Below are 115,343 nucleotides of genomic sequence, written 5' to 3'. Positions count from 1 at the left end.
GGGCGACCCCATCGAGGCGCAGGCCCTGCTGGCCACCTACGGACAGCGCCCGGCCGACCGGCCGCTGTGGCTCGGCTCGCTGAAGTCGAACATCGGCCACCCGCAGGCCGCCGCCGGAGTCGGCGGCGTCATCAAGATGGTGATGGCGCTCCGCGAGGGCGTGCTGCCCAGGACCCTGCACGTGGACGCCCCGTCCTCGCAGGTCGACTGGGAGGCCGGCGCGGTCGAGCTGCTGACCGAGTCGCGCCCGTGGCCGGAGACCGGGCGTCCGCGCCGCGCGGGCGTCTCCGCCTTCGGTGTCAGCGGCACCAACGCCCACGTGATCCTCGAAGAGCCGCCCGTACGGGAGGCGGCGGAGGAGCCCGCGACCCGCGAGCTCCCCGTGGTCCCGCTGGTGGTGTCCGCCAAGTCGCAGTCCGCGCTCAAGGCCCAGACCGAACGGCTCCGGGCCCTCCTGGAGACGGCGGACGCGCCGCGCCCGCTGGACGCCGGGTACTCCCTCGTGTCGTCGCGGTCGGTGTTCGAGCACCGGCGGGTGACGTTGGGCGAGTCCGTGTTCGAGGGCGTGGCGGGTTCGACGGGTCGTCGGGTGCTTGTGTTCCCGGGGCAGGGGACGCAGTGGGTGGGGATGGGTGCGGGTCTGCTGGAGGCCTCGCCGGTGTTCGCGGCTCGTCTGCGCGAGTGCGCCGACGCTTTGGCGCCGTTCGTGGACTTCGACGCGGTCGAGGTCGTACGGACCGGGGCTTCCCTCGACCGTGTCGATGTGGTCCAGCCGGTGACGTGGGCCGTCATGGTCTCGCTCGCCGAGCTGTGGCGTTCGCTCGGGGTCGTACCGGATGCTGTGGTGGGTCACTCGCAGGGCGAGATCGCCGCCGCCGCCGTCTCGGGAGCCCTGTCCTTGCAGGACGCGGCCCGTGTCGTGGCCCTGCGCGCCGGGGTCATCGGCCGTGAGCTGGCGGGCCTGGGCGGCATGGCGTCGATCCCGCTGCCGCGCGTCCAGGTCGAGGAACGCCTCGCTTCCGGCGAATGGGCCGGTCGTCTGAGCGTGGCCGCCGTCAACGGGCCCTCCAGCACGGTGGTGGCCGGTGACGCCGACGCCATCGTGGAGATCGTCGCCGCCTACCAGGCCGAGGACGTCCGCGCCCGCCAGGTCCCGGTCGACTACGCCTCCCACTCCGCCCACGTCGAGCGGATCGAAGCCGAACTCCTCGACGTGCTCGCCCCGATCGTCCCCCGCCGCTCCGAGATCCCCTTCTACTCCACCGTCGAAGGCGGGCTCCTCACCGACACCGCCGTCCTCGGCGCCTCCTACTGGTACCGCAACCTCCGCCAGACCGTCCGCTTCGAGGACACCGTCCGCAACCTCCTCGACGACGGCTTCGGCACCTTCGTCGAGTCCAGCGCCCACCCCGTGCTCATCATGGGCGTCCAGGAGACCGCCGACGCCGTCGGCCTCGACGTGCTCGCCGGTGGTTCGCTGCGGCGCAAGGAAGGCGGTCTCGAACGGTTCCTGACCTCCGCCGCCGAACTGTTCGTCCGGGGGATCGACGTCGACTGGGCGGTGCTCTTCGAAGGCACCGGCGCCCGGACCGTCGACCTGCCCACGTACGCCTTCCAGCGCACCCGTCACTGGGCGCCGACCTCGCCCGCCGGGGTCGGCGACGCCGCCGCCGCACGGTTCGGCATGGTGTGGGAGACCCATCCGCTGCTCGGCGGCGCGCTGCCGGTCGCCTCGACCGGCGAGACGGTGTTCGCCGGCCGGATCTCGCTCGCCGACCACCCCTGGATCGCCGACCACGCCGTACGCGGCCGGACCCTGCTGCCCGGCACGGCCTTCGTCGAACTCGCCCTGCACGCCGCCGCCGCGACCGGCTGCGCCACCGTGGAGGAGCTGTCCCTGGAGGCCCCGCTCGTCCTCGACGGACGCCGCGCCGCGCAGGTGCAGGTGCGCGTGGAGGCCGCCGACGGGCAGGGCCGCAGGCGGCTGACCGTCCACTCCCGCCCCGAGGGCGCCGCCGACGAGGAGGTCGCGTGGACCCGGCACGGCGAGAGCGTCGTCGCTCCCGCCGCCGTCCCCGTGACCGCCGCGGACTGGGCCGCCGCCTGGCCGCCCGCCGGTGCCGAGCGCGTCGAGCCCGCCGACATCTACGGGCAGTTCTCCGACCTCGGTTACGAGTACGGCGAGGTCTTCGCCGGCGTCGAGGCGCTGTGGCGCGCCGACGGCGAGGTGTTCGCCGAGGTCCGACTGCCCGCCCGGGCCCGGACCGACGCGGCCGGCTACGGCGTGCACCCCGCGCTGTTCGACGCGGCCCTGCAACCCTGGCTGGCCGGCGGGCTGCTCGACGTGCCGGACGGTTCCGTGCTGCTGCCGTTCGCCTGGAAGGGCGTCACCCTGCACGCGGCGGGCGCGGACGCGCTGCGCGTGCGGATCACCCCGGCCGGGGAGGGCGCGGTGCGCCTGGAGGCCGTCGATCCCACGGCGGCTCCCGTCCTCACCCTGGACGCGCTCGTGATGCGGCCCCTCGCACAGGAACGCCTGGACGCGCTGCTCGGCGCCGCCGCCGACAGCGGGCTGCCTCTGCACCGCGTGGCCTGGCGGCGGCCCGCCGGCCGCCCCGGTGCCGTGCCGCCGGCCCGCCTGGCCGTGCTCGGCACGGACGGTTCCGGCCTCGTCGGGACCGGATCCGGAGTCGGATCCGGAGTCGGAGTCGATGCCTGGACCGGTGCCGGTGCCGGTACCGGGACGTACGCGGACGTGGCGGCGCTGCGCGCCGCCGTCGACGCGGGTGCCGCGCCGCCGGACGCCGTGGTCGCGCCGTTCCCGGCCGGCCCGGGGGCCGCGCCCGAGGACGTGCGCGCCCTCACCGCCCGGGCCCTGGCCCTCGTACAGGACTGGCTCGGCCAGGACGGGCCCCTCGCGGAGGTGCCCCTGGTCGTGCTGACCCGGCGGGCCCTCGCCGCCGCCCCGGACGACACCGTGGACGGCCTCGCGGCCGCCGGTCTCTGGGGGCTCGTGCGCTCCGCCCGGACCGAGCACCCGGGCCGGTTCGCGCTCGTCGACACCGACGGCACGCCCGCCTCGGCGGACGCACTGGCCCCGGCCCTCGCCACCGCCCTCGCCGCCGGCGAACCGCAGCTCGCCCTGCGGGCCGGAGAGGTCCTCGTCCCGGCCCTCGCCCGCGCCGGGACCGACGGAACCGACGATGCCGCCGCCGGGACCGACGGAACCGACGGAACCGACGATGCCGCCGCCGGGACCGCCTTCGACCCCGAGGGGACCGTCCTGGTCACCGGGGCGACCGGCACCCTCGGCCGGCTGATCGTCCGCCACCTCGTCACCGCCCACGGCGCCCGCAGGCTGCTCCTCGTCAGCCGCAGCGGCCGGGACGCGGCCGGAGCCGCCGAGCTGGAAGCCGAACTGACCGCGCTCGGCGCCCGCGTCGGGATCGGCGCCTGCGACACGGCCGACCGCTCCGCGGTCGCGGCCCTGCTCGCCGGCATCAACCCGGCGCACCCGCTGACCGCCGTGATCCACGCGGCCGGCGTGCTCGACGACGGGGCGCTCACCGCCCTCGACGCCGAACGGCTGGACACCGTACTGCGGCCCAAGGCCGACGCCGCCCTGCACCTGCACGAGCTGACGCGCGGCCTGCCGCTCTCCGCCTTCGTGCTGTTCTCCGGCGCCGCCGGCCTCCTCGGCCGCCCCGGCCAGGCCAACTACGCCGCCGCCAACACCTTCCTGGACGCCCTGGCGCAGCACCGCCGCGCCGCCGGACTGCCCGCCGTCTCCCTGGCCTGGGGCCTGTGGGGCGAGGCCAGCGGGATGACCGGGCACCTCTCCGGGGCCGACCTGCGCCGCATGCGGCGCTCCGGCATCGCGCCCCTGACCAACGCCCAGGGGCTCGCCCTCTTCGACCGGGCCCTCACGGGCCGGGAGGAACCGGGCGGCGACGCCCTGCTCGTACCGCTGCGCCTGGACGTCCAGGCCCTGCGCCGCGAGCGGGCCGCGCACGGGCCCGAGGCCGTGCCCGCCCTGCTGCGCGCCCTGGTCCCGGCCTCCGCCGCCCCACGGGCCGCCGCACCGGCCGCCGCACCGGCCGGCGGCACCGCCGACGGCTCCGGCTCCGGCTCCGGTGAGAGCGCCGTCCAGGCGCTGACCCGGCGCCTGGCCCCGCTCGACGCCGCCGCCCGGGCCCGGGAACTGCTGGCCCTGGTACGGGCCGAAGTGGCCGCCGTCCTCGGCTTCGCCGGGCCCGAGGCGGTCGAACCGACCCGCGCCTTCCGCGAGATCGGCTTCGACTCCCTGACCGCGGTGGAACTCCGCAACCGGCTCAACGCCGTGACCGGACTGCGCCTGGCCGCCTCCGTCGTCTTCGACCACCCCACCGCCCGGGCCGTCGCCCAGCACGTCGGCGAGGAGCTGGACACCGCCTCGGGCGGCGGCCGGGAGGCGGGCGAGGCCGCCCTCGCGGGCCTGGAGGCCCTGGAGGCCGCCGTGACCGGGCTCGCCGAGGACGACGTCCGCCGCGAGGTCGTCCACCGGCGGCTGGCCGCCCTGGTCACCGCCCTGGGCGGGCCCCCGGCCGGCACGACGGCCGCCCCCGAGCCGGCGCTCGAACTCGCCGACGACGACGAACTTTTCGCTTTCATCGAGGAGCAGCTGTGACGGGAAGCGCCGCCAAGGGCACGAGCACCGGGAACGTGAACACCGGAAGCACGACCGCCGGGAACACGGGTGCCGGAAGCGCGAGCACCAGTGCCGCCGGGAACAACGACAAGGTCCGCGACTACCTCAAGCGCGTCACCGCCGAACTCGTCGCCACCCGGACCCGGCTGCGCACCGCCGAGGAGGCCGCCGAGGCCGCCCGGGAGCCGATCGCCATCGTCGCGATGAGCTGCCGGCTCCCCGGCGGCGCCGACAGCCCCGAGGCGCTCTGGAAGCTCCTGGAGTCCGGCACCGACGCCGTCTCCGCGCTGCCCCGGGACCGGGGCTGGGACCTGGAGGCGCTCTACGACCCGGACCCGGACGCGCACGGCACCAGCTACGCCCGCGAAGGCGGCTTCCTCCACGACTGCGCGGACTTCGACCCGGAGTTCTTCGGGATCTCGCCGCGCGAGGCCCTCGCCATGGACCCGCAGCAGCGGCTCCTCCTCGAAACCTCCTGGGAGGCCCTGGAGCGGGCGGGACTCGGCCTCGACGCCGTGCGCGACAGCCGTACGGGCGTGTACGCGGGCGTGATGTACGACGACTACGGCGCCCGCGTCCCGCACGTCCCCGGCGGCCGGATCCCCGAGGGCCTGGAGGGCTACCTCGTCAACGGCAGCGCCGGCAGCGTCGCCTCCGGCCGGATCTCGTACGCCTTCGGCCTGCGCGGTCCCGCCGTCACCGTCGACACCGCCTGCTCCTCCTCGCTCGTCGCCGTCCACCTGGCCGCGCAGGCCCTGCGCGCCGGGGAGTGCGACCTCGCGCTCGCGGGCGGCGCGACCGTCCTGTCCACGCCGACGATGTTCATCGACTTCTCCCGGCAGCGCGGGCTCGCCGCCGACGGACGCTGCAAGGCGTTCGCCGACGGCGCCGACGGCACCGGCTTCGGCGAGGGCGCCGGCATGCTGCTGCTCCAGCGGCTCTCCGACGCCCGCCGCGAGGGCCGCACGGTCCTGGCCGTCCTCCGGGGCTCCGCCGTCAACCAGGACGGCACCGGGGCGGGCCTCACCGCCCCCAACGGCCCCGCCCAGCAGCGGGTCATCCGGGCCGCCCTCGCCAACGCCCGGCTCACCGCCGACCAGGTCGACGCCGTCGAGGCGCACGGCACCGGCACCCGCCTCGGCGACCCCATCGAGGCGCAGGCCCTGCTCGCCACCTACGGCCGGGGCCGGTCGGCCTCGTCGCCGCTGCTGCTCGGCTCCCTCAAGTCGAACATCGGGCACGCGCAGGCCGCGGCGGGCGTCGCGGGCGTCATCAAGACCGTCCTCGCCCTGCGGCACGGCGCCCTGCCCCGCACCCTCCACGCCGACGTGCCGTCCACGCGGATCGACTGGTCGGCGGGCGCGGTCTCCCTGCTCACCGAGCACACCCCGTGGCCCGAACGGCCGGGCGAGCCCCGCCGGGCGGGCGTCTCCGCGTTCGGCGCCAGCGGCACCAACGCGCACGTCATCCTGGAGGAGGACCGGGTTCCGGCCGAACCGACCGCCACCGGTTCCGCTCCGGCAGATCCCCCTTCGGCCGAGTCCGCCACCGGCCCCGCCCCCGCCGAGCCCGCCCCGGTGGTCCACCCGACCCCCGGCACCCACGCCTGGGCCCTCTCCGCGCGCGACGAGACCGCCCTGCGCGCCCAGGCCCGACGGCTCGCCGACCACCTCACCGCCCCCACCGCCGACCTCACGGGCAACCCGGCCGACACGACCGGACCGACCAACCCGGCCGACACGGCCGGACCGGCCAATACGGCCGACATGACCGGACCGGCCGACACGATCGACACGACCGATACGACCGCCCCGGCGATCGACCCGGCCGCCGTCGCCTCCGTCCTCGCCCACCACCGCACCGCGTTCCCCCAGCGGGCCGTGGTGCTCGGGGCCGACGCCGGGGAGCTGCTGCGCGGGGTCGAGGCCCTGGCCGCCGGGGCGGGTGCCGACCCGGCCCGCGTGGTCACCGGGCGCGCCGCCGCCGGCCGCCGCACCGCCTTCCTCTTCACCGGCCAGGGCAGCCAGCGCCCCGGCACGGGCCGCGGGCTGTACGCGTCCCAGCCGGTGTTCGCCCGCGCCCTCGACGAGATCTGCGCCGCCTTCGCACCGCACCTGGAACGCCCGCTGCGTGAGGTGATGTTCGCCGGGCCCGGCTCGCCCGACGCCGCGCTGCTCGACCGCACCGAGTACACCCAGCCCGCGCTGTTCGCCCTGGAGGCCGCCCTCCACGCCCTCGTCACCTCGCGCGGCCTGCGCCCGGACGTCGTGGCCGGGCACTCCGTCGGCGAGATCACCGCCGCCCACGTCGCGGGCGTGTTCGACCTCGCCGACGCGGCCCGTCTGGTCGCCGCCCGGGGCCGCCTCATGGGCGCGCTGCCCGGCGGCGGAGCCATGGGCGCCGTCGCCGCGAGCGCGGAGGAGGTCGCGCCCCAGCTCGCGGGCCGCGAGGCCGAGATCGACCTCGCCGCCGTCAACGGTCCCGCCGCCGTCGTCGTCGCCGGGGACGACGGCGCCGTCCGCGAACTGGTCGGGTTCTGGAAGAGCCGCGGTCGTGCCGCGAAGCTCCTGAAGGTCAGTCACGCCTTCCACTCGCCGCACATGGACGGCATGTTGACACAGTTCGAAACGATCGCTCGCGGTCTCGAATACCGGCTGCCGAAGATTCCTGTCATGTCGAACCTGACCGGAGAGCTCGCCGCGGGCGACGCGCTGGGCGCGGACCACTGGGTCCGCCACGCGCGCCGGCCCGTGCGGTTCCTCGACGGTCTGCGCGCCCTGCGCGCCGAAGGCGTCGACACCTTCCTCGAACTCGGCCCGGACGCCGTGCTCACCGCGATGACCCGCACCGTCCTCGACGCCGAAACCGAAACCGGCACCGGCACCGGCACCGGCACCGGCACCGACAGTGGCGTCGACGCCGACGGGCCGGACCGGCGCCGGACGGGCCCGGCCCCCGTCACCTTCTCCGTACTGCGCCGGGGCCGCCCCGAGGACACCGCCTTCGCACAGGCCGTGGCCACCGCCCACGTGCACGGCCTGCCCGTGTCCCTCGCCCCCGCGCCGCACCCCGGGACCGGCACCGCGCTGGCCGCCGAACTGCCCACGTACGCCTTCCGGCGCAGCCGTTACTGGCTCGACGCCCCCGCCCCGCAGGCCCCGCTGTCCGCCGCCGGGCTCTCCCCGGCCGGACACCCCCTGCTCGCCGCCGCCGTCGAGCTCCCCGACGCCCGGGGCACCGTCTGGACGGCCGCCCTGTCCACCCGCACCCACCCGTGGACCGCCGAGCACACCCTCGCGGGCCGCCCGGTGCTCCCCGGCACCGCCCTCCTCGAACTCGCCCTGACCGCCGCGGGCGAGGACGGCGTCGCGGAACTCGCCTTCGAGCACCCGCTCGTCCTGCCCGAGGACGCGCCCGTCCGGCTGCGCCTGTGGCAGGGCCCGGCCGCCGCCGACGGCACCCGGCCCGTCGCCGTCCACTCCGCCCCGGCCGGCACCCGGGCCGACGGTCCCGCCGACGACGGCTGGACCCTGCACGCCACCGGCCACACCGGCGGACCCGTCGAAGCGCCCGACCTCACCGGCCTGACCGGCACCTGGCCGCCCGAGGGCGCCGAACCCGTCGCGCTCGACGGGGAGTACGAGCGGTTCGCCGGGGCCGGCATCGGCTACGGCCCCGCCTTCCGGGGCCTGCGCGCCGCCTGGCGGCTCGGCGGGGACGTCTACGCGTACGCCGCCCTGCCCGAGCCCGAGGCCGCCGAGGCCCCCGCGTACGGGATCCACCCCGCCCTCCTCGACGCCGCCCTGCACGCCGTCACCGCCACCCGCGAGGACGCCCACGGGCTCGTCCCCTTCGCCTGGACCGGCGCCGCCCTGCACGCCACGGGCGCCGACGCCCTGCGGATCCGGATCTCCCCGGCCGGCCCCGACGCCGTCGCGGTCACCGCCGCCGACCCCGGGGGCCGGGCCGTCTTCGCCGCCCGCTCCCTCGCCCTGCGCCGGATCTCCGCCGACCGCGTCGCCGCCACGGCCACCGCCGCCTCCGGCACCGCCCCGCTGCTGCGGCCCGTCTGGAACCCCCTCCCGGCCGCCCCCGACACCGCCCCCGGGACGGCCGCCGTCCGGGACGCCGACTGGTACCTCCTGGGCGACCACGACCCGGCCGTGGCCGAGGCCCTGACCGCCTCCGGCGCCCGCGTGCGGCACCACGCCGACCCGACGGACACGGACGGCGTGCGCGGCGGGGACGACAGGCCCGTCCGGGCGCTCGCCGACCTGCGTGGAGCCGGGGACCCGTACGGGGCCGGGGCCCGCGCCCTCGGACTCGTCCAGGCCTGGCTCGCCGCCCCGCACCTCGCCGGAGCCTGCCTCACCCTGCTCACCCACGGCGCCGTCGACTGCGCCGGCCCCGTCACCGACCCGGCGGCCGCCACCGCCTGGGGCCTGGTCCGCTCCGCGCGGACCGAGCACCCCGGCCGCTTCGCCCTCGTCGACCTCGACACCGCCCCGGCCTCCTACGCCGCCCTGCCCGCCGCCCTCACCCGCGACGACGCGCCCGGACAGCTCGCCCTGCGCGACGGCGTCCCGCACGCCCCGGCCGCCGTCCGCGCCACCCCCGCCACCGCGCCCACCGGCCCCCTCCCGCACCCCGACGGCACCGTCCTCGTCACCGGCGGCACCGGCGGCCTCGGCTCCGCCGTCGCCCGCCACCTGGTCCACCGGCACGGCGCACGGCACCTGCTCCTCACCAGCCGGCGCGGCCCGGACGCCCCCGAGGCGGCCCGCCTCACCGCCGAACTCACCGAGGCGGGCGCCACCGTCCGCGTCGCCGCCTGCGACGCCGCCGACCGCGAGGCCCTCGGCGCGCTCCTCGCCGGCCTGCCCGCCGCCCACCCCCTCACCGCCGTGTTCCACACCGCGGGCGTACTCGACGACGGTCTGGTCGCCGACCAGAGCGCCGACCGCCTCGCCGCCGTCCTGCGGCCCAAGGCCGACGCCGTCCGCGTCCTGCACGACCTCACCCGCGACCACGCCCTCGACGCGTTCGTGCTCTTCTCCTCCGCCGCCGGACTCCTCGGCAGCGCCGGACAGTCCACCTACGCCGCCGCCAACGCCCACCTGGACGCCTTCGCCTCCTGGCGGCGCTCCCGGGGACTGCCCGCCCTCTCCCTCGCCTGGGGTCCCTGGGCCGGCGAGGGCATGGCCGGCGCGCTCTCCGGGGCCGACGCCGCCCGGCTGCGCCGCGGCGGACTCGTCCCCCTCCCGCACCCCGAGGCCCTCGCCCTCCTCGACGCGGCACTCGCCCGCGAGGAACCGGTCCTGCTGCCCCTGCGCGTCGACCCCGCCGCGGCCCGCGACGCCGGCAGCGCCCTGCCCGAGGTCCTGCGCGGCCTCGCCGGACCCCCGGCCCGCCGCCAGGCCGCGCGCACCGCGCGACCGGCCGCCGGGAGCACGGACGCCGAGCGGCCCGCCGGGTTCGCCGACCGGGTCGCGGACCTGCCCCGGGCCGAACGCGCCGCGCTCCTCCTCGATCTCGTACGCACCGAGGTCGCTGCCGTGCTCGGCCACGCCGGACCGGCCGAGATCGCTCCGGGCCGCAGCTTCAAGGAAGCCGGCTTCGACTCGCTCACCGCCGTGGAGCTGCGCAACCGGCTCACGGAGGCCACCGGGCTGCGGCTGACCGCGACCCTGGTCTTCGACCACCCGACGCCGCTGGCCCTCGCCGAACACCTCGACGGGGAACTGCCGGGCGCCGAGGCCTCCGTACTCGCCCTGCTGGACCGGCTCGCCGAGGCCGCGAACCGGGCCGGACACGGCCTGCCCGGCCTCGGCGAAGAGGCCCGGCGGGCCGTCGCCGACCGCCTCGGAGCACTGCTCGCCGACCTCGGCACCACCGCCGCGGACCCGGCCGGGCGCACCCCGGATCGGTCCGCACCCACCCCGGATCCGGACGCCCCGGACACCGGCGACGTCACCGAACTACTCCATTCCGCCTCCGACGACGAGCTGTTCCAGCTGTTCGACAGTGGCTTCCGCACCGCCTGAAGTCCCGGCACCGACACCTCCAGGGGAGAGCTGTGTCCGCTAACGACACCCACAACGACGCCACCGGCAACGAGGGCAGGCTCCGCGACTACCTGCGCCGTGCCATGACCGAGCTGCACGAGACCCGAGAAAAGCTGCGCGCGGTCGAGGAGCGCGGCAGCGAACCCATCGCGATCGTGGGGATGGCGTGCCGTTTCCCGGGTGGGGTGGGTTCTCCGGAGGGGTTGTGGGAGTTGGTGGCGTCGGGGGCGGACGCGGTGTCGCCGTTCCCGGGGGACCGTGGCTGGGACGTGGAGTCGCTGTTCGACCCGGAGCCGGGCACTCCCGGTCGTTCGTACGTGCGTGAGGGCGGTTTCCTCCACGGCGCGGGCGAGTTCGACGCCGGCTTCTTCGGCATCTCGCCGCGTGAGGCGGTGGCGATGGATCCGCAGCAGCGTCTTCTCCTGGAGACGTCCTGGGAGGCGTTGGAGCGGGCGGGGGTTCCGGCCGACTCGCTCAAGGGCTCCCGCACCGGCGTCTTCGTCGGATCGATGTACCACGACTACGGCACCGACCGGGCCGCCACCGACGAGGACGCGGGCGGCTACGGCGGCACCGGCACCTCCGGCAGCGTCGTCTCCGGCCGCATCTCCTACGCGCTGGGCCTGGAGGGTCCGGCGGTCACGGTCGACACGGCCTGCTCCTCCTCCCTGGTCGCCCTCCACCTCGCCGCCCAGTCGCTGCGCTCCGGCGAGTGCGACCTCGCCCTCGCGGGCGGCGTCACCGTCATGGCCACGCCCGGCACCTTCGTGGAGTTCTCGCAGCAGCGGGGTCTGGCGTCGGACGGTCGGTGCAAGGCGTTCGCGGAGGGTGCGGACGGCACGGGCTGGGCCGAGGGCGTGGGCGTGCTGCTGGTGGAGCGGTTGTCGGACGCGGTGGCCAAGGGCCATCGTGTGCTGGCGGTGGTGCGGGGTTCGGCGGTGAATCAGGACGGTGCGAGCAACGGTCTGACGGCGCCGAACGGTCCTTCGCAGCAGCGGGTGATCCGGGCCGCGCTGGAGTCCGCCGGTCTGGGCACCGCCGATGTGGACGCGGTCGAGGCGCACGGCACGGGGACGAGGCTGGGCGACCCGATCGAGGCGCAGGCGCTGCTGGCGACCTATGGCCGACGGCCGGCGGAGCAGCCGTTGTGGCTGGGCTCGCTGAAGTCGAACATCGGGCACGCGCAGGCCGCCGCCGGAGTCGGCGGCGTCATCAAAATGGTGATGGCCATGCGGGAGGGCGTCCTGCCCAAGACCCTGCACGTCGACGCCCCGTCCTCACAGGTCGACTGGGAGGCCGGCGCGGTCTCCCTCCTCACCGAGTCGCGCGCGTGGCCGGAGACCGGGCGTCCGCGCCGCGCGGGCGTCTCCTCCTTCGGCGTCAGCGGAACCAACGCCCACGTCATCCTGGAACAGGCCCCCGCACCGGAGACGACGGAGGAGCCCGCGACCCGCGAACTCCCCGTCGTCCCCCTGGTGGTGTCCGCGAAGTCGGCGACCGCCCTGGAAGCACAGTCCGCCCGGCTGCGGGCCCGCACGGAGACCGACCCGGGCCTGCGCCCGCTCGACGTGGCCCTCAGCCTCGCCACCGGCCGCTCGCACCTGGACCACCGCTCCGTCTCCCTCGGCGACCTGACGATCGAGGGCACGACCGGGGACCACGGCCGCCGGGTGCTGGTGTTCCCGGGTCAGGGGACGCAGTGGGTGGGGATGGGCGCGGGTCTGCTGGAGGCCTCGCCGGTGTTCGCCGCGCGGCTGCGGGAGTGCGCCGACGCTTTGGCGCCGTTCGTGGACTTCGACGCGGTCGAGGTCGTACGGGAAGGCCACTCGCTGGACCGTGTCGATGTGGTGCAGCCGGTGACGTGGGCCGTCATGGTCTCGCTGGCCGAGCTGTGGCGCTCGCTCGGGGTCGTACCGGATGCTGTGGTGGGTCACTCGCAGGGTGAGATCGCCGCCGCAGCCGTCTCGGGAGCCCTGTCCTTGCAGGACGCGGCCCGTGTCGTGGCCCTGCGCGCCGGGGTCATCGGCCGTGAGCTGGCGGGCCTGGGCGGCATGGCGTCGATCCCGCTGCCGCGCGTCCAGGTCGAAGAACGCCTCGCTTCCGACGAGTGGGCCGGTCGTCTGAGCGTGGCGGCCGTCAACGGGCCCTCCAGCACGGTGGTGGCCGGTGACGCCGACGCCATCGTGGAGATCGTCGCCGCATATCAGGCCGAGGATGTCCGCGCCCGTCAGGTCCCGGTCGACTACGCCTCCCACTCCGCCCACGTCGAGCGGATCGAGGCCGAACTCCTCAACGTCCTGGGACCGATCCAGCCGCGTCGCTCCGAGATCCCCTTCTACTCCACCGTGACCGGCGAACCGGCCGACACCACCACGCTCGACGCCTCCTACTGGTACCGCAACCTCCGCCAGACCGTCCGCTTCGAAGACACCGTCCGGCTGCTGCTCGACCGGGGCTTCGGCACCTTCGTCGAGTCCAGCGCCCACCCCGTCCTCGGCATCGGCATCCACGAGACCGCCGAAGCCGCCGGGCTCGACGTGCTCGCCGGCGGTTCCCTCCGGCGCGACGAGGGCGGTCTCGAACGGTTCCTGACCTCTGCCGCCGAGCTGTTCGTCCGCGGCGTCGACATCGACTGGGCCACCCTCTTCGAGGGCACCGGCGCCCGGACCGTCGACCTGCCCACGTACGCCTTCCAGCACGAGCGCCACTGGCTGGAGAGGACGGCCGCCCCGGTGGCCGCCACCGCCGTCGAGGCCTCCGGGCCCGAGGCCTGGCGCTACCGCACCGCCTGGAAGGGCCTGAGCGCCGTGGACCCCGCCGCCCGGCTCTCCGGGCGCTGGCTGCTCGTCCTGCCCGAGGCGCTGACCGGTTCCGAGGCCGCCGAGGCCGCCCGGCGGGCCCTGGCCGACCGGGGCGCCGTCGTCGAGCCGTTCGCCGTGAACCCGGCCGCCGCCGACCGGTCCCTGCTGCGGGCCCGGCTCGCCGAGTCCGCCGGCCGGGCCGGGGCCGAGCCGCTCACCGGCGTCCTGTCCCTCCTGGCCCTCGCGGAGGGCGCGCACCCCGACCACCCGGCCGTCCCGCTCGGCCTGGCCAGCACCCTCGCCCTCGCCCAGGGCGCCGCCGACGCCGGGACCGAGGCCCGGCTGTGGGCCGTCACCTTCGGTGCCGCCGCCGTGGCCCCGGCCGAGACCCCGTCCCCCGCGCAGGCCCAGATCTGGGGCCTCGGGCGGGTCGCCGCCCTCGAACTCCCCGCCCGCTGGGGCGGACTCGCGGACCTGCCGGCCACGGCCGACGCCCGCTCCTTCCAGCAGCTCGCCGGGGTCCTCGCCGCCCCCGGCACCGACGACCAGGTCGCCGTCCGCGGCTCCGGCACGTACGGCCGCCGCCTGGTCCGGGCGCCCGCCGCGCCCGCCGCCGCCGTGGCCCGCCCGCGCGGCACCGTCCTCGTCGTCGGCGACGTCGCCGCCGTGGCCGGGCCCCTCTCCCGCCGCCTGCTCTCCGGCGGCGCCGAGCGGGTCGTCCTCGCCGGGATCACCGGCACCCTCCAGGAGGAGACCGCCGACCGCACCACCGTCGTGCCCTGCGCGCTCGACGACCGGGAGGAGCTGCGCGCCCTCCTCGCCGAGCACGCCCCGACCGCCGTCTACGTCGCCCCGCCGACGGCCCCCCTCACCCCCCTGACCGAGACCACGATGGAGGGCTTCGCCGCCGCCGTCGAGGCCAAGACCGACCTGGCCACCCGCCTCGACGGCCTGCTGGCGGACGCGGAGCTCGACGCGTTCGTCGTCTTCTCCTCCGTCGCCGGCGTGTGGGGCGGCGCGGGCCAGGGCGGCTACGCGGCCGGCACGGCGTACCTCGACGCCCTCGCCGAGGGGCGCCGGAGCCGCGGGCTGCCCGCCACCTCCGTCGCCTGGACGCCCTGGCAGGACGTCGCCGCCGGGCCCGCCGCCGAGCAGCTCTTCCGCACCGGCCTGTCCTTCCTCGACCCGGAGCGCGCCCTCGACGTGCTCGACGGGATCGTCGGCCGGGGCGAGACCGGCGTCGCCGTCGCCGACATCGACTGGGAGCGCTTCGAGCCCGCGTACACCGCGGCCCGGTCCTCGGCGCTCCTCGACGAACTCCCCGCCGTCCGGCGGCTCCGGGCCGCCGAGCGGGCCGCCGCGGACGAGCGGGACACCAGCGGGACCGGCCTCGCGGCCGTCCTGCGCGACAAGACCGGCGAGGAGCGGCGGCGCGAGCTGGTGCGCCTGGTGCGCACGCACGTCGCCGCCGTCCTCGGCCACGCCTCCGGCGACGGCATCGCCGCCGACCGGCCCTTCAAGGAGCTGGGCTTCAACTCGGTCACCGCGGTCGAGCTGCGCAACCGGCTGCGGGAGGCCACCGGCCTGGCCCTGGCCCCCTCGCTCGTCTTCGACCACCCCACCACCGCGGCCGTCGCCCGCCACCTCGGCGACCTGGCCAGCGGGGAGCGGGAGCCCGACACCGCCGCCCCGTTCGCCACCGCGCCCGCCGGCGGCGACGGCGAGCCCATCGCCATCGTCTCCATGGCCTGCCGCTTCCCCGGCGGCGTCAACACGCCCGACGAGCTGTGGCAGCTCGTGACCCACGGCGGCGACGCCATCACCACCTTCCCCACCAACCGGGGCTGGGACCTCGACGGCCTCTACGACCCGGACCCCGAGGCGCAGGGCCGCACCTACGTCCGCGAGGGCGGGTTCCTCCACGAGGCCCCCGACTTCGACCCGGAGTTCTTCGGGATCTCGCCGCGCGAGGCCCTCGCCATGGACCCGCAGCAACGGCTCCTCCTGGAGACCTCCTGGGAGGCCTGCGAGCGCGCCGGATTCGACCCGAACGTGCTGCGCGGCACCCGCACCGGCGTCTTCGTCGGCACCAACGGCCAGCACTACATGCCGCTGCTTCAGAACGGCGAGGAGGACTTCGACGGCTACCTCGGCACCGGCAACTCCGCCAGCGTCATGTCCGGCCGCCTCTCGTACGTCTTCGGCCTCGAAGGCCCGGCCGTCACCGTCGACACCGCCTGCTCGGCCTCCCTCGTCGCCCTGCACCTGGCCGTCCAGTCGCTGCGCCGCGGCGAGTGCGGCATGGCCCTGGTCGGCGGCGCCACCGTCATGTCCACCCCGGAGATGCTGGTCGAGTTCTCCCGCCAGCGCGTCATGTCCCCCTCCGGGCGCTCCCGCGCCTTCGCGGCCGGCGCCGACGGCGTCGCCCTCGGCGAGGGCGCCGGCATGCTCCTCGTCGAGCGCCTCTCCGACGCCGAGCGCAACGGGCACCCGGTGCTCGCCGTCATCCGCGGCTCGGCCGTCAACCAGGACGGCGCCAGCAACGGCCTCACCGCCCCCAACGGCCCCTCCCAGCAGCGCGTCATCCGCCAGGCCCTCGCCGACGCCGGACTGCGCCCCGAGGACGTCGACGCCGTCGAGGCGCACGGCACCGGCACCGAACTCGGCGACCCCATCGAGGCCCAGGCCGTCCTGGCCACCTACGGCGGGTCCCGGTCCGCCGACGACCCGCTGTGGCTCGGCTCGGTCAAGTCCAACATCGGCCACACCCAGGCCGCCGCCGGCGTCGCCGGCGTCATCAAGATGGTCCTCGCCCTGCGCGGCAATACCCTGCCCCGCACCCTCCACGTGGACGAGCCGACGCCCCGGGTCGACTGGACCGCGGGCGCGGTGTCCCTGCTCACCGACGACGTGCCCTGGCCCGAGCGCGCCACCCCGCGCCGCGCCGCCGTGTCCGCCTTCGGCATCAGCGGCACCAACGCCCACGTCATCGTCGAGGAGGCGCCGCGCTCCGACGCCGCCGCCGACCCCGCCGACGACGCCGCGCAGGACGGCGGCGAGAGCGGCAACTGGTGGGACGAGGTCACCGTCCCGCTGCTGTTCTCGGCCCGCTCCGAGTCGGCCCTCCGCGCCCAGGCCGCCCGGCTGCGCGCCGGGCTCGCCGAGCACCCCGGCATGCACCCGGCCGACGCCGGCTACACCCTGATGACGGCCCGCGCCCGCTTCGAGCACCGGGCCGCCGTCATCGGCGAGAGCCGCGAGGAACTCCTCGACGCCCTCAACTCCCTCGCCCAGGACCGGCCGCACCTGGCCGTCCTGCGCGGCACCGCAGGACCCGGCGACCGCATCGCGTTCGTCTTCCCCGGCCAGGGCTCCCAGTGGCCCGCCATGGCCGAGGGGCTGCTCGACCGCTCGCCCGCCTTCCGCGAGTCCGCGCGGGCCTGCGACGCCGCCCTCCGCGCCTACCTCGACTGGTCCGTCATGGACGTGCTGCGGCAGGTGCCCGGCGCCCCGTCGCTCAGCCGCGTCGACGTCGTCCAGCCCGTGCTGTTCACGATGATGGTGTCGCTGGCCGAGGCCTGGCGGGCCATCGGCGTCCACCCCGACGCCGTCGTCGGCCACTCCCAGGGCGAGATCGCCGCCGCGTACGTCTCCGGCGGCCTCTCCCTCGACGACGCCGCCCGGATCGTGGCCCTGCGCAGCCAGGCCTGGCTGACCCTGGCCGGCAAGGGCGGCATGCTCGCCGTGTCCCTGCCCGCCGGACAGATCCGGGCCCGCCTGGAGCGGTTCGGCGACCGGCTGTCCGTCGCCGCCGTCAACAGCCCCGGCACCGCCGCCGTCGCCGGCGACCCCGAGGCCCTGCGCGACCTCCTGGAGGAGCTGACCGCCGAGGGCATCCACGCCCGCGCCATCCCCGGCGTCGACACCGCCGGGCACTCCGCCCAGGTCGACGCCCTCGAGGACCACCTCATGGAGGTCCTCGACCCGGTCTCCCCGCGCACCGGGCAGATCCCCTTCTACTCCACCGTCACCGGCGGACTCCTCGACACCGCCGCCCTCGACAGCGCGTACTGGTACCGGAACATGCGCGAGCCCGTCGAGTTCGAGCGGGCCACCCGCTCCCTGATCGCCGACGGCTACGAGGTCTTCCTGGAGCCCAGCCCGCACCCGATGCTCGCCACCTCCCTCCAGGAGACCGTCGCCGACGTCGGCGGCCGGGCCGCCGTCCTCGGCACCCTGCGCCGCGAGAAGGGCGGTGCCCGCTGGTTCGGCGCCGCGCTCGGCATGGCGCACATCAACGGCGTCGAGATCGACGCCGACGCCCTCTTCGGCACCGACTCCCGCCGCGTCGACCTGCCCACGTACCCCTTCCAGCGCGAGCGGTACTGGTACCACGCGCCCGCCCGGCGCGGCGACGCCGCCGGCATCGGCATCCGCGAGGCCGGCCACCCGCTGCTCGGCGGCGGCGTCGAACTCCCCGAGTCCGGCGCGGTCGCCTATACCGCCCGGCTCGGCTCCGACACCCAGCCGTGGCTGGCCGACCACGCCCTCATGGGCACGGCCCTGCTGCCCGGCGCCGCCCTCGTCGACCTCGCCCTGTGGGCCGGCCGCCAGCACGGCTGCGGCCGCCTCGACGAGCTGATCCTCCAGGCCCCCGTGGTCCTGCCCGACAACGGCGCCGTCGAGCTGAGCCTGCTCGTCACCGCAGCCGCCGAGGACGGCAGGCGCACCCTCACCGTCCACTCCCGCGAGGCCGGCGCCGACCCCGGCACCCCGTGGCGCCGCCACGCCGAGGCCGTCGTCGCCCCCACCGGGGACGCGCCCGCCCCCGCCGGCCCGGCCGTCTGGCCCCCGGCCGCCGCCCGGCCCGCCGCCGACGCCGACCCCGAGGCCTTCTACGAGCGGTTCACCGCCCGCGGCTACGACTACGGCCCGCTCTTCCGCGGCTTCGGCACCGGCTGGACCGAGGGCGCCACCGTCCACGCCGAGGTCGCCCTCCCGCCGCAGGCCGGCGACGCCACCGCCGGCTTCGGCCTGCACCCGGCGCTCCTCGACGCCGCCCTCCAGGCCATGAGCCTCGGCTCGTTCTTCCCCGAGGACGGCAGGGCCCGCATGCCGTTCGCCGTCCGGGGCGTCCGCCTCCACACCGAGGGCGCCGCCCGGCTGCGCGTCAGCGTCTCCCCGGCCGGCGCCGAGGCGGTCCGCCTGCTGTGCACCGACGAATCCGGCCGGCCCGTCCTCTCCGTCGACGAACTCGTCGTGCGGACCGTCTCCGACGAGCAGCTCGCCGCCGGCCCCGAGGGCCGCGCCAAGCGCAACGGCGCCCTGTACGAGGTCGACTGGCAGCAGCTCCCCGCCGCCCGGGCCCTGCCCGTGCGCCGGATCGCCGTCGTCGGCGAGGACCACGCCAAGGTCGCCTCCGCCCTGGAGACCACCGGCACCTCCTGCGACTGGTACCCCGGCCCGGCCGAGCTGTTCGAGGCCGCCGCCGCCGGACAGGCGCCGGACACCGTCGTCGTCTCCTTCCCGCACCTGCCCCGCCCCGACGCGGCGTCCGCGCACGCCACCGCCCACCGGGCCCTGGACCTCGCCCAGACCTGGCTGGAGCACGGCGGCGCCCTCACCGGCACCACCCTCGTCCTGGTCACCCGCGGCGCCGTCGCCGCGGGCGCCGACGACGACCTCGGCGACCCCTCCGCCGCCACCGTCTGGGGCCTGATCCGCTCCGCCCAGTCCGAGGAGCCCGGCCGCTTCGCGCTCCTCGACGTCGACACGGACTCCGTCAACGGCACCGCCCTGGCCGCCGCCCTCGCCTGCGGTGAACCCCAGGCCGCCGTCCGCGGCACCGCCGTCCGCGTCCCCCGGCTCGCCAGGACCGGCGCCGACCGCGGCGACGTCCTCGTGCCGCCCGCCGACACCGCCGCCTGGCGGCTCACCACCAGTGGCACCGGCACCATGGAGGGCCTGCGCCTGGCCGAGGCGCCCGACGCCCTGGGCGAGCTCCGCGACGGCCAGGTGCGGATCTCCGTCCGCGCCGCCGGCCTCAACTTCCGCGACACCCTCATCGCCCTCGGCATGTACCCCGGCGAGGGCGTCATGGGCGCCGAGGGCGCCGGCGTCGTCACCGAGGTCGGGCCCGGCGTCACCGGACTCGCCCCCGGCGACCGCGTCTTCGGCATGTGGACCGGCGGCTTCGGCCCGTACGCGATCGCCGACCACCGCATGGTCGCCCCGATCCCCTCCGGCTGGACCTACGCCGAGGCCGCGTCCGTGCCCGCCGTGTTCCTCACCGCCCAGTACGCCCTGACCCGCCTCGCCGGGGCGAAGCCCGGCCAGAGCGTCCTGATCCACGCGGCCGCCGGCGGCGTCGGCATGGCCGCCCTCCAGCTCGCCCGCCACCACGGACTGACCGTGTACGCCACGGCCAGCACCGGCAAGTGGGACACCCTGCGCCGCCTCGGCCTCGGCGACGGGGCGATCTCCAACTCCCGCACCGTGCAGTTCGCCGACGAGTTCCTCGCCGAGACCGGCGGCAGGGGCGTGGACATCGTCCTCAACTCCCTCGCCGGCGAGTTCGTCGACGCCGGCCTGCGGCTCCTCCCCGGCGGCGGCCACTTCCTGGAGCTCGGCAAGGCCGACGTCCGCGACCCGGAGCAGGTCGCCGCCGACCACCCCGGCACCCGCTACCGGGCCTTCGACCTGGTGCAGGCCGGACCGGACACCGTCGGCGAGATGCTGCGCGAACTGCTCGTCCTCTTCGAGGCCGGCATCCTCGCACCCCTGCCGCTGACCACCCACGAGATACGGCACGCCCGCGAGGCGTTCCGCACCCTCAGCCAGGCCCGCCACACCGGCAAGCTCGTCCTCACCCTGCCGCCGTCCTTCGGACCGTACGGCACCGTCCTGGTCACCGGCGGCACCGGCACCCTCGGCAGCGCCGTCGCCCGCCACCTGGTCGCCGAGCACGGCGTCCGCCACCTCGTCCTCGCCGGCCGCCAGGGCCCCGACGCCGACGGCGCACCCGAACTCGCCGCCGAACTGACCGCCCTGGGCGCCGAGGTCGCCGTACGGGCCTGCGACGCGGCCGACCGCGAACAGCTCGCCGCGCTCCTCGCCGACGTCCCGGCGGAACAGCCGCTGACCGCCGTCGTCCACACCGCCGGCGTCCTCGCCGACGGCACCCTGCCCACCCTCACCCCCGAGGGCCTGGACACCGTCCTGCGCCCCAAGGTCGACGCCGTGCTCAACCTGCACGAACTGACCCGCGACCTCGACCTGTCCGCCTTCGTCCTCTACTCCTCCTCGTCGGCCCTCTTCGGCAGCCCCGGCCAGGGCGGCTACGCGGCCGCCAATGCCTTCCTCGACGCCTTCGCCGGCCACCGCCGCTCCCTCGGCCTGCCCGCCGTGTCCCTCGCCTGGGGCCTGTGGTCCAGCAGCAGCCGCATGGCCGGACACCTCGACCAGAGCGGCATGCACCGACGGCTCGCCCGGGGCGGCGTCATGCCCCTCACCGACGCCGAGGGCCTCGCCCTCTTCGACGCCGCCCAGGCCGTCGACAGCCCCCTCCAGGTCCCCATCCGGCTCAACCACGCGGCCCTGCGCGCCGCCGGACCCGTCCCCGCCTTCCTCAGCTCCCTCGTCGGCGGCACGGAGCACCGGGCCGACCGGCGCGCCCGGGACGGCTCCGCCGACACCCTCGCCGACCGGCTCGCCGGCCTCGCCCCCGAGGACCGCGAGGAACTGGTCCTGGAGACCGTGCGGATCCACGCCGCGGCCGTCCTCGGCCACGGCGGACCGGAGGGCATCGTCGTCGACCGGGCGTTCAAGGAGCTCGGGTTCGACTCCCTCACCGCCGTCGAGATGCGCAACCGGCTGGCCGCGGCCACCGGACTGCGCCTCGCGGCCACCCTGGTCTTCGACCATCCCACCCCGGCGGCCCTCGCCGCGCACCTGCACCGCGAACTGGCACCGGAGGGGACCGCGCCCGCGGCCGCCCCGGCCCCGGACGCGCGCGGCACCTCCGTCATGGCGGAACTCGACCGCCTGGAGGCCCTGTTCGGCGCCCTCGCCGGACGGGCCGCCGACGGCACCGCCGGCCCCGACGAAACGGCGCACAAGGAGATCGCCAACCGGCTCGCGGCCCTCACCGGCCTCTGGGGCGGCATCGGCGGCGGACCCGCCGGCCCGCGCCCCGCGGACACCGGGGCCGAATCGGTGGCCGAGTCCATCGAGGACGCCGACGACGACGAGATCTTCGCATTCATCGACGAGCGGTTCTGAACCGCACAGCACGTGACGGGTGACGAGACATGGCGAACGAAGAGAAGCTCCGCGAGTACCTGAAGCGGGCCACCACCGAACTGCACCGCACCAGCGAGCGCCTCAAGGAACTGGAGGCACGCGCCCACGAGCCGATCGCGATCGTCGGCATGGCCTGCCGCTTCCCCGGCGGCGCCGGATCCCCCGAGGCCCTGTGGGAGCTGGTGTCCGGCGGCACCGACGCGGTCTCGCCCTTCCCGGGCGACCGCGGCTGGGACACCGAGGGGCTCTACGACCCCGACCCGGACGCGGCCGGCCGCTCGTACTGCCGCGAAGGCGGCTTCCTCGGCTCCGCCGGGGCCTTCGACCCGGCGTTCTTCGGGATCTCGCCGCGCGAGGCGGTCGCGATGGACCCCCAGCAGCGCCTGCTCCTGGAGACCTCCTGGGAGGCCCTGGAGCGCGCCGGGGTCGACCCCCGCTCCCTGAAGGGGTCCCGCACCGGCGTGTTCGTCGGCGCCTGGGACGGCGGCTACACCGCCGGGGTCCACGAGCCCTCCGCGCAGTTGGAGGGCGACCTGCTCACCGGCGGGGTCGTCAGCTTCACCTCCGGCCGCATCTCCTACACGCTCGGCCTCGAAGGCCCGTCCGTCTCCGTGGACACCGCCTGCTCCTCCTCCCTGGTCGCCCTCCACCAGGCGGCCCAGTCGCTGCGCCGGGGCGAGTGCGACCTCGCCCTCGCCGGCGGCGTCACCGTCATGTCGACGCCCGCCGTCTTCGTGCAGTTCTCCCGCCAGCGCGGAGTCGCGGCCGACGGCCGCTGCAAGGCCTTCGCCGAGGCCGCCGACGGGTTCGGCCCCGGCGAGGGCGCCGGCATCCTCCTGGTGGAACGCCTCTCCGACGCCGTGCGCAAGGGACACCGCGTCCTCGCGGTCCTGCGCGGCTCGGCCGTCAACCAGGACGGCGCCAGCAACGGCCTCACCGCCCCCAGCGGCGCCGCCCAGCAGCGCGTCATCCGCCAGGCCCTCGCCGACGCCCAGGTCACCGCCGCCGACGTGGACGCCGTCGAGGCCCACGGCACCGGCACCCGGCTCGGCGACCCCATCGAGGTGCACGCCCTGATCGACACCTACGGCAGCGCGCACACCCCCGAACGGCCCCTGTGGCTCGGCTCGCTGAAGTCGAACATCGGCCACACCCAGGCCGCCGCCGGAGTCGGCGGCGTCATCAAGATGGTGATGGCCCTCCAGGAGGGCCTGCTGCCGCAGACCCTGCACGTCGACGCCCCGTCCTCCCAGATCCTCTGGGACGGCGGCGCGGTCTCCCTCCTCACCGAGTCGCGCCCGTGGCCGGAGACCGGGCGCCCGCGCCGCGCGGGCGTCTCCTCCTTCGGCGTCAGCGGCACCAACGCCCACGTCATCCTGGAGCAGGCCCCCGCACCGGAGACGGCAGAGGAGCCCGCGACCCGCGAACTCCCCGTGATCCCGCAGGTCGTCTCCGCCCGCTCGAAGACCGCCCTCAAGGCCCAGACCGAACGGCTCCGGGCCCGCCTGGAGGCGGCGGACGCGCCGCGCCCGCTGGACGTCGCCCACTCCCTCGTGACCTCGCGCTCGGTGTTCGAGCACCGGCGGGTCACCCTCGGCACCACGGTCGTCGAGGACACCGCGGGCCCGACGGGTCGTCGGGTGCTGGTGTTTCCGGGGCAGGGGACGCAGTGGGTGGGGATGGGTGCGGGTCTGCTGGAGGCCTCGCCGGTGTTCGCGGCTCGTCTGCGCGAGTGCGCCGACGCTTTGGCGCCGTTCGTGGACTTCGACGCGGTCGAGGTCGTACGGACCGGGGCTTCCCTGGACCGTGTCGATGTGGTCCAGCCGGTGACGTGGGCCGTCATGGTCTCGCTCGCCGAGCTGTGGCGTTCGCTCGGGGTCGTACCGGATGCTGTGGTGGGTCACTCGCAGGGCGAGATCGCCGCCGCCGCCGTCTCGGGAGCCCTGTCCTTGCAGGACGCGGCCCGTGTCGTGGCCCTGCGCGCCGGGGTCATCGGCCGTGAGCTGGCGGGCCTGGGCGGCATGGCGTCGATCCCGCTGCCGCGCGTCCAGGTCGAGGAACGCCTCGCTTCCGGCGAATGGGCCGGTCGTCTGAGCGTGGCGGCCGTCAACGGGCCCTCCAGCACGGTGGTGGCCGGTGACGCCGACGCGATCACGGAGTTCGTCGCGATCTGCCAGGCCGAGGACGTCCGGGCCCGTCAGGTCCCGGTCGACTACGCCTCCCACTCCGCCCACGTCGAGCGGATCGAGGCCGAACTCCTCGACGTACTCGCCCCGATCCAGCCGCGTCGCTCCGAGATCCCCTTCTACTCCACCGTGACCGGCGAACTGGCCGACACCACCACGCTCGACGCCTCCTACTGGTACCGCAACCTCCGCCAGACCGTCCGCTTCGAGGACACCGTCCGGCTGCTGCTCGACCGGGGCTTCGGCACCTTCGTCGAGTCCAGCGCCCACCCCGTCCTGACCCTGGGCATCCAGGCCGCCGCCGACGCCGCCGGGCTCGACGTGCTCACCGGCGGTTCGCTCCGCCGCGACAAGGGCGGTCTCGAACGGTTCCTGACCTCCGCCGCCGAACTGTTCGTCCGCGGCGTCGACATCGACTGGGCCGTCCTCTTCGAGGGCACCGGCGCCCGGACCGTCGACCTGCCCACGTACGCCTTCCAGCACAAGGACTACTGGCTCGAACCCTCCGTCCGGTCCGCCCCCGCCGCCGATCCCACCGGTACGGACTCCTGGCGCTACCGCACCACCTGGAAGCCCCTGGGGGCGACCGGTGCTCCCGTGCTCGACGGGCGGTGGCTGCTCGTCCTCCCGGAGGGCGAGGACGCCTTCGCCGACGCGGCCGAGGCCGCGCTCGTCCGGCACGGCGCCCGCACCGAACGCCTGACCCTCGACGCGCGCACCGCCACCCGCGAGGACCTGACCACGAGGCTCACCGCGTACGAGACCGGCGAGGGGAGCGGCGGACCCTTCGCGGGCGTCCTCTCGCTGCTCGGGACCGACGGGCGCCCGCACCCCGACCACCCCGAGCTGGCCCTCGCCGTGCTCGGGACCACCCTCCTCGCGCAGGCGGCGGCCGACGCCGGGCTCACCGCGCGGCTGTGGGCCGCGACCCGCGGCGCCGTCGCCGTCTCGCCCGCCGAGCGGCCCGGTTCCGAGGGCGCCCAGGTCTGGGGGCTCGGCCGCGGCATCGCCCTGGAACACCCCACCCTCTGGGGCGGTCTGGTCGACCTGCCCGAGGACCCCGACGAGCGCGCCTGGCAGCGGCTGGCCGCCGTCCTCGCGGGCACCGCCGACGAGGACCAGGTCGCCGTCCGCGCCTCCGGCTCCTACGGCCGCCGCCTCGCCCCGGCCGGCGGCACCCCCGCCCGCCGCGCCTACGCCCCCCGCGGCACCGTCCTGGTGACCGGCGGCACCGGCGCCCTCGGCGCCCACGTCGCCCGCTGGCTCGCCGGGGCGGGCGCCGGGCACCTGGTGCTCACCGGCCGCCGGGGCCCGGACGCGCCGGGCGCCGCCGAACTGGCCGGGGAGCTGCGCGCCCTGGGCGCCGAGGTGACCGTCGCCGCCTGCGACGTCTCCGACCGCGACGCCCTGGCCGCCCTCCTGGAGGCCCACCCGCCCACCGCCGTCTTCCACACCGCCGGGGTCCCGCACTCGGCCGCCCTCCTCGACACCGGCGCCGGCTCCCTCGCCGAGGTGTACGCGGGCAAGGTCGCCGGCGCCCTGCACCTGCACGAGCTGACGCGCGGCCTCGACCTCGACGCGTTCGTCCTGTACTCCTCCGGCGCGGGCGTCTGGGGCAGCGGCGGCCAGAGCGCCTACGGCGCCGCGAACGCCGCGCTCGACGCGCTCGCCGAGCGGCGCCGCGCCGACGGCCTGCCCGCCACCTCGGTGGCCTGGGGCCTGTGGGGCGGCGGCGGCATGGGCGAGGGCGCGGGCGAGGAGTTCCTCAGCAGCCGGGGCCTGCGCGCCATGGACCCCGTACGGGCCGTGGCGGCCCTGGCGCGGGCCCTGGACCGCGAGGACGGCTGCGTCGCGCTCGCCGACATGGACTGGCCGCTCTTCGCCAAGGGGTTCACGACCTTCCGGCCCAGCCCGCTGATCGGCGAACTGCCCGGCGTGAGCGGGTCCGGCGGCGACGGGACCGCCGGGGCGCCCGGCGGGGAGGCCGACGGGGCGGACGCGGACGGGCTGCCCGCCCGGCTCGCCGCCGCCGACCCCGCCGAGCGGTACGGGATCGTGCTCGACGAGGTGCGCGGCGGCGTCGCGGCCGTGCTCGGCCACGCCGGGCCGGAGGACGTCGACCCCGAGGAGGCCTTCAAGGACCTCGGGTTCAGCTCCCTCACGGCGGGCGAACTGGCGGGCCGGCTCAGCCGCGCCTGCGGCCGCAAGCTGCCCCCCACCCTGGTCTTCGACCACCCCACGGCCGCCGCCATGGCCGCCCACCTGGCCGAACTCCTCCTGCCGGCCGCCGGGGCGGACACCGGCACCCCCGAGGAGCGGCGGATCAGGACCGCCCTCGCCACCCTCCCGCTGGACGTGCTGCGCGAGGCGGGACTGCTGGACACCCTGCTGGCCCTGGCCTCCGCCGAGCCCGGCACGGCGGCGCCCGAGCGGTTCTCAGGCGCGGGCGGGTTCGATGGGACCGACCGGCTCGACGCCGCCGGCGCGATCGGCGACCTCGACGAGATCGCCGCCCTCGACGAGCTCGACGAACTCGACGGGGACGCGCTGATCGAGCTGGCGCTGCGCGACGCGGCCTGACCCGCGATCCGGGCGGCGGCCGCGTGGCCGCCGCCCGGATCCGACCGGCCCGCCGCCCCGGCCCGACCGCCCGCCGCTCCGTCCGACCGTCCAGAGAGGGACCCCATCGATGGCCATGTCCTCCGAAAAGCTCATGGAGGCGCTACGGACCTCGCTGAAGGAGGCCGAGCGGCTGCGCCGGCGCAACCGGGAGCTGGTCTCGGCCGCCCACGAGCCCGTCGCCGTCGTCGGCATGGCCTGCCGGTACCCGGGCGGGGTCGACTCGCCCGAGGCCCTGTGGGAGCTGGTCGCCTCCGGGACGGACGCCGTCGCGCCCTTCCCGGAGGACCGGGGCTGGGACCTCGACGGGCTCTACGACCCGGACCCCGACTCGCAGGGCACCACGTACTGCGACCAGGGCGGGTTCCTCGACGGCGCGGGCGACTTCGACGCCGCCTTCTTCGGGATCTCGCCGCGCGAGGCCGTCGTCATGGACCCCCAGCAGCGGCTGCTCCTGGAGGTCTCCTGGGAGGCCCTGGAGCGCACCGGCCTCGACCCGCGCACCCTGCGCGGGAGCGGCACCGGCGTCTACATCGGCGCCGCCCACGCCGAGTACGCCACCGACCTGGACCGGGTCCCGGCCGGCTCCGAGGGCTACCTCCTGACCGGCAGCGCCGACGCGGTGCTCTCCGGCCGGATCAGCTACGCCCTCGGTCTGGAGGGCCCGGCCATGACGGTGGAGACGGCCTGCTCCTCCTCGCTGGTCGCCCTGCACCTGGCCGTCGCCGCGCTGCGGCGCGGCGAGTGCGGCCTGGCGCTCGCGGGCGGCGCGGCCGTCATGCCCGACGCCGCCGCGTTCGTCGAGTTCTCCCGGCAGAAGGGCCTCGCGGCGGACGGCCGCTGCAAGGCCTTCTCCGCCGACGCGGACGGCACCGGCTGGGCCGAGGGCGCGGGCGTGCTGGTCCTGGAGAGGCTCTCCGACGCGCGCCGGGCGGGCCGTACCGTCCTCGCCGTCATCCGGGGCTCCGCCGTCAACCAGGACGGCGCCAGCAACGGCCTCACCGCCCCCAACGGCCCCTCCCAGCAGCGGGTCATCCGCGCGGCCCTCGCCGACGCGGAGCTCGAACCGCAGGCCGTCGACGCCGTCGAGGCGCACGGCACCGGCACCCGCCTCGGCGACCCCATCGAGGCGCAGGCCCTGCTCGACGTCTACGGCCGGGGCCGCGAGGAGGACCGGCCCCTGTGGCTCGGCTCCCTCAAGTCGAACATCGGCCACGCGCAGGCCGCCGCCGGGGTCGGCGGCGTCATCAAGACCGTCCAGGCCCTGCGCCACGGCCTGCTGCCCAGGACCCTGCACGCCGACACCCCCACCCCGCACGCCGACTGGTCCTCGGGCCGGGTGCGCCTGCTGACCGAGCCCGTCCCCTGGCCGGCGGGCCCGCGCCCGCGCCGCGCCGGGATCTCCGCCTTCGGCGTGGGCGGTACGAACGCGCACGTGATCGTGGAGGAGGCGGGGGAGGAGACCGAAGCCTCCGTCTCGGCCCTTGCCACGGCTCCCGGTTCGGCCCCTGCCACGGCTCCCGTCTCGACCTCCGTCACGGCCCCTGCCACGGCTCCCGTCTCGACCTCCGTCACGGCCCCTGCCACGGCTCCCGGTTCGGCCCCCGTCACGGCCCCTGCCGCGGCTCCCGGTGCGGCTCCCGTCTCGACCTCCGTCACGGCTCCCGGCTCGGCCTCCGGCGCGACCACTGCGACGGCCCCCGGCGCGGTCGCCGCCACGTCCCCCCGTACCGTCGCCGGTGCCGTCTCCGGCGCGGTCGCCGACGCTCCCGTCGAGGACGGTCAGGCCACGGCGTTCGCCGTCACCGAGGACCGTCCGGTCCCGGAGCCCCCGACCGCCTGGTTCCTCTCCGGACGCTCCGCCGAAGCCCTCCGCGCCCAGGCCGGGCGGCTGCGCGACCACCTCGCCGGACCGGCCGGCGCCGGTGCCACGGCCGAGGCCGTCGGCCACGCCCTGGCCACCACCCGCACCGCCTTCGAACACCGGGCCGTCGTCCTCGGCGCCTCGTACGAGGACCTCACCCGCGCCCTCGGCACCCTCGCCGACGGCGCCCCCTCGCCCGCCGTCGTCACCGGAGTGCGCCGCCGCGAGGCCAGGACCGCCTTCCTCTTCACCGGGCAGGGCAGCCAGCGCCCCGGCATGGCCCGCGAACTGTACGCCGCCCACCCGGTGTTCGCCCGCGCCCTGGACGCCGCCGCCGAACGCCTCGACCCGCACCTCGACCGCCCGCTCGCCGCCGTCCTCGACGCCGCCCCCGGCAGCCCGGACGAGGCCCTGCTGCACCGCACCCAGTACGCCCAGGCCGCCCTCTTCGCCGTCGAGACCGCCCTCTTCCGGCTCCTCGAACACTGGGGCGTGCGCCCCGACGTCCTCCTCGGCCACTCCGTGGGCGGGATCGCCGCCGCCCACGCGGCCGGCGTCCTCGACCTCGACGACGCCTGCGCGCTCGTCGCCGCCCGGGGCCGGCTGATGCAGGCACTCCCGGCCGGCGGCGCGATGCTGTCCGTACGGGCCTGCGAGGACGAGGTCCGCGAGGTCCTGGCCGGCCGCGAGGACGTCCTCGCCGTCGCCGCCGTCAACGGCCCCCGGTCCGTGGTCCTCTCCGGGACGGAGGAGGCCGTCGGCCGGGCGGCCGAGCTGCTCGCCGAACGGGGCCGCAAGACCAAACGCCTGACCGTCAGCCACGCCTTCCACTCCCCGCTCATGGACCCCGTGCTGGAGGAGTTCCGGGCCGTGGCCGACGGGCTCGCGTACCGGGCGCCCCGCATCCCCGTCGTCTCCGACGTCACCGGCCGCCGGGCCACCGGCGACGACCTGCGCACCGGCGCCTACTGGGCCCGGCACGTCCGCGAAACGGTCCGCTTCGCCGACGGCGTGCGCGCCGCCCGCGACCTGGGCGCGGCCACCTTCGTCGAACTCGGCCCCGACGGCGTCCTCTGCGGCATGGCCCAGGAGGTGCTGTCCGCGGACGGCGCGGACACGGAACCGGCCGCCCTGGTCCCCGTACTGCGCCGGGGCCGCCCCGAGGCCGCCACCCTGCTGCGGGCGGTGGCCACCGCCGCGAGCCGGGGCACCCCCCTCGACCGGGGGCGGCTCTTCCCCGCCGCCCCCGCCCGCCCGTTCCCGCTGCCCGTGTACGCCTGGCAGCACCGCCGGTACTGGATCGCCCCCACCCCGCGCGGCGGGCGCGGCGGCCCGGCCGGCGGACCCCGCCGCCACCACGTCGCCTGGACCCCGCTGCCCGCCCCCGACGGCGCCCCGCTGACCGGCACCTGGCTCCTCGTCGAGCCCGCCGGGGCCGACCCCGTCACCGCCGACCGCGCCGAACGGGCCCTGCGCGCCCGGGGTGCCCGGGTCCGACGCCTCCCGGTCGACCCGGAACGGACCGACCGGGCCGCGCTCGCCGCGCTGCTCGACGGCGTCCGGGACGACACGGTCGCACCCGGCGCACCCGGTGCCCCCGTCGCACCCGGTGCCCCCGTCGCACCCGGCGCCCCCGGCGCACCCGTTGAAGGAGTTCTCTCCCTGCTGGGCGCGGAGGACCGGGAGCGGCCCGGCACCGGCCTCGTCCCGGCCGTCGTCCTGGCCACCCTGGCCCTCGCCCAGGCGATGGAGGAGACGTCCATGGCCGCCCGCCTCTGGTGCGCGACCCGGGGAGCCGTGACCACGGCCCCCGGCGAGCGGCCGGAGTCGGCGGGCGCCCAGCTCTGGGGCCTCGGACGCGTCGCCGCGCTCGAACTGCCCGCGCTGTGGGGCGGACTGGTCGACCTGCCCGGAAACGGAAACGGAACCGGGAACGGAACCGGAAACGAGACCGGAGCCGAAACCGGCACCGGCCCGGCCGACGAGGACGACGCCTGGCGGCTGCTCGTCGGGGTCCTCGGCGGCCCCGAGGAGCAGGTGGCCGTCCGCGGCCCCCGCACCCTCGGCCGCCGGCTCGTCGCCGCCCCCGCGCCGCGCGTCCCCGCCCCGTACCGCCCCCGCGGCACCGTCCTGATCACCGGCGGCACCGGCGCCCTCGGCGGCCACCTGGCCCGCCGGCTCGCCCGCGAGGGCGCCGAGCACCTGCTGCTCGTCACCCGGCGCGGATCCGGCGCCCCCGGCGCGGCCGAGCTCGAAGCCGACCTCCTCGCCCTCGGCGCCAAGGCCACCTTCGCCGCCTGCGACGTCGCCGACCGGGACGCGCTCGCCGACCTCCTCGGCCGGATCCCCTCCGACGCCCCGCTCACCGCCGTCTTCCACGCCGCGGGCGTGCCCCAGGTCGGCCCGCTCACCAGAACCGGCCCCGAACGCGTCGCCGAGGTGTACGCCGGGAAGGTCGCCGGCGCCCTGCACCTCGACGCGCTCACCCGTGGCCTCGACCTCGACGCCTTCGTCCTGTACTCCTCCGGCGCGGGCGTCTGGGGCAGCGCCGGCCAGTGCGCCTACGCCGCAGCGAACGCCGCGCTCGACGCGCTCGCCGAGCGGCGCCGCGCCGACGGCCTGCCCGCCACCTCGGTGGCCTGGGGCCTGTGGGGCGGCGGCGGCATGGGCGACGGCGAGGGCGCCGCGTACCTGCTCCGCAGGGGCGTGCGCCCCATGGACCCGCGGGCCGCCCTCACCGAGCTGTTCCGCGCCGTCGCCGCGGGCGAGGCCCAGGTCACCGTCACCGACACCGACTGGGAGCGGTTCGCCCTCGGGTTCACCTCCCGCCGCCCCAGCCCGCTCGTCTCCGCCCTCGCCGCCCCGGCCCCGGGGCCCGACCACGCCCCGGCCGCCGACGGCGGCGCCCCGGCGGGCGTCCGGCCGCGCGACCCGCGCGCCGAACTCGCCGCCCTCGGCCCCGCCGAACGCGCCGCCGCCGTCCGGGCCCTGGTCCGCGCCGAGGCCGCCGCCGTGCTCGGGTACGAGAGCCCCGACGAGGTCGCCGCCGACGAGCCCTTCACCCTGGCCGGGTTCGACTCCCTGGCCGTCGCGGAGCTCCGGCGCCGGCTCACCGCCGCGACCGCCACCGACCTGCCGCCCGAGGCCCTCTACGACCACAACACCCCGGACGCGCTCGCCGCCCACCTCCTGGACCTGCTCCGGGACCCGGCCGGCGCGGCGGGCACCCCGGCCGGGGGCTCCGGCCCCGGCGACACCACGCTGGTCGCGGTCTACCGCTCCGCGGTCGCCGACGGCCGGGTCGCCGAGGCCGTCGACGCCCTCGGCGCCGTCTCCGCCCTGCGTCCGGCCTTCACCGACCCCGGGCGGCAGCCCGTCGTCCCCGTCCGGCTGGCCGACGGCCCCGCCGGGGACGAGGGCCCGCTGCTCTTCGCGGTCACCGGCACCGCGGCCGTCTCCGGGCCCGCCGAGTTCGCCGCCTTCGCCGCCGCCCTCGCCGGCCGCCGCACCGTCGTCGCGCTGCCCCAGCCCGGCTTCCGGCCCGGCGAACTGCTGCCCGGCACCCTCGAAGCGCTGTGCGCGGCCCACGCCGAGGCCGTCGAACGGTACGCCGCCGGACGGCCGTACGCCCTGGTCGGGCACTCCGCCGGGGCCAACGTCGCCCACGCGCTCACCCGCCACCTGGAGGCGCGCGGCGCCGGGCCCGCCGCCCTGGTCCTCGCCGACGTCTACACGCCCAGTGCCCCCGGGGCCATGGGCGTCTGGCGGGACGTCATGCTCCGGTGGGCGACGGACCGCGCGGTCGTCCCGCTCGACGACACCCGGCTCACCGCCATGGGCGCCTTCCACCGGCTGCTCCTGGACTGGGCCCCCCGGCCCACCCGCGCGCCCGTCCTGCACCTGCGGGCCGCCGAGCCCATGGCCCCGTGGACCGACCCGCTGACGGACTGGCGGTCCGTCTGGGACGGCGCCCGCGCCGTCGCCGACGTACCCGGCAACCACTTCACGATGATGACCGAGCACGCCCCGACCACGGCCCGCACCGTCGACGACTGGCTCGGCGCGCTGCCCGGCGGTGACCGATGACGAGGAGTCGCACATGACAGCGGAGCCGCTGACCGACGCCCCGGGCCGCGCGACCGCCCCGGCCGACGCCCCCGACCGCGAGACCCTCCCCGACCGCGCGACCGTCCGGACCGGCACCCCGGACCGGGCGACCGCCCCGTACCAAGGGAGCGGCCCGGACCACGAGACCGCCCCGGACCGGGCGACCGCCTCGAACCAAGGGACCGGCCCGGACCACGCCGCCGTCCCCACCGACGCCCCCGACCGCGCGGCCGTCCCGTACCCCGAGGCCGCCCCGACCGACCCCCGACGCGCCCGCGGCAACCAGCTCACCCGCGCCGCCCAGTGGTTCGCGGGCACCCGGAACGACCCCTACGGCCTGATCCTGCGCTCCGGCACCGAGGACCCCCGCCCCCACGAGGAGCGCGTCCGCGCCGAGGGGCCGCTGTTCCACAGCGCGCCGCTCGACACCTGGGTGACGGCCGACCGCGCCGTCGCCGAGGCGGTCGTCGCGGACCCCGCCTTCGACGGCCCCCGCCCCGGGCCGGAGGCCGCCGCCGGGGACGGGCTCCCGTACCGCAGCGCCGTCCTCGCCGTGGACCGGGCGACCGCCGCCCGCCTGGCCCCGCTCACCGCCCTCGGCGGCCCCATGCTGTGGGCCCCTGAGGAGGAGTGCGTGGAGAAGCGGACCGTGACGCTCGCCCGCGCGCTGCTCGCCGGACTCGGCGACCGCTTCGACCTCGCCGAGGACTTCGCGCGCCGGCTCGTCGGCCGGGTGATCGGCGAACAGCTCGGCCTGCCCGAGGCCGCCCACGAGCGCTTCGTGCGGATCCTGCCCGACTGCCGGCACGCCCTCGACGGGCTGCTCTGCCCCCAGCCGCACGCCGTCGTCCGCGCTGCCGAACGGGCCGAGGCCGCCCTCTCCGCCGTGCTCGCCGAAGGCCTCCACGAGGCCGGGGAGGACAGCGTCCGGGCCGCCCGGATCCTCGCCGTCGGCGCCGCCGAGACCACCGTCGTGCTCGTCGCCAACGCCGTGCGCCGGCTCCTCGCCGAGCCCGGCGCCTGGCAGCGGCTGGCCGCCGACCCGGCCCTGGCCGCCGGAGCCGTCCGGGACACCCTGCGCCTGGCCCCGCCCGTCCGGCTGGAGACCCGCACCGCCCGCGCCGACACCGTCCTCGCGGGCACCGAACTGCCCGCCGGCAGCCGCGTCACCCTCCTCGTCGCCGCCGTCAACCGCGACCCGGCGGCCCCCGCGGACGCCGCGCCGTTCGGCCTCCCCGGCGACCTGCACTTCGCGCTCTCCGGGCGGCTGGTCACGGTGATCGCCCGCGCGGCGCTCGGCGCGCTCGCCGGGACCCTGCCCGCCCTGCGCACCGCCGGCGAGGAGGTCACGCGACCGCGCTCACCGGTCCTGGCCGCGCCCGCCCGCCTCCCCGTCGCCGGAACCGCCTGACGGCGGCCCCGGCCGACGACGACCACGACCCCGACCGCAACGAGCCAGACGAGGGCGGACGACGCCATGCGCGTACTGATCACGTGCTTCGCGCACAACACCCACTACTACAACCTGGTGCCGCTGGCCTGGGCGCTGCGGGCCGCCGGGCACGAGGTCCGGGTGGCCAGCCAGCCCGCGCTCACCGAGGTGATCAACGGCTCCGGGCTCACCGCCGTGCCCGTCGGAGACCTCGACTCGATCGTCGAGCTGATGACGCGGATCGGCGGCGACCCCACCCCGTACCAGACGGGCTTCGACTTCGCCGACACGGTCACCGAGCCGATCGGCTGGGAGCACGCCCTCGGCCAGCAGACCATGATGACGGCCATGTCGTTCGCGCCGCTCAACGGCGACACGACCATCGACGACCTCGTGGCGTTCGCCCGTTCCTGGCGGCCCGACCTGGTGCTCTGGGAGCCCTTCACCTACGCCGGGCCCATCGCCGCGCACGTCACCGGCGCCGCCCACGCCCGGCTCCTGTGGGGCCCCGACGTGGTCCTGAACGCACGCCGCCAGTTCCTCGAACTGCTCGCCGCGCAGCCCGAGGAGCGCCGCGAGGACCCGATGGGCGAGTGGGTGACCTGGACCCTCGAACGCTTCGGGATCGTCCCCGGCGCCGACGCCGTCGAGGAGATCGTCCGGGGGCAGGCCACCGTCGACCCGGCCCCCGCGAGCCTGCGGATCCCCGTGCCCGGCGACCTCCTGCCGATGCGCTACGTCCCCTACAACGGCCCCGCCGTCGTACCGGACTGGCTGCACGCCCCGCCCGCCCGGCCGCGGGTCTGCGTCACCCTCGGCGTCTCCGCCCGCGAGACCTTCGGCCGCGACGCGGTCCCCTTCGAGGACCTGCTGCACGCCCTCGGCGACGTCGACGCCGAGATCGTCGCCACCTTCGACGCCACCCAGCTCCGGGACCGCGACGCCCTCCCCGCCAACATCCGCGTCGTCGACTTCGTCCCGATGGACGCCCTGCTGCCGACCTGCGCCGCGATCGTCCACCACGGCGGCGCCGGCACCGGCTACACCGCCACCCTGCACGGCGTGCCGCAGATCATCGTGGCCGCCCTGTGGGACGCCCCGCTCAAGGCCCGCCTGCACGAACGGCAGGGCGCCGGCATCGACCTGCCGCCCGAGAAGCTCGACGCCGCGTCCCTGCGCGAGGCGGTCGTACGGGCCCTCACCGACCCCTCGATCGCGGCGGCCGCGCACCGGCTGCGCGACGAGGCCCTCGCCGACCCCTCGCCGGCGGAGCTCGTCCCCGCCCTCGAACGCCTCGCGGCGCGCCCGCGCACCGCCCACCCCAGCCAAGGAGAGACGACGTGACCACCACCGGAGCCCCCGCGGACAGCGGTTACGCGGACGGCATCGCCCGCCTCTACGACCTGGTCCACCAGGGCAAGGGCAAGGACTACGCGCGCGAGGCGGCCGACCTGGCCGCCCTGGTCGCCTCCCGCGCGCCCGGCGCCCGCAGCCTCCTCGACGTGGCCTGCGGCACCGGCCTCCACCTGGAGCACCTCACCCGGGCGTTCGACACCGTCGAGGGCGTGGAGATCTCCGCCGACATGCGGGACATCGCCGTACGCCGCAACCCGGGCGTGCCCGTCCACCTCGGCGACATGCGCGACTTCGCGCTCGGCACCACCTTCTCCGCCGTCACCTGCATGTTCAGCTCCATCGGCCACATGCGCGACCAGGCCGAACTCGACGCGGCCCTGGCCCGCTTCGCGGCCCACCTCGCACCGGGCGGCGTCGTCGTGGTCGAACCCTGGTGGTTCCCCGCCACGTTCACGCCGGGCTTCGTCGGCGCGTCCATCACCGAGGCCGAGGGCAAGACCGTCTCCCGCGTCTCGCACTCGCGCCTGGAGGGCGACGCCACCCGCATCGACGTGCACTACCTGATCGCCGAGCCCGGCCGGGACATCGCGCACCTCTCCGAGACCCACCTCATCACCCTCTTCCCGCGCGAGGCCTACGAGCGGGCCTTCGTCCGCGCCGGCCTCGCCGTCGAGTTCCAGGAGGGCGGCCCGTCCGGCCGGGGCCTCTTCGTCGGCGTCCGGGCGTGACGGCCGCGTGATCGAGGAGATCCTCCCGCCCGGGACGGTCGCGGCCGACACGGCCGGGGAGCACCCGCCGGAGCTGCTCTTCGCGGGGGAGCGGGCCCTGATCCGCGACGCCGTCGAGGAGCGGCGCCGCGAGTTCGCCACGGTCCGGGTGTGCGCCCACCGGGCGCTCGCCGCCCTCGGGCGGGCCGCCGAACCGGTGCTCAGCGGCCGCCGGGGCGAGCCCCTGTGGCCCGCCGGCACGGTCGGCTCCCTCACCCACTGCGAGGGCTACCGGGGCGCCGCCCTGGCGTCCGCCGACCGCTGGCGGTCCCTCGGCATCGACGCGGAGCCGCACCTGCCGCTGCCGCCGGGCGTGACCCGGGGGATCGCCTCGGCCGCCGAGCGCGAGCGGCTGCGCGAACTGGCCCGCCGCCACCCCGGCACCCGCTGGGACCGGCTGCTGTTCAGCGCCAAGGAGTCCCTGTTCAAGGCCTGGTCCCCGCTGACCCGCCGGGCCCTGGACTTCGACTCGGCGGAGCTGGTGCTCGACCCGGCCGCCCGGACGTTCACCGCCCGGCTGCGGATTCCCGGGCCGGTGCTCGACGGCCGGGCCGCGACCGAGCTGACCGGCCGGTGGACGGTGACGGACGGACTCCTCCTGACCGCGGTCGCCGTCCCCGGCCCCCGGACGGCGCCTGCGGGAGACCGTCCGGCGCCTCCGGCAGCCCGTCCGGCGCCCCCGGCAGCCCGCCCGGCCCCCTCGGGAGCCGTTCGCGTCCCGGGACAGAACCGCTCGTGAACCGGCGGAGGAACGCCCCGCCCCTTTCCGGGGACGCCCGGCCCGCCGACGTGCGCCCGCCCCTCCCGTCATCCCGCCAGGCCCCCGCCCCGGGGCCAACCGGCAACCGTAGGTACGGGCCGTACCGCCGCCCAAGGTGCCCGGAGCACACCGCGCCGCCCCGGAACGGGCCCCCGCCGGTGGCCCGGTCACCGCGCCCGCCGCCCGGCGGCCGGTTGACGCCCCCTCAGCAGGCCGGTTACGTTCCCCGGGTCGTCGGGGCAGGGTCGATCCGTCCGCTGGGGGGCTGGGATGACAGGGGAGGAACCGCAGTCCGGGGCCGAGGTCCTGCGCGTCCTCGAACTCCTCGCGGGGGAGGCGCCCGCCCACGCGTACGAGCAGCTCGTCGCCCAGGCCCGCCGCTCCGGCGCCGACCCCGGCCGGATCGACCGGCTGACCCGCGCCAAGGGCCTCGCCCTGGAGGTCGGCGCCCTCTTCGACCGGCGCCGCCAGCGCGAGGCCGAACTCGCCGCGCTCGTCGACACCGCCCTCGAACTCACCGCGCCCGCCCGGCTCGACGCCACCCTCCGCCTGATCACCCGCCGCGCCCGGCTGCTCCTGAACACGGACCTCGCCTGCACCGCCCTGGCCGACGAGGCCACCGGGGACCTGGTCGTCGCCACCGCCGACGGCGCCGTCAGCGCCCGCACCACCGGCCACCGGGTGCCCGCCGCCGCACTGCGCGGCGCCCCCGGCGAACTGCCCGGCCCCTTCCGGACCGCCGACCACCTCGCCGACGACCGGCCCGGCCACACGGCCGCCCTCGAAGACCTCCTGGAGGCCGAGTCGCTGCACGCCGTCCTCGGCGTGCCGCTGCGCTCCGGCGACCGCTGCCTCGGCTTCCTCTACGTCGCCGACCGCAGGACCCGGCACTTCACCCCCGACGACGTGTCGCTCATGTCCTCCCTCGCCGACCTCTCCGCCGCGGCCGTGGAGACCGCCCGGCTCCTGGAGGACGCACGGGCCGCCAACACCGTCCTGGAGGACGCCGGGACCCGGGCCCGCGCCGGACTCAGCGACGCCCTGCGCGCCAAGGACCTCCAGGACGACCTGGTCCGGCTCGTCCTGGAGGGCACCGGCCTGGACGAGCTCCTGGCCCGCGCCGCCGCCGAGCTGGGCGGCGGCCTCTCCGTCCGGGGCCAGGGCGGCGAACGCCTCGCCGGGCACGGCCGCACGCCCGCCCCCGACACCGCCGAACTGGAGCGCGTGCGGCTCAGCGCCGCCGCCACCGGCATCGCCTGCCCCCTGACCGACGGCACCCTGGTCGTGCCGCTCTCCGTCCGCTCCGAGGACGTCGGCACGCTCCTCCTCCACCCCGCCGAACCGGCCGCCGGACCCGGCACGGGCACCGCCGCCGGCCGGCCCGGCGAGCAGGTCCTCCTCTCCTACGCGCGCACCGTGTCCCTGCTGCTCGTCCTCCAGCGCTCCACCGACGCCGGGGGACGGGCCGACGACGACCTCCTGGAGGACCTCGTCACCTGGGACGGGCCCGCCGAGGGCCTGGAGCGGCGCGCCCGCCGCCTCGCGGCCCGTCTGGAACGCCCCCACGTCATGGTCGTCGCCCGCCCCCGGAGCGAGGCCGCCGACCTGGTCGAGAGCTGGGCCGCGGGACACGCCCGCCGCCACCGCGGCATGAAGACCGTCCAGGGCGACCGGCTCGCCCTGCTCCTGCCCGGGGACGACCCGGCCGCCTGCGCCGACCGCGTCCGCGCCGGACTCGCCGAGGCCACCGGCGCCCCCGTCACGGCCGGGGCGGCCCGGCTCGGCCGGGGACCGGACGCGGTCCGCCGCGCCCACCGGGAGGCCGTCCGCTGCCTGGACGCGCTCACCGCGCTCGGCGGCGCCGGGCGCTCCGCCGCCGCCCGCGACCTCGGGTTCATCGGCATGCTGCTCGCCGAGGAGCACGACGCCCCCGGCTTCGTGGAGCGCACCCTCGGCCCGCTCCTCGACCACGACGCCGAGCGGTTCGGCAACCTCGTCGAGACCCTCGACGGCTGGTTCCGCGCCGCCGGCAGCCCCACCCGGGCCGCCGAACTCCTCTACGTGCACCCCAACACGGTCTCCCGCCGCCTGGACCGCATCACCCAGCTGCTCGGCCCCGACTGGCAGCGGCCGGAACGCTCGCTGGAGCTCCAGCTCGCCCTGCGCCTGCAACGGGCGCGCGTCTTCCACGGCCTCGCGCCCGACGGCCCCCGGTCATGGGAACCGGCGTGACCGCGCCGAGGCCCCGGCGCGTCCCCGGGCCCAGCAGCCGCACCGCGTGAGCCAGCGACACCAGCGTCACGTGCCGGTGCCAGCCGTGGTACGAGCGCCCCTCGAAGTCCAGCGCCCCCACCGGCAGGCTCGTGTCCGTGAAGTCGGCGTCGGCCCGCCCGATCAGCCGGCCGAGGCCGAGGAGCGCGCTCCGGCTCGCGCCGGTCAGGTTCGTCAGCCACAGCTCCGACGCCTCGCGGCCGTTCGGCGACCACACCCCCACCAGCGTCAGCGGGGCGCCCGCCGGCGGCGTCCCGCCGAACGCCCGGCGCGGCCCCGGCACCGCCGGCCCGGGCAGCCGTACGGGCAGCAGGGACACCAGCGAGGTCCTCGGCAGTCCCGTGCCCGCCGGCTCGAACCACTCCACCGGCCGGCCCTGGGAGCGCGCCAGCTCCACGAGGCGGCCCGCCGAGGCCGACACGGACCGGCTCCCCCCGCCGGAGAGCGCCGGGGCCAGCAGGCCCGTACCGCCGCCGATCCGCAGCAGGAAGGGCAGCCCGGCCCGGGAGAAGGCCCCCACCATCGACGGCACGGCCTCCTCGCGGGCGTCCGTCACCACGGGCAGCCGGGTGATCCCCCAGCCCGCCGTCTCCAGCGCCATGTCCAGGGCCAGGCCCTCCGCCGACCCGGCGTCCACCGAGTCCGGTATCGCGGCCCGCCGGCGCATCTCGGCGTCCTCCAGCCAGTCGCCCGACAGCGACAGGCGCCAGTTCACCGGGGCCGCCGCCGCCCCCGAGGCCAGCCACAGGCCGTACCCGTGCTGGCTGTTGACCACCTGCCCGAGCTGCGGGACGAACCGGCGCCCCACGCCCACCGAGTGACGGCCCGTCTTCGGGATGACCAGCGGGCGCACCACCCACGCCTTCGGCGCGAGCAGCCGGTCCAACCGGGCCGCGAGCTCCGCCCGCAGCGGGGACCAGTCCCACGTCGAGCAGCTGATGAAGTGGTGCAGGCTCTGCTCCGCCGACCGCTCGTCCGTGCTCGCGGCCAGGTTCCGCATGGTCTTGCGGCCCGGGGCGTGCAGGAGCCCGTGCACGTACAACTCGCCCTTGTGCCGCTGGTCGCGGCGGCGCAGCGAGGACAGCACCGACGCGACCAGCGCCCGCGCCGCGCCCGCCGCCGGGTCGTGCGGAAGGCTCGGGGCCTCCACCGCCTGGAGAGTGGCCCTCATGACGCTCCTCGGGGTCTCGGCGCCCCGGGACCCGCCGGGCCGGGGCTGCGCTCGCTGGACCCCTCCACCGTCCCCGGCCGCCCGTTCGCGGCCCAGGTAGGCCGGGGACACACTTCCCGGACCGCACCGCCCCCGCCCCCCGCACGCCCCGGCGCGCGCCCCGCGCCCACGGGGGGTGGTGGCCCGGCCACCACCCCCCGGCACCACGGCCCCGCCGCCGCCCCTCCGCCGCCCCGGCGGCGCCCCGAGCCCGCCGGTCTCAAGCGATCCTCGAGCGCCAACTCCCTTACGACACGGAGCAGAACCCCCGAACTCCGTAGAGTGTGACGGGCCGACCTCGTCTCCCGCGGCCCGTTCCGTGAGCGTGGAGGCACGCGCACCACGCGCGCGCACCGACGCACCGAAACAACAGGAGACCGCATGCTGTCCCGCAGGCCGGCGGAGCGAACGTCCCGCCCTCCCACCAGACTCCGGACCGACGGGCGCGGGCGCCCGGGCCGCGCGCCGCGGCTGCTCGCCCTCACCGTGGCCCTGCTCTGTACGAGCGGCCTGCTCACCACCGCCAACGGCACCACGGCCGACCGCGCCGCCCCGAGGGGCGCGGCCGAGGAGGGCAGCCAGCGCGTCCGCGCGCTCGTCGCCCGGATGACCCTCGACGAGAAGCTGTCCTTCGTCCACTGGACGGCCGGGGCCGAGAACGGCCCCCTCGCCCGGGGCGTCGGCTACCTGCCCGGCGTGCCCCGCCTGGGCATACCCCCGCTGCAGGCCGCCGACGGCCCGGTGGGCGTGCGCATCAACGGCAGCCGCGCCACCGCGCTGCCCACGCCCACCGCGCTCGCCGCCACCTTCGACGACGGCCTCGCCACCGCGTACGGCAAGGTCATCGGCCACGAGGGCCGGGCCCTGGGCCAGGACGTGGTCCTCGCCCCGATGGTCAACAACATCCGCGTGCCGCACGGCGGCCGCAACTTCGAGACCTTCAGCGAGGACCCGCTCGTCACCTCCCGCACCGCCGCCGCCGAGATCCGGGGCATCCAGGGCCAGGGCCTGATGGCCACGGTCAAGCACTTCGCGGGCAACAACCAGGAGACCGACCGCTTCACCGTCGACGCGACCATCGACGAGCAGACCCTCCACGAGACGGAACTGCCCGGCTTCCGCAGCGCCGTCGAGGCCGGCGCCGCCTCCGTGATGTGCGCCTACAACGGCGTCAACGGCACCCCCGCGTGCAGCAGCGACCAGCTCCTCCAGAAGGTCCTGCGCGAGCAGTGGGGCTTCAGGGGCTGGGTGATGTCCGACTGGCTCGCCACCAAGGCGACCACCGACATCACCAAGGGCCTCGACCAGGAACTCGGCCTGGAGATGGGCAAGCCCACCGACCCGGTCCCCGACTCCCAGCACTTCGGCGCCGCCCTGAAGGCCGCCGTCACCGCCGGCACGGTCCCCGAGGCCGCGCTCGACCGCTCCGTGGTCCGCATCGTCGGCCAGATGGAGCGCTTCGGCCTCCTCGACCCCGCCGGCGGCCCCGCGCGGCCCGCGCGCGACGCCCAGGCCGGCCGGGCCACCGCCCGCGAGATAGCCGAGAACGGCGCCGTCCTGCTGCGCAACACCACGACCGCCGGCCGCCCCGCCCTCCCGCTCACCGGGACCGCCGCCACCTCCCTCGCCGTCATCGGCGACAGCGCCCTGCACCCCAAGGTCTCCGGCCTGGGCAGCGCGCACGTGGTGCCCGACGCGGCCGAGTCCCCGCTCGACGCCCTGCGCGAGCGCGCCGGCGCGAACGCCGCGGTCGCCTACGAGCCCGGCGTCGAACGGCTCGGCGTCCCGCTGACCGCGACCGAACTCAGCCCCGCCTTCCACAACGGCAGGCAGCTCGACCCGGGCGGCGACCGCGCGTTCTACGACGGCACCCTGACCGTCCCGGCGGACGGCGACTACCGCATCGGCGTCCGCGTCGACGGCGGCCTCGCCGTCCTCCAGGTCGAGGGCCAGGCCCCCGTCTACGCCGCCGACTCGTTCAGCGAGACCACCAGCGTCGTCCTCAGCCTCACCAAGGGCACCCACAAGCTCTCCATGAGCGGCTGGGCCTGGCCCGACCGCCCGCTCTCCGTCGACCTCACCTGGGTCACCCCCGAGCGGGCGAGCCGGAACATCCAGCGGGCCGTCGCCGCCGCGGCCGCCGCGGACACCGCCGTCGTCTTCGCCCAGGACGAGGGCTCCGAGGGCTGGGACCGCCCCTCGCTCTCCCTGCCGGACGGCCAGGACGCCCTGATCGCCGCGGTCGCCGCCGCCAACCCCAACACGGTCGTCGTCCTCAACACCGGCTCCTCCGTGCTGATGCCGTGGCTGGGCTCCACCCGCGCCGTCCTCCAGATGTGGTACCCGGGCCAGGAGGGCGCCCGCGCCACCGCCGCGCTCCTGTACGGGGACGCCAACCCCGGCGGAAAGCTCACCCAGACCTTCCCCGCCGCCGAGGACGCCCACCCGATGGCCGGCCGCCCCGAGCGCTTCCCCGGCGTCGCGGGCAGGCAGGAGTACGGCGAGGGGATCCACGTCGGCTACCGCTGGTACGAGCGGGAGGGCGTGGCCCCGCTGTTCCCCTTCGGCCACGGCCTGTCGTACACCTCCTTCTCCTACCGCGACCTCACCGTCGAACGGACCGCCACCGGCGCCACCGTGCGCGTGACCGTCCGCAACACCGGCCGCTCCACCGGCAAGGAGGTCGTGCAGGCCTACCTCGGCCCCAGCGACCGGATCACCGCCCCGCAGGCGGTCAAGAAGCTCGCCGGCTACACCAAGGTCACCCTGGCCCCCGGCCAGGAGAAGCGGGTCGCCGTCACCGTCGACGCCCGCCAGCTCCAGTACTGGGACACCGCCCGGCACTCCTGGCGGGACGCCCCCGGCGCCCGGACCGTCAAGGTCGGCTCCTCCTCGGCGGACATCCGCCTCACCGGCCGCCTCGCCCCCTGAACCCCCCACCCAGTGAGAGGACACGCATGACCGCGACAGAACACGGTTCCACCCCCGCCCCCACCGGCGGCCGCATCGCCGCCGCCGACGCCATCGACACCACCCAGGACACCGGCCTGCGCCACGTCGCGGCCCTGTCCACCGAACTCCGGGACGTCGTCGAGGTCGAGCAGCGCCAGGTCCGCCTGGAGCGCGTGGTGCTCGTCGGCGTGTGGACCTCCGGCACGGTCGCGGAGGCCGAGAGCTCCCTCGCCGAGCTCGCCGCCCTCGCCGAGACCGCGGGCGCCCTCGTCCTCGACGGCGTCATCCAGCGCCGCGACAAGCCGGACCCGGCCACGTACATCGGCTCGGGCAAGGCCGGGGAGCTGCGCACCCTCGTCGAGGCCACCGGCGCCGACACCGTCGTCTGCGACGGCGAACTGAGCCCCGCCCAGCTCGTCCGCCTGGAGGAGTTCGTCAAGGTCAAGGTCGTCGACCGGACCGCCCTGATCCTCGACATCTTCGCCCAGCGCGCCACCTCCCGCGAGGGCAAGGCGCAGGTCGCGCTCGCGCAGATGCAGTACATGCTGCCGCGGCTGCGCGGCTGGGGCGCCTCGCTGTCCCGGCAGATGGGCGGCGGCGGTGGCGCGGGCGGCGGCATGGCCACCCGCGGCCCCGGCGAGACGAAGATCGAGACGGACCGGCGCCGGCTGCGCGACAAGATGTCCAAGATGCGCCGGGACATCGAGGAGATGAAGACCGCCCGCGACCTCAAGCGGCAGGAGCGCCGCCGCAACAAGGTCCCGTCGGTCGCCCTCGCGGGCTACACCAACGCGGGCAAGTCCTCGCTCCTCAACCGCCTCACCGGCGCCGAGGTCCACGTCCAGAACGCGCTGTTCGCCACCCTCGACCCGACCGTGCGCCGCAGCGAGACGGCCGGCGGACGGGCCTACACCCTGGCCGACACCGTCGGCTTCGTGCGGCACCTGCCGCACCAGCTCGTCGACGCCTTCCGCTCCACCCTGGAGGAGGTCGCCGAGGCGGACCTCATCCTGCACGTGGTCGACGGCTCGCACCCCGACCCGGAGTCGCAGATCGAGGCGGTGCGCACCGTCATCGGCGAGATCGGCGGGGAGGGCGTGCCCGAGCTCGTCGTCGTCAACAAGGCGGACGCCGCGCCGGCCGACGTGCTGGAGCGGCTCAGGAGCGCCGAGCCGACGGCGATCACGGTCTCCGCCCGCACCGGCGAGGGCATCGACCACCTCCTGGCCAGGATCGCGGAGGAACTCCCGCACCCCGACGTCGAGGTGGAGGTGCTCGTCCCCTACACGGAGGGGCAGCTCGTGGCCCGCGTCCACGAGACGGGCGAGGTCCTGGAGGAGACGCACGAGGAGAACGGCACCCGCCTGAAGGCGCACGTCGACGCCTCCCTCGCCGCCGACCTGGCCGCCTACGCGGCCTGACGCGCACGACGGGCCGGCCCCCTCCCGAGCACGCGGGGAGGGGGCCGGCCCGTCGGCGGGTCCCGGTGGGACCCGGTGGGATCAGTGGGCGCGGGTGGTGAACTCGCGGATCGAGGAGACGACGTAGTCGACCATCTCCTCCGTGATGCCCGGGTAGACGCCGATCCAGAAGGTCTGGTCGGTGATCAGGTCGCTGTTGACCAGCGGCTCGGCGATCCGGTGCGGCTTCTCGGCGTACGCGGGGTGGCGGGTGAGGTTGCCCGCGAAGAAGCGGCGCGTGTGGATCCGCCGCGACTCCAGGAAGTCCACGAGCGCGGCCCGGGTGTAGGCCGCGTCCGGGTCCACCGTGATCAGGAAGCCGAACCAGCTCGGGTCGCTGTCCGGGGTCGGCTCCGGGAGCAGCAGGCCCGGCAGCCCGTCGAGCCCGGCCCGCAGCAGCGCCCAGTTGCGGCGGCGGGCCGCGCTGAACTCCTCGACGCGCCCCAGCTGGCTCAGGCCCAGGGACGCCTGGAGGTCGGTCGCCTTCAGGTTGTACCCCACGTGGGAGAAGATGTACTTGTGGTCGTAGCCGTGCGGCAGCTTCCCCATCTGCTGGTCGAAGCGCTTCATGCAGCGGTTGTCCTCGCCCGGCTCGCACCAGCAGTCCCGGCCCCAGTCGCGGAAGGACTCCACGATCCGCGCCAGCACCAGGTTGCTGGTCAGGACGCAGCCGCCCTCGCCCATCGCGATGTGGTGCGCCGGGTAGAAGCTGGTGGTCGCCAGGTCGCCGAAGGAGCCGGTGCGCTTCCCCCGGTACGTGGAGTCGACCGCGTCGCAGTTGTCCTCGACGAAGAACAGGCCCCGCTCCTCGGCGAGCTGGGCGACCTCCGCCACCCGGAACGGGTTGCCCAGGGAGTGCGCGATCATGATCGCGCGGGTCTTCGGCCCGATGGCCGCGGCGATCCGCTCGGGCGTCGTGTTGTACGTGCCCAGCTCGACGTCCACGAAGACCGGCACCAGGCCGTTGTGCAGGATCGGGCTGACGGTGGTCGGGAAGCCCGCCGCGACGGTGACGACCTCGTCGCCCGGCCTCAGGCGCTGCTCCTCCAGCTGCGGGGAGGTCAGGGAGCTGAGGGCCAGCAGGTTCGCGGAGGAGCCGGAGTTCGTCAGATGGGCCTTGCGGGTGCCGATGAAGCGGGCGAAGTCCCGCTCGAAGCGCCGGGAGCTGACGCCGGCGGCGATCCGCATGTCGAGCGCCGCGGAGACCAGCGCGAGCCGGTCCTCCTCGCTCAGCACGGCGCCGGAGACCTGGACCGGGGAGACCCCGGGTTCGAAGGGACCGGGAGCCTGCTCCCGGTGGTACTCACGGACGAGCTCCGCGATCCGGTCCTTGGTCTCGCCCATGGTCGTTCCCTTCTGATGGCACCGCTGACGGAACCGTGAGCCTAGGCCCGCGGACACGTCGAATCGGCAGAGCGCCGGTCGACTTCATCAGGTCCGCGAGAAATTCCGGCGCGTGGCGAAAAGTATTCCCCCGGGCCGGGAAGAGGCTCGCCGGGAGGTCACTCGGATGCCACAATAAAACCGCTCTAGAACATGCTCAGGAGGTAACGCATGACTGCTACGCCGGAAAACAACGCCGCCGAGACCGACGCCAAGCGCAAGTTCCAGGAGGCTCTGGAGCGCAAGTCCCGCAACGCCCGATCCCAGCAGGCGCACCACGAGGCGCGTCTGAAGATCAACGGCGCCAGTGGCCTCAACCGCCAGAGCCGGAATTTCCGACGCAAGGCCGGCTGACCCCGCAGGGGCCTTTCGGAGGGCCGTCGTGATCCCACCCCCGGGTGATCGCGGCGGCCCTTTTCCATGGGCTCGGGAAGTCCCTCGGGAGAGACCCGCTGGAGTCTCCCTCGATTCCTGGTCGAGAAAAGCTCGACAATTCCTGGGAACGAGCTCTGTATTCAGCCGAACCCTGTTCCCCCGGTCGCGGTGATTGTTTTCTACTGCGAGCGCGCCGTGATGCGCCGTGCGCGCGACCGTGTCGCCGCCGGCGCCTTCGTCCGAGGGAGGGACGCGTCCGGATGGACGACAAGGAGATACTGACCCGCTTCAAGGACGGGACCCTGGACCGCGCCCGGGCCGCCGCCCTGCTCGCGGCGGGGGCGGGGGGACGGGCGGGGGGCCGGGTCGAGGGCCGGGCCCGGGACCGGTCCCGGCCGGGGAACGCCCCGGGGACGCGCGGGAGCGCGCCCGCCCCGGCGCCCGTGCCGACTCCGGGCCGGCTCCGGACCCTCGCCCCGGTCCCGTCCCTCGCCCCGGTCCCGGGCCCCGGCGCCGCAGGGGGGTTCGGGGAGGCGGGGGACACCCGGAACGTCCGGGGCACCGGAGGGGCCCGAAGCGCCGAAGGCACCCGAGGCGCCGGGGAGGACCGAGACACCCGGGAGGCCCACGACGTCCCGTACGCCGGCCGCGTGGCCGTCGTCGGCGTCTCCGGCCGCTTCCCCGGGGCCCCGGACCCGGACGCCCTCTGGCGGCGGCTCCGCGCCGGACGCGCCGCCGGTCCCGGTCCGCTCCCGCGCGACCGCCCCGGCAGCGGCGGCGCCGGGACGGGCCACTACCTGGACCGCGTGCAGGACTTCGACCCGGTGTTCTTCGGGATCGAGCCCGCCGAGGCGGCCCTGATGGACCCCCAGGAGCGGATCTTCCTGGAGACCGCCTGGGAGGCCTTCGAGGACGCGGGCTGCACCGGCGGCCGTCTCGACGCGCTGGCCGCGCCGGACGGGACCCCGCGCAGCGTCGGCGTCTTCGTCGGGGCGAGCGCGGGCGACTACGCGCTGCTGGCCGCCGAGGCCTGGGCCCGGGGCGCCCGAGCCATGCCCCGCCGGGGCCACTGGAGCCTGCCCAACCGGCTCTCCGCCCTGCTCGGCCTGACCGGCCCCAGCCAGAGCGTCGACACGGCGGAGTCCTCCGTGCTCGTCGCCCTCGACCTGGCCCTCGACGCCCTGCGCCGCCGCGCGTGCGAGGCCGCGCTCGTGGGCGGGGCCCATCTGCTGCTGCACCCCGCGAGCCGCCGCCCCGGGGCGGGGGAGTGCGCGGGCGCGCTGCTCCTGAAGCCGCTCGACCGGGCCCTGGCCGACGGCGACACCGTCCACGCCGTGGTCCTCGGCGGTGCGGTCGCCCACGCGGGGGACCCGGACGCCCCGCGGCGCCTGGCACGGGCCGCGCTGCGCGGGACCGGGCCCGGGCCGGAGGAGCCCGGACTCCGGGAGGACGCGGGGACGGCCGCCGCGTCGGTGGGCGACGCCGGCGCGGCCACCGGCGTCGCCGTCCTGACCCGCGCCGTGCTCCAACTGCGCCACCGCGTCCTGCTGCCCGGCCCCGACCGCCCCGAGGCCGAGCCCTGGACCCGGCCGGGGCCGGAGCCGCGACGCGCCTCGGCGACCGTACGGGGGGCGGGCGGGGTCGAGGCCCACGTGGTCCTGGAGGAGTTCCGCCCCGAGCCGCCCGCGCTCCCCGGACCGCCGGACGGCGGGGGAGGCCCGGAGAACCGGACCGCCCCGGCCGCCCCCGCCACGACCGACGCCCCCGCTCCCGCTCCCGCTCCCGAGGGCGAACTGGTCCTGCTGTCCGCGCCCACCCCCGCCCACCTCGCGGCCACCGCCGCCCGGCTCCTCGGGCGGATCGCCGGGCGCGACGCGCCCCCGCTCGCCGTCCTCGCCCGCTCCCTGCGGACCGGGCGGGCCCCGATGGACTGCCGCTTCGCCGTCCTCGTCCACGACCTCGCCGCGCTCTCCGCCGCCCTGGAACGGCTGGCCGCGGGCGCCGTGCGGGGTGTCGCCGACCTGCGGGGCGGCGCGGCCGACCCGCTGGGCCTGGGTGCGGTGCCCGAGACCCGCGCCTACCTCGCCGGGCTCTGGGAGGCCCGCCGGCTGCCCCAGTTGCGCGACCTCTGGCTGTCCGGGGTGGACGCCGACTGGGCCGCCCTGGAACCGGCGGCCGGCCCCGGCGCCGTGTCGGTGCCGCTGCCGCCCTCCGCGTTCCTGCGCACGCCGCTGTGGCTCCCCGGCGCGGGAGAGGGCGGATGAGCGCGCCGGCGGAGGAGCGGACGCCCCCGGTCAACCTCTGGTTCTGCCCCAACGACGACCTGGCGCCCGCCGTCGCCGCCACCCTCTGCGCCCACTGGCTGGACGAGAACGAGCGGGAGATCGCGGGCCGCTTCCTCTTCGAGCGCGACCGCCGGCAGTACCTGGTCGCGCACGCCCTGGTGCGCCGCGTCCTCGCCCTGGAGACCGGCATCCCCGAGGCGGAGGCCGTCATCTGGCGCTCCTCGCGCGGCCGCCCCCACCTCCAGACCCCGGCCGGCGGCCTGCCGCGCGGCGGCGACGCCCTCGACTTCAACCTCTCGCACTCCCAGACGTACAACCTGCTCGGAGTCGCCCGCGGGCACCGGATCGGGGTCGACGTCGAGCGGCTCGACCGCTCCGACGTGGGCCTGTCCACCATCGTGAGCACCTTCACCCCCGCCGAACGCGACTGGATCGGGCGCCTGGCCCCCGGCCGCCCCCGCGACCAGCGGGTGCTGCGCCTGTGGACGCTCAAGGAGGCGTACTCCAAGGCCCGCGGGCTCGGTCTCGGGCTGCCCTTCGACTCCTTCGCCTTCACCCTCGCCGAGGACCGGGGCGTGCTCCGCTTCCGGCCGCCGGAGGACGACTCGGCGGCCCGCTGGCGGTTCCTGGAGTTCGAACCGGTCCCCGACGTGCTGGCCGCCGTCGCGCTGGAGGTCGACGGGGTGCGCCCGCCCCCGGTCCACCTCCACCACGGCTTCCCGTGGGGCCGCGCCGCCCCGCGCCGGCTCGTGCTCCCGGCGGCGAGCACCTGACCCCCGCCCGCCACCGGGCCGACGGGACGGGGCCGCCTCGGGAGCGCTTGAGGAGTCTTTGAAGGATCCTCGATCCGGCCGCCGGAGACTGTCCGCACCGAATCCGGGTCCCCTCGGCCGGCCCCGCACCCCGGGCCACGGCCGGAAGCGGAGGCAGACGCATGACCGTAGGACCGGTCCGCACCGAGGGGGACCCGCTCGGGAACGGGGGCTTCCCCGCCCTGTACGCGGACGTGCAGCGGTTCTACGCGAGCCAGATGGAGCTCCTGGACACCCACGACACCGGACGCTGGACCGAGACCTTCACCGAGGACGCCGTCATCGAACTCCCCTCCCCGGCCCCGCCCCTGCCCGCCCGCTCCGGACTCGGCCGCTACGTGCGCGCCGGCGCGGCCCGGCGGCGGGCGCGCGGCCGCCTCGACCACTGGGTCGGCATGCTCGACGTGCGGCCCCGGGAGGACGGCACGCTGCGGACCCGCTGCTCGGCCCTCGTGCACGCCGCGCCGCACGGCGGCGGACCCCCGGTCCTGTACGTGTACGCCATGGAGGACGTCCTGGTCCGCGCCCCCGGCACGTGGCGCGTCGCGCACCGCCGGGTCACCCGCGACGACCTGGCGTGAGCGCCCGGCCTCAGGCCGGGACGCCGAACGAGGCGAGGACGTCGTCCAGTTCGTGCGAGTGGACGGTGAAGGCCTCGGGGACGAGCGCGGCCGCGTCGAGGACCCCGAGCACGGCCCGCACCGTCTCCACCGCCGCCTCGCCGCGGATCGACAGGGCGAGCGCCTCGGGATCGCTCCACGCGTCGCCGAGGACCGGGGCGGGCCCGGCCCGGAAGGCGGCCTCGGCGCGCCCGAGGTCCGCCGCGTCGGAGAACCGCAGGCGGACGAGACCGCTGGGCGCCGGACGGTTGGCGCGCATGGCACGACTCCTTCGATGAGGACCCCGGCCGCTGGCCCGGCCGGTGACGTGTGACGAAGAGAAAGGGGAGTGGAACGATGAGCAGCGACCCGCCCGGGGACGCCGGGACCCGGTTCTACGTGCTGGCGGGCGAGGAGCGGCAGAGCCTGTGGCCCTCGTTCACCGACGTGCCCGCCGGCTGGCGGATCGTGTTCGGCGAGGAGAGCCGCGACAACTGCCTCGCGTACATGGAGGAGTGCCTCACCCGCCCGCGGACGGCCGGGGACCGTGCGGCGGAGGCCGCCGGCTCCGCCTGATCCGCCGGGCGGGCCGTCCGGCCCGCCCGGTCGTCCGCCGTCCGGTCCGGGACCACCCTCCGGTGGTTCCGGACCGGGCGTTTCAGGCAGCCGAGGACGCCTTCCGCACGGAGCCGGCGCGGTCCAGCTCCCGCTCGGTGCGCCGCAGCACGATCGAGTCGGCGATCTCGCCGCTGCGCACCGCGATGTTCGACAGCAGGGCCGAGGTCAGGCCGTGGGTGTGCTCGGTGCCGCCCTGGAGGTAGACCCCGCAGGTCATCCCGGAGGCGCTGACGAGCCGGTAGTCCCGTTCCACCCGGTGCTTGCCCGCCGCGTCGCGCTCGAAGTACCGGTCGAACCCGCCGAGCAGCCGGGCCGGGTCCAGGCCGTCGTACCCGGTGGCGAACACCAGGGCGTCCACGGCCGTCTCCTCGACCGTGTCGTCGAGCAGCGAGCGCAGGACCACGCGCGTCTCGTCCCCGGCGCCCTTCACCGCGTCGACCCGGGTCAGGTTCCGGAAGCGCAGCCGCCTGGTCCCGCGCACCTGCTCCTCGTACGAGCGCTGGTACAGGGCGCGGATGACGTCGGCGTCGACCACCGAGTAGTTGGTGTTGCGGTGGTAGCGCCAGAAGGCGTCCCTGGCCCGGTCGGTGCCGAAGTAGTACTCGTCGACCGCGGAGGGGTCGAACACCTGGTTGGCGAAGGGGGTGTCGTCGGCGATGGAGTAGCCGTACGACGGGATGACCGCGCCGACCTCCGCGTGCGGCAGCGCGTCGTGCAGGAACCGGGTGATCTCGGCCGCGCTCTGGCCGGCGCCGACCACCATCACCCGCCGGAGCTCCTCCGGGTCCCGGTCGTTGAACCTGCTCAGGAACTCGGAGCTGTGCCAGACCCGTTCGTGGCCGCCCATGCCGTCCGGCAGGCGCGGCACCAGGCCGGTGGAGACGGCCACGTTGCGCGCGGCGACCACGCGGACGGTGCCGTCGCCGTCGCGCACCTCGACCTCCAGGAGGTCCGGCGGGCCGTCCCCGCCGTCCTCGGTCACGGGCCGGATCGCGGTGACCTCGGTGCCGTACGACACCCGGTCGGCGAGGCCGGCCGCCGCCCACTCCAGGTACTGGTGGAACTCCCGGCGGGTCGGGAAGAAGTCCTGGTTGTTGACGAACTGCACGAGCCGGTTCGAGGCGTGCAGGAACGAGACGAAGCTGTACCGGGACAGCGGGTTGCGGAAGGTGACCAGGTCCTTGAGGAACGAGATCTGCATGGTCGTCGACGGCAGCAGCATGTCGCGGTGCCAGCCGAACGCCGGCTGCTTCTCGAAGAAGCGGGACGTGACCGGACGCCCGGGAGTGCTCTCGCCGTGCTCCTCCAAGGCGATCGCGAGCGACAGGTTGGACGGGCCGAACCCGATGCCGACCACGTCGTGAATCTCTTGGCTGCGCCTGCCCTTTATGCCCATGGAAAATTCTCCCGATGACGTCTGGAAAGCTCGGCCGATGGCCCGAGAGACCGCTCTGCAGTCTGCTGGTGAAAGTCGCTCGAAGGCAACTCAAAGGCGACTCGAAGACGACATGAAGGCAATACGGAGACCGCTGGAGCCGCTCGGGGCCCGTAAGCGTTGTCCCGTCGACAGGACGTCGTTAGGGTCGGCCCGGATTCTCGAGAACTCCACAAGTCCGGCTTGAGCGGACCTCGTGCCGGGGCTTTTCGCCCCGGCGCGTCCCCGGTCGGAGTCTCGCCCCAGGGAAATACCGAAAGGTGAATCCGCATGTTCGTACCCAGCTTCTACCGCGAGCCCGACAGCTCGTGGATGGTCGACGTGATCCGCGACAATCCGCTGGCGCTCGCGGTGTCCAACGGCGGCCCCGGCGAGGGCCCCTTCGCCACCCACCTCCCGGTCATCTTCGACCCCGAGGCCCCGGCCGAACCGTCCGGGGACCTGCGCGGGACCACGCTGCTCGGGCACATGAACAAGGCGAACCCGCACTGGAAGGCCCTGGAGACGGGAAGCGTCCTGCTGCTGACCTTCACCGGGCCGCACTCCTACGTCTCGCCCACGGTCTACCGGAAGACCCCGGCCGCCCCGACCTGGAACTTCACCGCCGTGCACGTCCGGGGCGTGGTCAGGATGCTCGGTTCCGCCGAGGAGACGCTGAGCGTGGTGGAGTCCACCGTCCGCGCCTTCGAGAAGGACTTCGGCGACGGCTGGGACATGACCGAGTCGCTCGGCTACTTCCGCAAGATCGTGCCCGCCGCCGGGGCTTTCAGCGTCACCGTCACCGGCGTCGAGGGGATGTTCAAGCTCAGCCAGGAGCAGCCGGGCGAGGTGCGCGAGCGGGTGCGGGAGTCGTTCGGGCGGAGCGCGTGCACCCACAAGCGCGAGACCGCCGGGCTGATGGGCCGCCTGTAGGGCGCGCGGGCCCGGCCCGTACGGCCGGGGGTCAGCCGGCGGCGGCCGCCGTCACCAGGGCCTGACCGGAGGGCCGGACGGCACCGGGAGCGGTCCCGGAGGCGTTTCCGGGCGCGGCCGCGGGCAGTCCGTCCCGTGGTTCCGCCGGCCCCGCCGGCTCGTCCAGCGCGTTCGCCGCCGCGCTGTCCAGGACGTTCGTCACCCACTGCTCGAACCCGATCCCCGCCTGCTCCGCGGCCCTGTGCCACCACTCCAGGCGGCCGCCGGGCAGCTCCAGGCGCCGGCCCGGCCCGGTGGCGGCGGCGGGCGCCGGCCGCTCGGTGCCGCGCCCGGCGCGCAGGGCGCCGCGCAGCTGCTTGGTGGTCCACCGCAGCCGCTCGGTCCGGTCGAGCCAGGCGTCCTGCTCCTCGGGCGGCAGGGAGGCCAGCTCGGCGTGGTGCTGGAAGCTCAGCGCGGACCGCCGCCGGTCCAGGCCGAAGCGGCGCGCGACCCAGGCGTAGTTGCGCAGGGTCTGGTACGAGAGGCCCACGGCGCGGATCCCGCGCTGGTACCGGTCGGCGTAGTGGTCCTTGCCGTAGACGAGCCAGTCGCCCAGCCACCAGCAGGAGGAGTCGACGACGCCGGCGAGCCGGTGCCCGGTCCGCTCCCACTCGTCGTAGGCCATGGAGACGGGCATCTGGAGGCCGACCCGGGTCGTCAGCACCTGCCGGTCGTGACGCTGCCGCCGCGCCGGAGCCTGGGCCGGCGGCCCCGCCGGGGACGGGACCGGGGACTGCGTCGCGGTCTGCGGAAGGGGGGTTCCCGGACCGTCGTACGACCCCGCGGTCCGACCGGCCTGACGCGCCATCATGCCTCCATGAAAAGGGGTCCACATGTCCGGTGAGAAGTTTCGTCGGCCCGGCTGGAACGCCGCCGGAGCAGCGTTCGAGCCCGTACGGGGGTACGGAATCGGCCAACGAGATGTACCGTCGACAGGACGCCGCGACACCGGCGCGGCCGCCGCGGACCGAGCGCCCTCTCACCTCGGCCGATTTCCGGCCGGAAGGACGTCCTCGCCCCGGCCGAATTCGGCCGCAGCGGCCCGGCGCCGACCTTTCCCGGCCCCTGTCGATCAATGCGCGCGCGGCGCGGGCGAATCGCCCCGCCGCCGCTGTTCCCGAAAGCGCGGAACCGGCCCGACGGGCCGCTCTCAGACATTCTCAGAACGGGGAGAACACGATGCGGACGATGCGGAAGAGACCGGGAACGGCGACGGCCGGATTCCTCGCCCTCGCCCTGACGGCCACCCTTTTCACCGGGTCCGCCCAGGCGTCGCGGGGGTCCGGTCCCGCGGCGGGCGGCCACGAGGCGACGCGGCGGGCGATCGACGCCGCCGTCGCCGCCGGCATCCCCGGCATCACGGCGGAGGCGCGCGACTCCCGGGGCGTCTGGAAGACCGCCGCGGGCGTCGGCGACCTGACCACGCGCGCACCGCGCGGCGAGAACGACCGGTTCCGCGTCGGGCACCTCACCAGCACCTTCGTGGCCACGGTCCTCCTCCAGATGGAGGCGGAGCGCAGGCTCGACCTCGACGACAGCGTGGAGCGCCACCTCCCCGGCCTGGTCACGGGCAACGGCAACGACGGCCGCGCCATCACCGTCCGGCAGGTCCTCAACCACACGAGCGGCCTGCCCGACTACTTCTCCGACGCCGCGTACGTCGACACGTACGTCCTCGGCGACGGGTTCTTCGCGCACCGCTACGAGACCATGCCGCACGACAAGCGCGTCCGGGTGGCCCTCGCCCACCCGCCGCTCTTCCCGCCCGGCACCCGGCACGGGTTCTCCAACACCAACGACGTCATCGCCGCGATGGTGGTCGAGAAGGCAGGCGGCAGGACGTACGAGGAGGAGGTGCGCCGCCGCATCATCGGGCCCCTGGGCCTCACCGCGACGACCACCCCGGGCAACGGGGTCCACCTGCCCCGGCCGAGCGGCCGGGGCTACTCCAAGCCCTACTTCCTCACCCGGCCCGACCGGATCGAGGACGTCACCGAGCTGAACGGCTCGCACAACTGGGGCAACCTCGACATCATCTCCAACGCGGCGGACCTGAACCGGTTCTACGGCGCCCTGATGCGCGGGGACCTGCTGCCGCCCGAGCAGCTCCGGGCGATGAAGACGACCGTCGTCAACCCCGACGTCCCGATCGCGGCCTACGGCCTCGGCATCGAGCGGCTGACGCTCGGCTGCGGCACGACCGTCTGGTACCGCGACGGCGGCACGGTGGGCTGGCTCTCGATGGTCGCGCTCACCGAGGACGGCCGCCACCGGTTCACGTTCAACTACAACAGCGACTGGCGGGCGGACGACCTCCTCCCCATCCTCAGCGCCGAGTTCTGCGACTCGGCCCCGCGCACCCGCTGATGCGGGGCGCGGCACCACCGCACGCCCGTCGAACAGGAGGGTCCATGTCCGTCAGAGCGGCCGTGCTGGGAGCGACCGGATACGCGGGGGGCGAGCTCCTGCGCCTGCTCCTGGCCCATCCCGGGGTGGAGATCGGCGCGGTGACCGGGCACTCCGGCGCGGGGCACCGGCTCGGCGACCTCCAGCCGCACCTGGCCCCGCTCGCCGACCGGGAGGTGCTGCCCACCACCGCCGGGGCCGCCCGGGGCCACGACGTCGTCTTCCTCGCCCTGCCGCACGGCCGGTCCGCCGCGCTCGCGGAGCGACTGGGCGAGGAGACGCTCGTCGTCGACTGCGGCGCCGACTTCCGCCTCGCGCGGGCGGCCGACTGGGAACGGTTCTACGGCTCGCCCCACGCCGGCACCTGGCCCTACGGCCTGCCCGAACTGCCCGGCGCCCGGGCCGCCCTCGCGGGCGCCCGGCGGATCGCCGTCCCCGGCTGCTACCCGACCGCGGTCCTGCTGGCGCTCCTGCCGGCGTACGCGGCCGGGCTCGCGGAGCCGGAGGCGGTGGTCGTCGCCGCGTCCGGCACCTCCGGCGCCGGGCGGGCGCCCCGCGCCGACCTGCTCGGCAGCGAGGTCATGGGCTCCGTGCGGCCGTACGGCGTCGGCGGCGGCCACCGCCACACGCCCGAGATGGCGCAGCACTTGGGCGCCGCCGCCGGCCGGCCCGTCACCGTCTCCTTCACCCCGACCCTGGCCCCCATGCCGCGCGGCATCCTCGCCACCTGCTCCGCCGCCGCCCGGCCCGGCACCACGGCCGGGGACGTCCGCGCCGCGTACGAGAAGGCGTACGCCGACGAGCCGTTCGTCCGGCTGCTGCCGGAGGGCCGGTGGCCGGCCACGGCGTCCGTCGTCGGCTCCAACTGCGCGCAGGTGCAGGCGGTCCTCGACCCGGCGGCCGGCCGGATCGTGGTGATCAGCGCCATCGACAACCTGACCAAGGGCACCGCGGGCGGGGCCGTCCAGAGCATGAACGTCGCCCTCGGCCTCCCCGAGGCCCTGGGCCTCCCCACCACCGGAACCGCACCGTGACCGCCGCGCACGTCCACGAGAACGCCGCGCACCCCACCGCCGCCCGCGTCCACGCCGACACCGCGCACGTCCACGTGCCCGCCGCCCACGTCCACGGCGACCCCACCCGCTTCCACGTGCCCGCCGCCCGCGTCCACGGCGACCCCACCCGCTTCCACGAGACCGCCGCGCCCGTCCGCGACGACACCGCGCACGTCCGCGACCACGCCGACCCCGTCCACGAGAACAGCGAGTACGCCTCATGAGCGCTCCTCCGTCTCCCCTCCTCCCGGCCCCGGCCCCGGCCACAGCTCCACCCCCGCCCCCGGCGGCCCCCTGCTCCTGCTCCCCCGCCCCCGCCGGGCGCGCCGAGCCCGCCGCCCTGCCCAAGGCCCGCGTCCTCGCCGAGGCGCTGCCCTGGCTGGCGCGCCACCGGGGCCGGACCGTCGTCATCAAGTTCGGCGGCAACGCCATGGTCGACGCGCGGCTCAAGGCGGCCTTCGCGCAGGACGTCCTCTTCCTGCTCCACGCCGGCCTCAGGCCGGTCGTGGTGCACGGCGGCGGCCCGCAGATCGGCGCCCAGCTCGACCGGCTGGGCCTGGAGTCCCGCTTCGAGGCCGGCCTGCGCGTCACCACCGACGCGACCATGGACGTCGTCCGGATGGTCCTCGCCGGGCAGGTGCAGCGCGAGCTGGTCGGGCTGCTCAACGGCCACGGCCCGCACGCCGTCGGCCTGACCGGCGAGGACGCCCGTCTGATGACCGCCGTCAGGCGCTACGCCGAGGCCGGCGGCAGGGCCGTGGACATCGGCCGCGTGGGCGAGGTCGCCCGCGTCGACACCGGGATCGTGCGGACCCTCGTGGAGGACGGGCGGATCCCCGTGATCTCCTCCGTCGCCCGGTCCGAGGACGCCAAGGACGCCGCCGGGGGAGGGGTGTTCAACGTCAACGCCGACACGGCGGCCGCGGCCCTCGCCGCCGCCCTCGGGGCCGAGACGCTGCTGGTCCTGACGGACGTCGAGGGCGTGTACGCGGACTGGCCGCACGGCGAGGTCGTCCCCCGGATGACCGCCGCCGAACTGACGGAGCTCGTCCCGCGCCTCTCCGCCGGGATGATCCCCAAGATGGAGGGCTGCCTGTACGCCGTGAACAACGGCGTGCGCACGGCCCGCGTCATCGACGGCCGGGTCGAGCACGCGGTCCTGGCGCAGGTCTTCACCGACGGGGGCACCGGCACGGAGATCGTGCCGGACCGCGCCCCGGCCCGCCCGCCCGTCCCCGGCCCGGCCCACCCGCCGGAAACGGGGCGCGAACCCCCTCCCGACCGGGCCCCGCGTCGTTGAGCGGGACTCGACCGGGCCCCCACGGGCCCGTGGATACAGTGCGACGAGTCTCCCGCCCGGCCGTACGGGCGGGCGGGCCCGTACGCGCACGGCGCCGGCCCGGAAGGCACGGGTCCCCGCCGCGGCACCACTCGACACCACTCGCAACGCCGGACCACCCCATGACTGCTAAGGACGGTGCCAGTTGAGCACGAACCCCTTCGACGACGAGAACGGCCGCTTCAACGTCGTGGTCAACGACGAGGACCAGCACTCGCTGTGGCCGGCCTTCGCCGAGGTGCCCGCCGGCTGGCGGGTCGCCTTCGGCGAGGCCTCCCGGGCCGAGTGCCTGGAGTACGTCGAGCGCAACTGGACCGACCTGCGTCCCCGGAGCCTGCGGGAGTCCATGGCCGCGGGCTGAGCGCCGGCAGGCCCGCGCGACGCGCTCCGCGGAGCGGCGCACGGCGTGCCCGGCGGCCCGCACCACCGGACACCACTCACATCGGAGCCATCGGAGCCAGTTGATGATCCTTCAGGGAAAGCGGGTCGCCCTGCCCGCGGTGCCCGTCGTGCACAAGCGGTTCGAGGAGCACGCCGCGGCCGCCCCCGACGCCGTCGCCGTCGTCTGGAACGACCGGCGGCTGACGTACGCGGAGCTCGACGCGCGGGCCAACCGCTTCGCGCACCACCTCGTCGCGCGCGGCATCGGCCGGGGCGCGAAGGTCGGGGTCTGCCTCGACTACTCGATCGACCTGCTCGTGGCCGTCCTCGGCACGCTCAAGGCCGGGGCGGCCTACGTGCCCTTCGACCCGGCGTACCCGGCGGCGCGGCTGGGCCTGCTGCTCGGCCAGGTCCCCGACCTCGCCCTGATCGCCGCCTCCCCGGCCACCGCGGCCATGGTCGCCCCGGCGGACGCCGAGGTCGTCGACCTGGAGCTGCTGGCCGACGAGTTGGCGGAGCTGCCCGCCACCGCCCCCGGCGTCGAGGTCACCGGGGACGACGTCTGCTACGCGGTCTTCACCTCCGGCTCCACCGGGACGCCGAAGCTGACCGCCGTGCGCCACGAGGGCTGGTTCAACCTGATGAACTGGCTGACCCTGGAGTACGGCCTGCACAGCGGGTCGCACCACCTGGTCGTCAGCGCCTTCGGGTTCGACCTGTCCCAGCGCAGCCTGATGACCCCGCTGTTCTGCGGGGCCACCCAGCACCTGATGGCGAGCCGGAACTTCGACGCCCTGCTCGCCTACCGCATCCTCGACCGGCACGACATCCGCGTCGTGCACTGCGCCTCCAGCACGCTGTACCTGCTGGTGGACTGGGAGACCGCCCGGGGCGGCGACGCCCTGACCCGGCTCGACCACATCCTCTTCGGCGGCGAGGCCCTCAAGGTCGAGCGGCTCGCCGCGTGGGCCGCGCGCGAGGGCAACGACTGCGTCCTGCTGCACCAGTACGGCGTCGCCGAGTGCACCGACGTCGCCACCTCCTACGACCTGGCCGGCTACCGGCCCGGCGTCCACGCCATCCCGCCGGTCGGCACCCCCGCCCACAACACCGACATCCACCTCCTCGACGGGGACCTGCGCCCGGTCGGACCGGGGGAGGAGGGCGAGATCTGCGTCTCCGGCCTCGGCGTCGGCGCCGGATACCTGGGCAACGGACCCGAGAACGCCCGGTTCACCCACATCGAGGTCGACGGGGAGCCGCGCCGGATCTACCGCACCGGCGACCGGGGCCGGGTGGACGCGGCCGGCGACCTCGTCGTGCTCGGCCGGATCGACTCCCAGGTGAAGGTGCGCGGCATGCGCATCGACCCCACCGACGTCGAGCGCGCGCTCGCCCGGCTCGACGGGGTCCGCGAGGCCGCCGTGGGCGTCTCGTACGACACCGGGGACGCCGAGCTGATCGCGTTCCTCGTCCCGGCGGGCGCGGAGCCCGCGGAGGAGGAGCTGCGCTCCGGCCTCCTGCGGGACCTGCCGCGGAACATGGTCCCGGCCCGTTTCGTGAACGTCCCGCGCCTCCCGCTCAGCCCCCACGGAAAAGTGGACCGCCCGGCGCTCCTCGCCGCGTTCCGCGGCCGGTACGCCGGAAGCGGGGCGGCGACGTGACGGCGACCCCCGAAGAGATACCGAGAGGAACGTGATGATCGCCGACGACGTGCGCGCCATCTGGTGCCGGGAACTCCGGATCGACGACATAGCGGTGGACGACGACTTCTTCGCCCTGGGCGGCCAGTCGCTGGTCATGGTCAGGATCCAGGGGGCCCTCCTGGAGGAGCTGGGGGCCGAGGTCCCGATGGACCAGCTGTTCCTCCACCCGACCGTGGCCTCGCTCTCCGCGTACCTCGAGTCCCGGGGCGCGACCGCCCGTTGACGCGCGGCGGCCGGAGGCGCCCGGTGCGCTCCCGGCCCGCCGGATCCATTGAAAACCACCTGGTAGAAGAGGCGGAGGCGCCGTGTACGACGTGATTGTCATAGGGGCCCGTTGTGCGGGTTCTCCGACGGCCATGCTTTTCGCGCGGCAGGGATACCGCGTACTGCTCCTGGAGAAGGCGACGTTCCCCCAGGACACCCTGTCGTCGCACTACCTGCACATGCAGGGCGTGGCGCTGCTCGAACGCTGGGGCCTCCTGGAGAAGCTCCGGGCGGCCGGCTGCCGGCCCATCACCAAGCAGGTCTACGAGGGACCCGGCGTCCGCATCGAGGGCTTCTCCCTCCCGATGGACGGCCTGCGGGCCACGTACGCGCCGCGCCGCTACGTCCTCGACCCGCTCCTCGCCGAGGGCGCCGTCGAGGCGGGCGTGGAGTTCCGCGAGGGCTGCGCCGTCAACGACCTGGTCTTCGAGGGGGACCGGGTCGTCGGCGTGCGCTACACCACCCCCGGCGGCGCCGAGGCGACCGACCGGGCCCGCCTGGTCGTCGGCGCCGACGGCATGCGCTCGCTGGTGGCCCGCAAGACCGGCGCGGAGAACGTCATCGAGCACCCGCGGATGACCTGCACCTACTACAGCTACTGGGCCGGCGTCCCCTCCGACTTCGAGCTGTACGAGCGCCCGGGGCGCTGGATCGGCGTCCTGCCCACCAACGACGACCTGACGCTGCTCATGGCCTACTTCCCGCAGGCGGACTTCGGCTCCGTCCGCAAGGACGTGGAGCCCGCCTACCTGGACGCCTTCCGCACCACCGCCCCCGAACTGTGGGAGCGGATGCGGGCGGGCGAGCGGGTCGAGCAGCTCTACGGCACCGGCCACCAGGACAACTACTTCCGCCGGGCGTACGGCCCCGGCTGGGTCCTGGTCGGCGACGCGGTCAACCACAAGGACTCCATCACCGCCCGCGGCATCACCGAGGCCTTCGTCCAGGCCCAGAGCCTCACCGACCACATCGGGGACGGCCTGCACGACGACGCCCGGCTGAGGTCGGCGCTGCGGCGCTACGAGAACGACCTCGGCGACGAGGCGCTGAACCACTACCAGGGCGCGCTCAACGTGGCCGAACTCAAGCCCGAGGGCCGGACCGAGATGCTGCGGAAGCTGGTCGGACACCAGGAGCACATCGACCGCTACTTCTCGACGCTGTCGGGGGCGTGCTCCATCGACGACTTCTACAACGACGAACTGCTGACCCTGCTCGACCAGGGCTGAGCGCCGATCCGCTCCCTGGTTCCGCCGATTTGGAGAAACAATGATCCCGTTGTCGTTCGCGCAGCGCCGGCTGTGGTTCGTGGACCGGTTCGAAGGCCCTTCGCCGACCTACAACGGCGCCTTCGCCCTGCGGCTGACCGGTGAGCTGGACGTGGCGGCGCTGCGGTCGGCGCTCCACGACGTCGTGGAGCGGCACGAGGTGCTCCGCACGGTGATCGCCGAGGGCGACGACGGCGTCCCCCACCAGCGGGTCCTGGCGGCCGACCGGGCGCCGTCCGTCCTGTCGGTCGTCGAGACCGCGCCGGACCGGCGGGCCGCCGAGGTCGACGCGGCGGCCCGGGAGACCTTCGACCTGGCGGCCGACGTGCCGATCCGCGCCCGCCTCGTGCGCACCGGACCGGCCGACCACACCCTGGTCCTCGTCGTGCACCACATCGCCCTGGACGGCGAGTCCCTCGGACCGCTGCTGCGCGACCTGGCCGCGGCCTACGCCGAGCGCCGGGAGGGCCGGGCCCCGGTCTGGGAGCCGCTGCCGGTCCAGTACGCGGACTACACCCTGTGGCAGCAGGACGTGCTCGGCGACGAGTCCGACCCGGAGAGCCTGGCCCACCGCCAGCTGGAGTACTGGCGCGGGGCGCTGGCCGACATGGCGCAGCCGCTGGCCCTGCCGACGGACCGCCCCCGCCCGAAGCGGACGAGCTCCGACGGCGGCCTGGTGACGTTCGGGATCGGACCCGACCTGCTCGCGGCCGTGGAGAAGCTGGCCGCCGAGCGGGACACCACCGTCTCCATGGTCATGCACGCGGCCCTCGCCGTGCTCCTGCGCCACCTCGGCTGCGGCGACGACATCCCGATCGGCGCGCCCATCGCGGGCCGCACCGACGAGGAGCTGCGCGACCTCGTCGGCTTCTTCGTGAACACCTGGGTGCTGCGCGTCGACCTCTCCGGCAACCCGACCTTCCACGAGCTGCTCGGCCGGGTGCGGGACCGCTCCCTCGGCGCGTACGACAACCAGGACATGCCCTTCGAGCGGCTGGTGGAGCTGCTCAACCCGGACCGCTCCACGGCCTACCACCCCTTCTTCCAGGTCATGCTGGCCTGGCAGGAGCCGCTGGGGCGGCTGGAGTTCGCCGGCCTGGACGTCGCGTCCGAGACGCTGGAGACCGGGACGGCCAAGTTCGACCTGTTCTTCAACATGATCCCGGACGCGTCCGGCGGGGCCGGGGTGCGCCTGGAGTACGCCACCGACCTCTTCGACCGGAGCACGGCCGAGACCCTCGGGGAGCGGTTCGTGCGCGTCCTCGACCGGCTGGTGACCGACGCGGGCCGCCGCGTCGACGGCGTCGACGTGCTCGACGCGGCCGAGCGCGAGCTGCTGCTCACCGGCCTCGACGCCGTCCCCGCCGCCACCGGGCCGTCCGAGCAGACCGTCCCCGGCCTCTTCGAGCGCCAGGCCGCCGCGACCCCGGACGCCCCGGCGCTCGTCTCCGGCGACCGCACGCTGACCTACCGGGAGCTCGACGGGCGCGCGGACGCCGTCGCCCGGGAGCTGGTACGGCACGGCGCCGGACCGGAGGACCTGGTGGTCCTCGCCCTGCCGCGCACCGAGGACCTGGTCGCCGGCCTGCTCGGCGTCCTCAAGTCCGGCGCCGGATACGTGCCGCTGGACCCGCGGTACCTCTCCGGCCGGGCCCCGACCGTGTTCGCCGAGGCCCGCCCGCGCTTCGTGGTCACCGACACCGCGACCGCCCGGGAGCTGCCGGAGCACGGCCTCCCCGTGATCGACCTCGACCGGCGCGCCGAGTGGCCCGCCGGGGCCCCCGACGACTCCGCCCGCGCCGCGCGGCCGCACCCGGACAACCTGGCGTACGTCATGTACACCTCGGGCTCCACCGGCAAGCCGAAGGGCGCGGCGATCACCCACCGCAACCTCGTCAACGGCGTGCGGGAGCTGGTGCGCGTCCTCGACGCCCCGGCCGGCTGGAAGATGCTCGCCGGCACCTCCGTCAACTTCGACGTCTCCGTCTTCGAACTGCTGACCACCCTGACCACCGGCGGCACCGCCGAGCTCGTCGAGAACCCCCTCGCGCTCGCCGAGCGCGACTCCTGGGACGGCCACGTCCTCAGCGGCGTCCCCTCCGTCCTCGGCGAACTCCTCGGCCACCTGGACAAGGCGCCCGACGTCCGCTCGGTCGTCTTCGCCGGCGACGTGCTCCCGGCCCGCCTCGTGCGGCAGGTCCGCGAGGCCCTGCCCGGCGCGCAGATCGTCAACTCGTACGGGCAGAGTGAGAGCTTCTACGCCACCGCCTTCGCCCTCGGCGCCGGCGAGGAGTGGCCCGAGGGCGACGTCTCGCCCATCGGCACCCCGCTCGGCGGCATGCGCGCCTACGTCCTCGGCCCCGGCCTGGCCCCGGTGCCGAGAGGCGTCGTCGGCGAGCTGTACGTGGTGGGCGCCTGCCTCGGCCGCGGCTACCACGGCCGCCCGGCCCTGACCGCCGAGCGCTACGTCGCCAACCCCTTCGGCCCCGCCGGCGAGCGCATGTACCGCACCGGCGACCTCGCCCGCCGGAACGCCGACGGGCGCCTGGAGTGCGTCGGCCGCGGCGACGGCCAGGTCAAGGTGCGCGGCTTCCGCATCGAGACGGCCGAGGTCGAGGCGGCGCTGACCGCCCACCCCGGCATCAGCGAGGCCGTGGTCGTCGCCCGCGAGGTCCCCCAGGGCGGCAGGCGGCTCGTCGCCTACGTCGTGCACACCGGCGAGGGCGCCGTCGGCGACGACGGCGCCGGCGGCATCGGCGACGTCGACGTGCAGGCCGGCGCCTCCGCCGCCGAACTGCGCAGGTTCGCCGCGGCCCGGCTGCCCGACTACATGGTGCCCTCCGCCTTCGTGGCCCTCGGCGCCCTGCCGCTGGGCCCCACCGGCAAGCTGGACCGGTCGGCGCTGCCCGAGCCGGAGTTCCTCGGCGAGGCCTACCGCGAGCCCCGCACCGAGGCCGAGAAGATCATCACCGCGGCCTACGCCGACGTCCTCGGCGTGGACCGCGTCGGCGTCGACGACGACTTCTTCGCGGTCGGCGGCGACAGCCTCCGGTCGATCCAGGTGGTCGCCCGGGCCCGCGCCCGCGGCCTGGAGCTGACCACCCGCGCGATCTTCGAGTGCCGCACGGCCGCCCGGCTGGCCGAGGTCGCCGCCGACCGCCGCGACCGGACGCCCGTCCTCGAAGAGCTCGACGGCGGCGGCGTCGGCACGCTGCCGCTCCAGCCGGTGGCCCGGCACGTCTTCGAACACGGCGGCGGCATCGACCGCTTCGCCATGTCGATCGTCCTCGAACTGCCCGCCGGCATCGACGGGGCCGGTCTCACCGCGACCCTGGACGCCGTCCTCGACCGCCACGACCTGCTGCGCGCCCGGCTCGTGCCCGGCGACGAGCCCGCCCTCCTGGTGCGCCCGAAGGGCGCCGTACGGGCTGCGGAGCTCGTCCACCGCGTCCCCGTCGCCGGCGACTGGGACGACCCGGCCGTCCTGGCGGCGGCGAAGGCCGAGCTGGAGGCCTCGACCGGACGGCTCGACCCCCGGGCCGGCACCATGGCCGACTTCGTCTGGTTCGCCGCCGGCTCCGGCGCCGGCCGGCTCCTCGTGGTCCTGCACCACCTGGTCGTCGACGGCGTCTCCTGGCGCGTCCTCGTGTCTGACCTCGCCGAGGCCTGGCAGGCCGTCCGCTCCGGCGAGCAGCCCGACCTCCCCGAGGTCGGCACCTCCGCCCGCCGCTGGGCCGCCGCCCTGGAGGCCGAGGCCCTCACCCCCGAGCGGGAGGACGAGCTCGACCACTGGCGCGAGGTCCTCGAATCGCCCAACCTGCCGTTGGGCGAGCGCTTCTTCGACCCCGCCGTGGACCTGATGTCCACCCTCGACACCGTCCGCGTGCGGCTCTCCCCCGAGGTCACCGAGGCGGTCCTCACCCGGCTCCCCGCCGCGTTCCGGAGCACCGGCACCGACGTCCTGCTCGCCGCCCTCGCCCTCGCGGTGAACCGCTGGCGCGGCGACGACCGCTCCACCCTGGTCCGCCTGGAGGGCCACGGCCGCGAGGAGGAGGTCGTCCCCGGCGCCGACCTCTCCCGCACCGTCGGCTGGTTCACCAGCATGTACCCGGCCCGCGTCGACGTGCGCGACGTCGACCTCGACGAGGTCCTGGCCGGCGGCGCCGCCGCCGGACGGGCCGTCAAACTGGTCAAGGAACAGCTCCGCGGCGTCCCCGACAAGGGCCTCGGATACGGACTGCTCCGATGGCTCAACCCGGAGACCGCCCCGCAGCTCGCCGACTACGCGGACCCGCAGATCGGGTTCAACTACCTGGGCCGCGTCTCCGGCACCGACGTGCCCGAGCACCTGCGCGCCGAGGGCTGGACGCCCGCGCCCTGGTCCGCCGAACTGGTCCCGGTGCCCGACCCGGACCTGCCCGCCCTGTCGGCCCTCGAAGTGAACTCGGTCGTCACCGACACCGAGGACGGCCCGGCCCTCCAGGCCGCCTTCATGTTCCCCACCGGCGTCCTCACCCGCGAGCGCGCCGCCGGACTGGCCGACCTGTGGGCCGAGGTGCTGCGCGGCATGGCCGCCCACGCCGCCCGTCCCGGCGCCGGCGGCCTGACCCCCTCCGACGCGCCCCTGGTGAAGGTCGGCCAGGGCGAGATCGACGCCTGGGAGGAGCGCTACGGGCGGCTCGCCGAGATCTGGCCGCAGGCCCCCGGCCAGTCCGGCATCCAGTTCCAGGCCGCCCTCGCCGAGGGCGCCTTCGACGTCTACCACATGCAGTTCGTCCTGCACCTGTCCGGACACGTGGACCCGGAGCGGATGCGGGCCGCCGGACAGGCCCTCCTCGACCGGCACCCCAACCTGCGCTCCGCGTTCCTCACCGGCGCCGACGGCGAACCCGTGCAGATCGTCGCCGAACACGTCGACATCCCCTGGCGCCACACCGACCTCGGCGGCCTCGACGAGGCCGGGACCGACGCGGCGCTCGACCGGGCGCTCGCCGACGACCGGGCCGACCAGCTCGACCCCGCCCGGCCGCCGCTGCTCCGCCTGCACCTGCTCAGTTGCGGACCGGAGCGGGCCAAGCTCGTCGTCACCGCGCACCACACCCTCTTCGACGGCTGGTCGTCGCCGATGGTGATCACGGACCTCGTCCGGCTCTACTCCGACACCCGCGGCCTCCCCCCGGTCCGCAGCTACGGCGACTACCTCGGCTGGCTCTCCGCGCAGGACCAGGAGGCGTCGGCCGCCCGCTGGAAGGCCGAGCTGGACGGCTTCGAGCAGCCCACCCTGGTGGCCCCGAACGCCGCCCTGCGGGGCACCGCCTCCGCCCTCGGCCGGGTCGAGGTGCCGCTCTCCATCGACCAGGGCCGCGGCCTCGCCCGCCGCGCCGCCGAACTCGGCGTCACCCTGAACACCCTCCTCCAGGGGGCCTGGGCCATCCTCCTCGCCCGGCTCACCGGACAGCGGGACGTGGTCTTCGGCGCCGCCGTCAACGGCCGCCCCGCCGACCTGGTCGGCTCCGACGAGATGGTCGGACTGTTCATCAACACCCTGCCGACCCGCGTGTTCTGCCGCCCCGACGACACCATGGGCGGGGTCGTCTCCGCCCTCCAGGACCGCCAGACCGCCCTGCTCGACCACCACCACCACGGACTGGCCGACATCCAGCGCGACGTCGGGCTGCCCGCCCTGTTCGACACCCTCATCGTCTTCGAGAACTACCCGATCGACCGCGAGGGCATGGTCGACGCCCACGACTCGGCCGGATTCACCATCGACCGGATCCGCCCCTTCGCCGGCTCCCACTACCCGCTCACCCTCAACTCCGCCGACCCCTACCTGCGCCTCTCCCTCGACTACCAGGACAACCTCTACGACCGCGCCGAGGCCGAGGAGATCGCCGCCCGGCTCGTCCGGGTCCTCGAACAGCTCCTCGCCGACCCGGACACCCGCCTCGGCGACGTCGACGTGCTCGACGCCCGCGAACGCGACCTGCTGCTCCACGGGTCCAACGCCACCGACGAGCCCGCCCTCGAAGCCGGCCTGGCCGAGACCGTGCGGCGGCGCGCCGAGGACACCCCCGGCGCCCTCGCCGTCGCGGCCGAGGACGGCACGCTGACCTACGCCGCACTGGAGGAGCGCGCCAACCGGCTCGCCCACTGGCTGATCGACCGCGGCGTGCGCCCCGAATCGCTCGTGGCCGTGCGGCTGCCCCGGACCACCGGACTCGTGGTCGCCCTCCTCGCCGTCCTCAAGGCCGGCGCCGCCTACGTCCCGATCGACCCGGAGCACCCCGGCACCCGCATCGACCACATCCTGGAGGACTCCCGCCCGGCCCTCGTGCTCGACGCCGACGCGCTCGCCGCCGCCGACCTGACCCGCCACCCGGCGACGCCCCCGCGGGTCGCCGTCCGCCCGGAGAACACCGCGTACGTCATCTACACCTCGGGCTCCACCGGCAGGCCGAAGGGCGTGGCCGTCCCGTACGGCGCCCTGGAGAACTTCCTGGCCTCCATGGCGCGCCGGTTCGCGCTCACCCCCGAGGACCGCCTGCTCGCCGTGACCACCGTCGCGTTCGACATCGCGGGCCTGGAGCTGTACCTCCCGCTGATCTCCGGGGCGGCCGTCGTCCTGGCCGGCAAGGAGACCGTCACCCGGCCCTCGGCCGTCGTCGAGGCGGTCCGCCGCCACGGCGTCACCCTCGTCCAGGCGACCCCGGCCTTCTGGCAGATGCTCCTCATGGAGGAGCCGGAGGGCGCGCGCGGCCTGCGGATCCTGGTCGGCGGCGAGGCCCTGCCCCCGCGGCTCGCCGCCGCCCTGGCCGGACAGGCCGCCGAGGTCACCAACATGTACGGCCCGACCGAGACCACCGTCTGGTCCACCACCTCCCCGGTCGCGCCCGGCTCCGGGACCCCGTCGATCGGCGCCCCCATCGGCAACACCCGGGTGTACGTGCTCGACGAACTGCTGCGCCCGGTCCCCGCCGGGGTCCGGGGAGAGCTGTACATCGCCGGCGACGGCCTGGCCCGCGGCTACCAGGGCCGGCCCGACCTGACCGCCGGACGGTTCGTCGCCTGCCCGTTCGGCGGGCCCGGCGCACGGATGTACCGCACCGGCGACCTGGTCCGCCGGGACCGCGACGGGCGCCTGGAGTACCTCGGGCGCAGCGACTTCCAGGTGAAGGTCCGCGGCTTCCGCATCGAACTCGGCGAGATCGAACACGTCCTCGCCGAACACCCCGCCGTGGCGCAGGCGGTCGCCGTGGTCCGCGAGGACCGCCCCGGCGACCAGCGGATCGTCGCCTACGCGGTGCCGAGCGGCAAGGCCGACCCCGCCTCGCTCGACCCGGCGGAGCTGACGGCGCTGCTGCGCGGACGCCTGCCCGAGTACATGGTCCCGTCCGCCGTCGTCCCGCTCCCCGGCCTCCCGACCTCGCCGAGCGGAAAGCTCGACCGGGGCGCGCTGCCCGCGCCCGACCAGGGCGCGGCGGAGCCCGGCCGCGCGCCGGGCAGCCCCACCGAGGAGATCCTCTGCCGCCTGTTCGCCGACCTCCTCGGCCGGACCGGAGTGGGCGTCGACGACGACTTCTTCGCCTGCGGCGGGCACTCCCTCCTCGCCACCCGGCTCAGCGGCCGGATCCGCAACGAGTTCGGCGTCGACTCCAAGGTCACGATGGTCTTCCGGAACCCGACCGTCGCCCGCCTCGCCGCCCACATCGACGGGCTGACCTCCTCGGACGGCCCCCGGCGGCGCAGGGCCGCCCGCCCGCAGCTGCGCCAGATGACCGTGGAGGAGTACAGCCGATGATCCCGCTGTCGTTCGCCCAACGCCGGCTCTGGTTCCTCCACCGGCTGGAGGGCCCGTCCCCGACGTACACCATCCCGTTCGCACTGCGCCTGGAAGGGCCGCTGGACACCGCGTCCCTGGCCGCGGCCGTGAAGGACGTCACCACCCGGCACGAGACCCTGCGCACCCTGATCGTCGAGAACGAGGACGGCACCCCCGAGCAGCGGATCCTGCCGCCGGAGGAGGCGGTCCACCCGTTCCGGGTGGTCGACGTCGCGGCGGACGCGGTGGACGCGGCCGTCCGCGAGGCCCTGCGGGAGGGGTTCCGCCTGGAGGCGGAACTCCCCCTGCGGACCACCGTCCTGCGGGTGTCCCCGCAGGAGCACGTCGTCGTGTTCGCCTTCCACCACATCGCGGTGGACGGCGCCTCGATGGCGCCCTTCCTCCGGGGCCTGGTGTCGGCCTACACCGCCCGCCGCCGGGGCACGGCGCCCGACTGGGAGCCGCTGCCGGTCCAGTACAAGGACTACACGCTGTGGCAGCGGCAGCTCCTGGGCGACGAGGACGACCCCGACAGCCTCGCCGCCCAGCAGATCGACCACTGGCGCCGCGAGCTCGACGGGGTGCCGCAGCCCGTGCCGCTGCCCCTGGACCGGCCCCGCCCGACGGTCTCCGACCACCGCGGCGGCCACGTCTCCTTCACCCTCGAACCCGAACTGCTCACCGGCCTCGGCAGGCTGGCCGCCGACCACGGCGCCACGGCCCCGATGGCCGCCCAGGCCGCCCTGGCCGTGCTCCTGCACAAGCTGGGCGGCGGCCCGGACGTCACGGTCGGCAGCCCCATCGAGGGCCGCGCCGACGAACAGCTCGACGACCTGATCGGCTTCTTCGTCAACACCTGGGTGCTGCGCGCCGACCTCACCGGGAACCCGACCTTCGCCGGCCTCCTGGAGCAGGTGCGCGAGAAGGCCCTCGCCGCCTACGACAACCAGGACGTGCCCTTCGAGCGCCTGGTCGAACTCCTCGGGCCCGAGCGCACCACCTCGTACCAGCCGCTGTTCCAGACCATGCTGGCCTGGCAGTTCGTCTGGCCGCGCATCGAGATGCCCGGCCTGCGGGCCACCCCCGTCGCCGCCGACACCGGCACCGCCAAGTTCGACCTGTTCCTCAACGTCGTCCCGGACGCCTCCGGAGGCGCGTACGGCCGGCTGGAGTACGCCACCGAGCTGTTCGACCACGACACGGCCGAGGGCATCGCCGAGCGCTTCGTCCGCGTCCTGCGGCAGGTCGTCGCCGACCCCGGGACGCGCCTCGCCGGGCTCGACGTCCTCAGCGGGGCCGAACGGGAGCTGCTCGCCGGGCTCGACGGCACCGCCGCGCCCGACCGGACGGCCACCGTGCACGAACTGGTCGCCGCCCGTGCGGCCCGCACCCCCGACGCCACCGCCGTGGTCTCCGGCCGGACCGTCCTGACCTACCGCGAGCTGGAGGACCGGGCCGGCCGGCTCGCCGCCGAACTCCGCGACCGGGGCGTCGGACCCGGCGTCCTGGTCGCCGTCGCCCTGCCGCGCACCGCCGACCTGGTCGTCGCCCTCCTCGGCGTCCTCAAGGCCGGCGGCGCCTACCTGCCCGTCGACCCCGGCCACCCGGCCGCCCGGATCGCCCTGCTCCTCGACGCCGCCGTCCCCGCGCTCGTCCTCACCGACCGCGCCACCGCCGCCGTCGCGGCCGGGACCGGCCCGCCCCTGCTCCACCTCGACGGACTGCCGCTCGACGGCCCCGCGCCCGCGCCGCTCCCCGGACCGGGCGCCCGGCCGGACGACCTGGCCTACGTCATGTTCACCTCCGGCTCCACCGGCACCCCCAAGGGCGTCGCCGTCACCCACACCGCCGTGGTCAACGGCCTGCGGGACCTGCGCCGGACCGTCCGGGTCGGCGAGGGCTCCCGGACGCTCGCCGCCACCTCCGTCACCTTCGACGTGTCCGTCTTCGAGATCTTCACCGCGCTCACCTCGGGGGCGAGCGTCGAGGTGGTCCGGGACGTCCTCGAACTCGCCGAGCGCGACCACTGGTCGGGCACCACCGTCAGCGCCGTCCCCACGGTCTTCGCCGCCCTGCTCGACCAGCTCGGGGCCGGAGGGCCCGCCGCCGACCGGCTCGACGTGGAGACCGTCGTCCTCGCCGGCGAGGCCCTCCCCGCCGACCTGGCCGCCAGGATCCGCGCCGACCTGCCCGGCGTGCGGATCGTCAACGCCTACGGGCAGACCGAGAGCTTCTACGCCACCACCCACGTCCTCCCGGAGGGACGGGACGGCACCGGCGCGGTGCCCGTCGGCCGCCCGCTCGCCCACATGCGCGCCCGCGTCCTGGGCCCGGACCTCGCCCCGGTCCCGCCCGGCGTGACCGGCGAGCTGTACGTCGGCGGCCTGACGGCCCGCGGCTACCACCGCAACGCCCCGGTCACCGCCGAGCGGTTCGTGCCCGACCCCGCCGGCCCGCCCGGCGCCCGCATGTACCGCACCGGCGACCTCGCCCGGCTCGACCGGAACGGCCACCTGGAGTACGAGGGACGCGCCGACACCCAGGTCAAGGTCAACGGCATCCGGATCGAGCCCACCGAGATCGAGGCCGCCCTCGGCCGCCACCCCGCCGTCGGCCGGGCCGTGGTCACCCTCCGCGAGGACGGCACCGGGACCGCCCGGCTCGTCGGCTACGCGACCCCGTCCGGCGACGCCGCCCCCTCGCCGGAGGAGCTGCGGCGGTTCGCCGCCGAACGGCTGCCGGACTACATGGTGCCCGCCGTGCTCGTGGTCCTCGACCGCCTGCCGCTGACCCCCAGCGGCAAGCTGGACCGGGCCGCCCTGCCCGAGCCGGAGTTCGCCGCGACCGCGTACCGGGCCCCGCGCGGCGCGACCGAGCGGATCCTCGCCGAGGTGTACGCGGACGTGCTCGACGCCCCGGGCATCGGCGTCGACGACGACTTCTTCGCCGCGGGCGGCGACAGCATCCGCTCCATCCAGGTCGTCGCCCGCGCCAAGGCGCGCGGCGTCCGGATCGGCACCCGGGAGGTCTTCGAGCACCGCACGGTCGCCCGCCTCGCGGAGCTGGTCGACGGCCGCCGGGACGAGGAGCCGGCGGGCCTCGCCGAGCTGCCCGGCGGCGGCGTCGGCCGGTCCCCGCTGCCGCCCACCGCCGCGCACGTCCTCGAACGCGGCGGCGGCCTCGGCCGGTTCTCCATGTCCGCGCTCCTCACCCTGCCCGAGGACGCCGACCGCGCCGGACTGCTCGCCGTCCTGCGGTCCGTACTGGACCGGCACGACGCCCTGCGCTCCCGGCTCGACCGGGAACGGCGGGAGCTGCTCACGGCCCCCGCCGGAAGCGTGGACGCCGCCGCGCTGCTGCGCGAGGTCCCCCACGACGCCGACCCGCAGGCCGAGCTGGACGCCGCCGCCGACCGGCTGGACCCCGACGCGGGCGTCATGGCCCAGTTCGTACGGTTCACCTCCGAAGGCACCGGGACCTCCGGGGCCCCGGGAACCGGCCCCGACCGGCTGCTGATCGTCCTCCACCACCTGGTCGTCGACGGCGTGTCCTGGCGGATCCTGCTGCCCGACCTGGCCGCCGCCTGGCAGCGGGTCCGCCGGGGCCTCGCCCCGGAGCCCGCGGGGACCGGCACCTCCCTGCGCCGCTGGACGCACGCCCTCGCCGACGAGGCCGCCGCCCCCGGCCGGGTCGCCGAACTGCCCCTGTGGCAGGCGGTCCTCGACGGCGGCGACCCCGTCCTGGGCGCCCGCGACCCCGACCCGGCCCTCGACGTCGCCGCCACCGTGGACACGGTCCGCGTCCGCGTCCCCGCCGACGTCACCGCGACCCTCCTGGACACCCTCCCGACGGTGTTCCGGGGCGGCGTCGACGACGGCCTCCTCGCCGGACTCGCCCTCGCCCTCGCCCTCGCCCGCTGGCACCGCGACCGGGGCCTGACCGGCGGCTCCCCCCTGGTCCGCCTGGAGGGCCACGGCCGCGAGGAGCACGTGGTGCCCGGCGCGGACCTGTCCGGCACGGTCGGATGGTTCACCGCCATGTACCCGGTCCGGCTCGACCTGGACGGCGTCGACCTGGCCGACGCCTTCGCGGGCGGCCCCGCCGCCGGCCGCGCCGTCAAGGCCGTCAAGGAACGGCTGCGGGCGGTGCCGGACAACGGCATCGGCTACGGCCTGCTGCGCCACCTGAACCCCGGGACCGCCCCCGTGCTCGCCGCACTGCCCGAACCCCGGATCGGCTTCAACTACCTGGGCCGCTCCTCCGCCGCCGACCTCCCCGAGGAGCTGCGCGGCACGGGCTGGACCCCGGACCCCGCCGGCCGGGACCTGGTCGCCGCCCCCGACCCGGACATGCCCGCCCTCTCCGCCCTGGAGATCAACGCGGTGGCCGCCCCCGGCGACACCGGCGAGGAGCTGACCGCCCACTTCGGCTTCCCCACCGGGATCCTCTCCCGCGAGGAGGTCACCGAACTCGCCGGACGGTGGGTCGAGGCGCTGACCGCCCTCGCCCGGCACGCCCGCACCCCCGGGGCCGGCGGCCTCACCCCCTCCGACGCGCCCCTGGCCGGGGTGGACCAGGCGGAGATCGACGGCTGGGAGGCCCGCTTCGGCCGGCTCGCCGACGTCTGGCCCGTCACCCCCGCCCAGTCCGGCATGCTCTTCCACACCCTGCTGTCCGGGACGTCGTTCGACGCCTACCACATGCAGATGGTCTTCCACCTCTCCGGCGCGGTCGACCCCGAGCGGATGCGCGGCGCCGGGCGGGCCCTCCTCGCCCGGCACGCCAACCTCCGCGCGGCCTTCACCACCCGGGCCGACGGCGAGGTGGTCCAGGTGGTCCCGGAGGCCGTCGAACTGCCCTGGCGCCACCTCGACCTGACCGCCGCCGGGGAGCAGGAGCGCACCGAGGCCTTCGAGCGGTTCCTCGCCCGGGACCGCGCCGACCGCTTCGACCGCGAGGCCCCGCCGCTGTTCCGGCTGTCGCTCGTCGTCCTCGCGCCCGACCGGGCCGAACTGGTCATGACCGCCCACCACGCGCTGTTCGACGGCTGGTCCACCCCCCTCCTCGTCCGCGACCTGCTGCTCCTCCACGGCTCCCGCGGCGACCCGAAGGACCTGCCCGCCACCCGCGACTACGCCGACTTCCTCGCCTGGCGCGCCCGCCGGGACCCGGCGGAGTCGGACCGCGCCTGGGCGGCCGAACTGGCCGGCCTGGAGGAGCCGACCCTGCTCGCCCCCGGCTCCGGGGACACCGGCGGGGACGGGCTCGACGAGGTCGAGGTCGCCCTCCCGGCCGACCTCGCCCGCGCCCTGTCCGACACCGCCGCCCGCACGGGCGTCACCGTCAACACCCTGGTCCAGGGCGCCTGGGCGCTGCTGCTCGGCGGCCTCACCAACCGCCGGGACGTGGTGTTCGGCGCCACCGTCTCCGGCCGCCCGCCCGCCGTCGCGGACGTCGAGTCGATGGTCGGGATGTTCATCAACACTCTTCCCGTACGCGTCGCACACGCCCCCGGCGACACCCTCGCCGAGGTCCTGGTCCGGCTCCAGGACCGGCAGGCCGCGCTCCTGGACCACCACCACCACGGGCTCACGGACATCCAGCGGGCCACCGGCCTGCCGTCCCTCTTCGACACCCTGGTCGTCTTCGAGTCCTACCCCGTCGACCGGCGGAGCCTGGGCGCCGCCGCCGACGCGGCGGGCGGCATCTCCTTCACCGGCCTGCGCCTGGCCACCGGCACCAACTACCCGCTGGCCCTGATGGCGCTGGTCGAACCGCACCTGCGGCTCACCCTCCAGTACGCCCCCGGGGTCTTCGACCGGGAGACGGTGCGGGAGTACGCGGACCGCCTCGCGCGCGTGCTGCGGGCGCTGGCCGACGACCCCGGCACGAAGACCGCCGACCTCGACCTGCTGAGCCCGGCCGAACGCCACCGGCTGCTCGACGCCTTCAACGACACGGCCGTCCCGACCCCGCCGGCCACCGTCGACGGCCTCGTCGCGGCCCAGGCGGCCCGCACCCCCGACGCGCTCGCCGTCGTCGCGGACGACGCCTCGCTCACCTACCGCGAACTGGACGCCCGGGCCGACCGCCTGGCCCGGGAGCTGGCCGACCGGGGCGTGGGCCCCGAGTCGCTGGTCGCGGTCTCCCTGCCGCGCACGGCCGACCTGGTCGTCGGACTGCTCGCGGTCCTCCGGGCGGGCGGCGCCTATCTGCCGGTCGACCCCAAGTACCCCGGAGCCCGCCTCCGGGCGATCCTGGAGGAGGCCCGGCCGAGCCTGGTCCTGACCCACTCCGCGACCGCCGGGGCGCTGCCGGAGCACGACGCCCCCGACCTGCTCCTCGACGCGCTCGACCCGTCCAGGGACGTCCCCCCGCCCGACCGGACCGCGCACCCGGGGCAGCTGGCGTACGTGATGTACACCTCCGGCTCCACCGGCAAGCCCAAGGGCGTCGCCATCACCCACGCCAACGTGGTCAACGGCGTCCTGCGGCTCGCCCCCCGCGTCGGCATGGCGCCGGGCAAGCGCCTCCTCGCCGGCACCTCGGTCAACTTCGACGTCTCGGCCTTCGAGATCTTCACGACCCTCGCCTCCGGCGGCACCGTCGAAGTGGTCCGCGACGTCCTGGTCCTGGGCGAGCGGGACGGCTGGAACGGCGCCGTCGTCTCCACCGTGCCCTCCGCCTTCGCCGAACTCCTCGACGGCATCACCGGCCGCGTCCGCGTCGAGACGGTCGTCTTCGCCGGGGAGGCCCTGCCCGCGTCGCTCGTCGAGAGGACCCGCCGGGCCTTCCCGGGCGTCCGCGTCGTCAACGCGTACGGCCAGAGCGAGTCGTTCTACGCCACCACCCACACCGCCTCCGACACCGCCGCCCCCGCCGACCGGGCCGGCAGCGCGCCCGTCGGCACCCCCCTCGGCAACATGCGCGGCTACGTCCTCGGCCCCGGCCTGGCCCCCGTGCCCCCGGGCACCACCGGCGAGCTGTACGTCGCCGGGAACGTGGGCCGCGGCTACCACGGCCGCGCCGGACTCACCGCAGAGCGCTTCGTGGCCGACCCCTTCGGCCCGCCCGGCGACCGCATGTACCGCACCGGCGACCTGGCCCGGATCAACGGGGACGGCCACCTGGAGTACGCGGGCCGGGCCGACGCCCAGGTCAAGGTGCGCGGCTTCCGCGTCGAGCCCGCCGAGGTCGAGGCCGTGTTCACCGCCCACCCCGGGATCGGCCAGTGCGCGGTCGTCGCCCGGGAGGCGCCGGGGAGCGGCACGGACAAGCGGCTGGTGGCGTACGTCGTGCCCGCCCAAGACGCGAAGGACGCGAAGGACGCCCAGGACGCCCAGGACGCCGGGGGCACGGAGGGCACGGGGGGCACGGGAGGCGCGGCTGCCCCGACGCCCGAGGAGCTCGACGCCTTCGCCGGGGAACGGCTCCCGGAGTTCATGGTCCCGTCCGCCGTCGTCGTGCTCGACCGGCTCCCGCTCGCCCCCAACGGCAAGCTCGACCGGGCCGCGCTCCCCGAACCGGAGTTCACCGGCACCGCCTACCGGGCCCCCGGCACCCCGCGCGAGAAGGCCCTGACCGCGCTGTTCGAGGAGGTGCTCGGCGTGGACCGGGTCGGCGTCGACGACGGCTTCTTCGCCCTCGGCGGACACTCCCTGCTCGCCACCCGCCTGATCACCCGCGCCCGCACCGAGCTGGGCGTCGAGATCCCCATCCGCACGATCTTCGACCTGCCCACGCCCGCCGCGCTGGCCGCCTGGTCCGAGGAATCGGCTGCTCCGCCCCGTCGCAGCCTGCGCCCGTTGATAGTCAAGGAGTGAAGCGATGATTCCCCTGTCCTACGCACAGCGCCGCATGTGGCTTCTGCACCAGCTCGAAGGCGGGGCGGCCACCTACAACATCTCGGCGGCGTTCCGGCTCACCGGCGCCCTGGACGCGGCCGCCCTGGGCGCGGCCGTGCGCGACCTGGCCGAACGGCACGAGATCCTGCGCACCGTCTACCGGACCGACGAGCGGGGCGAGCCGTACTCGGTGCTGCTCTCCCCGGAGGAGGCCGCGCCCGGACTGCGCCTCGCCGAGGCGGCGCCCGACGACCTCGCCGCCGCCGTCGACGAGGCCGTCGCCCACCGCTTCGACCTGTCGGCCGAACTCCCCCTCAGGGCGAGCCTGCTGCGCCGCTCCGCCGAGGAGCACGTCCTCGTCCTGGTCATCCACCACATCGCCTCCGACGGCAGCTCCGGCGCGCCGATGATGCGCGACCTGATCCGGGCCTACACCGCCCGAAAGGAAGGCGCGGCGCCCGACTGGGAGCCGCTGCCGGTGCAGTACAAGGACTACGCCCTCTGGCAGCGCGACGTCCTCGGCGAGGTGTCCGACCCGGAGAGCCTCGCGGCCGCCCAGGTCGAGTACTGGCGCAAGGAGCTCGACGGGGTCCCGCAACCCCTCGACCTGCCGCTCGACCGGCCCCGCCCCGCCGAGGCCGGCTCGCACGGCGACCGGGTCGGCCTCGCCGTCGGCCCCGCGGTGGCCGCCGGCCTCCAGAGGCTCGCCCGGGAGCGCGGCACCTCCCTGTCGATGGTCCTCCAGGCCGCGCTCGCGGTGCTGCTGCGCAAGCTCGGCGGCGGCGACGACGTGACGATCGGCTCGCCGATCGCCGGACGCACCGACGAGGCGCTCACCGACCTGATCGGCTGCTTCGTCAACACCCAGGTGCTGCGCGCCGACCTCTCCGGCAACCCGGTCTTCACCGAGCTGCTCGCCCAGGTCCGCGACAAGTCGCTGACCGCGTACGAGAACCAGGACGTGCCCTTCGACGTCGTCGTCGAGACCATCAACCCCGACCGCTCGGCGGCCTACCAGCCGCTGTTCCAGGTGATCTTCTCCTGGCAGAGCTACGAGAAGCCCGACCTGGCACTCCCCGGCCTCACCATGGGCTTCGAGCAGGCCATCCCCTCCACCGCCATGGTCGACCTGACCTTCTTCATGGCCCTGGACGCCGAGGGCGCGCTGCGCGGCGACCTCCAGTACGCCACCGACCTGTTCGACCGCGAGACCGCCGAGCTGATCGCCGCCCGCCTCGCCCGGGTCCTGGAGCAGCTCGCCGCCGACCCCGGCATGCGCGTCGGTGACGTCGACGTGCTGACCCCGGGGGAGCGGACGGAGCTCGAACGGGCCGCCGGGGCCGCCCCCGCCGTCCCCGACACCACCCTGGTCGAGCTCTTCGAACGGCAGGCGGCGCTGCGGCCCGCCGAGACCGCCGTCGTCTTCGAGGGCGTCTCCCTGACGTACGGCGGGCTCAACGCCCGCGCCAACCGGCTCGCCCGGCGCCTGGTCGCCCGGGGCGTGGGCCCCGAGTCCCTGGTCGGCGTCGCCCTGGAGCGCTCGGCCGACCTGGTCGTCGCCCTCCTCGCCGTGCTCAAGGCGGGCGGCGCCTACCTGCCCGTCGACCCGGACTCCCCGGCCGACCGCGTCGCCCACATCGTCGAGGACGCCCGGCCCGTCCTGTTCGTGACCACGAGCGCCGACACCGCCGTCCGCGACCTCGCCGGCGCCGTCCCCCTGGTCCACCTCGACGAGGACGGGACCGAGGACGACGACCCGGCCGCGTCCGGCGCCGACCTCACCGACGCCGAGCGCCGCGCGCCCCTGTCCGCCGACCACCCGGCGTACGTGATCTACACCTCCGGGTCGACCGGCCGCCCCAAGGGCGTCCTGATCCCGCACCGCAACGTCGTCGGCCTCTTCGAGGCCACCCGGGACTTCGGCTTCGGCGCGGACGACGTGTGGACCCTCTTCCACTCCTACGCCTTCGACTTCTCGGTCTGGGAGCTGTGGGGCCCGCTGCTCCACGGCGGCCGGCTGGTCGTGGTCCCGTACGACGTCTCCCGCTCCCCGGCCGACTTCCTGCGGCTGCTGGCCCGCGAGCGCGTCACCGTCCTCAACCAGACGCCCTCCGCCTTCTACCAGCTCGTCCAGGCCGACGCCGAGGAGTCCGGCCGGGACCTGGCCCTGCGGTACGTGGTCTTCGGCGGCGAGGCCCTCGACCCGCACCGCCTCACCGACTGGTACGCCCGGCACCCGTCCGACGCGCCGGTCCTGGTGAACATGTACGGCATCACCGAGACCACCGTGCACGTCACCCGCGTCGACCTGGACGCGGACTTCGCCGCCCGCCACCGGGCCAGTGTGATCGGCCCGGCCGTCCCCGGGCTGCGCGCCCACGTCCTCGACGCCGACCTCAGGCCGGTGCCCGACGGCGTCACCGGGGAGCTGTACGTGGCCGGCTACGGCCTGGCCCGCGGCTACCATGGCCGCCCCGGACTGACCTCAGGACGCTTCGTGGCCTGCCCCTTCGGCGCGCCCGGCGAGCGGATGTACCGCAGCGGCGACCTGGTCCGCCGGGCCCGGGGCGGACACCTGGAGTACGTGGGCCGCGCCGACTCCCAGGTCAAGGTCCGCGGCTTCCGGATCGAGCTCGGCGAGATCGAGCACGCCCTGGCCGGACACCCCGGGGTGGCGCAGTCCGCGGTCCTGGTCCGCGAGAACCAGGACGGCGACAAGCGCCTCGTCGGCTACGTCGTCCCCCAGCCGGACGCCGCCTTCGACGCCGCCGGGCTCGACGCCCTGACCGCGTACCTGCGCGAGCGCCTGCCGGACTACATGGTGCCGTCCGCCGTGGTCCCGCTGCCGCACATCCCGCTGACCCCGAACGGCAAGCTCGACCGGCGCGCCCTCCCCGCCGAGGACGCGCACGCCGAGGCCGGCCGGGCCCCGCGCAACGCCTACGAGAAGCGGCTGTGCGAGATCTTCGGCGAACTCCTCGGCCGCGAGAAGGTCGGCGTCGACGACGGCTTCTTCGCCCTCGGCGGGCACTCGCTGCTGGCCACCCGGCTCAGCGTCCGCGTCCGCAACGAGTTCGACATCGACATCCCCATCCGGACCGTCATCCGCTACCCCACGGTCGCCGAGCTGGCCGCGCTGATGCTCGCCGGCGGCGTCCCCGACGACGACGCCGACGCCTTCGCGGTCGTGCTGCCCCTGAACGCCGACCCGGGCACGGGCAAGCCCCCGGTGTGGTTCTTCCACGGCGGCGGCGGGCTCGGCTGGGCGTACTACAGCTTCGTCCTGCACCTGCCGGACCGGGCCGCCTACGCGTTGCAGTCCCGGGGCTCCGACGGCGTGGAGACGCCGGCGGCCTCGGTGGAGGAGATGGTCGAGGACTACGTCGCCCAGATGCTCCGGGTGCAGCCGGAGGGCCCCTTCAACCTGATCGGCTGGTCCTACGGCGGCTCCGTCGTGCAGGCCGTCGCCGACGCGCTCGACCGGCGCGGCCACGAGGTCGCCCTGGTGGCGATCCTGGACGCCCAGCCCGGCGGCCACGGGTTCGCCGAGGTCCACGCCGGCAAGGACTCCTCGGACTTCCGGGCGGAGCTGGAGGACGACTTCGGCCAGTACATCCGCACCGGGAACCGGCAGGAGTTCCTCGACACCATGGCGCGGATCCTGGCCAACAACACGGCCCTGATGATGGATTACGAGTCGCCCGTCTACCGCGGCGACGTGGTGTATTTCAACGCCACGCTGGAGGACACGTCGTACGCGCACCTGTGGCGCCCGCACGTCCTCGGCTCCCTGGAGGTGCACGACGTGCGCGTCACGCACCACGAGATGCACATGCCGGCCCCGGTGGCCCAGATGTTCGAGGTCCTCGGCCGCAGACTCGCGTAGCCGCCCGGCGTCCGTCCGGCGAACGATCGAAACGACGAGAGAGGTGGGTCGGGATGACAGAGCCCGGCAAGTCAGTGGAACACGGGGCCCCGACGCTGCTGTGCGTGCCGTTCGCGGGAGCCGGACCGTCGTTCTTCCACCCGTGGCGCGACCTGGCCGCGGGGCGCTGGCGGGTGACGTCCGTCGAGCTGCCCGGCCGGGAGCGGCGGATCCTGGAGGAGCCGTACCGGAACGTCCAGGAGGCCGCCAAGGGCGCGATCGACGACGTCGTCGCCGACCTCGGCGAGGGCTCCCGGGCCGTGCTCTTCGGGCACAGCCTGGGCGCCGTGCTCGCCTACGAGCTCGCGCACCTGCTGGGCGCGCGCGGCGTGCGCGTCGAGCGGCTGGTCGTCAGCGGCTCCCCGGGGCCGTGGACCCGGCGCGAGCGGCGGGCCTCGGGCCTGGAGGACGAGGAGTTCCTCGCCCGGGTCGAGGAGTTCGCGGGCTTCCGCCACGAGGCCCTGGACCACCCGGAGATGCGCGAGCTGATCCTCCCGGTGCTCCAGGCCGACTGCGAGATGCACGAGGACTACGTCCCGAGCACGGACGACCCGCTCCCCGTGCCGATCACCTCGCTGCGGGGCGCCGTCGACGGCCTGGTCACGGCCGAGGAGGCCCGCCAGTGGCACGCGGCCACCACCGCGTCCTTCGACTACGTCGAGTTCCCCGGCGACCACATGTACCTGGTCGACGCGGGCCGCGAGGTCCTGGACGCGATCGGGGCGGCCTGCGCGGGCGACCGCTAGGACCGGCGGGGCCGGCACCGGAGCGCTCCGGTGCCGGCCCCCGGCCGGTTCCTCAGCCCCGGCGCGCCGGGCCGAACCACGTGGTGAGCGCCGCCCGCAGCCCCGCCGTGTCCACCGGCTCCCCGGGGCCGGACGCCCAGGCCACGTGGCCGTCGGGGCGGATCAGGACCGCGGTGGGGGCCGGGACCTCGTCGATGACCGGGACGGGCCAGGCGTCGTCCTCGCCGCGCGCCCCGACCAGGTCGACGCGGTCGGACCAGTCCCCGGCCACCGCCGCCGACGGCGCCCCGGCGCCCAGGTCGAGCAGGACGGGACGGCCGGCGTGCAGCAGCTCGTACACGCGGGTCGCGCCGCCGGCCTCCTCGATGTCGGCGTCCGGGACGCGGCGGCCCGCCAGCGGGTGGCCGCAGTCGGCCGGGTAGCGGACGTCCAGGGCGTTGAGCATCGTGCGCAGCAGCCGGTTCACGTCGTCGAAGACCATCAGCGAGCCGAAGACCTCCCGCAGCGCGTCCGTCTGCGCGCCGGGACGGGCCAGGGCCGACTGCGCCCTGGTGTTGTGCAGCACCCGCTCGCCGACCGGGTGCCGCTCGTCGTGGTACGTGTCGAGCAGGCCCTCCGGGGCCGTGCCGCGCACCACCGCGGCGAGCTTCCAGCCGAGGTTCACGGCGTCCTGCACGCCCATGTTCAGGCCCTGCCCGCCGGCCGGGAAGTGGATGTGCGCCGCGTCGCCCGCCAGCAGCACCCGGCCGTTGCGGTACCGGTCGGCCTGGCGCGCGGCGTCGTTGAAGCGGGAGATCCAGCGCGGGTTGCGCATGCCGAAGTCCGAGCCCGCGAGCCGCACCAGCGACGCGCGCAGCTGCTCGAAGGTCACCGGCTCGTCGCGGTCCACGACCCGGTCGTACTCGGAGGTGATCACCCGGTGCCAGCCCGGCTCGAAGGCGATCGCCGAGTAGTCCCCGCCGGCCCGGCGCCGGATCCAGACGTAGTCCTCGGGCAGGTCGGGGAGCTCGACGTCGCCGATCAGGGCGGTCATCGTCGCCTCCGTGCCGGGGAAGCCGATGCCCGCCAGCTTGCGCACCGTGCTCCGCCCGCCGTCGCAGCCCACCAGGTGGCCGGCGCGCAGCGTCGCCGGGCCCCCGTCCGAGGCGTCCAGCGCCACCGTCACCCCGGACGCGTCCTGGTCGACGCCGGTGACCGCGCAGGACCTGCGGACGCGCACGCCCAGCTCCCCGGCCCACTCCTCCAGGATCCGCTCGACGGCGGACTGGAGGATCATCAGGGGGTACGGGTGCCGGGACTCGAACTCGTCGAACTCCAGGTACAGGCCGGAGAAGTGCCCCACCGGCTGGAGTTCGCCGGCCGCCAGGAAGCGGTCCAGGACCCCCCGCTGGTCGAACACCTCCAGGGTGCGCGAGTGCAGGCCGCCGGCCCGCGACTCGCCCGAGGGCTCCGCGAGCCGCTCGACCACCACCACGTCCACGCCCGCGAGGCGCAGCTCGCAGGCGAGCGCCAGACCGGTCGGTCCGGCGCCCGCGATCACCACGTCGGCGTCCGTGCCGCTGTGTCCCACGTCGGTCCCCCTCGTTCCAGTGCGCCTCTAACGCCGCTGAATAGCCTCCACGTTCACTGAACGTGGATCAGGCCGGTCGAGCAACGCTGGTGCCGGACCGGGACGGACCCGCCGCCGGGAACACCGGCGCGGCGCGGGCGGACGCGGATCCGCGCGGGACCGGCCCGGCCGTCCGGACGGCGTTTCCGCCGGCGGGACGGCACAGGGGCCCCGGGCCCGTGTGGGTGGCGACGGCTCCGGTGCGGGGCCGCGGACGACGCGAGCGGGCACTCCCGGTCGGCGGAAGAACGGAAGGCTGGCAATGGAATCGGCGACGCAGGTGGTCCACCCGACCGGTGGACGGGACGAGACGTCGGAACGACCGTCCGGGGCAGGGGCTCCGGACACGGCAGCGGGCACGGCGCCGGGCACGGCCCCCGACGCGTCCGCCTCGCGGGCGCGGGAGGTCGCCGCCCTGTGGGCGGAGGTCCTCGGCGTCCCCGAGGTCGGCGTGGAGGACGACTTCTTCGCCCTCGGCGGCAACTCCCTGTCCGGAATCAAGATCATCGAGCGGGTGGCGCAGGACCACGGCGTCCAGCTGTCCGTGCGCGACTTCTACCTCGCGCAGACCCCCGCCCGCGTCGCCGAGCTGATCGAGCGAGGGAGGGCCGAGGCGTGAGACTGACGCCGGGTCCCGCCCGCGCCGTCGACCTCGACGCCGTCGACCTGTTCGACCTGGACCTGTACTCCTCCGGGGACCCGCACCGGATCTGGGACGTCATGCGGGCGGAGGCGCCCCTGCACCACCAGGTCCTGCCGGACGGCCGGGAGTTCTGGTCCGTGACGCGCTACGAGGACGTCCACCGGGTCCTCGCCGACCACCGGGCGTTCACCTCGGAGCGCGGCACGGTCCCCACCCACCTCGGCACGGACGACGCGGCGGCCGGCGTCCTGATGACCTCCACCGACCCGCCGCGCCACACCGAGGTCCGCCGGCCGCTCGGCTCCAAGCTCACCGCGCGCGCCGTGAAGTCCTGGGAGGACTCCATCCGCGCCACCGTGGCGCGCTTCCTGGAGCCCGCCCTCGACGGCGAGGTCTTCGACCTGGCCGAGCGGGCGCTGCTCCTGCCGGCGATGGTCACCGGACCGCTCCTCGGCATCCCCGAGAAGGACTGGGCCGAACTCGTCCAGCTCACCGCCATGGTCACGGCCCCCTCCGACCCGCACTTCATGGTCGGCCACGAGGCCGCGACCCTCGCCATCTCCCACCACGAACTCGTCGCGTACGTCCGCGAGTGGGTCAGGGACCGGCGGGCGAGCGGCGAGGAGGACGACAGCCTCCTGCACCACCTCATGAGCGTCCGGCCGGGCGGCGAGCCGCTGAGCGACGAGGAGATCGCCCTCGACGGCTACAGCATCCTCCTGGGCGCCAACGTCACCACCCCGCACACCGTCTCGGGCACGGTCGAGGCCCTGATCGAACGGCCCGAGCAGTACGCCGGGGCGGCCGCCGACCCCACCCTCGTGCCCAACCTGGTCGAGGAGGGCCTGCGCTGGACCTCGGCCGCCTGCAACTTCATGCGGTACGCCGTCGACGACGTCGAGATCGCCGGGGGCACGATCCCGGCCCGCGCCGCCGTCGTGGCGTGGATCGGCTCGGCCAACCGGGACGAGGCCCTCTTCCCCGACCCGCACTCCTTCGACATCACCCGGGCCGGCGCCAAACGCCAGGCCGCCTTCGGCTTCGGCACGCACTTCTGCATCGGCGCGCCGCTGGCCCGCATGACGCTGCGGATCTTCTTCGAGGAGCTGTTCCGGCGCTTCGAGTCGATCGAGCGCGCCGGCGAACCGCAGCACCTGCGGTCGTACTTCATCGCGGGCATGACCCACCTGCCCGTCGTCGCCAGGAAACGGCGGACCCCATGACCACGACACCCACCCCCATACCCACACCCGCTCCCGTGGCCACGCCACCCACGCCCACACCCGTGGCCACGCCACCCACGTCCACCCCCGTGACCGCCACGCCCGCTCCCGCCCCCGCGCCCTCGCCGTGGTTCGTCCGGCCGCCGTCCGGCGAGCACCCGGCCCGGCTCTTCTGCTTCCCCTTCTCCGGGTCCGGGGCCTCGGCCTTCAGCGCCTGGCCCGCCGCGATCGGCGGGGCCGAGGTCTGCCCGGTGCAGTTCCCCGGCCGCGAGAACCGGCTCGGCCACCCCCACTACGGCACCTACGAGGAGCTGGCCGACGCCCTGGCCGAGGCCCTGGCCCCCCGGCTCGACCGGCCGTACGCCTTCTTCGCGCACTGCGCGGGCGCCCTGCCCGCGTACGAGACCGTGCTGCGGCTCGCCACGCTCGGCCTGCCGGGACCGGAACGCCTCTTCGTCTCCGGCCAGCCCGCCCCGCACGACGCCGCGCGCGACCGGATGCTCACCCTGACCGAGGCCGGGCTCCGGGCCGAGCTGGAGGGCTTCGTCCGGAGCCGGGGGATCGAGCCCCGGCCCGACATGATCGACCTGGGCATGCTCGTGCTGCTGCGCGACCACGCCGCCGCGGGCGCCTACCGGCGGACCGAACCGGCCCCGGTGGACTGCCCCGTCACCGTCCTGCACTGGAGCGACGACCCCGACGCGGGCCTCGAAGAGCTCGACGGCTGGCGCCGCTACGCCGGCTCCGTCGAGTTCCGGACGGTCGGCGGAGGCCACTACGACTTCATGGACGCCCCGTCCGAACTGCTGGACCTGTTGACCTCCTGGCGGTGACGGCCTTGCCGTCCGCACACGCCGCGACCCGTGGGAATCCGGAAGGAAAGCGTATGAGTGGCACAGCCGCCGACATCGCCGTGATCGGGATGTCGTGCCGCTTCCCCGGCGTGCAGAACCCCGCCGACTTCTGGCGCCTGCTGTACGACGGCGGGACGACCGTCGGGACCTTCCCCCGGAGCCGGGCGGCCGACGCGAGCCACGGCTCCCACCCCGACGCCGCCACCCTGGACGCGGGCTCGTTCCTGGAGTCCGTCGCCGGGTTCGACGCCGGGTTCTTCGGCGTCGGCCCGGAGGAGGCCGCCGCCATGGACCCCGTCCAGCGCCTGGGCCTCGAACTGGCCTGGGAGGCCGTCGAGGACGCCGGGATCCCGGCGTCCTCGCTCGCGGGCCGCGCGATCGACGTGGTCGTCGGCGCCGGACCCTCCGGGTACGAGCGGCTGCGCGCGCGCTCCGGAAGCGACCGGGACGACCACTACGCCGCGCTCGGCTCGTCCGGCGCGCTGATCGCCAACCGGATCTCCGCCCTCCTCGACGTCCGGGGCATGAGCTTCTGCGCCGACTCCGGCCAGTCCTCCTCCCTGGTGTCGCTGGCCCTGGCCTGCGACCGGATCCGGGCCGGCGCCGTCGACACGGCGCTCGCGGGCGGCGTGCACCTGATCGTCGACCCCGAGGCGGGCACGGGCCTGGTGAACCTGGGCGCCCTGTCGCCCGAGGGCCGCTGCTTCCCCTTCGACGAGCGGGCCTGCGGCTTCGTCCGGGGCGAGGGCGGGGCCTTCGTCCTGCTCAAGCGGCTCGACCTGGCCCTCGCCGACGGCGACCGCGTCCACGCGGTGGTGCGCGGCTGGGGCGTCGCCACCGGCGGCGCCTCCGCCCGCATCCCCGACCCCAGCCCGAGCGGGCAGGCGGCGGCCGTCCTCGCCGCCCTCGACGGCGCGGGCCTCGCCTTCGACGACGTCGACTACGTCGAGGCCCACGGCACCGGCACCCGCAGGGGCGACCCCGCCGAACTCGCCGGACTGCGCGAGGCGGCCCGCGTCTCCGCCCGTACCCGCCCCCTGGTGATCGGCTCGGCGAAGGCCAACGTCGGACACCTGGAACCCGCCGCCGGCCTGGTCGGCCTCGTCAAGGCCGCCCTCTGCGTGGACCGGGGGCACCTGGTCCCGAGCCCGGACTTCCGCGCCCCGAACCCCGAGGTCGCCGACTTCCACGAGGACTTCGAGGTGCTGCGGGCCCCGCGCCCCTGGCCGGGCGGCCCCGACCGGCCGCGCCGGGCCGGGGTGTCGGCCTTCGGCATGGGCGGCACCAACGCCCACGTCGTCCTCGAACAGGCCCCCGAGCCGGTCCGCACGACGACGGCCGGGGCGACCGGCGGCGCGACGGACGACACCGTGACCGGAGCGGCCGACGGCACCACGGCCGGCGCGGCCCCCGCCCCCGGCACCCTGCCCTGGGTGCTCTCGGCCCGCTCCGAGCCCGCCCTGCGCGCGCAGGCCGCGCGGCTGCGCGACCTGGTGGCCGCCGACCCCGCCCTCGTACCGGCCGACGTCGGGCACTCGCTGGCCTCGACCCGGACGCTCCTCGAACACCGGGCGGTCGTCCTGGCCGACGACCGGGAGGAGGCGCTGGCCGGCCTCGGCCTCCTCGCCGAGGGCGGCGACTCGGCCCGGGTGGTGCGCGGGAGGGCCGCCGACGGCCCCTCCGGACCGGTGGTCTTCGTCTTCCCCGGCCAGGGCTCCCAGTGGCTCGCCATGGGGAAGCGGCTGTACGCCGGGTCGGAGGTCTTCGCCCGGTCCGTCGACGCCTGCGAACGGGCCCTGGCCCCGTACGTCGACTGGTCCCTGGTGGACGTCCTGACCGGCGCCGGGACGGCCCCCTCCCTCGACCGGGTGGACGTGGTCCAGCCCGCCCTGTTCTCGATGATGGTCTCGCTGGCCCGGGTCTGGCGGTCCCTCGGGGTGGTCCCCGACGCCGTCGTGGGCCACTCGCAGGGCGAGATCGCCGCCGCCTGCGCGGCCGGCGCCCTCGGTCTCGACGACGCGGCGCGGATCGTCGCCCTGCGCAGCCGGGCCGTGGTCGAACTGCTCGGCCGGGACGGCGGGATGAGCGCCGTGGCCGCGCCCGCCGACCGGGTCGGGGAACTGCTCGCACCCTGGTCGGACCGGATCTCCGTGGCCGCCGTCAACGGCCCCTCGTCCGTGGTGGTCGCCGGGGACGGCGCGGCGCTCGACGCGTTCGGCGCCGCCGCCGAGGCCGCGGGCGTCCGGGTCCGGCGGGTCAAGGTCGACTACGCCTCCCACTCCCACCACGTCGAACGCCTCCGCGAGCGCGTCCTGGAGGTCACCGAGGGGATCGCACCGCGCGAGACGGCCGTGCGGTTCCACTCCACGGTCACCGGCGGCCCGCTCGACACGCGGTCCCTCGACGGCGCGTACTGGTACGCCAACCTGCGCTCGATGGTGCGCTTCGGCGAGGTCGTCGAGGACCTGATGCGCGTCCCCGGGGCCGTCTTCGTCGAGGTGAGCCCGCACCCGGTGCTCCAGGTCGCGATGGAGGAGGCCGCCGACGCGCTGCCCGTCCCGCCCCCGGTGGCCCACACCCTGAGCCGGCACGACGGCGGCGCGGGCGAGGTCCTGGCCTCCCTGGCCGGACTCCACGTGCGGGGCGTGCCGGTGGACTGGGGCACGGTGTTCGCCCCGCACCGGCCGCGCCGCGTCGCCCTGCCGACGTACGCCTTCCAGCGGGAGCGCCACTGGCCGGCCGGCCTCGGCGGACCCGCGGGCCGGGAGGCCGCCGAGCGGGCGACCGGGCCCGCCCCCGGGGTGCCGGGCCCCGTCTCGGCCGAGACGGTCCTCGCCCTCGTCTGCGCCGAGACGGCGGCCCTGCTGAGCGCCGGGAACGCGGCCCTGACCGGCGCCGACCTCGCGACGCGGGCGGACGACTCCTTCAAGAGCCTGGGCTTCGACTCCTCGATGGCCGTGGGACTGCGCAACCGGATCGGCGCCGCCGCCGGGGTGCGGCTGCCGGCCACCGTCGTCTTCACCCGCCCCACGCCGAGGGCGCTCGCCGACCACGTCCTCTCCCTGCTCGCACCGGAGGAGCCCGGGGCCGCCGGAGCGAAGGCCCCGGAGCCCGCGGCGGAGGCGCCGGGCCCGGAGCACCACGACGACGACGACCTGTACGCACTGATCGACCGCGGATACGTGTAGCCGCACGCCCCGCACCCGTTCTTCGAAGCAATCGTTTGGGGGAGGCCCTGGTGGAGGATGTCGACAAGCTCCGGTCCTACTTGCGACGCGCCGTCGGCGACGCGCGGGAGCTGCGCGAGCGCGTGCGCGAGCTGGAGGACGCCGCCCGTGAGCCCGTCGCGGTCGTGGGCGTGGGATGCCGCTTCCCGGGCGGCGTGGCGTCCCCCGAGGACCTGTGGGGGATCGTCTCCGACGGCGTGGACGCCATGGGGGAGTTCCCGGAGGACCGGGGCTGGGACCTGGACGCCCTCTACGACCCGGACCCCGGGGCGCCGGGCAGGACGTACACCCGCTCGGGCGGGTTCCTGTCCGGCCTCGCGGAGTTCGACGCGCCGTTCTTCGGCATCAGCCCGCGCGAGGCCCTGGCCATGGACCCGCAGCAGCGGCTGATGCTGGAGACCTCCTGGGAGGCCCTGGAACGGGCGGGCATCGACCCGGCCGGCCTGAAGGGCTCGGCCACCGGCGTCTTCACCGGCCTCTACGCCACCGACTACGGCCCCAGGATGGGCGGCGGCGCGGCCGGCGAGGTCGAGGGCTTCGCCATGACGGGCCTGTACAACAGCGTGGCCTCCGGCCGGGTGGCGTACGTCCTCGGCCTGGAGGGCCCGGCGGTCTCCACCGACACCGCCTGCTCCTCCTCCCTGGTCGCCGTCCACCAGGCCGTGCGGTCCCTGCGCTCCGGCGAGTGCGCGCTCGCCCTGGCCGGCGGCGTGACGGCCATGCCCACCCCGGGCATGTTCGTGGAACTCGCCCGGCAGCGCGGCCTGTCGGCCGACGGCCGCTGCAAGGCCTTCGCCGACGCCGCCGACGGCACCGGCTTCTCCGAGGGCGCGGGCGTCCTGGTCCTGGAGCGGCTCTCGGACGCCCGGCGCAACGGCCACCGCGTCTGGGCCGTGATCCGGGGCTCCGCGATCAACCAGGACGGCGCCTCCAACGGCCTGACCGCGCCCAACGGGCTCGCCCAGCAGCGGGTGATCCGCGCGGCCCTCGCCGACGCCGGACTCGCCGCCGGAGCCGTCGACGCCGTGGAGGCCCACGGCACCGGCACCCGGCTGGGCGACCCGCTGGAGGCCGAGGCGCTGCTCGCCACGTACGGACAGGGCCGCGACGCGGACAGCCCCCTGTGGCTGGGCTCGCTGAAGTCGAACATCGGCCACACCCAGGCCGCCGCCGGAGTCGGCGGGATGATCAAGATGATCATGGCGATGCGGCACGGCGAGCTGCCCCGGACCCTGCACGTGGACCGCCCGTCGGAACACGTGGACTGGTCGGCCGGAGCGGTCGAACTCCTCACCGAGCCCCGCCCCTGGCCCGCCGACCCCGGCCGCCCCCGCCGCGCCGGAATCTCCTCCTTCGGCATCAGCGGCACCAACGCGCACCTGATCCTGGAGGAGGCCCCCGCTCCGGAACCCGAGGACCACGACGGCACCGACGGCACCGACGGCGACGCGGGCGCCGCTCTCGGCGGCGCGGGCGCCCCCGTCCCCTGGATCCTGTCGGCCCGTTCCGCCGAAGCCCTGCGCGAGCAGGCCCGGCGGCTGGCCGACGCCGTCGCCGCCGACCCGGACCTCTCGCCCGCGGGCGTCGGCCGCGCGCTCCTGGACACCCGGTCGCTCTTCGACCACCGCCGGGTCGTCGTCGGCGCCGACCGCGCGACCCTCCTCGCCGGTCTCGCCGCCGCGGCCTCCGGCGACGAGGGCGCCCCCGCCACCGTCGCCGGAACCGCCCGGCCGGTGGGCCGCACCGTCCTCGTCTTCCCCGGCCAGGGCGGCCAGTGGACCGCGATGGGCCGCGAGCTCTACGCGACCTCACCGGTCTTCGCCGAGCGGCTGCGCGCCTGCGCCCGCGCCCTGGAGCCCTGGATCCCCTGGCCGCTGGTCGAGACCGTCTGCGGCGGCCCCGGGGCCGCCGACCTGGAGGACGTCGACGTCGTCCAGCCCGCGCTGTTCGCCGTCATGGTGTCGCTGGCCGAGGTCTGGCGCTCCCTCGGCGTCACCCCGGACGCGGTCGTCGGCCACTCCCAGGGCGAGATCGCCGCCGCCTGCGTCGCGGGCGTCCTCACCCTGGAGGACGCCGCCAGGATCGTCGCCCTGCGGTCCCGGCTGCTGGCCTCCGCCGCCGGCGAGGGAAGCATGGCCGCGATCCTGCTGCCCGAGGAGCGCGTACGGGAGCTGCTGCCGCGCTGGAACGGCCGGGTCGGCGTCGCCGCCGTCAACGGCCCCGGCTCCACGACCGTCTCGGGCGAGACCGACGCGGTCGGGGAACTGGTCGCGGCCTGCGAGGCCGAGGGCGCCCGCGCCCGGATGATCAAGTCGAGCGTCCCCGGCCACTCCGCCCTGATGGACCGCTTCGAGGCCCCCCTCAAGGAGGGCCTGGGCACGATCGCCCCCGCGCCCTCGCCCGTGACGGTCTACTCCACGGTCACCGGCGCGGTGATCGACCCCGCCGAACTCGACGCCGGCTACTGGTTCCGCAACCTGCGCGAACCGGTCCGGTTCGCCACCGCCATGCGGCGCATCGCCGAGGCCGAGCCCCACGCCGCCGTCATCGAGGTCGGTCCGCACCCCCTGCTCACCATGAGCGTCCAGGAGCTGTACGACTCCGTCCCCGGCGCCACCGGCTTCGCCCTGGGCACGCTGCGCCGCGACGAGGGCGGGCTCGACCGCCTCCTCCTGTCCGCCGCCGAGGCCTTCACCGCCGGCCTCCCGGTCTCCTGGCGGGCGGCCCTGCCCGCGTACGGCGGCCCGCCGGTCGACCTGCCCACGTACGCCTTCCGGCGCCGGCGGTACTGGCTCGACGCCCCCGGCGAGTCCACCGCCCGGGGCACCTCCGACCACCCGCTGCTCGACACCGTGATCGAGCTGCCCGAGGACGGCGGGCACCGGGGGGTCGTGGCCGGCGGTCGCCTCTCGCCGGAGCGCCACCCCTGGCTCGCCGGGCACGCGGTCCACGGCGCCGCCCTGGTGCCGGCCGCGGTCCTGGCCGAACTCGCCGCCTGGGCGGCGGACCGGGCGGGCTGCGAGATCGTCGGGGAACTCGCCCTGGAGACCCCGCTGGTCCTCTCCCGGACGGCCGACCGCGAGATCCGGGTCGTCCTCGACGCCGGACGGAGGATCACCGTGCACTCGCGCGGCGACGGCGAGACGGGATGGACCCGCAACGCCGTCGGCACCGCCGGGCCCGTCCCCGGCGCCCCGGCCCCGGCGGACGGGGACCTCCGGGCCTGGCCCCCGGCGGGCGCGTCCCCGGTCCCCGCCGACGACGCGTACGCCCGGCTCGCCGCCCTCGGCCTCGCCCACGGGCCCCTGTTCCGGGGCCTCACCCGGCTCTGGGACCGCGACGGCACCCTCTTCGCGGAGGTGGAACCGCCCGGGGACGAAGGGGTCGCGGGCGGCTTCCGGATCCACCCGGCGCTGCTCCAGACCGCGTTCCTTCCGGCCGCGCTGCCTCCGGCCGGGGGCCTCCCGGCCGCACCGCCTCCGGCCGGGGGCCGGTTGCCGCACCGCTGGACGGGCCTGCGCCTGGACCGGGCCGCGCCGTCCGCGCTGCGCGTGCGCCTCGCGCCCGCCGGGGAGGACGCGGTGTCCGTGACCCTGGCCGACCGGACGGGCGCGCCCGTCGGCTCGATCGCCTCGCTCGGGCTGCGGCCCGTGGACGCCGCCGAACTGGCCGAGCTGGGCTTCGACCACCGCGACGCGCTGTTCCGGACCGAGTGGATCCCCCTGCCGGTGCCGACGTCCGCCGGCGACCTGCCCCACGCCGTCGTCGGGGCGCCCGGCGGCCCGGCGGGCCCCGCCGAACTCGCGGCCTCCGGCGCGGAGACGCCCGCCGTCGTCGTGGCCGTCCTGGACGCCGTGGACCCCGTGGCCTCCACGGGCACGGAGGCGGGCGCGGGCACGGAGACGACCGGGTACACGGAGGCGGGCGCGGGCACGGAGACGACCGGGTACACGGAGGCGGGCGCGGGCACGAAGGCGGCCGGGGACACGGAGGCGGGCGCGGGCACGGACGCGGATATCCTCGCCGCCACCGGCCGCGACCTCCACCGCGTCCTGCGCTGGACCCGGGAATGGCTCGCCGACGACCGCTTCGCCGGCTCCCGGCTGGTGTTCGTGACGCGGAACGCCTGCCCCGACGGGCCGTCGGACCGCACCGACCCCGCGGCCGCCGCCGTCTGGGGCTTCGTCCGCACCGCCCAGACCGAGAACCCCGGCCGCTTCGTCCTCGTGGACACCGACGGCCGGGACGCCTCCCTCGCCCTGGTCCCGGCGGCCGCCGCCACCGGCGAGGCCCAGCTCCGCGTCCGCGCCGGACACGCCGCCGTCCCCCGCCTGACCCGTGCCGACCTCACCGCGAAGACGGCCGCGAAGACGGCCGTGGAGACACCGGACGCACCGGCGTTCGGCACCGGCACCGTCCTCATCACCGGTGGCACCACCGGCCTCGGGGCGATGCTCGCCCGGCACCTCGTGGCGCACCACGGCGTCCGCAGCCTGCTCCTCACCAGCCGGCGCGGCCCGGCGGCCCCAGCCGCCGCGGCCCTGCGCGAGGAGCTGACGGCGGCGGGGGCCCGCGTCGACGTCGCGGCCTGCGACGTCGGCGACCGCGCCGCGGTCGCCGCGCTGCTCGCCGCCGTGCCCGCCGGGCACCCGCTGACCGCCGTGGTCCACTGCGCGGCCGTCCTCGACGACGGGGTCGTCGAGGCCCTCACCGAGGACCGCGTGGACGCCGTGCTCGCGCCCAAGGCGCACGGCGCCTGGCACCTGCACGAGCTGACCCGCGACCTGGACCTGACCGCGTTCGTGCTCTTCTCGTCCGTCGCCGGCGTGCTCGGCACCGCCGGACAGGCCAACTACGCGGCGGCCAACGCCTTCCTCGACGGCCTCGCGCGGGCCCGGCACGCCGCCGGGCTGCCCGCCCTCGCCCTCTGCTGGGGCTTCTGGGGCGAGCGCAGCGAGATGAGCGCCGGCCTCGTCGACGCCGACGTCGTCCGCCTGCGGCGCCAGGGCGTCCTGCCGCTGTCCTCGCGGGAGGGCCTCGCGCTCTTCGACGCGGCCCTGCCGGCGCCGGACCCGGTCCTGGTGCCCACCCGCCTCGACCCGTCCGTGCCGGGCGCGCTCCGGGACGACGGCGCCATGGGATCGCCGCTGCTGCGCGGCCTGGCCGGCCCGTCCGCGCCCGGCGCCCCCGACGGCGCGCCGACCTCGGACGGCGGCCTCGCGGAGCGGGTGGCCGCGCTGCCGCCGGCCGCCGCCGAGGCGCTGCTGCTCGACGCCGTCCGCACCCGGACCGCGCTCGTCCTCGGCCACCCCGACACCACGGCGATCGGCCCGGAGACGGCCTTCAAGAAGCTCGGGATCGACTCGCTCACCGCGCTGGAGCTGCGCAACAAGCTCGCGGCGGCGACCGGCCTGAAACTGCCCGCCACGCTCGTGTTCGACCACCCGAACCCGAACGCCCTCGTGCGGTTCCTCGGGGAGCGCCTCGCACCGGCCGCCGCCACCGCGCCGCCGTCCCCGGCCGCCCACCTCGTCAGGGAGATCAAGGGCCTGGGCGCGCTCCTGGAGGACGCCTTCCGCGAACTCGCGGACGACGACAAGGACACCGTGTCCGCCCTGCTCGCCGCATTGCAGGGCCGGGTCCGCTCGATGGCGACCGCCGGGGCCCCGGCCGGAATCGCCGACCAGATCAGTTCGGCCTCGGCGGGAGAGCTCCTCTCCCTCCTGGACAAAGAGCTCGGCTAGGGGAGAGCGATGACGAAAGACGACAACGCCGAGGTCCTCGCGTACCTCAAGCGGACCTCCATCGAGCTCCTGGAGACGCGCAAGCGCCTGAAGGAGCTGACGGACGCCGCCGGCGAACCGATCGCCGTGGTGGGCGTCGCCTGCCGGTTCCCCGGCGGGGCGGCGTCCCCGGAGGCCCTGTGGGACCTGGTGCGGACGGGCACCGACGCCGTGTCGGACTTCCCGGCGGACCGCGACTGGGACCTGGAGGCCCTCTACGACCCGGACCCGGACCGGCCGAACACCTGCTACACCCGCTCGGGCGGCTTCCTGTACGACGCGGGCGACTTCGACGCCGAGTTCTTCGGGATCAACCCGCGCGAGGCGCTCTCCGCCGACCCGCAGCAGCGGCTGCTCCTGGAGACCTCCTGGGAGGCCCTGGAGCGGGCCGGGATCGACCCGCACGCCCTGCGCGGCAGCGCCACCGGCGTCTTCGCGGGCATCGCGTACTTCGGCTACGGCAACCACCACGTCACCTCCGAGGCCGTCTCGGGATACGCGCAGACCGGCTCCCTGCTGAGCGTGGCATCCGGCCGGGTGGCGTACACCCTCGGCCTGGAGGGCCCGGCGATCTCCACCGACACCGCCTGCTCCTCCTCGCTCGTCGCCGTCCACCAGGCCGTGCAGTCGCTGCGCCGGGGCGAGACCTCGCTCGCCCTCGCCGGCGGCGTCACCGTCATGGCCACGCACCAGGTGCTGCGGGAGATGTCCCGGCTCCGGGGCCTGTCGGCCGACGGCCGCTGCAAGGCCTTCGCCGACGCCGCCGACGGCACCGGCTTCGCGGAGGGCGTCGGCATGCTCGTCCTGGAACGCCTCTCCGACGCCCGGCGCAACGGCCACGACGTCTGGGCCGTGGTCCGGGGCTCGGCGATCAACCAGGACGGCGCCTCCAACGGCCTGACCGCCCCCAACGGCCCCGCGCAGCAGCGCGTGATCCGCGCGGCCCTGGCCGACGCGAAGGTACGGGCGGAGGACGTGGACGCCGTCGAGGCGCACGGCACCGGCACCACCCTGGGCGACCCCATCGAGGCGCAGGCCCTGCTCGCCACGTACGGGCAGGACCGGGAGCCGGACAGCCCGCTGTGGCTGGGCTCGCTGAAGTCGAACATCGGCCACACCCAGGCCGCCGCCGGAGTCGGCGGGATCATCAAGATGATCATGGCGATGCGGCACGGCGAGCTGCCCCGGACCCTGCACGTGGACCGGCCCTCCACCCACGTGGACTGGTCGGCCGGAGCGGTCGAACTCCTCACCGAGCCCCGCCCCTGGCCCGCCGCCCCCGGCCGCCCCCGCCGCGCCGGGATCTCCTCCTTCGGCGCCAGCGGCACCAACGCGCACCTGATCCTGGAGGAGGCCCCCGCTCCGGAACCCGAGGACCACGACGGCACCGGTGCCGACACGCCGGGTACGGCGGGTACGGCAGGCACGCCGGGCACGGTCGGCACCTCCGGCATACCGGTCCCCTGGACCGTGTCCGCCCGCACCGCCGAGGCGCTGCGCGCCCAGGCCGGGAGGCTCCGCGCGTTCGCCGCCGCCGACGGCGCCCCGGACCCCGCCGACATCGGCTGGTCGCTGGCCACCGGCCGGGCGCGCCTCGACCACCGCGCGGTGGTCCTCGGACACGACCGGGAGACCCTCCTCGCCGCCCTGGACGCCCTGGCCGAGGGCGCGGAGTCGCCCGCCGCCGTCCGCGGCACGGCGGGCGAGCCCGGCCGCACCGCCTTCCTCTTCCCCGGCCAGGGCGCCCCGTGGGCGGGCGTCGCGGGCCCCCTGTACGAGGCGTTCCCCGTCTTCGCGCGGGCCCTCGACGAGGTCTGCGCCCACTTCGACGCCCACCTGCCCTTCGCGCTCAAGCCGCTGCTCCTGGCCGGCGGACCCGCCGACCCCGAGCGCACCGACATCGCGCAGCCCGCGCTGTTCGCCCTCCAGGTCGCCCTGTACCGGCTCGTCGCGCGGTACGGCCCGCGACCGGACCTCCTCGTCGGCCACTCCGTCGGCGAGATCGCCGCCGCCCACGTCTCCGGGGTCCTCGACCTCGACGGCGCCACCCGCCTGGTGGCCGCCCGGGGCCGCGTCATGCAGACGGTGCGCGAACCCGGCGCCATGCTCGCCGTGCGCCTCACCGAGGCCGAGGCGGCCGAACTGACCGCCCCGCACGACCGGGTCGGCATCGCCGCGGTCAACGGCCCCGCGTCGCTCGTCCTGTCGGGCCTGCGCGAGCAGGTCCACGCGATCCGCGACCGGCTCGTCGCCGACCGAAGGCCCGCCAAGCTCCTCCCGGTCGACCACGCCTTCCACTCCCCGCTCATGGAGCCGGTCCTCGCCGAGTTCGCGGAGGCGATCCGCGGACTGCGCGCGGGCGAGGCGGAGATCCCGGTCGTCTCGACCCTGCTGGGCCGCGAGGCCACGCACCGGGAGCTGGCGTCGGCCGGCCACTGGGTGGACCACGTCCGCGAGCCCGTCCGCTTCCACGCGGCCGTCGAGAGCGCCCGCGCCGCCGGCGCCGGCACCTTCCTCGAAGTCGGTCCCGGCGCCACCCTCACGGGCATCGCCAAGGAGTCCTTCGCCGCGCAGGACGTCACCGGCGCCCTGGTCCTGTCCGCCTCCCGGCGCGACCGGAGCCCGGCGGAGGCGCTGACCGCCGCCCTGGCCGAACTCCACGCGCACGGCGCCGCCGTGGACTGGCCGGCCCTGTTCGGCCCCCGCCGCCGCGTCGACCTGCCCACGTACGCCTTCCAGCGGCAGCGGTACTGGCTCGACCTGCTCGCCGGCACGGGCGGCTCCCCGGACGTGGCCTCGGCGGGCCTCTCCGCCGCCGGGCACCCGCTGCTGGGCGCCGCCGTCGAACACCCCGGCACCGGCGAGACGGTCTTCACCGACCTGTGGTCCCTGCGCACCCACGAGTGGCTCGCCGACCACACCGTGTTCGGCGCGGCCGTCGTGCCCGCCACCGCCCACCTCGACCTGGCCCTGTCGGTCGCCGCCCACGTCGGCGCCGGAGCCGTCGAGGAACTCTCCCTCGAAGCGCCCCTGATCCTGCCCGAGCGGGGCGAGACGCAGATACGGGTCGTCGCCGGCGCCGCCGACGAGAGCGGGCGCCGCTCCCTGGACGTCTACGCGCGCCCCGCCCCGGACGGCCCCGACGCCCCGGACACGGGCGGCTGGACCCGGCACGTCCTGGGCACCCTGACCGCCGGGCTCCCGGAGGCGGCGGACGACACCGCCCAGGCGGACCGCCCGCTCACCGCCCTGCCGCCCGCCGGCGCCGTGCGGCTCCCGCTCGACGGCCTCTACGACTCCCTGGCGGACGGGGGCTTCGACTACGGCCCCGGGTTCCGCGGACTGCGCGAGGTGTGGCGCGACGGGGACGAGCTCCTCGCCCTCGCCACGCTGCCCGAGGACTCCGCCGCCGCCACGGCCGGGCCGGGCTTCGGCCTGCACCCCGCGCTGCTCGACACCGTGCTCCACGCGGTGGTGGCCGGCGGGATCGTCGAAGTGACCGGCGAGCGGGGCTGGATGCCCTTCGCGTGGTCCGGGGTCCACCTGGTCCGCCCCTGCGGCCCGACCGCCCGGGCCCGGATCACCCCGGTCGGCGAGGGCGCCGTCTCCGTGACCGTCGCCGACGAGCGGGGCGCCGCCGTCGCCCGGATCGACCGGCTGACCTTCCGTCCGGCCACCGCCGAGCAGGTCCGCGGCGGCCGGGACCTGCCGCTGTACGAACTCGCCTGGCGACCGGCCGGCGCGACCGGGCGGACCGCCGCCCGCGCCCCGTACGCCGTCCTCGGCACCCCGGACGGCCTGGCCGGGCGGTTCGCGGGGGCCGGCGGCCCCGGCGTCGTGCGCCACGCCTCCCTGGAGGAGGCCGCCGAGGCCCTCGCGACCGCCGGAGCGGCGACGCCGGAACACCTCGTCCTGTGCCTCGACGACTTCCTCACCGAACAGACCGGGCGGACCGACCCCCTCGCCGAGGTCGCCGCGGCGGCCCACCACGTCCTGGCCGCCCTCCAGCGCTTCCTCGCCGCCGAGCGGTTCGCCGGCGCCACCCTGGTCGTGCTCACCCGCCGCGCCCGGGCCACTGCCCCCGGCGAGGGCGCGCGCAGCCTGCCCGGCGCCTCCGTCTGGGGCCTGCTCCGGTCCGCACAGAACGAGCACCCCGGCAGGTTCCGCCTGGTCGACACCGACGACGACGAGGCGTCGCGGGCCCGCCTCGCCGACGCGCTCGCCCTCGGCGAGGACCAGCTCGCCCTGCGCGGCGGCACGCTCCTGGCCCCCCGGATGGTCCCGGCCGAGCCCGCGGAACGGCGGCTCGACCCGCCGGCCCCCGGCCCCCACCGGCTCGGCATCCCCGACAAGGGCACCCTGGAGAACCTGACCTGGATCCCCTGCCCCGAGGTCGAGGCCCCGCTGGAGAGCGGCCAGGTCCGCATCGCCGTCCGGGCCGCCGGGCTCAACTTCCGCGACGTCACCCTCGCCCTCGGACTCATCGACCGGACCGCCATCGACGCCGGCCTCGGCAGCGAGGGCGCCGGAACGGTCCTCGAAGTCGCCGCCGACGTCACGGACCTCGCGCCCGGCGACCGGGTGACCGGCATCTTCACCGGCGCCTTCGGCCGCACGGCGATCGCCGACCACCGGCTGCTCACCCACGTCCCCGACGGCTGGACCTTCGCCGAGGCGGCGTCCGTGCCGAGCACCTTCCTCACCGCGTACCACGCCCTCTTCCACGTGACGAGGCTGGAGAAGGGGGACAAGGTCCTCGTCCACGCCGCGGCGGGCGGCGTCGGCATGGCCGCCGTGCAGCTCGCCGCGTACGCCGGGGCCGAGGTCTACGGCACCGCCGGACCGGCCAAGTGGCCCGCCCTGCGCGCCCTCGGCCTGGACGACACCCACCTGTCCTCCTCCCGCGACCTGGACTTCGTGCGGAAGTTCCTGGACGCCACCGGCGGCCGGGGCGTGGATGTCGTGCTCAACTCCCTCGCCCACGAGTTCGTCGACGCCTCGCTGGAACTGCTGCCCGGCGGCGGACGCTTCGTCGAGATGGGCAAGACCGACGTCCGCGACCCCCGGCGGGTCGCCGCCGACCACCCCGGGGTCGCCTACCGCGCCTTCGACCTCTACGAGGCGGGCCCCGACGCGATCCGCGCCATGTTCCGCGAGGTCATGCGGCTCTTCGCCGACGGGCACCTGCGGCTGAACCCGGTGTCCGTACGGGACGTCCGCGACGCGCGCGCCGTCTTCCGCGACATGAGCCGGGGCCGCCACACCGGCAAGCTCGTCCTCGACGTCGGCGGCGGCTTCGGCGGCGGCACCGTCCTGATCACCGGCGGCACCGGCGGCGTGGGCTCCGCCGTCGCCCGCCACCTCGTCGCCGAACACGGCGTGCGCAGCCTGCTCCTGGCCGGCCGCCGGGGCCTGTCGGCCGCCGGCGCCCCCGAGCTGGTCGCCGACCTCGAACGGGCCGGCGCGACCGTCCGGGTCGAGGCCTGCGACGTCTCCGACCGGGCCGCCGTGGCGGAACTGCTCACCCGGACGCCCCCGGACGGTCCGCTGACGGCGGTCGTGCACGCGGCGGGCGTGCTCGCCGACGGCACCGTCGAGTCGCTCACCCCGGAGGACCTGGACCGCGCCCTGGCCGCCAAGGCGGGCGGCGCGCTCCACCTGCACGAACTGACCCGGGACCGCCCGCTGTCGGCCTTCGTCCAGTTCTCCGCCCTCGCCGGCACGCTCGGCACCGCCGGGCAGGCGAACTACGCCGCCGCCAACGCCGTCCTGGACGCCCTGGCGGACCGGCGCGCGGCCGAGGGCCTGCCCGGCTCCTCGCTGTGCTGGGGCTGGTGGGAGGAGACCGGCGGCATGACCGGCGACCTGGACCGGGCCGACCTGTCCCGGCTGCGCCGTGCGGGCGTCGGCCCCATGCCGACCGCCGAGGCCCTGGCCCTGTTCGACGCGGCGCACGCGTCCGGCAGGCCGGTCCTGATCCCCGCCCGCCTCGACCTCGCCGCCCTGCGCGGCCGGCCCGCCGGCGAGGTGCCCCCGGTGCTGCGCGAGCTCGTCGGCCGGGGCCGCCCCCGCCGCGACCGTACGGCCGGAGGAGGCACGAACTCCGCCGGACCGCTCGCCGGGCTCGCCGCCCTGCCGCCGCACGAGGCGGCGGAAGCCGTCCTGGAGTGGCTGCGCGAACAGGCCGCGGTGGTGCTCGGACACCCGTCCGCCGCCGCCGTCGACGCCGATCAGGCCTTCACCCAGCTCGGCTTCGACTCGCTGACCGCCGTCGAGCTGTGCAACCGCCTGTCGGCCGCCACCGGCCTGCGCCTGGCCTCCACGCTCGTCTTCAGCTACCCGACCCCGCGCGAGCTGGGCGGCCACCTCACCGGGCTGCTGCGCCCGGCGGAGCCCGGGGCCGCTCCCGCGGGCACGGCCCCGGACGCGGACACGGACGCCGGGATCAGGGACGTCCTGCGGACCGTCCCGCTCGACGCCCTGCGCGACGCCGGTCTCCTCGACCGGATCCTGGCCTGCGCCGCCAAGGCCCGGGCCGGTGCCGGGACGGACGCGGCGGACGCGCCGGGCGGGGGAGCGGCGGACCCCGCCGACCCCGTGGGGGAACTGTCGGACCTGGGCCTCGACGCACTGCTCGACCTGGCCCTGGAGGAGAAGAGGTGAACGGCATGACCAACTCCGCGGACCACCCGGCGGAGGGCGCGGACCGGGTCCAGCGGGCGCTGCGCGCGCTCCTGGAGGAGCGCGACCGGCTCCGCAGGGAGAACGACGCCCTCAGGGCCGGCCGCGACGAGCCGATCGCCGTGGTCTCCATGGCCTGCCGCTACCCGGGAGGCGTGTCCTCGCCCGAGGAGCTGTGGGACGTCGTCCGCGAGGGCCGCGACGTCGTCGGGGAGTTCCCCGCCGACCGCGGATGGCGCGACGTCTACGACCCGGACCCCGACGCCACCGGCGGCGCGTACGTGCGCCACGGCGGGTTCCTGACGGACCCGGGCGGCTTCGACGCCGAGTTCTTCGGCATCAGCCCGCGCGAGGCGCTGGCCACCGACCCCCAGCAGCGGCTGCTCCTGGAGACCTCCTGGGAGGCCTTCGAACGGGCCGGGATCGTCCCGGCCGACGTCCGGGGCTCCGAGGTCGGCGTCTTCGCCGGGATCAGCTCGACCGAGTACGGCTGGCGGTTCCTGGAGTCGGGCCGCGGCGACCTGGAGGGCTACCTCCTGTACGGCAGCTCCCTCAGCGTCGCCTCCGGCCGGGTGGCGTACGAACTCGGCCTGACCGGCCCGGCGGTGTCCGTGGACACGGCCTGCTCCTCCTCCCTGGTCTCCCTGCACCTGGCCGTGCGGGCCCTGCGCGCGGGGGAGTGCTCCCTCGCCCTGGCCGGCGGGGCGCTGGTCATGTCGACGCCCGCCGCCTTCGTGGAGTTCGCCCGGCAGGGCGCCCTGTCGCCCGACGGCCGGTGCAAGGCCTTCGCCGACGGCGCCGACGGCACCGGCTGGGCCGAGGGCGTCGGCGTCCTGCTCCTGGAGCGGCTCTCCGACGCCCGCCGCAACGGCCACCCGGTCCTCGCCCTCGTCCGGGGCTCCGCCGTCAACCAGGACGGCGCCAGCAACGGCCTGACCGCCCCCAACGGCCTCGCCCAGGAGAAGGTGATCCGCAAGGCCCTGGCCGACGCCGGGGTCGCTGCCTCCGACGTGGACCTGGTCGAGGCCCACGGCACCGGCACCAGGCTCGGCGACCCCATCGAGGCCGGCGCCCTGCTGGCCGCGTACGGCAGGGACCGGCCCGCGGACCGGCCGCTGTGGCTGGGCTCGCTGAAGTCGAACATGGGCCACGCCCAGGCCGCCGCGGGCGTCGCCGGGATCATCAAGACCGTCATGGCCCTCCGCCACCGCCACCTGCCCGGGACCCTGCACGCCGACACGCCCTCGCGGCACGTCGACTGGTCCTCCGGCGCCGTCGAGCTCCTGTCGCGGGGACGCGAGTGGACCCGGGAGCACGGACCCCGGCGGGCGGGCGTGTCCTCCTTCGGCGTCAGCGGCACCAACGCGCACGTCGTCCTGGAGGAGGCCCCGCCGCAGGAGCCCGCCGAGGACACCGCCCCGGAGACCGGCACCGGCGCGCCCGTGCCGTGGCTCCTCTCCGCCAAGACCCCGGCGGCCCTGGAAGGCCAGGCCGCCCGCCTGCGCGACGCCGTGGCCGCGGGCACCGCCCCCGACCCCGCCGCCGTCGGCTGGTCGCTGGCCTCGGGCCGTACGCACTTCGAGCACCGCGCGGTGGTCCTCGGCGGCGACCGCGGCGCGCTGCTCGACGGCCTGGACGCGCTCGCCCGCGGCGCCGAGTCCCCGGCCGTGGTGCGCGGCGCCGCCGGGAAGCCCGGCGCCACCGCCTTCGTCTTCCCCGGCCAGGGATCGCAGTGGGCCGGCATGGGCCGGGAGCTGTACGCGTCCTTCCCCGTCTTCGCCCGCAGCCTCGACGCCTGCGCGGCCGCCCTGTCCGAGTGGGTCGACTGGGACCTGGTCGACGTGGTGCGCGGCGCCGGGGGGGCGCCGGGCCTGGACCGGGTGGACGTGGTCCAGCCCGCCCTGTTCGCGGTGATGGTCTCCACGGCCGCCCTGTGGCGCTCCTGGGGCGTGGAGCCCTCCGCGGTGATCGGCCACAGCCAGGGCGAGATCGCCGCCGCGTACGTGGGCGGCGCGCTGTCCCTGCGGGACGCCGCCAAGGTCGTGGCGCTGCGCAGCAAGGCCCTCGTCGACCTCATCGGGTACGGCGGGATGGCCTCGGTCGCGGAGTCCGCGGACACCGTGGCGGAGCGCCTCGCCCCCTGGGGCGACCGGGTGGGCGTCGCCGTGGTCAACAGCCCCCGCTCCGTCGTCGTCTCCGGAGAGCCGGACGCCCTGGACGAGTTCGTCGAGAAGATGCGGGCCGACGGCTCCCGGGCCCGCCGCATCTCCGTGGACTACGCCTCGCACTCCCCCCACGTGGCCCGGGTCCGCGAGCGCGTCCTCGACGCCCTCGCCGACGTCCGCCCGAAGACCTCGGACCTGCCCTTCTACTCGACCCTGCACGGCGAGGCGATCGACACCGCGCGGCTCGACGGGACCTACTGGTACGAGAACCTGCGCGAGAAGGTCCTCTTCGAGACCTCCGTGCGCCGGCTGGCCGAGGACGGCTTCCGGGTCTTCGTCGAGATGAGCCCCCACCCCGTCCTCGCCGTCCCCGTCCAGGAGACCGCCGAGGAGGTCCTCGGGGAGGGCGAGGACGCCCTCGTCCTGTCCTCGGGCCGCCGCGACCGGGGCGAGGCGGAGACCGTGCTCGGCTCCCTCGCCCAGCTCCACACCCGCGGCGGGACCGTCGACTGGCCGGCCCTGTTCCCCGTCCGCCGCCGGGTCGACCTGCCCACGTACGCCTTCCAGCGGCGGCGGTACTGGCTGGACTCCGCGCCGACCGCGCCGGCCGCACAGCCGCCCGGGGAGCTCCCGGCCCCGGCCCCGGCCGGGGAGCCGGACGTCCCGCTGGCGGAGCGGATCTCCCTGCTGCCCGCCGAGGAGGCGGGGGAACTGGCCCTCGCCCACGTCCTCGAAAAGGTCGCCGTGGTCCTCGGCCACGCGTCCGCCGACGCCGTCGACCCCGACCAGGAGTTCAAGGAGATCGGCTTCGACTCCCTGCTGTCGGTGGAACTGAGCAAGCGCCTCAAGGCCTCCACCGGCCTCGGCCTGAAGGCGAACCTCGTGCTGCGGCACCCGTCCCCGCGACGGATCGCCGGGCACATCGTGTCCTCGATCACCAAGCGTTGATCACCGAGCATTCTTCACTGAGAGGTTGATCCGTATGCGTTCGTTCGGTGCGTCTTCCGCGCACAAAGGCATGTGGCGGGCGCAGCGCATGGCGGCCGACACGCCGAACCATGCGCTGACCATGTGGGACGTGGCCGGCGCGCTGGACGCGTCGGCCGTGGAGGCCGCGTTCCTGCACGTCATGGAGGAGGCGGAGGTCCTGCGCGTCACCTTCTCCGACGACGGCGGCGAACTGCGCCTCATCCCCCGCGAACTGGGGGACTGGCGGCCCTTCCACCTCGACCTCAGCGCCGAGCCCGACCCCGGACAGGCGGCCCGCGACGCGCTCGCCGACCTGGTCCGCCGCCCCTTCGACCTGGGACGGGACCTGCTGTTCCGGCTCGGCGTCGTCACCCTCGCGCCGGACCGCTCCCTCCTGGTGATCGCGTACCACCACCTGATCTCGGACGGCTTCGGCGCCGGCGGCCTGCTCTCGCGGCGCCTCGCCGAGGTCTACACGGCCCTGGTCCGCGGCGAGCCGGTCCCCGAACCGGCGCACCCGTGGGACGCCGGTTCCTTCACCGCCGAGGCCCTCGACTACCTCGCCTCCGAGAGGTTCGCCGAGGACTCCGCCTTCTGGCGCGGCTACCTCGCCGACGCCCCGCCGCCCGCGCAGATCCCGCGCCTCGACCTCCCCGAACCCCTGCGCGCCGCGCTCGCCGAACCGCTGGGCGACGCCGACCGCTGGTCCGAGGTGGCCGGCAGCATCGGCATGGTGAGCCGGACCCTGACCGTCCCGCGCGCCGAGGCCGACGCCTGGACCGAGACCGCCCGGGACATGGGCGTGTGGCTGTCGCAGCTGGTCACCGCCGCCGCCGCGGTGTACTTCCGCCACGCCTGCGACCGCCCCGAGTTCCTCCTCTCCCTGGCCGTCGGCAACCGCGTCGGCGTCGCCGCCCGGACCCCCGGCCTCGCCGTCAACGTGGTCCCGGTCCGCGTCGGGGTCCCGCTCGGCGCGACCTTCGCCGAGGTCGCCGAGGCCATCGCCGACGAGACGTACGAGATCTTCGACCACGCCGGCTGCCACTACTCCGACATCCAGCGCGCCGCCGGCACCGCCCTGAGCGGCCGGGGCAGCTTCGGCACCGTCGTCAACGTCGTGGAGTTCGCGGAGCGGCTCCACTTCGGCGACAGCCCGGCCCGCTACTCCGGCGCCACCACCGGCACCTTCGAGGAGCTGTCCATCGGCGTCTACACCGACGGCGGCCCCGACAGCGACCTCTTCATCCGCCTCGACGCCCCCGCGAACCTGTACCACCGCGCGGAACTGCGCCTCGTCGGCGAGACCCTGATCGCGTACGTGCGGGCCGCGGTCGCCGACGCCGACCGGCCGGTCGGCACCCTCCGGACGCTGACCGGCGCCGCGCGCGAGCAGCTCCTGACCGCCCCGAACGACACCGCCGCCGAGGTCCCGGACCTCACGGTCCCGGAGCTGTTCGCCCGGCGGGCCGCGCGCGCCCCCGGGGCCGTCGCCGTCGTCGACGGGGACACCGTCCTCTCGTACGGCGAACTCGACGCGCGCGCCGACCGCCTGGCCCGCGCCCTGCGCCGGCGCGGCACCGGCCCCGAGACCGTCGTCGCGGTGGCCCTGCCCCGCTCGGCCGACCTGGTCACCGCCCTGCTCGCGGTGGCGAAGGCCGGCGGCGCCTACCTGCCGCTCGACCCCGCCCGGCCGGCCGATCTCGTCGCCGCCACGACCGCCGGCGCCCCGGTCCGCCTCCTGCTCACGGACGGGACCGGAGCCGTGCCGGCGCCCCCGGGACTCGCCACGGCCGCCCTGCCCGACCTGCTCGCCGAGCACGCCGACGGTACGGAGGACACCGAAAGCACCGGGAGTACGGGGAGTGCCGGAAGCGCCGAGCACGTCGCCGGCACCGGCGGCGCCCCGGACGGGCCCGCCCTCCCGACCGTCCACCGCGACGGCCTGCTCGCCCTCGCCCACGGCTCCGTCCCGGGCGCCCTGACCGCGCTGACCCACCGCAACCTGCGCCGCCTCGCCCTGGACCGCCGGTGGCGGGAGTCCGGTTCCGGCACCGTGCTCTGGCACGCGCCCGTCACCTCCGAGGCCCTCGCCCTCGACGTGTGGGCGACGCTCCTGCACGGCGGCCGCCTCGTCGTCGCCCCCGGGGAGGTGCGCGGCGCCGAGGCCCTGGCCGCGGCGGGCGCCGCGCACGGGATCACCGCCGTGTGGCTGCCCGCCGGGCTCTTCTCGGCCGTCGCGGCGGAACGTCCCGAGGCCCTCGCGGGCCTGCGCGAGGTCCGCACCGGCGGCGACCGCGTCCCGGCGGCGGCCCTGCGCCGGGTCCGCGAGGCCTGCCCCGGACTGACGGTCGTCCACGGCCACGGGTCGGCGGAGACCGCCGTGTTCGCCGCGGGCCACCGCCTCGCGCCCGACCGGCCCGCCGAGCGGGCGGGCGCGGTCGGCCGCCCGCTGGACAACACCGCCCTGTACGTCCTCGGGCCGGGCCTGGAGCCCGTCCCCGCCGGCGTCCCGGGAGAGCTGTACGTGGCGGGCGACGGCGTGGCCCGCGGCTACGCCGGGCGGCCCGCGGCGACCGCCGAACGGTTCGTGCCCTGCCCCTTCGGCCCGGCCGGCGCGGTCATGTACCGCACCGGGGACCGGGTCCGCTGGAACACCGACGGCAGCCTCGACCCCGTGGGCCGCTCCGACACCCGGGCCGACGTCCGCGGCGTCCGCGTCGAACTGACCGAGGCCGAGGAGCTGCTGTCCGCCCACGACGGGCTCGCGCGGGCCGTCGTGGCCGTGAAGCGGGACGGCACCGGGACGGAGCGCCCGGTCGCGTACGTCGTCCCGGCGGCGGGCCGGGAGGTGTCCGCCGACGAGCTGCGCCGCTTCGCCGCGGGCCTGCTCCCGGAGTCCCTGGTGCCGTCGGTGTTCACGGTCCTCGACCGCCTGCCGGAGACGCCGGCCGGCCGGACCGACCGGGCCGCGCTGCCCGAACCCGCCTTCGAGGACGGGACGTACAGGGCGCCGCGCAACGACACCGAGCGGGCCCTCGCCGCCGCCTTCGCCGAGGTCCTCGAACTGGACCGGGTCGGCATCGACCAGGACTTCTTCGACCTCGGCGGCAACTCCCTGCGGGCGATCCGCCTCGTCGGCCTGATCCGCCAGGAGCTCAAGCAGGAGGTGACGATCCGCAGGCTCTTCGCGGCCCGCACGGTCATCGGCCTCTCCGACATGTGGAACGACCTCACCCGCTCCAGCCGCCCGAGCCTGCGGCGGCGCACCAAGGAGGGCGCGGTCCTCTAGGGCGTGTGTCGAGAGTAGGGCCGTCTGCCCGGAGGGCGGGCGGGACTTTCGACACACGCCCCAGGAACGCGGGAGACGCGGAGGCCCGGCCGACTCCCGTCGGCCGGGCCTCCGTCGTTCCCGTGGCACCCGGCTCCGTCAGGCGCGGCCCGTGAGGGCGGGCAGCCCGTCGGTGACGGCCCCGGCCACCCCCGCGAGGTGGTCGTCGAGGTAGAAGTGGCCGCCGGTGAAGACCTTCAGGTCGAACGCGCCGGTCGTGTGGGCCCGCCAGGCCTCCGCGTCCGCCACCGGCACCATCGGGTCGCCGTCCCCGATCAGCGCGGTCACCGGGACGGGCAGCGGCTCGCCGCCCTCCCAGCGGTACGCGCTCAGGGCCCGGTAGTCGGCCCGCAGCGCCGGCAGCACCATCTCCAGGACCTCGGGGTTGTCGAGCATGGACGGGGCGGTGCCGTTCAGCCGGCGCACCTCCGCCAGGACGTCGGCGTCGTCGAAGGTCCCGGTGAACGGGCTGGGCCGGGTCTCCGGCGCGCCCCGCCCGGACAGGAACAGCCGCTCGGGGGCGGGGACGCCGTCGCGGGCGAGCAGCCGGGCCGTCTCGAAGGCCACGAGCGCGCCCATGCTGTGGCCGAACAGGGCGTACGGCCGGTCCGGCTCGGCGGCGACGCCCCGGGCCAGCTCCCCGGCCACGGCCTCGACGAGCGGGGCCAGGGCCGTGAACGGCTCCTCGCGGTACCGGTCCTGGCGCCCGGGGTACTGCACGGCCACCACGTCCAGGTCCGCGGGCAGCGTCCGCGCGAGCCGGGCGTACGCCGTCGCGGCGCCCCCGGCGTGCGGGAAGCACACGAGCCGGGGGCCGTCGCCCACGGTCCTGGTGAAGCGCCGGAACCACGTGCTGTTCATCCTGGTGTCCCTTCGTCTGTGCGGAGCGGGCCTCCCCGGCCCGGACACGGCGAAGGCCGCCGGTGCCCCGGGGGGATGGGGACGCCGGCGGCCGGTTTCGCCGCTCCGAGGGGGTCCGGGCCCGTCCGTGCCGGAGCGCGCGACCCGAGCATCGCGCCCCGCCCTCGACGCGCGCTCGCGAGGCGGTCGAGGGCGGGGCGGACGCCGGGGGACTACTTCGGGTCGCGGTCGAACTGGGACTTGGACCAGCGGTAGCCGAGGGCGGTCAGGGCCAGGCACCAGGCGACGGCGATCCAGCCGTTGTTGCCGATCTCGGTGCCGAGGAGCAGGCCGCGGAGGGTCTCGATGGCGGGGGTGAAGGGCTGGTACTCGGCGATCGGCTGGAACCAGCCCGGCATCGACCCGATCGGCACGAAGGCGCTGGAGATCAGCGGCAGCAGGATCAGCGGCGTGGCGCTGTTGCTGGCGGCCTCCGCGTTCGGGCTGCCCAGGCCCATGCCGACCGCGATCCAGGTGAACGCCAGGGCGAACAGGGCGAGCAGGCCGAGCGCCGCGATCCACTCGACGAAGCTCGCGTCCGTGGACCGGAAGCCGATGGCCACGCCGACCGCGCCGACCAGGACGACGGCGAGGACCGCCTGGAGCACGCTGCCGGCGACGTGCCCGAAGAGCACGGACCCGCGGTGGATGGCCATGGTGCGGAAGCGGGCGATGATGCCCTCGTTCATGTCGGTGGCGACGGACACGGCGGTGCCGACCAGGGTGGAGCCGATCGTCATCAGCAGCACGCCGGGGACGACGTACGCGATGTAGGCGTCGCGGCCCGCTCCCTCGCCGAGGCCCGAGCCCATCGCGTCGCCGAAGATGTAGACGAAGAGCAGGAGCAGCATGATCGGCGTGAGCAGCAGGTTGAGCGTGAGGGACGGGTAACGCCGGGCGTGCAGGAGGTTGCGGCGCAGCATCGTGGTCGAGTCGCGCACGGCGAGGGACAGGGAGCTCATCGGGCAGCCTCCTTCGGCTGGTTCGCCTGGGCGGGGACGTCGGCGCCGGTGAGGGCGAAGAAGACGTCGTCGAGGTCGGGGGTGTGGACGGTGAGTTCGTCGGCCTCGATGCCGGCGGAGTCCAGCCGGTCGAGGATGGCGCGCAGGTCGCGCTGGCTGCCGTCGCTCAGGATCTGGAGGGACAGCGACTCCTCCTCCCGGGCCGCCTCGCGCAGCGCGTCGGCGGCGCTGCGGTAGGCGACGGGGTCGGTGAAGCGGAGGCGGACGTGCCCGCCGGGGATGAGCCGCTTGAGCTCCTCGGCGGTGCCCTCGGCGGCGATCCTGCCGTTGTTGAGGACGGCGATGCGGTCGGCGAGCTGGTCGGCCTCCTCCAGGTACTGGGTGGTGAGGAAGACGGTGACGCCGCCGCCGACGAGCTCGCGGACGATCTGCCACATGTCGTGGCGGGAGCGCGGGTCGAGGCCGGTGGTGGGCTCGTCGAGGAAGATGATCCTGGGGCTGCCGACCAGGGTCATGGCGATGTCGAGGCGCCGCTTCATGCCGCCGGAGTAGGTGGAGGCCGGCTTCTTCGCGGCCTCCACGAGGTCGAAGCGCTCCAGGAGGTCGGCGGTGACCCGGCGGCCCTCCTCCTTGGACAGGTGGTGCAGGTCGGCCATGAGGAGCATGTTCTCCTCGCCCGTGATCAGGCCGTCGACGGCGGAGAACTGCCCCGTGACGCCGATCGCGGCGCGGACCTTCTGCGCGTCGGCGGCCAGGTCGTGGCCGCCGACGACGGCCTGGCCGCCGTCGGGGCCGATCAGGGTGGACAGGATCTTCACGACGGTCGTCTTGCCGGCCCCGTTCGGTCCGAGCAGGGAGAAGACGGTACCGGTGGGAACGGTCAGGTCGACGCCGTCGAGGACGGTCTTGTCGCCGTACGACTTGCGCAGTCCGTGTGCCGCGATCGCCAGGTCGGACATGGGCGTGTGCTCCTCGGGGAGTGGGGGCGCGGTCAGTTGCTGTGGGCGGTGATGTCGCCGTGGGCGGTGGTGGCGCGGATGGTGAGGCCGGCCCCGGCGCCCTCGGCGTTGCGGAGGGAGTTGGAGACCCGGCCGTGGGTGGTGCCGGCGTCGAGGGTGGCGGAGACCCCGGGGGCCGCGCCGACGGTGATGGAACCGGACTGGGTGGCCAGGACAAGCTGCCCGCCCAGGGCCTCGGCGATGCGCAGGTCGCCCCGCGCGGTGGTGAGTTCGGCGGAGCCGTCCAGGCGGCCGACGGTGATGTCGCCGTCCTGGAGGGTCAGGCGGACGCTCGCGGCCTCGTCGAGCTCGACCGGGCCCTGGGCGCTGTCGAAGGAGACGTCGCCGAGCCGGCCGGTGCCCCGCAGGTCCGCGGCGGCGGCCTTGGCCTCGACGCGGGAGCCGGCCGGGAGCCGGACGGTGACCTCGACGGAGCCGGAGGAGCCGAGGAGGCTCTTGGCCTCGGGGGCCTCGATCCGCAGGACACCGTCGGCGAAGGCGACCGTGGTCTCCTCCGCCGCCTTCACGTCCTTGCTCCTGGAGGCGACGGCCGGGCGGACCTCGACCGTGGTGTCGGCGCGGTCGGCGGCGACGAGACGGATGTGACCGGCGGGGATCTCGACGACGGCGGTGATCGCCGCGGGGGTCTGGAAGGTCTGCATGGTGTCTGCTCCTGAAGTCGTTCCCGACGGTGTCCTCGTTGTTTCTGACACTGGAAAAGCTACGTTGCGTTCACGTCTCTGGCAACACCTTCGTTGCGCACTATCGGTAAAACCGCAGGTGATTGGCGTGAAATCATTGCGACGACCTCAAAGCTAACGCAACAACCACAGCCCTGTTCATTGCAATGGACTGAGGGTGAACGCTATGAGGCCGCCCCGGGCCGCCCCGGGGCGCACACGGCGGAGGGCCCGCGGGGGACCGGGACCCTCCGACCGTCCGGTGCACCGGACCCGTGCACCCGATCGGTGCGCCGGCCCGACGTGCCGGGTCAGTGCACCGGCTCGTGCTCGCGCCGGGGACCCGGCACCCCGGCCCGGTCGCCGCCGGCCGGCCGGGCGCTCAGCCCCTCGCCCTCGACGTCCAGGTTCGGCAGGACCCGGTCGAGCCACTTCGGCAGCCACCAGGCGGAGGTGCCCAGCAGGGCGAACAGGGCCGGGACGATGGCCATGCGGACCACGAACGCGTCGAAGAGGACGGCCGACGCGAGGGCGAAGCCGATCATCTTGATCAGGTCGTTCTGCTCCGTGATGAAGCCGGAGAAGACGCTGATCATGATGATCGCGGCCGCGCCGACCACGCGTCCGCCGTGGCGGAAGCCGGTGACGACCGCCTCGCCGGGCTCCGCCCCGTGGACGTACGCCTCGCGCATGCGGCTGACCAGGAACACCTCGTAGTCCATCGCGAGGCCGAACACCACGCCGATCATGATGATCGGCATCGTGCTCATCACCGGACCGGCCTCCTTGACGCCGAACACGTCGGCGAGCCAGCCCCACTGGAAGACGGCGACCACGGCCCCGAGGGCCGCGCCGACCGACAGCAGGAAGCCGAGCGCGGCCTTGAGCGGGACCAGGACCGACCGGAAGACGAGCACCAGGAGCAGGAAGGCCAGGCCGACCACGAGCGCGAGGTACGGCACCAGGGCGTCGTCCAGCGTCTTGGAGAAGTCGATGAACACCGCGGTCTGGCCGGTGACGAGCACCTCGCTCGCGCCGGTGGCGGCCTCGACGCCGCCCAGCCCGGCGCGGATCGTGCGGACCAGCTCCTCGGTGGCGTGGTCGTTGGGTCCGGTGCTCGGCACGAGGTTCAGGATCGCGGTGTCGTTCCCCGCGTTGGGCACGGCCGGCGAGACGGAGACGACCCCGTCGACCTTGGCCAGCTCCCTCCCGACGCCGCCCGCCGCGGCCGCGGCGTCCTCGGCGCTCACGGTGATCATCAGCGGTCCGTTGAAGCCGGGGCCGAACGACTCCGACAGCATGTCGTACGCCTTGCGCTGGGTGGTCTCGGTGGCCATGGTGCCCTCGCCGGGCAGGCCCAGCTCCAGGTCGGCGGCGGGCACGGCGACCGTGCCGAGGCCGACCACGCCGACGAGCAGGACGGCCACCGGGTGGCGCAGCACGTAACCGGCCCAGCGGGTGCCCAGGTTGGGCCCGGTCCGGGCGGCCTCCTTGGCGGCCTTCCGTTCCTGCCGGGCGGAGAGCGGCTTGCCCGTGACCGCCTTGCGGTCGATGCGGCGCAGCACCTTGACCGGCGCGAAGCCGAGCAGGGCGGGGACGAGGGTGACCGCGACGAGCACGGCGACGGCCACGGTGCCCGCGGCGGACAGGCCCATCTTGGTGAGCACGGGCACGTTCACCACGGCGAGGCCGGCGAGCGCGATGATGACGGTGAGGCCCGCGAAGACGACCGCCGAGCCGGCGGTGCCGACGGCGCGCCCGGCGGCCTCCCGGCGCTCGTGGCCCTCGGCGATCTCGGAGCGGTAGCGGGAGATGATGAACAGGGCGTAGTCGATGCCGACGGCGAGGCCGATCATCATGGCCAGCGTCGAGGTGTTGGTGGACAGGCCGAACGTGCTGCCGAGCGCGGTGATGCCGCTGATGCCGACGCCGACGCCGATGAGGGCGGTCAGCAGGGGCATGCCGGCGGCGATCAGCGAGCCGAAGGTGACCAGCAGGACCACGGCGGAGACGAGGACGCCGACGATCTCGGCGCCGCCCATCGCGGTATCGATCTTGACGGCGTCACCGCCCGCCTCGACGGTCAGGCCCTTGGCCCGGGCGTTCTCGAACGCCTTCGCCTGCGCCCCGTGCTCCTCCTCGGTGAGCTGGAGACCGGGGACCTTGTACGAGACGACCGCGTACGCGGTGGTGGCGTCCTTGCTGACGCCCCCGGTCAGGTACGGATCGGTGACCCCGACGACCCCCGGGGCCTTCTTCAGCTCGGCGACGAGTCCGGAGACCGCCGGCTTGTGCCGCGGCCCGGAGACATCCTGGCCCCCGGGCGCGCGGATCACCACCCGGGCGCTGGCCCCTTCGGCACCGGCGGCCGGGAACTTCTCCTTGAGCAGGTCGAAGGCCTTCTGCGACTCCGTGCCGGGCATCGAGAAGGTGTCGGCCGGGGGCGGCGGGGCCGAGGAGGCCGCGACCCCTCCGCCCACGAAGACCAGCAGCCACAACAGCACTGTCAGGCCGCGCCTTCGGAACGCGAAGCGTCCCAGTCTGTGGAGGAACGTTGCCATGGTGGGGGGACTCCCGTCGGGTCAGTGGCAGCAAGCCCGGGAAGATTAACAAACCGCGCGTACGGTTTTATGTGGACGCGACGTCTTTCCGCCACCCCGGAACCCCTCCTGGGGCATGGCGGAGCCACGTGCCACCCGACCTGGCCCCGCGCGCCGCCCCTCGCTCCGGAACGCGCGACGGAGAGGCCCGCGCGCACCCGGCCCGGGGAACCGGCACGTCGCCAGGGTGAGGCGACCCGCTGGAGGACCGGTCGAGTCCCGATCGACTCCGGGCGTCCGGCCGCCGCCACCCGAACGGACGGGGCGACAGGCGGCCGGACGGGCTCCCAAACCTTGAGGGACCGAAAAAAATAAACCAACCTAGCGGTTTTTTATGGCCGAAAATCTCCCCCGGAAGTAGGGATTCCTCACCCCGCCGGACGACCGCGCGAGCGCCTCTCTATCGGCGGTGCCTACTCTCCGGGCGGCAGATGACCTTGCACCGACCGCCTGTCCGCCGACGTTCTCCGTCTCCACCCGCGGACCAGCACCGACGGGAGCCGACACACGCATGTCCGTGGAAACCACCGCCCCTGGCACCACAGGGGCGCGCGACAAGGAAGTACGCCGCCTGGACCGGGTGATCATTCGTTTTGCGGGTGATTCGGGTGATGGTATGCAGCTTGCGGGGGATCGTTTCACGTCGGAGACGGCGTCGTTCGGGAATGA

The 115,343-nt window shown here is 75.9% G+C and carries 46 protein-coding genes and 4 pseudogenes (1 of these 50 running past the window's edge); 39 read left to right on the top strand and 11 right to left on the bottom strand.

Annotation, left to right across the window (positions count from 1 at the left end; all coding sequences use genetic code 11):
- From ACIQKA_RS25045 to ACIQKA_RS25000, 10 genes and pseudogenes are all read left to right on the top strand, one after another.
- Positions 1-4,666, top strand: the 3' end of a protein-coding gene (locus ACIQKA_RS25045; RefSeq protein ID WP_402542449.1) for an SDR family NAD(P)-dependent oxidoreductase. It extends 8,375 nt beyond the left edge of the window; only the last 4,666 of its 13,041 coding nucleotides appear in the window; its start codon lies beyond the left edge, outside the window; it ends in the stop codon at positions 4,664-4,666.
- Positions 4,667-4,806: 140 nt separating this feature from the next.
- Positions 4,807-10,731: pseudogene (locus tag ACIQKA_RS25040) on the top strand (SDR family NAD(P)-dependent oxidoreductase); the annotation flags it as partial.
- Between the two features lie 32 nt (positions 10,732-10,763).
- Positions 10,764-21,833, top strand: a complete 11,070-nt coding sequence (locus ACIQKA_RS25035) for an SDR family NAD(P)-dependent oxidoreductase (RefSeq protein WP_402542447.1) — start codon at positions 10,764-10,766, stop codon at positions 21,831-21,833.
- Positions 21,834-21,862: 29 nt separating this feature from the next.
- Complete coding sequence (locus ACIQKA_RS25030; protein ID WP_402542445.1) at positions 21,863-26,620, top strand: type I polyketide synthase; 4,758 nt, start codon at positions 21,863-21,865, stop codon at positions 26,618-26,620.
- 109 nt (positions 26,621-26,729) lie between these two features.
- Positions 26,730-32,609 (top strand): SDR family NAD(P)-dependent oxidoreductase, encoded by a 5,880-nt coding sequence (locus tag ACIQKA_RS25025; RefSeq protein ID WP_402542443.1) that lies wholly within the window; start codon positions 26,730-26,732, stop codon positions 32,607-32,609.
- A gap of 13 nt (positions 32,610-32,622) precedes the next feature.
- Positions 32,623-34,041: a cytochrome P450 gene (locus ACIQKA_RS25020; protein ID WP_391096587.1), complete on the top strand. Its 1,419-nt coding sequence runs from the start codon at positions 32,623-32,625 to the stop codon at positions 34,039-34,041.
- Positions 34,042-34,107: 66 nt separating this feature from the next.
- Positions 34,108-35,406, top strand: a complete 1,299-nt coding sequence (locus ACIQKA_RS25015; RefSeq protein ID WP_383150663.1) for an activator-dependent family glycosyltransferase — start codon at positions 34,108-34,110, stop codon at positions 35,404-35,406.
- Positions 35,403-36,146 (top strand): class I SAM-dependent methyltransferase, encoded by a 744-nt coding sequence (locus ACIQKA_RS25010; RefSeq protein WP_383150662.1) that lies wholly within the window; start codon positions 35,403-35,405, stop codon positions 36,144-36,146. The genes ACIQKA_RS25015 and ACIQKA_RS25010 overlap by 4 nt, the downstream gene beginning before the upstream one ends.
- 7 nt (positions 36,147-36,153) lie before the next feature.
- Complete coding sequence (locus ACIQKA_RS25005) at positions 36,154-36,924, top strand: 4'-phosphopantetheinyl transferase (protein WP_402542441.1); 771 nt, start codon at positions 36,154-36,156, stop codon at positions 36,922-36,924.
- A gap of 291 nt (positions 36,925-37,215) precedes the next feature.
- Positions 37,216-39,177 carry a helix-turn-helix domain-containing protein gene (locus ACIQKA_RS25000; protein ID WP_402542440.1) on the top strand — a complete coding sequence of 654 codons (1,962 nt, stop codon included), beginning with the start codon at positions 37,216-37,218 and terminating at the stop codon, positions 39,175-39,177.
- Between the two features lie 538 nt (positions 39,178-39,715).
- On the opposite strand, the pseudogene ACIQKA_RS24995 reads toward ACIQKA_RS25000, so the two are convergent.
- A pseudogene (locus tag ACIQKA_RS24995) lies at positions 39,716-40,387 on the bottom strand (transposase); the annotation flags it as partial.
- Between the two features lie 420 nt (positions 40,388-40,807).
- Here ACIQKA_RS24995 and ACIQKA_RS24990 point away from each other — a divergent pair.
- Positions 40,808-43,357 (top strand): beta-glucosidase, encoded by a 2,550-nt coding sequence (locus ACIQKA_RS24990; protein WP_383443573.1) that lies wholly within the window; start codon positions 40,808-40,810, stop codon positions 43,355-43,357.
- A 26-nt stretch (positions 43,358-43,383) separates the two neighbouring features.
- Positions 43,384-44,799, top strand: coding sequence for a GTPase HflX (hflX, locus tag ACIQKA_RS24985; RefSeq protein ID WP_383150654.1), 1,416 nt, complete (start codon positions 43,384-43,386; stop codon positions 44,797-44,799).
- Between the two features lie 81 nt (positions 44,800-44,880).
- Here hflX and rfbH read toward each other — a convergent pair whose 3' ends face one another.
- A complete protein-coding gene (gene rfbH, locus ACIQKA_RS24980) occupies positions 44,881-46,182 on the bottom strand; it encodes a lipopolysaccharide biosynthesis protein RfbH (RefSeq protein WP_383150652.1) in 1,302 nt (433 codons plus the stop codon).
- 210 nt (positions 46,183-46,392) lie between these two features.
- Here rfbH and ACIQKA_RS24975 point away from each other — a divergent pair, with 210 nt between their 5' ends.
- The 4 genes from ACIQKA_RS24975 (at position 46,393) to ACIQKA_RS24960 (ending at position 50,274) form a co-directional block, all read left to right on the top strand.
- Complete coding sequence (locus tag ACIQKA_RS24975; protein ID WP_376233278.1) at positions 46,393-46,575, top strand: DUF5302 domain-containing protein; 183 nt, start codon at positions 46,393-46,395, stop codon at positions 46,573-46,575.
- Between the two features lie 281 nt (positions 46,576-46,856).
- Positions 46,857-48,860, top strand: coding sequence for a beta-ketoacyl synthase N-terminal-like domain-containing protein (locus ACIQKA_RS24970; protein WP_402542437.1), 2,004 nt, complete (start codon positions 46,857-46,859; stop codon positions 48,858-48,860).
- Positions 48,857-49,654 carry a 4'-phosphopantetheinyl transferase family protein gene (locus ACIQKA_RS24965; protein ID WP_390111992.1) on the top strand — a complete coding sequence of 266 codons (798 nt, stop codon included), beginning with the start codon at positions 48,857-48,859 and terminating at the stop codon, positions 49,652-49,654. The genes ACIQKA_RS24970 and ACIQKA_RS24965 overlap by 4 nt, the downstream gene beginning before the upstream one ends.
- Before the next feature lie 161 nt (positions 49,655-49,815).
- Entirely contained in the window at positions 49,816-50,274 is a 459-nt protein-coding gene (locus tag ACIQKA_RS24960; RefSeq protein WP_402542435.1) for a nuclear transport factor 2 family protein, read from the top strand.
- Positions 50,275-50,284: 10 nt separating this feature from the next.
- On the opposite strand, the gene ACIQKA_RS24955 is transcribed toward ACIQKA_RS24960, so the two are convergent.
- Positions 50,285-50,572 (bottom strand): hypothetical protein, encoded by a 288-nt coding sequence (locus tag ACIQKA_RS24955; protein WP_386365185.1) that lies wholly within the window; start codon positions 50,570-50,572, stop codon positions 50,285-50,287.
- A 77-nt stretch (positions 50,573-50,649) separates the two neighbouring features.
- Between ACIQKA_RS24955 and ACIQKA_RS24950 the strand changes: the two genes are divergently transcribed.
- The gene (locus tag ACIQKA_RS24950; RefSeq protein ID WP_402542433.1) at positions 50,650-50,868 is read left to right on the top strand and encodes an MbtH family NRPS accessory protein; all 219 of its coding nucleotides are present in this window, start codon (positions 50,650-50,652) and stop codon (positions 50,866-50,868) included.
- Between the two features lie 82 nt (positions 50,869-50,950).
- On the opposite strand, the gene ACIQKA_RS24945 is transcribed toward ACIQKA_RS24950, so the two are convergent.
- Positions 50,951-52,306, bottom strand: a complete 1,356-nt coding sequence (locus ACIQKA_RS24945) for a lysine N(6)-hydroxylase/L-ornithine N(5)-oxygenase family protein (RefSeq protein WP_383150641.1) — start codon at positions 52,304-52,306, stop codon at positions 50,951-50,953.
- 309 nt (positions 52,307-52,615) lie between these two features.
- On the opposite strand from ACIQKA_RS24945, the gene ACIQKA_RS24940 reads away from it, so the two are divergent.
- Positions 52,616-53,257: an FMN-binding negative transcriptional regulator gene (locus ACIQKA_RS24940; RefSeq protein ID WP_383150640.1), complete on the top strand. Its 642-nt coding sequence runs from the start codon at positions 52,616-52,618 to the stop codon at positions 53,255-53,257.
- A gap of 31 nt (positions 53,258-53,288) precedes the next feature.
- Here ACIQKA_RS24940 and ACIQKA_RS24935 read toward each other — a convergent pair whose 3' ends face one another.
- Positions 53,289-53,960 (bottom strand): LmbU family transcriptional regulator, encoded by a 672-nt coding sequence (locus ACIQKA_RS24935; RefSeq protein ID WP_383150638.1) that lies wholly within the window; start codon positions 53,958-53,960, stop codon positions 53,289-53,291.
- Between the two features lie 524 nt (positions 53,961-54,484).
- On the opposite strand from ACIQKA_RS24935, the gene ACIQKA_RS24930 reads away from it, so the two are divergent.
- The 12 genes from ACIQKA_RS24930 to ACIQKA_RS24875 all read left to right on the top strand — a co-directional run bounded on the left by ACIQKA_RS24930 (position 54,485) and on the right by ACIQKA_RS24875 (position 82,052).
- A complete protein-coding gene (locus tag ACIQKA_RS24930) occupies positions 54,485-55,663 on the top strand; it encodes a serine hydrolase domain-containing protein (RefSeq protein ID WP_390112001.1) in 1,179 nt (392 codons plus the stop codon).
- 44 nt (positions 55,664-55,707) lie between these two features.
- The gene (gene argC / locus ACIQKA_RS24925; protein ID WP_383150634.1) at positions 55,708-56,736 is read left to right on the top strand and encodes an N-acetyl-gamma-glutamyl-phosphate reductase; all 1,029 of its coding nucleotides are present in this window, start codon (positions 55,708-55,710) and stop codon (positions 56,734-56,736) included.
- Positions 56,733-56,981, top strand: a complete 249-nt coding sequence (locus ACIQKA_RS24920) for a hypothetical protein (RefSeq protein WP_391096580.1) — start codon at positions 56,733-56,735, stop codon at positions 56,979-56,981. The genes argC and ACIQKA_RS24920 overlap by 4 nt, the downstream gene beginning before the upstream one ends.
- Positions 56,978-58,057 carry an acetylglutamate kinase gene (gene argB / locus ACIQKA_RS24915; protein WP_391096579.1) on the top strand — a complete coding sequence of 360 codons (1,080 nt, stop codon included), beginning with the start codon at positions 56,978-56,980 and terminating at the stop codon, positions 58,055-58,057. The genes ACIQKA_RS24920 and argB overlap by 4 nt, the downstream gene beginning before the upstream one ends.
- A 184-nt stretch (positions 58,058-58,241) precedes the next feature.
- On the top strand, positions 58,242-58,457 hold the full coding sequence (locus tag ACIQKA_RS24910) for an MbtH family protein (RefSeq protein WP_366378510.1): 216 nt from the start codon (positions 58,242-58,244) through the stop codon (positions 58,455-58,457).
- Between the two features lie 103 nt (positions 58,458-58,560).
- The gene (locus ACIQKA_RS24905; RefSeq protein ID WP_383431778.1) at positions 58,561-60,141 is read left to right on the top strand and encodes an amino acid adenylation domain-containing protein; all 1,581 of its coding nucleotides are present in this window, start codon (positions 58,561-58,563) and stop codon (positions 60,139-60,141) included.
- 34 nt (positions 60,142-60,175) lie between these two features.
- Positions 60,176-60,406: an acyl carrier protein gene (locus ACIQKA_RS24900; RefSeq protein WP_383150628.1), complete on the top strand. Its 231-nt coding sequence runs from the start codon at positions 60,176-60,178 to the stop codon at positions 60,404-60,406.
- An 82-nt stretch (positions 60,407-60,488) separates the two neighbouring features.
- Complete coding sequence (locus ACIQKA_RS24895) at positions 60,489-61,676, top strand: NAD(P)/FAD-dependent oxidoreductase (protein ID WP_383150626.1); 1,188 nt, start codon at positions 60,489-60,491, stop codon at positions 61,674-61,676.
- Positions 61,677-61,716: 40 nt separating this feature from the next.
- Positions 61,717-69,516, top strand: a complete 7,800-nt coding sequence (locus ACIQKA_RS24890) for an amino acid adenylation domain-containing protein (RefSeq protein WP_402542431.1) — start codon at positions 61,717-61,719, stop codon at positions 69,514-69,516.
- Complete coding sequence (locus ACIQKA_RS24885; protein WP_402542430.1) at positions 69,513-77,360, top strand: amino acid adenylation domain-containing protein; 7,848 nt, start codon at positions 69,513-69,515, stop codon at positions 77,358-77,360. Before ACIQKA_RS24890 ends, ACIQKA_RS24885 begins: the two co-directional genes overlap by 4 nt.
- Positions 77,361-77,364: 4 nt before the next feature.
- Positions 77,365-81,267 (top strand): amino acid adenylation domain-containing protein, encoded by a 3,903-nt coding sequence (locus ACIQKA_RS24880; RefSeq protein WP_402542429.1) that lies wholly within the window; start codon positions 77,365-77,367, stop codon positions 81,265-81,267.
- A gap of 53 nt (positions 81,268-81,320) precedes the next feature.
- Positions 81,321-82,052 carry a thioesterase II family protein gene (locus tag ACIQKA_RS24875; protein ID WP_383150618.1) on the top strand — a complete coding sequence of 244 codons (732 nt, stop codon included), beginning with the start codon at positions 81,321-81,323 and terminating at the stop codon, positions 82,050-82,052.
- A 52-nt stretch (positions 82,053-82,104) separates the two neighbouring features.
- Here the strand turns inward: ACIQKA_RS24875 and ACIQKA_RS24870 are convergent, their stop codons facing one another.
- Positions 82,105-83,622, bottom strand: coding sequence for an FAD-dependent monooxygenase (locus ACIQKA_RS24870; RefSeq protein ID WP_383437061.1), 1,518 nt, complete (start codon positions 83,620-83,622; stop codon positions 82,105-82,107).
- Positions 83,623-83,923: 301 nt separating this feature from the next.
- On the opposite strand from ACIQKA_RS24870, the gene ACIQKA_RS24865 reads away from it, so the two are divergent.
- The 8 genes and pseudogenes from ACIQKA_RS24865 to ACIQKA_RS24830 all read left to right on the top strand — a co-directional run bounded on the left by ACIQKA_RS24865 (position 83,924) and on the right by ACIQKA_RS24830 (position 108,495).
- Positions 83,924-84,280 (top strand): phosphopantetheine-binding protein, encoded by a 357-nt coding sequence (locus ACIQKA_RS24865; protein WP_383156862.1) that lies wholly within the window; start codon positions 83,924-83,926, stop codon positions 84,278-84,280.
- On the top strand, positions 84,277-85,527 hold the full coding sequence (locus ACIQKA_RS24860; protein ID WP_383156865.1) for a cytochrome P450: 1,251 nt from the start codon (positions 84,277-84,279) through the stop codon (positions 85,525-85,527). The genes ACIQKA_RS24865 and ACIQKA_RS24860 overlap by 4 nt, the downstream gene beginning before the upstream one ends.
- An 89-nt stretch (positions 85,528-85,616) precedes the next feature.
- The gene (locus ACIQKA_RS24855) at positions 85,617-86,360 is read left to right on the top strand and encodes a thioesterase II family protein (protein WP_402542427.1); all 744 of its coding nucleotides are present in this window, start codon (positions 85,617-85,619) and stop codon (positions 86,358-86,360) included.
- Positions 86,361-86,413: 53 nt separating this feature from the next.
- On the top strand, positions 86,414-89,569 hold the full coding sequence (locus tag ACIQKA_RS24850) for a type I polyketide synthase (protein WP_402542424.1): 3,156 nt from the start codon (positions 86,414-86,416) through the stop codon (positions 89,567-89,569).
- A 95-nt stretch (positions 89,570-89,664) separates the two neighbouring features.
- Positions 89,665-95,352 (top strand): annotated as a pseudogene (locus ACIQKA_RS24845) (SDR family NAD(P)-dependent oxidoreductase); the annotation flags it as partial.
- Positions 95,353-95,361: 9 nt separating this feature from the next.
- Positions 95,362-102,054, top strand: a complete 6,693-nt coding sequence (locus ACIQKA_RS24840) for a type I polyketide synthase (RefSeq protein WP_402542423.1) — start codon at positions 95,362-95,364, stop codon at positions 102,052-102,054.
- 5 nt (positions 102,055-102,059) lie between these two features.
- Positions 102,060-105,185, top strand: coding sequence for a type I polyketide synthase (locus ACIQKA_RS24835; protein WP_402542422.1), 3,126 nt, complete (start codon positions 102,060-102,062; stop codon positions 105,183-105,185).
- 34 nt (positions 105,186-105,219) lie between these two features.
- Entirely contained in the window at positions 105,220-108,495 is a 3,276-nt protein-coding gene (locus ACIQKA_RS24830; RefSeq protein ID WP_402542421.1) for an AMP-binding protein, read from the top strand.
- Positions 108,496-108,633: 138 nt separating this feature from the next.
- Here ACIQKA_RS24830 and ACIQKA_RS24825 read toward each other — a convergent pair whose 3' ends face one another.
- The 5 genes from ACIQKA_RS24825 to ACIQKA_RS24805 form a co-directional block, all read right to left on the bottom strand.
- Entirely contained in the window at positions 108,634-109,395 is a 762-nt protein-coding gene (locus ACIQKA_RS24825; RefSeq protein ID WP_383443609.1) for a thioesterase II family protein, read from the bottom strand.
- A gap of 212 nt (positions 109,396-109,607) precedes the next feature.
- Positions 109,608-110,396 carry an ABC transporter permease gene (locus ACIQKA_RS24820; RefSeq protein ID WP_383156881.1) on the bottom strand — a complete coding sequence of 263 codons (789 nt, stop codon included), beginning with the start codon at positions 110,394-110,396 and terminating at the stop codon, positions 109,608-109,610.
- Positions 110,393-111,355: an ATP-binding cassette domain-containing protein gene (locus tag ACIQKA_RS24815; RefSeq protein ID WP_383156884.1), complete on the bottom strand. Its 963-nt coding sequence runs from the start codon at positions 111,353-111,355 to the stop codon at positions 110,393-110,395. Before ACIQKA_RS24815 ends, ACIQKA_RS24820 begins: the two co-directional genes overlap by 4 nt.
- A gap of 32 nt (positions 111,356-111,387) precedes the next feature.
- Positions 111,388-112,056: a DUF4097 family beta strand repeat-containing protein gene (locus tag ACIQKA_RS24810; protein WP_383156886.1), complete on the bottom strand. Its 669-nt coding sequence runs from the start codon at positions 112,054-112,056 to the stop codon at positions 111,388-111,390.
- Between the two features lie 329 nt (positions 112,057-112,385).
- Complete coding sequence (locus tag ACIQKA_RS24805) at positions 112,386-114,635, bottom strand: MMPL family transporter (RefSeq protein WP_402542420.1); 2,250 nt, start codon at positions 114,633-114,635, stop codon at positions 112,386-112,388.
- 448 nt (positions 114,636-115,083) lie between these two features.
- Here ACIQKA_RS24805 and ACIQKA_RS24800 point away from each other — a divergent pair.
- Positions 115,084-115,343: pseudogene (locus ACIQKA_RS24800) on the top strand (hypothetical protein); the annotation flags it as partial.

Source organism: Streptomyces sp. NPDC092045 (assembly GCF_044756005.1).
Taxonomy (GTDB): Bacteria; Actinomycetota; Actinomycetes; order Streptomycetales; family Streptomycetaceae; genus Streptomyces.
Note: the sequence above shows the minus strand (reverse complement) of the source record. Positions and strands in the feature narration are given on the sequence as shown.

Coding starts and splice junctions, on each gene's coding strand:
- ACIQKA_RS25030 (WP_402542445.1), top strand. CDS start 21,863: ATGGCGAACGAAGAGAAGCTCCGCGAGTACCTGAAGCGGGCCACCACC.
- ACIQKA_RS25025 (WP_402542443.1), top strand. CDS start 26,730: ATGGCCATGTCCTCCGAAAAGCTCATGGAGGCGCTACGGACCTCGCTG.
- ACIQKA_RS25020 (WP_391096587.1), top strand. CDS start 32,623: ATGACAGCGGAGCCGCTGACCGACGCCCCGGGCCGCGCGACCGCCCCG.
- ACIQKA_RS25015 (WP_383150663.1), top strand. CDS start 34,108: ATGCGCGTACTGATCACGTGCTTCGCGCACAACACCCACTACTACAAC.
- ACIQKA_RS25000 (WP_402542440.1), top strand. CDS start 37,216: ATGACAGGGGAGGAACCGCAGTCCGGGGCCGAGGTCCTGCGCGTCCTC.
- ACIQKA_RS24990 (WP_383443573.1), top strand. CDS start 40,808: ATGCTGTCCCGCAGGCCGGCGGAGCGAACGTCCCGCCCTCCCACCAGA.
- hflX (WP_383150654.1), top strand. CDS start 43,384: ATGACCGCGACAGAACACGGTTCCACCCCCGCCCCCACCGGCGGCCGC.
- rfbH (WP_383150652.1), bottom strand. CDS start 46,182: ATGGGCGAGACCAAGGACCGGATCGCGGAGCTCGTCCGTGAGTACCAC.
- ACIQKA_RS24975 (WP_376233278.1), top strand. CDS start 46,393: ATGACTGCTACGCCGGAAAACAACGCCGCCGAGACCGACGCCAAGCGC.
- ACIQKA_RS24970 (WP_402542437.1), top strand. CDS start 46,857: ATGGACGACAAGGAGATACTGACCCGCTTCAAGGACGGGACCCTGGAC.
- ACIQKA_RS24965 (WP_390111992.1), top strand. CDS start 48,857: ATGAGCGCGCCGGCGGAGGAGCGGACGCCCCCGGTCAACCTCTGGTTC.
- ACIQKA_RS24960 (WP_402542435.1), top strand. CDS start 49,816: ATGACCGTAGGACCGGTCCGCACCGAGGGGGACCCGCTCGGGAACGGG.
- ACIQKA_RS24955 (WP_386365185.1), bottom strand. CDS start 50,572: ATGCGCGCCAACCGTCCGGCGCCCAGCGGTCTCGTCCGCCTGCGGTTC.
- ACIQKA_RS24950 (WP_402542433.1), top strand. CDS start 50,650: ATGAGCAGCGACCCGCCCGGGGACGCCGGGACCCGGTTCTACGTGCTG.
- ACIQKA_RS24945 (WP_383150641.1), bottom strand. CDS start 52,306: ATGGGCATAAAGGGCAGGCGCAGCCAAGAGATTCACGACGTGGTCGGC.
- ACIQKA_RS24940 (WP_383150640.1), top strand. CDS start 52,616: ATGTTCGTACCCAGCTTCTACCGCGAGCCCGACAGCTCGTGGATGGTC.
- ACIQKA_RS24930 (WP_390112001.1), top strand. CDS start 54,485: ATGCGGAAGAGACCGGGAACGGCGACGGCCGGATTCCTCGCCCTCGCC.
- argC (WP_383150634.1), top strand. CDS start 55,708: ATGTCCGTCAGAGCGGCCGTGCTGGGAGCGACCGGATACGCGGGGGGC.
- argB (WP_391096579.1), top strand. CDS start 56,978: ATGAGCGCTCCTCCGTCTCCCCTCCTCCCGGCCCCGGCCCCGGCCACA.
- ACIQKA_RS24905 (WP_383431778.1), top strand. CDS start 58,561: ATGATCCTTCAGGGAAAGCGGGTCGCCCTGCCCGCGGTGCCCGTCGTG.
- ACIQKA_RS24900 (WP_383150628.1), top strand. CDS start 60,176: ATGATCGCCGACGACGTGCGCGCCATCTGGTGCCGGGAACTCCGGATC.
- ACIQKA_RS24890 (WP_402542431.1), top strand. CDS start 61,717: ATGATCCCGTTGTCGTTCGCGCAGCGCCGGCTGTGGTTCGTGGACCGG.
- ACIQKA_RS24885 (WP_402542430.1), top strand. CDS start 69,513: ATGATCCCGCTGTCGTTCGCCCAACGCCGGCTCTGGTTCCTCCACCGG.
- ACIQKA_RS24880 (WP_402542429.1), top strand. CDS start 77,365: ATGATTCCCCTGTCCTACGCACAGCGCCGCATGTGGCTTCTGCACCAG.
- ACIQKA_RS24875 (WP_383150618.1), top strand. CDS start 81,321: ATGACAGAGCCCGGCAAGTCAGTGGAACACGGGGCCCCGACGCTGCTG.
- ACIQKA_RS24865 (WP_383156862.1), top strand. CDS start 83,924: ATGGAATCGGCGACGCAGGTGGTCCACCCGACCGGTGGACGGGACGAG.
- ACIQKA_RS24850 (WP_402542424.1), top strand. CDS start 86,414: ATGAGTGGCACAGCCGCCGACATCGCCGTGATCGGGATGTCGTGCCGC.
- ACIQKA_RS24840 (WP_402542423.1), top strand. CDS start 95,362: ATGACGAAAGACGACAACGCCGAGGTCCTCGCGTACCTCAAGCGGACC.
- ACIQKA_RS24835 (WP_402542422.1), top strand. CDS start 102,060: ATGACCAACTCCGCGGACCACCCGGCGGAGGGCGCGGACCGGGTCCAG.
- ACIQKA_RS24830 (WP_402542421.1), top strand. CDS start 105,220: ATGCGTTCGTTCGGTGCGTCTTCCGCGCACAAAGGCATGTGGCGGGCG.
- ACIQKA_RS24825 (WP_383443609.1), bottom strand. CDS start 109,395: ATGAACAGCACGTGGTTCCGGCGCTTCACCAGGACCGTGGGCGACGGC.
- ACIQKA_RS24820 (WP_383156881.1), bottom strand. CDS start 110,396: ATGAGCTCCCTGTCCCTCGCCGTGCGCGACTCGACCACGATGCTGCGC.
- ACIQKA_RS24815 (WP_383156884.1), bottom strand. CDS start 111,355: ATGTCCGACCTGGCGATCGCGGCACACGGACTGCGCAAGTCGTACGGC.
- ACIQKA_RS24810 (WP_383156886.1), bottom strand. CDS start 112,056: ATGCAGACCTTCCAGACCCCCGCGGCGATCACCGCCGTCGTCGAGATC.
- ACIQKA_RS24805 (WP_402542420.1), bottom strand. CDS start 114,635: ATGGCAACGTTCCTCCACAGACTGGGACGCTTCGCGTTCCGAAGGCGC.